The organism is Salinibacter grassmerensis (assembly GCF_947077765.1).
GTDB lineage: Bacteria > Bacteroidota > Rhodothermia > Rhodothermales > Salinibacteraceae > Salinibacter > Salinibacter grassmerensis.
Genome location: NZ_CAMTTF010000001.1, coordinates 1 through 115,343, shown reverse-complemented (window position 1 = coordinate 115,343; position 115,343 = coordinate 1). Strand labels below are relative to the sequence as shown.

Below are 115,343 nucleotides of genomic sequence, written 5' to 3'. Positions count from 1 at the left end.
AGTGGCCCGCCGGGACGCCCGAAAAGCTGCCCAAGGTCGACGACCACTTCCGCACCAACGTCGACGGGGTCTACGTGGTGGGGGACCTGGCCGGGGTGCCCCTCCTCAAGTTCTCGGTCGAGGGCGGAGCCCGGGCCGTTCGGGACCTTCTCACGCGGGGCATCGACCCTGTGGAGCCGACCGGCGAGGACGGGCCGTACGACGTGGTGATCATCGGCGCGGGGGCCAGCGGCATGGCCGCCGCCCGGGAAGCCCAGAAGAGCGGTCTCTCCTTCTGCGTGCTGGAGTCGCAGCGCCGGTTTGCGACGATCAAGGACTTTCAGGCGGAGAAGCCGATTTACACCTACCCGGAATCGATGACGCCGGAGAGCGACCTCGAGATTTCCGCGGAGGTCAAGGAGGCGCTCGTGGAGGAGCTGGAGACGCAGACCCAAGACCTTCCGGTGCGCCACGCAACGGCCCACCGGGTCGATCAGACGGCCCAGGGCCACGAGGTGATCACGACCGACGGAGATCGCATTCGGGGCCAGCGCGTGATCGTGGCCATCGGGCGGAGCGGCAACTTCCGACGCCTCGGCGTGCCCGGCGAGGACAAGGACCACGTGCAGCACCGCCTCCACGACCCCACGCGGTGCCGCGGCGACCGGGCCCTGGTGATCGGCGGGGGCGATTCGGCGGCGGAGGCCGCCGCTGCGCTGACAGAGGAAGGGGCCGACGTCACCCTCTCGTACCGGCGCGACGAGTTCGTGCGGCCGAAGGAGGAGAACGTGGAGCGCCTCTACGAGCTGGCCACGTACCACGAAGGCGAGGGCAGCCTCACCCTCAAGATGCCGACCGACGTGGAAGAGATCCGCGAGGGCGAGGTCGTGCTCTCCGATGAAACCAACGACACGGAGACCGTCGACGCGGATCACGTCTTCGCCACGATCGGGCGGGAAGCGCCGCTCGACTTCTTCCGCCGCTCCGGCATCGAACTCCGCAACGACTGGGGAGAGGTGCCCGACTCCCTCCAGGACGCCATGTCCGGCCTTGCCTGGCTGAAAGACCTGCGCTGGGACCGCATCACGGCGTTCGCGGCCTTCTTTTTCTTCATGGTGGCCGTCTACAGCTGGAAGGACGGCGGCTGGGTGGGCCAGTGGGCGCAGGCCACCGGGTTCTTCCCGTTCGGGTGGGCCCCTGACACGAGCGGAACGGGCGCGCTCGACATTCTGCTAACCTCGATGCAGAAGCCGGGCTTCTACTACACGTTCGCCTATTCGGCGCTCGTGGTCGTCTTCGGGGTCAAACGCATCCGGCGGCGCAAAACGCCCTACATCAAGGTACAGACGCTCACCTTGATGGGCATTCAGGTCCTGCCGCTGTTCATCCTTCCGGAGTTCGTCCTCCCCTACCTCGGGGCGAATGGCCTGTTGCCCACCGGCGTCCTCGACGCCCTCTTCCCCACCAGCGAGTACGCGGTCCACGGGCGCCAGTACTGGCGGGCCTACGGGTTTATCCTGGCGTGGCCCCTCTTCATCTGGAACGTGTTCACCGCCGACCCGCTCTGGTGGTGGCTTGGCATCTGCTTCGTGCAGACCTTCGTGCTCATCCCCGGGATGATCTACTTCTGGGGCAAGGGCGCCTACTGCGGCTGGATTTGCACCTGCGGCGCCCTGGCTGAGACCCTCGGCGACCAGCACCGCGAGAAGATGCCGCACGGCCCCGGCTGGAACAAGCTCAACCTGGCGGGACAGGTGATCATGGGCGTGGCGTTTGCGCTGCTGTTTCTGCGGATCGGCGGGTGGATCTGGCCAGGCAGCTGGGCCGCGGAGGCCTACCGGGCCGGCCTACACGGCGGGAGCCTGGGCCTGGGCTACAGCTGGGTGGTGGACATTCTTCTGGCCGGCATGGTGGGCTTCGGGGTGTACTTCTGGCTCAGCGGACGCTTCTGGTGCCGCTTTTTCTGTCCCTTGGCGGCGATCATGCACATCTACCACCGGTTTAGCCGCTTCCGCATCCTGGCCGACAAGAAGAAGTGCATCTCGTGCAACCAGTGCACGAGCGTCTGTCACCAGGGCATCGACGTGATGAGTTACGCGCAGAAGGGGGAGCACATGGACGACCCGGAGTGCGTCCGGTGCTCGGCGTGCGTGGAGACGTGCCCGACCGGCGTGCTGGAATTTGGACAGGTGAAGCCCAACACTGGCGAGGTGATCCACCGCGACGCGCTGGAGGCGTCGCTCACCCGCATCCAAGAGCACGAGAACGGCGCCGCGGCGTAGCGCTACTCCTCCGCCTGCGGCTCGCCCCTTCGACATGCCCCCGGTGACACGCACCGTCGCTGGCATTAATCTTGCTCTTGTCTGTGCTCTACACAGAGCCTCCGCGACGGCTGAATCGTTGCCCTGGCTGAATCGTAGGTATACTGGCGCACAACGGAAGCGGAATGCCTGGCAGCCACTTGGCAGGAAGCGCTACACGTTCCTCCTTCGCTGTAGCCCCACCCGATGCCCACAAGCGAGACGCAGGGAAGCTCCCTGCCCGAAGACCATACAGATGCGGAGGCCACCTCGCCTCTGCCCGAACAATCCGACTTCGCGGACGCCGTACTCGCGGCCATGCCCGATCCCGTCTTTGTGTTTGGCCCTCAGAACACGCTTGCGTGGGGCAACGACCCTCTTCAGCGAGCCATCGGGCACTCGGCCGCTGCCCTCCGCGGAAAGAGCCTATCTGATCTGTTCGGAAAGGGCGACGCCGCGTCTGTCGAGCAGACCCTCGACGCCGTGCGGGCGGAACGCGATACCGCAACGGCCGAGGTTGCGCTGATTCCTCGCGAAGGACCGGCCCGCCCCTGTACGTTCACCGCGCGGCCGCTGTCCGGCGACGTGGGGCCGCCGAATTGTGTCGTGGGCATCGCGCGGATGGCGCCTCTGTCCGCGGCCCAGGACGAAACGCTCCGGCTCGAACGCGACCGGTTGGCGGCGCTGTACACGGGCCTGCCGAGCCCGGTGGTGCACTACGAGGTGCGGAGCGGGGCCGCGATCGCGCGTGGGGCCAACGTGGCGTTTGAAGAGACCTTTGGCCTGTCACGGAGCGAAGTTGTGGGCCGCGACCTCGACGCGCTTCTTGCCCCCGACGAACGACTTCCTCAGGCCGAGACGCTGACCCAGCAGGCCATAGAAGAGGGCAGCGTACAGGCCGAAGTAATCCGCGAGACGGATGAGGGGCGCCGGCACTTCCGGCTCAATTCGGTGCTCTTTTCCGATAGCGAGACACCGGAAGGATACGCGATCTACACCGACATTACCGAACAGAAGGAACGGGAGCAGACGCTGCGCGCCGAGCAGGAGGCCCTGCGGTCGATGTACCGCATTACCGCCGATCAGAACGCCTCCTTTGAGGATAAGGTGGGCTGCCTCATCGAGCTCGGGTGCGATTACTTGGACCTCCCGTACGGGTTTTTGACCCGCATCTCGGACGGCACACAGCACATTCTCGAGGCGACAGGCGACCACCCGCTACTCCAGCCAGGCGAGTCGTGTCCCCTCTCCAAATCGTACTGCCGAGAGACGGCGGAGAGGGATGCCCTGCTGGCCATCCAGGACGTCGCCCCCACGGGCTGGACGGACGACCCGGCCTATGAGGAATTCGAGCTGGGCGCTTATATCGGCTCACAAATTCTGGTCGATGGGGGCCTCTACGGCACGCTGTGCTTCGCGGCCTCCGACGCCCGCGACACCGCGTTCACGGAGCGGGAGCGGACCTTTATGGAATTGATGACCCGCTGGGCCAGCTACGAACTTGAGCAGCGCCGCGCTACGGAGCAGCTCGAGCGCCAAAACGAACGGCTCGACAACTTCGCGGGCCTCGTGGCCCACGACCTCCGAAACCCGCTCAACGTGGCAAAGGGCCGCCTCGAGCTCGCTGCAGACACGGAGGACCTGAGCCACCTGCCGGCCATTGGCCGTGCTCTAGGCCGGATGGACGAAATCATCGAAGACCTGCTGGCGATTACCTGGGGAGGACAAAAGCTCAGCGACGCGGACCTGGGCGACTGTGACCTCGCTTCCCTAATTGCGTCGTGCTGGGAGCGTGTTGACGTGCCGGAGGCCCAGCTCGTGGTGGAGGACCCTCCCTGCGTGTACGCCGACGAGAGCCGCCTCCAGCGGCTTCTGGAAAACCTGTTCCGCAACGCCATCGAGCACGGAGGCGACGACGTGACCCTCCGAGTGGGTGCGCTCGACGACGGCTTTTTCGTGGAAGACGACGGCCCGGGGATCCCCTCTGATCAGGAGGAGGATGTGCTCAAGGCCGGATACTCGTCGGACGAGGAAGGCACGGGACTCGGCCTGAGCATCGTGAAGACTATCGTGGACGCTCACGGATGGTCTCTTGAACTGACGGAGGGACGCGACGGCGGGGCGCGCTTCGAGGTTACGGGGACTGAGGTGGACCACGGGTAGGCGCGGCCATCCGTGCGGCCCGGACGCACCTCCGGGAGGGTTTCGCCGAACATCCCATTTCGCCACGGGTCAGGACCGGCTAGAGGCGCGTCCCTGTCTTGATGTTGATGCACCTACGTCTCACTCATCGACCCCGCCGCCTTTCCGCCCTCGACCGCTTCGGCCCCCGGCGACTCGCCCTGAGGGAGCTTCACGGTAAAGCGGCTGCCGGTCCCTTCCTCCGTCTCGACGTCTACCTGTCCCCCCATCTCCTCCGTTGCCTTCTGGGTCACCGCCAATCCCACGCCGCTGCCCTCGTAGGCCCGACCGATGCCCTCCGACGCCTGCCGAAACGGCTTGAACAGATCTTTGGCGAGCGTCGGGTCCATCCCAATTCCGGTATCCTCGACCTCCAACACCGCCCAGTCATTTTTCCGGTACACCCGGACGTGGACTCCTCCCTCTTCAGTGTACTTGATGGCGTTGGAGACCAGGTTCTGCAGCACGATTTGCACGCTGCCCGCGTCGGCCCGCGCCCAGACCTCCGGGCGGTCCGTCTCGACCGTCAGCCCCAGCCCTTTTTCCGTCGCCTGGGGCCGCAGCTCCTCGATGGTCTGGCGCGCCTCCGTGACCAGATCGACCGGCTCCGTCTTGAGTTCCATCTGCCCCGCCTCCAGTTTTGAGAGGTTCAGCACACCGTCGAGGGTATCAAGCAGTCGATGCCCGCTCTGCCCGATAAGCTCGGCAAACCGGCCGGCATTCCCCTCCTCATCGCCGACCTCGTCGCCGAGGGCCTCGGCAAACCCGATGATCGAGGTGAGGGGCGTGCGAATCTCGTGACTCATGTTGGCCAGAAAGGCCGATTTCAGCCGGGCGGCCTCCTCGGCCTGATCCCGTGCCACCTCCGCCTCTTCGCGAACCCGCTCCGCCTCTTCCTTTGCCGCCCGCAGCGCCTTCTCCCGGTCGAGTCGGTCGAGCGTCGCCGTGGCGTAGCTGCCGAGCACCTCAATCAGATGCGTGTCGAATCCATTGATCGCGCCGGGCTCCGGCGACGCCACCGCGAAGGTGCCGTGCTCACCGACCGGAACCACCACGACCGACCGCAGGTCGCCGTATTCGGCGGGGTCGTTGACCTCCACCGTCTCTACGTCGTCGACCGCGAGCGTCTGCCCGCTCCGGTACACCTCCGCGACGGCACTGGCCCCGTCGACGTCAAAGTCCGGGCGCTCCGGCATAAATGTGAGGGTCGTCTCCGCCACGTCGAACACCTTCAGGACCCCGTCCTCGACGAAGCGCACCGATACGCCCCGATAGCCCAACACCTCGCGGACGAGTTCGATGAGGGCCTCTGCAACCTCCACACGACTGGTGGCCCGGAGCAGACGATCGGTCGCCGAGTAGAGGGCCTCAACCTTCATCTGCCGATCCTTCAGCTCCGTCTCTCGCCGGGTGAGTTCCTGCGTTCGGCGCCGCACGGCGGACCGCAGGAACAGGATCACCGCAATGGAGACCACGCCAAGCCCCCCGACTCCCAGAAGGGTCCACCGTAGGTAGCTCCACGCCTGCCCGATGTGGGCCAGGTCGCCTTCCTCTCGGGGCAAGATCTGATAGGAAAGGTCGTACTGACTGATGATGCCCGTTACCTCCACCCGGTCGCCCTCACCGAACCGCCCCAGACGGATGCGGTCTGTGTGCTGGTTCGACACGAACACGGTAAGCTGAGCGTCGGAGGACGCCTCCTCGCGGAGCACGAAGTATTCGCCCCCCCGGTTCGAACTCCGTGCCGTGATCGTTCCATTCACGCGTGCGAATTGCCCCTCGTGACGGTCCGATGCGGCCGACGGCACCGAAAGGGGAACCGGATCGGGCGCCCGCCGGGAGGCCCCCACGCGCTGGTAGCCCATCCCTTCAATCTGCGTGAGCCCTGCCCTGTGCCGCAGCACCCCCCACACCCGCGCACTGTCTCCACGGCTGAGAGACGGGGCGTCCTGCAGGCGCACATGGATCCCCGCCGTCGTGTCTTGAAGGGCCCCGACGCCATCGTTCGGAAGGGGCAGCGCGCCGGGCGCGGCACTGACACGTCCCGCGACCGAAACCGTGTCGCCCACGCGGTCTGGGACGCTGTCGCCGTCGACGTCTTGCCGGACCTGAGCGATGGGGGCGGGCGTCCGGAATTGGAGGCTGTCTGTCGGCGAAGCCCCTGCCCATGCAACGTTCCCCCAACACGGCATCAGGCCGATGGCGAGCAGTCCCCAAAAGACCGAGCGGTGCGTCACAGGAATGGAGCGGCGGAATGCGGGTGGACTTTGTGGAGAAGCCGCACAAGAAACGCTCCATTTGTGACGCTGGTCCCTGGAGACGGCCCGGCCTGCGGTGGCCTAACAGGGATCTCCGCCTGGGCGGCCCCACAAGTTTCTGATTCTTCGTATGTCATCGGTTAGCGTTCCGAGTACGGGAGGCGCTCGACGCCGAAGAGAATGGCGTACAGAACGGGCACCACGATCATCGTGAGCACCGTGGCGAAGAGAAGCCCGGACGTGATGGTCACGGCCATGGCCACGAAGAATGCGTCGGTGAAGAGCGGAATCATGCCCAGGGCCGTCGTAATGGATGCCATCATGACCGGACGCAGCCGGACGACGCTCGCGCCCACAATGGCCTGGTAGAGCGATTCGTCCTGCTTCCAGATCTCAATCTCGTCGATCACGACGACGGCATTCTTGATGAGCAGGCCCGACAGGCTGAGGAAGCCCAGCAGCGCCGTGAACCCGAAGGCCGCCCCCGTGGCCAGCAGGCCCGCCACCACGCCGATCAGGGCCAGGGGCACGGTGAGCCAGATGATGAGCGGCTGGCGGAGTGCGTTGAAGAGCGCCACCGTAATCAGCACCATCAGTACGAAGAAGATCGGGACGGCCGAGAGGAGCGAGGCATTGGCCTCGTTCGAGTTCTCGTACTGCCCGCCCCAGCTGATCTCGTACCCCCGGGGCAGGGAGAGCTCTTCCACTACCGGCCGCACCCGCTGGAAGACCGAGGTCGCCGTTCCCGAGATGGGGTCGGCGTACACGCTCACGGTCGGGGACCGCTTGTACCGCCACACGATCCCGTCTTCAAATCCGGTCCCGAACCCAGAGACGACCTGCCGGATCGGGACGTACTCACTCGCCACGGGACTCCATACCTGCGTGTTCTTCATATTACTGGCACGCGCCCGCTCCTCGGACGGGGCCCGCATCATGATGGGCAGCAGGTCACTTTCTTCACGGTACACCCCCATGCGGGTGCCCTCAAAGGTGCGCTGGATGGCACGCGCCACGTCGGGGCGCGTCACCCCGAGGGCACTCGCCGCGTCCTCGGCGACCTGGGGCCGGGTCACCTCCACCCGGTTGCGCCAGTTGTTGCGGACGGCCTTGGTGTTGTCGTCCGCCTGCAAGATCCCCTCCACGCGCTGGGCGATGGCCCGTAGCGAGTCGGGGTTGGGGCCGCTGATGCGCGCCTGGATGCGCCCGGTGCCGCCCCCAGGCCCGAAGACAAACGGAAAGGCGTACACGTTCGCCCGCGGGAGCATCGTGGAGAGACGGGCATCCACCGAGTCCTTGAGGCTGGAAATCTTTCGCCAGTCGTCAACGTCCACGATGAGCTGTCCGTAGGACGAATTTTGCCGTTCCGGGCTGTACGGAAGCACGAACCGGAGCGCCCCCTGCCCCACCACCGAGCTGACGTGGGTGACGGCATCGAGGTCCTGCACGTACTGCTCCGCCTCCTTGACGGCGGCCTCGGTGTCCCGGATGTGCGTGCCCTGCGGCATCCACACGTCCACGAGGAACTGCGGGCGCGTGGAGTCGGGAAAGAAGCTCTGCTTGACGGCCCCGGCGCCCCACAGCGACAGCCCCATGAGCCCCGTGATGACCGCCACCGTCACCCACCGGTAGTTGATCGCGCCCTGGAGCAGGCGTCGGTAGGCGGTGTAGACCGGCCCGTCGTGGGCACTCTCAACCTCCTCGTCCGGGTCGGGCTTTTTGAGAAAGTCGACCCCCAGAAGCGGCGCGAGCGTGACGGAGAGCAGCCAACTCAGGGACAGCGAGTAGAGAATGACGAGGAACAGCGATCCCAAAAACTCCCCGCTGCTGTCGGAGGAGGTCCCGATGGCCGCGAAGCCCAGGATGGCCACGGCCGTGGCCCCGAAGAGCGGCCACTTCGTCTGCTCCACAATCTCCGACGCGGCCTCCACCCGCTCCCGCCCCTCTTTGAGGCGCGTAAGGATGCCGTCCACAATGACCACGGCGTTGTCGACGAGCATGCCGAGCGCGATAATCAGCGCGCCCAGCGAGATCCGCTGCAGCACCACGTCCGTCGCGTACATCAGGATGAACGTGCCGAGGACGGTGACGGCCAGCAGAAATCCCATGAGGAGCCCACTGCGCCACCCCATCGCCAGCAGCAGCACGACGATCACGATCGCGATGGCGGTGACCAGGTTCCAGACGAAGCCGCTGACCGCCTCGCTCACGTCCTCGGCCTGGAAGTTGATGTAGTTGTACTCGATGCCCAGGGGACGGTCGGCCTTCAGCTCATCGAGACGATCCTGCACGGCCCGCCCCATCGTGACGACGTTGCCCCCGTCGACGGTCGACACGCCGAGGCCGATCGCCGGCTGGCCGTCGTACCGCATGATTGCACGGGGCGGGTCTGCGTAGCCGCGGCGCACCGTGGCGATGTCCTCCAGAAAGATTTGACGTCCCCCCTGGCTCGCGATCAAGATCGACCGCAGGTCGTCCAGGGACGCCGTCGCCCCCGACGGACGCACGGAGATGTGGCTGTCCCCCACCCGCACCCGGCCGGCGTCGACGACAATGTTCTGCGTGCGCAGCTTCCCGGCGATCCGGTCGACGCTGATTCCCAGGTTCGACAACCGGTTGCGGTTCGGCTCGACGTAGATGGTCTCCTGCCGGTCCGCAAAAAGTCGGACCTTCGCGACGTCCTGGACCTGCACCAGTTCTCGCTTGAGGTCCTCCGCGTGGTTCTTCAGCGCCTCCTTGCTATAGCCCTCCCCGGTAATGGCCATGAAGATGCCGTACACGTCCCCGAAGTCGTCCTCCACGGCGGACGGGCCGGCCCCGGGCGGAAGGCGTCCCTGGGCATCGTTGACCTTGTCGCGCAGGTCGTCGAAGGCTTGCGTGACCGCGTCCCCGATGACGTCGCTCTTCATCTCGACCTCCAGCGTCGAGCGTCCCCGGCTGGAGCGGGACTTGATCTCCTTCACCTTCCCCATTTCCTGAACGGCCTCCTCGATGGGGTCGGACACCTCCTCCTCCACCTCGTGGGCGGTCGCCCCCGGGTACTGGGTCACCACCAGCGCGCGCTTGATAGTAAACTCCGGGTCCTCCAGGCGCCCCAGGTTCAGGAACGCGATGACGCCCCCCACCACCACGAGCAACGTGGTGACGTACGTCAGCGTCCGGTTCTCAATGGCTGCCTTGGCGATGTCCATGGTTACTCACAGCGAAACACGTGGAAAGAGAGCTGTCGGCCGTGGGGCGTTCTGGGGGTTACTCCAGTGGGCGAACGGATTGGCCGTCGCTGAGCTGATGCACCCCGGTCGCGGCGATGCGGTCGCCGGCCTGGAGGCCCGACGTGACGACCACCGTGCTGTCGCGCATCGTTCCCAGCGAGACGGATTGACGGGTTACGGTCATCGACGAGTCGCTCACCGCCCAGACGGAGGCCGTCTCGCCCGACCTCGAAAAGACAGCGCTGGTCGGAATCGCAATCGTGCCCGACGCGTCGGTCCCTGAGGCCGGTCCGCCCCCCACGATGGCACGGGCAGTCATGCCCGGCAGGATGCCGGCGTCCTCGGGCGGCCGCACCGTGAGCGTCGCCTCGTAGGTGCGGGTGCGCGGATTCGCCGTCGTCGTAATCTCCTTGAGCGTGGCGGGGAAGCGGCGGTCCGGGCGCATCGAGAACGTGACGGCGAGCGACTCCGACTCCAGGGCACGGCGCATCCGGCTCTGCTCCGGCACGTCGATCACTACCTCCATCCGGGAGAGGTCCTGCACGGTCGCGACGCCCTGCTGCGGCCCTACGTTCTCATTGATCTCCACCTTCTTTTCAGCCACGCGCCCGTCGAAGGGGGCCGTGATGCGCGTATCCCCCACCTGGGTCTGGGCCTGCTCGAGCTGCGACTGGGCCACCTCGTGCTCTCGTTGCCGTGCTTCCAGCTGCTGCTGCGACACGATACCCTGCGCGTACAGCGACTTGGCCCGCTCGTACGCCGATCGGGCCGCGTTCCGGGTCGCCCGGGCGGAGCTCAGGCGCGACTGCGCGTCGGTGCCGTCGAGGCGAGCGATGAGCTGTCCGGCCTCGACACGCTCGCCTGCCTGCACGGGCAGGTCAACGACCGTGCCGGGCACCTCAAACGAGAGGGTGGCCGTCTCGGCGGCCGAGACGGTGCCCGGGTACTCCCGGACCGGCGTGGAGCCCTCCCCCTGCACGGTGTGCATCTTGATCGGGCGCACCGGCGGCTCTAGGGCTGGAGCAGACGCGCTCTCGGCACCACAGGCGCTCAGGAGCACGGCCGCGCCAATCAGCATTGCGAGCCCAATCCCCGATGGGAGAGCGGCACGCGGAAACGAAAAACGAGACATAGGCATCGACGGAGAGTGGCGTCGGTGAAGAAAACAGTGGAAGCGGGCGGGTGCTCTACCGCCCTTCGTCCATGAAGGCACGGAGGCGCTCGCGGACGGCCGCCCGCTCGTCGGCAGTCTGTAGCGGCCCGGTGCGCGAGATGGCCCGCTCGGTTTGCAGGAGGCGACGCAGGAAGGAGTAGCGGGCGTCCACCTCGGCCAGGCGAGCATTGAGGACCGCCTCCTGGGCGTCGAGAAGGTCGAGTACGTCCGCCGCCCCGGCGGTGTAGGAGTCCTGAACGAGGTCGATCGTCTCCTGGGCCGTGCGCCGGCCCGCCTCCGCCTCCCGGAGGCTGAGGTAGCCGGACGTAGCCTGCTCGGTGCGCGACCGGATGCGTTCCTCAAGGCCGGAGCGCACCTCGCGGCGCTGGGCCTTGAGCTGGCTGAGCTGGGCACGCGCCCGCTCAATCTGGCCGTCGCGCTTGAGGCCTGTGAAGAGCGGCAGGCTGAGAGAGAGGCCCACGTTCCAGGTGGTATTCGGCGCCTGCGGAAGAGCGGCCCCGCCCGTCGGCCCGCCCGGCAGGGACAGCGACTCGGTGCCCGCGCCGCCCTCCAGCACGCGGCTGTTGAGCTGCCCCTCCAGGGCCACGGTGGGCGCCCAGTACGACTGCTGCCCCACCTCTACCCCCCGCTGGGCCGCCGCAATCTGTTCGTCGAGCGCCTGCAGTTCAGGCGCGTTCGACAGCCCCTCCTCCAGCAGAAAGTCGGTGAGGCGCTGGCGGGAGGCCGAGGTGTGGCCGTACTCCGCGAAGACCGGCTCTGGAAGCGTCAGGATGGAGTCGGAGGGCGACAGCCCGGCCACCCCCACGAGCTCGTCGGGCGACCGGGCCAGCACCTGCGCGAGGCGGGCGCGGGCCACCTCGACCCGCGACTCGGCGTCGAGGACCGTGCGCCGCGCCTGGGCCACCTGCGTTTTGAAGCGCAGCACCTGCTGCCGGCCTACCTGCCCGGATTCCTGGCGTGCCCGGGCAAGCGACAGGTTTTCGCGGCTGAGGACGAGGTCGCGTCGACGGACCTGGGCCAGGGCCCGTGCCTGCAGGACCGAGACGTAAGCCCCCGACACCTGGAGTGCAATGTCTTGCTTGGAGCCTTCTACCTCGGACGCGTCGGCCGCCCGCTGGCGCTTCGCGATCTCCAGGTCGCCCAGCTCTCGAGGGGAAAACAAGGTCTGCGAGAACGATACCGACCCACTCAGGGCCCGCTCGGGCTGGGCCCCGAAGCTGGCGGCGGCCTGGTCGGAATCCACCTGGCGCGCTCGCGCCTCAACCTGCACCTGCGGAAGCAGGTCGCCCCGCTCGATCCGCACGTCCTCGCGCGCAGCCTCCAGCCCCGACCGCCGAGCGTTCAACCCGTAGTTGGCACCGACGCCCCGGCGCACCGCCTGTCCGTAGGTGATCGAGTCCGTGGGTGCCGGGGCGGGCGTGTCGGCCAGGGTCACCCGCAGACGCAGGGCATCGGGCACGGAGAGGCCGAGTCGGCGGGCCGTTGCCTCGTTGACGTAGGGCGTTCGCGGCGACGGAAGCTCCACCGCGAGCGACTCGGCGGCGGCGCCCCGGAGGAGATCCGCGGCGTGGAGGGCCACACGTCGGGGAATGGGATCGACGGAGGGTGCGGACGCCGTCGCCAGCGCCCCCCGATCTACGAGTTCACGCCCTCGGTGGACGGCCGCCAGAATCTGACGCGCACGCAGGCCCGAGATTAAACGGTCCCGTTCCACCGGGGAAAGCGGCAGTGGCGTCGCCAGGTAGGCCGCGTCCGTGCCGGCGGGCAGGGCCTCCAGTGTGGCCTCGGCCGTAGCCTGCACCGGCACCACCCGCCAGTCGGTGTCCGACGAGTCTCGCTGGCGGAGCCGGCGGCGCATCCGGTCGGCGAGCGCAGGCGTCCCCTCCAGCATGCGGGCCGGCACTAGGAGCGCGGGGGCCGAGGTCGACGTCAGCGACCGGAGCAGGTCCATGTTCTCGCGCAAAAGCCCCGGCTCGGCCACATACGCTAGATTCTTCGCGCCGCTGGCGTCCTCCGACTTCGGGAATCCCTGAAGGTCCGGGTCTAGGGCGTGGGCGGCCACCACCGGCACGTCCCGCTCGGCACTTGTAGCGAGCCGATGCGAGGCCGATAGCCCCACGGCGACGACGACCGAGGGGCCTGCCTCACCGCCCATCAGGCGCTTGAGGTCCGCGTCGTCCCTCGTGCCCAAGACTCGTCGGTACGTCTCCGGAAACTGCACTCGGCGCTCCGGGCGCATGAGCGACCGCAGTTCCCGCCGAACGGCATCCGCGGCCCGGCGGTGCGCCTGGGACGAGTCGCTGAGCACGATCCCAACGTCTACCTCCCCGCCGGGGGCAGGCTGTGCCGCCGCGTGCTGGAGCGGGCGAGACAGCATTCCGAGGATGCTCCCCAAAAGGACCACTGCGAGCCCCCCAGTCCAGGACAGATGGGCCGCGCCAGCAAACCAACGGTTGATGCGCAAGCGGGCCGCGAAAGTCGAGGAATCCATGTAGAAACAAGAGACATTAGCGATGACGGAAGTCGGCATCCGATTTGGGATGCCATGCCAAAGCAGGCACATATTACGCCAAATACCACACCACATTTCGGAGCGTGCTCACACGCGAGGGGGGACCGCCTAATCGATTTCGGGATCCACCGACGCCTTTGTGTAGGCGGCCCAGAGCATCTCGAAGGACTGGTCGATCAGCTCCTCATCCAGTTCCGGACCATCGTTGAGATGCTCCTGCACCAGGTGGGTAACCGTCCCGATGAAGAACGACCCGTACACCGACTGGGGCAAATCGGGAAAGAGCCCTTGCTCCACCCCGTCCCGATGGATTGCCTGGAACGGGGACTTCAGATCCTCGGGCTGAGCGCGCTCGGCCCGCCGGAGGTACGCCGACGATTCGTACTGCAGGATGAACCGGTAGAGGCGGGGGCAGTCCATGTAGTTTCGAATGACAGCCCGCCAAGTCATCCGGAGGCGATCTCGCACCGAGGCGTCCTCATCGAAGCCCATATCCATGATCGACTGGTGGGCCGCGGCGCGTGCCTCCGCGTACAACTGGTCGACGAGGTCGTCTTTGCCGTCGAAGTACCGGTAGATGGTTCCGGCCCCGACCCCCGCCGCCTCGGCAATTTCCGACATGGACGTCCCGTGGAACCCCTGCTCGTCGAACAGGCAAAGGCCCGCCTTGAGAATGTCGCCGCGTTTGCCCTGTGTGTCTTCGATTGGCTCGATCGATGGATTGGAATGAACATTCATTCCGGTAACATGGACCACATTCATGCGTTTCGATATCTGATCCGATTCATATAGGGCTCGCCCCTCCTTTACCTCACCTCCATCTCTCATCGGCGTGCAGCGTGGCATGCGGCCCCTTGGGCCCGATGCGCGCCCGGAACTCTTTGTCCAGCGTACACTCTGTGCACAAAATAAAAAGGGCCGCCCCCTCAAAGGGACGGCCCTTCGGTGTCTACTCAGGATGCGATATTTAGAGGTTGAAGCGGAGGCTCAGCGTGCCGGTGAACGCGCTCGTCGAGACGTCCTCGAAGTTATCGGCGTCTCCCAGGTTGGCGAGCCCCAGGTTGTACCGCCCGTCGACCGCAATCTCGCTGAGCGGGCCCTTGTTCAGCGCGTAGGCGATCTCTCCGCCCACGACGCCGCTGAAGTCCACGTCAGTAAAGCTGTCGTCAGCATCGGCGCCGTCAACCTCACTGTTGGTGATGAAGCCGAGGGCCGGGCCTGCATATATGCGCGGGGTGACCGGCGCCGTCGGGGCGCTGAGCTTCAGCAGCACCGGTATCTCGATCACGTCCTGGCTGACGCGGATGTCCTCCGAGCCGGCCTTGTTGAAGTGGTTCTTCGCCCCGCGCCGGGAGTAAAGCACCTCCGGCTGCACGGCGAAGGCCTCGTTGACCTGGTAGTTCACGAAGACGCCGCCCGTGAAGCCCGGCCGGAAGTCATTGGAGCTTACGTCATCGCCGTAGAAGGTTGCCTGCGTGACGCCGCCCCGGACCCCGATATCAACGGGCGACTGGGCCTGGCTGGTCATCGGCAGGGCAAGGCCCAGCAGAAGGGCGAGGGTTGCGATCGAGGCTGTGAGTTTCGATGTTACGGTTTGCATGGTCTACACAGATGATGGTTGTGCTGTAGATCGTGTGACACAGGGGTGCTGCGACGGATAGGGTGGTGCCGTCGGTCGCAGCGCTACCTGTGTTTTCTTTGTTTGTGCACCGGTGTTAAGCGCCGGCGTGAGAACAGTCGGTTGGTGGCCCCGTCTAGCGCCACGGGGCAGACGCCGGCCCTGGAAAGGGCGACACCTTCATGTTGAACACTTCCGTCCTGCTCGGTACTTCTGAATGAACGTTCATTCCGAAAATCTATTTATCGGGGTGGCGTTCCTCCATGCGCCGAACTTCACGTGGTTTCCTATGGGCTCTCACAGGGCCTTTGGGGAATCGCTCTCGCTGTGTCTGGATGAAGGGCGGGTGGCCAGGTGCAGGACCATCACCCAATCGCCGGGATGCCGACGAGGAGCGTGTATACCAAAACTCCCGTCACCAAGAGCGTGGTGGCTCCATGCACCCATCGTCGGTCGGTCACAATCAGGCCGGTCAGGACCGCGATAATCCCAACGTTGACCCCAGCATTCTGCACAAGGCGCGCGGTCGTGATTGCCACCTCCCTCTGCGTCCCCCATTTCGCCACGTTGAACAGCTGACTGGCCCCCAGCAGTCCGATGAACGTTCCGAAGAACCACCGGCGGTGGGCTCCCGAAAAATAGAACGCCTTCAGGTCTAGTACGTCTCCGTCTCCCCCGCCGGCCTCACTCTCCTCCTCGGGGCTCGTCACCACCCGCCACGTTGCCCGCTCCGGATCGGGCAGGGCGAAGGCGCAGAGCAGGTAAAGAAGGAGAAACCCCAGAAGCACGGGGGCGAAAGCGGCAACGTGGGCAAGGACCTCGTCCCGAAGAAACCGAAACGCCTGCCACCACACCTGTAGGACGAGCAGAAACACGATGGCCGCCCACGCAAGGGGTAGCACCGGGCGGCCCGGACGCACCAGTTCGCGGAGGCTCCGGGCAAGATCTGTGAGCCCGAGCCCGACGATGATGGAGACGAAGGCGATGAGGTACTCAAGCTGGCTCATCGTGCGTGCAAGTTCATCGTACGTGCAAGTTGTTTCACGATCACAACGATCTCCACCGCACCGGTTCCGTTGCTTCAGCGAGCACGGACGACATGTAAATCCAAGCAGTCGAAGGGTGGATTGTCTCGGCGAGCCGGGAGGCATCTATACAGTGCGGGAGGCGATGTAACGTTGTCCCTCGTCCCGAGACAAAAGTCTTGCTCTTGAAGCGACTAGATGCGACGACCGTCGCCGACCAGACATTGACGCGAGGGGACGGAGCGGAGGACCCCGTCCGCGCCTCGGACGTAACGTTTTTTAGATTCTGCTCGAACTCCATTCGGAGGAGTTTCTCGCCCGTGATGCGGTCGTTGTTTCCGTCAGCCGGTACGTCGTAGTGCCCAGCTCGGGGCAGGAGAGCCGATGGCAGGTTCCGGGCCCATCGGCGGCGCGCATCCGGCGTGAGAAGCCCTCTCTTCCGAACACATCCGCACGTTTCGCCCTCCCGTTCCCGCACGAACAAGACAATTTCGGACCATGTCGACCGCCGAAACCGCCGAAAAACCGACCCTTGCCATCCGCGACGAGGGCCAGTCGCTCTGGCTCGACTACATCCGTCGCAGCCTCATGGAAAGCGGGCAGCTTGAGCGGCTCGTCGAGGAGGATGCCCTCCGCGGGCTTACCTCCAATCCGGCCATTTTCGAGAAAGCCATCGGCGGGAGCCGCGAGTACGACGACGCCATCACCGCCTTCCTGACAGAGGACCCTTCGATGGACGCGGCCACCATCTACGAGCGGCTGGCGGTGGAGGACATCCGCCGCGCCGCCGACATCCTCCGGCCCGTCTACGAGGAGACCGGGTACGACGGCGTCGTGAGCTTGGAGGTCTCGCCACACCTCGCCCACGATACCGAAGGGACCATTGAGGAGGCCCGCCGCCTCTGGGGCGCCGTGAGCCGGCCCAACCTCATGATTAAGGTGCCCGCCACCGAAGAGGGCATTCCCGCCATCGAGCAACTGCTGAGCGAGGGGATCAATGTCAACGTCACTCTCATGTTCTCGCTCGACCACTACGAGAAGGTGGCCCAGGCCTACCTGCGGGGGCTCCGCAAGGCCGACGACCCGAGCGGCATCGTCTCGGTGGCGTCCTTCTTCGTGAGCCGCGTGGCGCGCGAGGTCGACGCCCGCCTCGACGAGCGTGGGCTGACCGACGAGGTCGACTTCGACGGCAGCGACGTGGCCATCGCCAACGCCAAGCTGGCCTATCGTCGCTTCGAGGAGATCTTCCACGGCGACGACTTTGCGGACCTCCGCGAGCAGGGCGCCTTCGTGCAGCGGCCGCTCTGGGCGTCGACCAGCACGAAGGACCCGACCCGCTCGGACGTGCTCTACGTCGAGTCGCTCATTGGAGAGCAGACGGTCAACACCATCCCGCCCGATACGCTCGACGCGTTCCGCGACCACGGCACCGTCCACGGCCAGACGGTCACCGACGACCTCGACCGGGCCGAGGCCGTCCTGCGGCAGCTTGAGGACGCGGGCATCGACCTCGACGACGTGACCGAGACGCTCCAGGCCCGCGGCGTGGAGAAGTTCGCCAACCCGTTCGACGACCTGATGGAGGTGCTCGAGGAGAAGCGCGACGAGATTACCGCCCACCTGCCCGACCCGATCTCCCTCCACCTACACGAGCACGAGACGGCCGTGGCGGAGCGCCTGGACGCCTGGCGCGAGGACGACTTCGCGTGCCGTATGTGGCGCCGCGACCCGACGCTCTGGGCCGACAAGGACACGCCCGAAATCACCAACCGCCTCGGCTGGCTCGACCTGCCGGAGTCGATGCAGGAGCAGGCCGAGGAGATCACGGCCTTTGCGGACTCGGTGACGGAGGACGTTGACGACGTCGTGGTGCTCGGCATGGGCGGCTCCAGCCTCGCCCCGGATGTCTTCAGCAAGGTATTCGAGCCGGCGGATGGCTACCCGGACGTCACCGTGCTCGACAGCACGCACCCGGACGCCGTGACGGCCCTGGCCGACGACCTCTCGCTCGACCGCACCCTTTTCGTCGTCGCCAGCAAGTCGGGCACCACCACCGAGACGCTCTCCTTCTTCCGCTACTTCTGGGACCGGGTGTCGGGCCTCACCGACACGCCCGGCGATCACTTCGTCGCGACCACCGATCCGGGTTCGAACCTGGAGGAGATGGGCGAGGAGCGCGACTTCCGGGCCGTCTTTCGGGCCCCCACCGACGTGGGCGGCCGCTACTCGGCCCTCACCCCCTTCGGCCTCGTGCCGGCGGCCCTGATGGGCGTCGACATCACGCAACTCCTCGACCGAGCCTGGGCCGCGGAGGCCGGCTCCGACTTCTGCGTGGAGGCGCCCAACAACTCGGGGCTGGAGCTGGGCGCTGCCCTCGGCGAGCTGGCCGCGGCTGGCCGCGACAAGGTCACCTTTGTCACCTCCCCGACGCTGGACAGCTTCCCCGCGTGGCAGGAGCAGCTTATCGCCGAGAGCACCGGCAAAGACGACACCGGCATCGTCCCCGTCGCCGACGAGCCGCTGGCCGACCTGGACACGTACGGGGACGACCGCGTCTTCGTCTACTTCTACCTCCACGGGGAGCAGGACCGGGACACGATCGAGACCCTCAGCGCGCTCGACGAGGCCGGCCATCCCGTCATCAGCGTCCGGCTTGACGACCGGTACGACCTCGCCCGCGAGATGTACCGCTGGGAGATGGGCGTCGCCACGGCCGGGGCGGTGCTCGGCATCCATCCCTTCAACCAGCCGAACGTGGAGGCCGCCAAGCGCCTCGCCCGTGAGGCGATGCAGTCCGAGGACGGCGCCGGCGGCGAGACACGCACCATCACGGTCGACGATCGCGACGTCCTGGAGCAGGAGCTCGCCGCCTGGCTCGACGCGGCCGACGAGACGAGCTACCTCGGCGTACAGGCCTACCACGCCCCGTCCGATGACACAACGGCGGCCCTGACCGACCTCGTCACGGCCCTGCGCGATGCGACCGGCCATGCCACCACACTCGGCTACGGCCCGCGGTTTCTCCACTCCACCGGCCAGCTGCACAAGGGCGGCCCGCCAAACGGGCTCTTTCTGCAGCTCGTGGACACGCCGGACGCGGAGGTGCCCGTGCCGGAGACGGACTACACCTTCGAAGAGCTCATCGCGGCCCAGGCCACGGGCGACCACCAGGCCCTCCGAGAGACGGATCGCACGGTCTTGCGCGTCCACGTCGACGCCTCGGACCTCGGCCGCCTCGTGGACGCGGTTGAGGCACAGGGCGAATGAGGCGGGCCATGTGATGAAAAGACGCATGCCCGACTGCCGCTCCACCGACGATCCGTTCCGTCCCTCTCCCCGCCCCGCCGGGCGAAATCGTGCCGCTCTCGGGGTCTGTGTCCGGCGGCGCACGTTCCGAGCAGGCCCGAACGGGCACGACCGCGTCCTTCCACGGCACACAACGTTTTCCCAAACCCACCGCTTCTCTTCGCTATGACACTTGGAATGATCGGACTCGGCAAGATGGGCGCAAACATGGGCCGGCGCCTGATGCGCGACGGCCACGAGGTCATCGGCTTCGACCTCGACGAGAGCGCCGTGCAAGAGCTCGAGGACGACGGCGCAACGGGGGCCACGGCCCTCGATGCCCTCGTCGACCAGTTGGAGCCCCCACGCGTCTGCTGGCTGATGGTGCCGGCGGGCGACGCCGTGGACGCCACCCTCGACGACCTGCTCCCGCTCCTCGGTGAGGGCGACGTCGTCGTGGACGGCGGCAATTCGAACTACAAGGACACGCTCCGCCGCGCTGGGCGCACAGAGGAGCACGGCATCCACTACGTCGACGTGGGCACGTCCGGCGGCGTGTGGGGCCTGGAGGAGGGCTACAGCATGATGGTGGGCGGCCCCGACGCGGCCATCGACCAGCTCCGGCCCGCCCTCACCACCCTCGCCCCCGGCCCCGACAAAGGCTGGGGCCACATGGGCGATGTCGGCTCGGGCCACTTCGTCAAGATGGTGCACAACGGCATCGAGTACGGCGTCATGCAGGCCTACGCCGAGGGGTTCGACATCATGAAGTCGAAAGAGACGTTCGACCTTGATCTCCAGCAGGTGGCCGAGACGTGGCGGTTCGGGAGCGTGGTGCGCTCCTGGCTGCTCGACCTGACGGCCCGTGCGCTTGAGGAGGGCCAGGACCTGTCGGGCATCGAACCCTGGGTCGACGACTCCGGCGAGGGCCGCTGGACGGTGAAGGAGGCCATCGACCTCGACGTGCCGGCCCCCGTCATCACCGATGCCCTCATCTCGCGGCTCGACTCGCGGACGGAGGACTCCTACACCCACAAGCTGCTGGCCGCCATGCGCAATCAGTTTGGGGGGCACGACGTCAAGTCTAGCGACGAGTGACGCCCCCGAACGCCGAACGGAGATGTCCCCCGTTCCCCCACTCCCGTTCGCACCTCGACACTCGCACTCCGGATATGTCTCAGATTGACCCCCACCTGTTCGTCATCTTCGGGGCCACCGGCGACCTCACGAAGCGGAAGCTGATCCCGGCCCTCTATCATTTGATGCAGGACGAGGACATGGCCCGGCGGTGCGTCGTGCTGGGCGCGGCCCGGTCGGACTGGTCCGACGAGCGGTTTCGGGAGGCGGCCCGGGCGGCCCTCCGCGAGAACGGCCATCCGGAGGAGGAGGTGGACGCCTGGTGCACCCGGAACCTGTACTACCAGTCCCTCGGGCCCGAGGGCAATGACTACGAGGGCCTGCGGGAGCGCGTGGAGCGGCTGGAACGGCACCGCGACCTGCCCGGCAACCGCGCCTTTTACTTTTCCCTCCCGCCCAGCATCTACACCCAGGCCATTGAGGGACTCGGAGAGGTGGGGCTCAACACGAATTCGGGCTGGACGCGGGTGGTGGTGGAGAAGCCGTTCGGGTACGACCTCGACTCGGCGCAACGCCTCAACGACCGGATCCACCACCACTTCGACGAGAACCAGGTGTACCGCATCGATCACTACCTGGGTAAGGAGACCGTGCAGAACCTAATGGCCTTCCGCTTCGGGAATGCCCTCTTCGAGTCGATGTGGAACCGGGAGCACATCGATCGGGTGGAGATCACGGTTGCCGAGCCGCTCGGCGTGGGAGGACGGGCCGGCTACTACGACCAGTCCGGCCACGTGCGCGACATGGTGCAGAACCACCTCACCCAACTCCTGTCACTGGTGGCCATGGAGCCGCCTGCCAGCATGGACGCCGGCGCCATCCGCGACGAAAAGGTGAAGGTCCTGAATGCGGTGCAGCAGCCCGACCCCGAGTCCGACGTCGTCCTCGGCCAGTACCAGGCCGGCACCGCCGACGGCGAGCCAGTGCCCGGCTACCGGGATGAGTCGGACGTGCCGGCGGACTCCGGCACCGAGACCTTCGCCGCCCTGCGCCTGGGCGTCGCCAACTGGCGATGGCAGGGCGTTCCGTTTTTCCTGCGCACAGGCAAGCGGCTTCCGCAAAAGCTCACCCAGATCGCCGTGCGCTTTCAAAGCGCGCCGGTGTCTCTCTTTCAGGCGGACGGCGGGCCCTGCATTCCGCAGAACGCGAACTGTGAGGCCTCCCCGAACGAGCTACTTATCACGCTGCAGCCGGACGAGGGGTTTGATTTACGCTTCGAGGTGAAGGCCCCTGGCAACAGCGACGACGGCTCGATGACCCTGGAGACGCAGCAGCTTAGCTTCTCCTACCAGGACGCCTTCGGCCCCGTCCCCGACGCCTACGAAACGCTCCTGCGCGACATCATCGTGGGAGACGCCACCCTTTTCGTCCGGGCCGACGAGGTGGAGGCCTCGTGGCAGCTTTACACGCCCCTCTTGGAGACGGACCTCTCCGTCCATCCGTACGAGGCGGGCACGTGGGGCCCCGACGCGGTGGATCGCCTGCTCCCGACTTGGACTTCGAGTGGCCGCGCCCGTGCCCGACGCGCAGAGGCGGCCTCCTCGTAGCGACCGCCCCACTCTTTGGCCTCTTTCGCCAAGTCCTCTTTCCAAACGCCCCCTTCCAGAATGCCAAGCCCGACCCCCTACGATCTCATCGTTATCGGCGCCGGCCAGGGCGGCGGTCCGCTCGCCGGCACGGTCGCCGAGGCGGGGCACGACGTTGCCCTCCTGGAGCGTGCCCACGTGGGCGGGACGTGCGTCAACGAGGGGTGCACCCCCACCAAGACCATGGTTGCCAGCGCCCGGGTGGCCCACCTCGCCCGCCGCGCGGGGGACTACGGGGTTGAAACCGGTGAGGTGAGCGTTGACCTGGAGACGGTCCGCCAGCGCAAGCGCGACATCGTAGACATGTTTCGGTCCGGAAGCCGCAGCAGCATCGAGGAAAAGGAAAACCTGGATCTCATTGAGGGCGACGGCCGGTTCGTCGACGCGACGACCGTGGAGGTGGATCTGGGCGACGGCGAGACGAGCACCCTGACGGCAGACCGGATCGTGATCAACACCGGCGCCCGTCCGGTCATCCCGCCCATCGACGGGCTCGACGATGTTGATCCTCTCACGTCCACCTCCATCATGGAGCTGGGCTCGGTGCCGGACCACCTGCTCATCCTCGGCGGCGGCTACATCGGCCTCGAGTTCGGGCAGATGTTTCGGCGATTCGGGGCGGAGGTGACGATTATCGACCGGGGCGAGCACGTCCTCGGCCGCGAGGACGCAGACGTGGCGGAGGCGCTCCAGGACATCCTGCGCGAAGACGGAATCCGCGTCTTGAACGAGACGAGCCTGACGGCCGTCGGGTCGACGGACGGCACGATCACGGCCCACCTGGACGGCCCCGACGCGCCGGACCGGGTGGCCGGGGACGAACTGCTCGTGGCCGCGGGCCGGCGCCCGAATACCGACACGCTGAACGTGCGTGCGGCGGGCGTGGAGACCACCGAGCGGGGCCACGTGCAGGTGGACGACCGGCTCGCCACCACCACCGACGGCATCTACGCAATTGGGGACGTAACGGGCGGCCCGGCCTTCACGCACGTCTCCTACGACGACTACCGCGTGCTCCAGGACAACTGGCTCCACGGCGGGGACCATACTACCGAGGATCGCCTCGTCGCCTACACCCTCTTCACCGACCCGCAGCTGGGCCGCGTGGGCCTCACCGAGGCGCAGGCCCAGGACCGCGGCCTCGACGTGACGGTGGCGCAGATGCCGATGACCCACGTGGCCCGGGCCCTGGAGGTCGACGAGACGCGCGGCCTCATGAAGGCGGTCATCGACTCGACGACCAACCGGCTCCTCGGCGCCGCCGTGTTGGGCATCGAGGGTGGGGAGGTGATGTCGATCCTGCAGACGGCGATGATGGGCAACCTTCCCGTCGATCGCCTCCAGGCCGCGCCCTTCGCCCACCCCACGCTGGCCGAGTCGCTCAACAACCTGTTCGCGGGCCTCGACCTGGGCCCGGCCGAGGAACCGTCGGGGGGCGAAGACTGACCCAGCTACTATTATCATTCACCCTCCCCGTATCCTCATGCCCCCTGTGCCTCCTCGTCCCACCCTGCCCCGCCGCTCGGTTGCCGGGCTCACGCTCCTTCTCGCCGTCGCGCTCGGGACGATGGGCTGCGGCGCTGGAGACTCGTCGTCGTCCTCGGCGGCGAACGTTGTGCCCGAAGACGAGGTCGAGCGTCGTGTTGCGGATGCCCGAAGCCGGCTCACCCAGAACGAGGGCGGGCAGCGTCTCCTGGAGGCCATCGAGGCGCACGGCGGACTCGCGGCGTGGTACCGGGCCCCGACCAGTTCCTACACCTGGGCCTACGCCAACAAAGGGGCCGACCTCCGCTTCGAGTCGTTTCTCGTCGTCGACAACCGCACGCGCCACGCCCACCACGACCTCCAAACCATCGGCTCATACGATGCTGCCCGGCCGGTGGACGCCCGGTTTGCGTGGGACGGAGAGCGGGCGTGGATCGCACCGGACTCCCTCAAGCGGCTCAACCCGCGCTTCTGGGCGCTGACGGGCTTTTATTTCCAGCAGATCCCGTTCGTCCTGGCCGACCCCGGCGCCCAGTACGAGGCCCTCCCGGACGATTCGATCGACGGCACGCCCCACGACATGGTGCGGGTCACGTTCGGGGAGACCGTGGGCGACTCGCCCGACGATACGTATACGCTCTACCTCGACAAGTCGACCGGGCAAGTCGACGCCATCCGGTACACGGTGAGCTACGGGCGCGACGTGGGCCCCGACGAGGACCTGCCCCAGACGTTTTTTGACTACCAGGATTACGTGACCGTCGATGGCCTGACGGTGCCGACCCGGTTCGAGGGCTACTCGTACTCGGAGGCCGACGGGCCCGGCGATACGCTCCAGAGTGAGGCCGTCGCCGACAGCATCTCATACCGCCGCTCGTTCGACGAGTCGGAACTGGAGCCACCCGAAAACGCACGGTTCGTGTCGTTGCCGGGTGAGGGGTAAGGGGGGCGTTACACAGCCGCGCCTTCCCCCCGGTGCTGCGACGGTGGCACGCCGAACTCGTCCCGGAACGAGCGGGAGAAATACGACTGGCTGTTGAAGCCGACCGCGTAGGCCACCTCTCCGATCGTCACGTCCTCCCGCTCTTGGAGCAGCTGCGCCCCGGCCTCCAGCCGACGACGGCGAATGAGCTGCACCGGCGTGCGGTCGTAGGCCTCCTTCATCCGGCGCCGCAACTGAGAGGCGCTCAGGGCCGTCGCCGCCGCCAGCTCCGACACCCCGAAGTCGGGGTCGGTGAGGTGCTCCGCGATCGCTTCCTCAATTCGGTCCGGCAGCGGGGCAGCCTCGGCGGTCGGGGGGAGCTCCTCGTTCGCCTTCTCGGCCCCGTCGCTTCTCTCATCCGCGGCATTTTGGGATTCTGCCGCCGCGCCCCCCCTTTCGCCGAACGACTCCCGGAGCGTTCGTCGTGTGGCAATGAGGTTCTCGATGTGTGCAATCAGTGCCTCCGGCTCGAAGGGCTTGGTGAGATAGGCATCGGCGCCCACGTCGAGGCCCTCGACCTTGTCCTCCAGGTCAGCCCGTGCGGTGAGAAAGACCACCGGCACGTGGTCGATGTCGGGATCCTCTTTGATCTTCCGGCACAGTTCGAACCCATCCACCTCCGGCATCATCACGTCACTAATCACCAGGTCTGGCAGCAGCGTCCGGGCGAGGGTGTACCCCTCCGCCCCGTCGTGGGCCTCCTCCACCCGGTACTCTGGCTCCAGGTGGGTCCGGACGAGAGTGCAGACGACCGAGTTGTCGTCGATCACCAGCACGGTCGTCCGGTCCTCATCCGGCGACTCGGCGGGTGTGTTCGGGGCCGGGGCCGACGTGTCCGTCCGGCTGGACAGGGCCTCGCGGGAGAGCACCAGGGGGTCCTGGCCAAAGTCGTTCTCCGGAGACGCCTCTCTCGTGTCGGCCGAGGATGCCCCCGGGTGCGCGCCCGACGCGCCCGACACGGGAAGATCGTGGCCCGGGGGACGCCGGGGCAGCCGGACGGCGTATCGCACCGTGCCGTCGGCCGCGTGGTCGATCTGCAAGGTGCCGCCGTGCAGGGTGGCCAACCCGTCCACGAGGTGCAGCCCGAGCCGCGTGCCGATGCGATCTGGCGCCTGGAGAGATTGATCGTCGCGCGTCCTCCACAGATCGTCGTCCGCGGGTGGATGCCCCTGCTCCCCCGTGTGCTCGGCGACGAGTTCAAGGCCATCCGTCTCTTCTTCGACGCCCGCCGGGGGGGAGCAGGAGCGGACGGTCACCTGGATCGTGCCGTCTTCCGCCGCGGCGCGGAGGGCGCTGGAGAGCAGGTTGGCAAGCATCGTCTCCATCTTTTCTTCGTCGAACCAGGCAACGGGATCGTCGAGGGTCGACTCGAAGTGGAGACGCACATTTCGACGCTCGGCAAGGGCCTCGAAGGACCGAACGCCCCGGACCACGAACGACGGCAGGTCACCGTCGGTGGGCGTGAGGGACATACGGCCCGTTTCCAACTCTGCCAGGTCCAGCAGCTGGTTCACGAGCCACAGGAGGCGCGTTCCGCTCCGCTCCGCGAGGCGGAGCTGCGTCCGCACCTCGTCGCCAAGGGCCCCGTAGCGCCCATCCAGGAGGGTGTCGATGGGACCGAGGGTGAGGGTCAGTGGGCGCCGAAATGCGTGGCTGATCTCTTCGAGGAACTGCGACTTGGCCGTGCGCATCTCGTCGAGCGTCTCAACCCGGTTGGTGGCCGTGTCGAGCGCCTCCTCGGCCGCGTCTCGTTCTTCGCGGGCCGCGTCGATGCGGGCTTCCGCTCGCCGACGCATCCGGCGCAGGCGGCGCCCGTGCAGGAGCGCCATCGCCCCGATCCCGCTCCCGGCGAGTAGCACACCCCCCCACCAGGATGCGGCCAATCCCACTAGGCGTCCGGTCACGAGAAGCCCGAGCCCGAGGAGCGCAGCACCCACGGCCGTCCCCCACAGTCCAGACCATGCTCGAACGGCGAGGCCATCGGAATCAGCCTCGGGGGGAGCAGTCATGACAGCACGTAAAGTTTGGACGCGGGAAAGCGGTGCGCCGGCGCGCGGATGTGAGTCTGATTGCCGGCAGACGAACGGACCGATGCGGCATATATCAACGAAGAGAAAAACGTATGCCAACGCGCCCCCGGTCCGAATCGGACAGCGCCCTCAACGCCCTTTTCGCCCCACACATCCCTCGGGGCGCTCTAAACAGGAATGGTATGCGGATCAGGAGCTGTGTAAAAACGAAACTTTTTGCCTCGTTCATTTCCTCTTACCCCAGCGCATGTTTTTCACTGGGGCACCGCGGACATTTGCCCGCCTTTCCTGGTTCACGGTGGACAGAATTCTTGTTTGATGACGGGATCCTCGTACCGATACCGACCCTTCCGCATCGGGGGGTCATTGGATTTTCACGCTAGGCACTTGGCAAATCCGTCTTGCACTGCGACCCTTGTACATGGGATGTTCTAAGGTCCCCCGCGCATCCGCAGTACGCCGCGTCTGCTCATCGTCCTTCCTCCTATGTCTTCCGACCACATGACGTCGCGCGACAAGCTCGAATCCATTGCCATCAACCTGTGGTGGACCTGGACCCCTAAGGCGCGGTCCCTCTTCCGGCGTCTCAACCCTGAAGTGTACCGGGCGTCGGACGACAACCCTCGGTCCGCCCTCGCAACGGCCAAGGACGAGGTGCTGAACGACCCGTCCTTCCAGGACGACGTGGACGCGGTCTACCAGCGCTACCGGGACTACATGGAGCGGACGCCGCAGGTGGAGGACGCCCCCGAGACGGCGTACTTCTGCATGGAGTACGGCCTCCACGAGAGCATTCCACTCTACTCGGGTGGCCTCGGCGTGCTGGCCGGCGACCATTCGAAAGCCGCCTCCGACCTGGGCCTCCCCTTCACGGGCATCGGCCTCTTTCTGCGGGAGGGATACTTCCGACAGTCGTTCGACGCCGACGGCTGGCAGGAGGCAACGTACCCGGTGCTCGACCCAGCCAAGCATCCCGTCTCGCTCGTCTCGGAAGGCGGCGGCGATCCGTTGACCGTCACGGTGCCCATCGGCACCCACGAAATTGCGGTGCGGACCTGGAAGGTGGCGCTCGGCCACACCGACCTGTACCTGCTCGACACGGACTTCGACGCCAACCCGGACGAGTATCGGCCCCTCACGCGTCGGCTGTACCAGGGGGGCGACCGCGAGCGCATCCACCAGGAGCTCGTCCTCGGCGTCGGGGGGCTTCGGATGCTGCGGGCCCTGGACGTGACGCCCGACGTGTATCACGCCAACGAGGGCCACTGCGCGTTCCTCATGCTGGAGCTACTGCGCGAGCGGCTCGCGGCGGGCGACGACGTTGCCGACGCCGAAACGTGGGTCCGCGACCGCAGCGTCTTCACCACCCACACGCCGGTGATGGCCGGGCACGACCACTTCGACCCCGACCTCTTCTCGGAGGCGATGGCCGGATTCCGGGACGAAATTCACCTCAGCAACCACGACCTGCTCAGCTACGGCCGCGTCCACACGGACGACCACGAGGAGACCTTCACGATGACCGTTCTCGGCCTCAAGCTGTCCCGGGCGGCGAACGGCGTCTCGGAGCTCAACGGCCACGTCGCGCGTCAGCAGTGGGAGGACCTCTACCCAGACCGCCCGCTCGACGAGGTCCCCATCGACGCCATCACGAACGGCGTCCACCTGCCCACGTGGACGGCCGGGCCGGCCCGCGACTTCTTCGCCGACCACATCCACGTCGACCTCACGGAGGCGCAGGACCCGGACGACTGGACCGACCTCGCGGACCTGAGTGACGAGACGCTCTGGGGCCTCCGGTGCTCGCTCCGCGAGCGCCTGCTCCGCTACGTTGAGGAAAAGGTGCAGGAGCAGAGCCTCCCGATGCACCCCGACCTCGACCCCGAGGCCCTCACCATCGGCTTCGCGCGCCGCTTCGCCACCTACAAGCGCGCCCCGCTCATTTTCCGGGACCGCGAGCGCGCCCGGGCCCTCTTCTCCGACTCGGACCGCCCACTGCAAATTCTGTACGCGGGCAAGGCCCACCCCGACGACGACGCCGGCAAGGACTTCATTCGGCGCATCTACGACCTCAGTCAGGAAGAAGGCTTCGACGGGAAGGTCATCTTCTTGGAGAACTACGACATGGAGATGGGCCGCATGCTCACGTCTGGCTGCGACGTGTGGCTCAACAACCCGCGCCGCCCGCTGGAGGCCTCCGGCACGAGCGGCCAGAAGGTGGCCGCGCACGGCGGGCTCAACCTGAGCGTGCTCGACGGCTGGTGGCCCGAGGGCTACAACGGCAACAACGGCTGGGCCATCGGGCCGGAGCCGACCGGCGACTACGGCGAGGCCGACCCCGAGGTGCAGGACGAGCAGGACGCCGCCTCGCTGTATCGGCAGCTCGAAGAGGGCGTGCTTCCCACCTTCTACACCCGCGACGACGACGGCCTGCCCACCGACTGGATCGACATGATGCGCGAGGCCATAACCGGCGTCCCGGCGCCCTTCAGTGCCAAGCGGATGGTCCTTGACTACGTAGAGGAAATGTACCGGCACGACGGCTAGCTGCTCGTGGCGTGCGCCCCGGCCCGCGTCGTTGCTTTGGGCGCAGGTCTGTGCTCACGTCCTCGCACGAGGGGTCTGCGGCGCGAGTCTCACGGGGAGCTGGACGCGGGCACTACAGTTGAGCCCAGTCGGGGCTTACAAAGCGTGGGTGGCACACCGAAGTGCTCCTCCCCAATACGGACTCAACGACTGCGTCGCCACGGACGCCCCCGCCCTGTCCCACTGCGCCCTCTGCTGGTGAGCAAGATCGGGAACGAAGTGTCTCGGGGACGCCCTAAAGCTGATGGCCGGTGTCCCCAAATAACGAACCGGCCTCGGAACTTTGATCTCCTCAACACACAAGTCTTGACTGAGATACCATCGATCGAGAACAGCCGTTGTCCAGCATCGGCTGTACCGGGTGGCAATGCTCCTCAAGGTCAGCGTACGATCAACTGGTCTCTCCTATCGCGGCGGCCGCAGAGCCCACTCCCTACCGAGCACAGTCCCATAGTCGCTTTCTATAGATCACCCAAGTTGATCCACGCATCCCCTTCGCAAGTGGGGCGTCACCGAGAGTGACGCTTTCAGACGGTGCAAACTAGCGCAGACGGTAGTACGCTTCCATCCCAGCGTGGAGAAGCAGAGGGAGTAGGCACACTACGGTAAGCCCCCCGACGACTGTGAAAGCCGCGACTTCATTTCCGCTCTCAAGGGTTTTACGCAAATTGGGCGAGGTGAAGAAGACATACCAAAACGCTCCAATACCCCCAATCCCAGCTATTTCGATATACGCCCACATCGATCCCAGCAAACCTTTGAATAAACTGCTCCAACTTGTCCCAAACCCGCGGTAGGCTGCGACGCCAGGATAGACAAACGAGATGAAAGTACCTACGCTCAATGAGATCGACGGATCGACGGCCGCCCCTTTCCAGAGAGAGACCGAGGGAACGAGCAGTAGCTTAGAACCGGCAGACAACATCGAGGCGTGTGCGATCAAAAAAACACCGACTGCCAATGCCTCGGCTCCTCGGCGTAGCTCTTCCCCGAAGATGCGCCAAAAGAGAAGGCCCAGTATTCCTGCTTGGACAAAGACCGTCACGAGAGTGTACCACTGAGATTGCGTTAGTTGGTTGACCTCACCCATGAACCTGGTGGATTCCTCCGAAATCATCGCTGAATCTACCAGGGGCTCTTGAAGGCCGAGCCAGGTAAGCCCTTGCGTCACGCCTAAAAACAGGATGACCGCCACCACAAGGTAGCGTCCGGGGCTCATGTATTGCCTGCGCGCTCCGGAGAGGTACTCTTCAAGCACCTCCCCGGGACGAATGGTCAACCCGACCAGTGTGGCCGGAAGCCCGCCTCCAATCTCGGACATCTCTCGGAAGGCATCGCCGGCCACGTCTCCTACCGTTAGCGAACCGCCCACCTCTTCCCCGCAGTCCGGGCAGTAGGTTCCCGAGAAGGTTCGCCCACAGCTTGGGCACTCGACGGAATCGGTGGCCGTCTCGGCGGCCCGATCGTCAGGGGACTCCACCTCAGATGAGTGTTTCTGATCGGTGGACCCGCCCTCGCTACTTGCATCCTGGCTACTTGTAGAAGCGGACATCTACGAGAGGGACACTATGAAGAAATCGTTGGGCATTGTGTCAATCAGGCAAGGTAGCGGGACACAGCGCGATTCGCAACGGACGATAGGAAGCGGTTGGCTCCGCACAAGGTGGTTGCAGAAGCATGCCCCGAAGGACCCGTGAGGACGCAAGCCGCAACTCGATGTATTCGTACAAGGAGGCGTGGCAGAACGGAAAGCTCACCTGCGAAAAGTGGTGGCATCACGAGTGCAGGGAGTACAGGCGGGACTCTGCGTCAGAGATCGGCAGAACGGCATCTACTTTCATCGGGTGGAGCGAAGTGTTATGCCGTGCAGGAGAACCCATGGAAGTCATCCTAGTCACGAGAACGGAGGCGGAGGAATCTACTGGACAACGTCTGGCTCGATGGGGTCCGAGTCGGGGGTTCCGCTGCCGAAAGGATTCTGTTCAGGATGGGGATGAACACATCCAGCGGCCGACGGGACAACTATCTCTCTGTTTAGACAGCGTTTGACAGTACCGCCGAGTTATTTTTGGGCTGGTCAGCTACGATTCGCTGCTTTCTATAGCTACGATTCGCTGCTTTCTATAAAAACATAGCTGACACTGAGTAAGAGCAGGGCGGGTACGGCCACCTCCACACCAATCTGAATCCAATTGCTGTCTTCCATCTCCATGAACCCGTATCCAAACAGAATGCCCGCGAGGAATATGGAGATGAACAGAAGGGATCTGGCTAGTGTGCTGAGCGTAGCGGGTGCTTCCTCGTCACTGGGGGGGGTCTGGCGTAGTCATATTCAACTTGAGTTATGAGCAGCAACGTAGTGAGGCATAGATGGTGGAGCTCTGCCGCAACAGGCTCACCGGGTTACGAAGGGTACTGCCAAAGCATCGCTCGTTTGCACTTAGCATCCGCCCGTTGTCAGCAGCGTGTGTTACGGCGCCCGTGGCAAGTCCGTCGTTCACATCGATCTTCCTACGACGAATCCGCTCAAAACCATCGAGACAGCCACGCAGACAATACCAGCGACCATGAGCACGACAAACAAACGCGAATTAGACTCTTGTCTCTGACGCACAAGGATGGCAGAGACAAAGGCGACGGCGCCGACGAGTAAAGAGAACAGTGGCAGAAGAGTGCTCATTTCTGGTTGCGCGTGGAGAAAATTATAGTGTGACTTGGATCGTCACGATAGAAGAACCACCTGCACATAGGGCCCAGGAAGGCGCGACTGAGGCGGCGGAGACATTGTCGGACAAAAAGCGGCAGCAGCCCACAATCAAGTGCAATGGCGGTTATGCCACACGGTTTTGCCTGTGGCTGACAAGTCAGCTCCTACCTCGCAGTAGCACATACCCAATGCCACCGGCAATGAGCAGCGGGAGTCCTACTTCCATGACGAGGATAGGAGAGCCATCCGTTGCATCTCGCAGTCCCGAAAGGCCAAGTACGACCGCTATTACAAACGAAGTGATCAGGAGGCTACAATCCCGCTTGCTGAGCTCGCAGCTGTCGGTTCGGTCGTCTTCGCCTGTCGTGGCCATGACAGCTGAATTGGGTTAAGGAATACTTCACACTGTCCGATATAGTCAATGCTAGCGATCGTATTTTCAAGCTGTGCGTTACGTCGAAGCCTACTGCCTGTCGCCATGCCCGCGATCGCCCGAGCTACTCAACCCCGTACGGCAGACGTACCGGTCTCGTCATTATAGCGACCATAAGAAAAAGGCATATGTGCACTGGGCCACCCATTTCTTCCAGCATCATCACTGCTCTCCCCCGGCGGTCCAACAGGCCATGAAGCCACGCAGCCGACGAGACGGCTCCATCACGCCCCTTCCCCTCTTTCGCTACGCACCTCCTTCAATCAGGCACTGACAGTCGCACTATTTAGAAGCGGCCAGGCCTGCACCCACCACGTGCCAACGATACGGCGGGAGCATCACGAGTCTCCTCAATACGCTCGAACGCGATTTTGCCGAACGCCGTTGTGCCCACTCTCGCATGTACTCGCGCCTGGGACGCGACCACGTCCCCGCGCCCCGCGATGAATGCGCGTTGGAGATGAAGAGCCGTCGTGGGCACCACAGGAAACTACGCACAGTCGAGCCCGCCCTACCTTCTTGGTATTTACGCCACGACGTCGTCCCGATGGTCGGGGGCGGCCTCCCGGTCTTCCAGCCACTGCAGCAGCGCCGGCAGAAAGGCGACCGCCGCCAGCAGGGTTGTCCCTAGTCCCAGCACGGCGAGGGTCCCCATCGAGTTGAGGCCGGGGTGGAAGCTCAGGAGCAAGCCCCCAAACCCGACCATCGTCGTGAGGGTGCCCATCGTAACGTGCTCGCCCGTCGACCGCAGCACCGTCCAGAGGGAGCCAGGGCCCTCCTCCCGGTACCGGTGCACCATGTGCACGCCCGCGTCGTTGCCGATCCCCAGGATGGCGGGGAAGACGACCATGTTGTAGAAATTGACCTTCAGCCCGAAGACCTCCATCACCAGCAGCATCCACAGCAGGCCCACCACGAGCGGCACGAGCGCCAGCCCGGCCCACCGGAGCGACCGGAAATTGAGCAGCATGAGCAGGGCGACGATCACGAACGTGCCCCCAATCATCCAGGGCGCCTCCCGCTGCAACAGCATCAGCATGTCCGCGGCCACGAGCGACGTCGAGCCCGCGTGGTAGGTCTCGCCGCCCTCGGTTGTGATGGTGCCCACGTCCTTCGCGAAGGCGATGGACTTCCGGCCGTCGGACAGGCCCACGGACGGATAGATCATGACGAACCGCCCGAGCTCCCCATCCTTCGTCGTAAACTGCTTCCGGAGCGACCGGGGCACCTGGTCGAGCGGAATGGGCTCGCGGGGTTGGGCGGCGCGGCGCAGCCGGTTGAGGGCGTCGGTCGACTCGTCCCGGAGGTATCGGTTTTCCGTGGCGGTCTCTCGGATTTGGGCGATGCGGGCCAGCTTGGACGCCTGGGCCGTGTCGCGGAGCGGGAACCGCTCCTGCAGGCTCTCCACCGCCAGGATGGTCGGCGAGGTCGTGTCCGCCCGCATTTTCGTGCGGACGGCCTCCACGATCTTGGGGACGGCCTCCCGGCTGTCCGCCACGATGTAGGCCGGGTTGCGGCGGTTGCCGCTGCCCCCCGTGCTGACGCGGTCGACGTACTGGTCACGCTGTTCGTACTCGGTGTATTCGGGCTCCAGCACCCCGAAGTCGTATTGAAAGTCCACCCGCGGGGCAAGCGCCAGGGCCGCGAGGACGGCCACGAGCCCCCCCACCACGACGGGCCGCGCCGCCGAATACCGCCGCGGTGCGTCCTCGGGCTCCGCCTCTACGCCAGCGCCCCTCTGCAGGTCGAGCAGGCCGGCCCGCTCCAACAGGGCCAGCAGGGCCGGCATCACCACCGTCATGGCCAGGAGCGCGAAGAGCACGCCCGTCCCCGCGACGGCCCCGAATTCGCTGAAGCCCTTGAAGTCGGCCACGACGAGCACGTAGAGGGCCCCGGCCGTCGTAAAGGCCCCGACGGCGATGGCCTGGCCGGTGCTTACGAAGGTCCGCTCCGCCGCATCGACGACCGAGTGCCCGTCGGCCCGCTCCTCGGCGTACCGCGCGTAGAAGTGGATTCCAAAGTCGATGCCCAGCCCGAAGAGCACGAGCCCAAGGGTCGAGGTCATGAGGTTGAGGCGCCCGAACAAGAGAGCGGCCACGCCGCCCGTCCAGGCCAGGCTCATGAACAGCGGCGCCCCGATCACGAGGCCCATCACCGGTGCCCGCACCAACTCGCGCAGCAGCACCCGGCCGTCGAAGCCCGGCCCCGACCGCACCCGGTAGGCCTTGTACAGGAAGTACAGAATGACCACGAGCAGCACCGTCCCCACCCCCACCCCAAACGAGCCCGTCACGTCACTCCAGATGGTGTCCACCTCTACGAGCTGCCGGTACAGGCGCCCCGCGAGCACGATTTCCATCTCCGGGTGGTACGACTCGGGATCCATTCGGTCCACCAGGGATCGGGCATCGGCGTACAGGTTCTCGATGTACCCGATGTCCGTGTTTGATCCCGACGGGTAGAACCGCAGCACCATCGTGGTGCTGTCGTCGGACACCGGGTAGCGGGTGCCGATGAGGCGGTCGTAGACCCCCTCCAGCCCCTCTCCGGACGCCTCGGTGGTATCCGGCTCGTCCTCCTCCAGTTCGAAGTAGAACGGGTTGGCGTCCTGGCGGGCCCGTTTGGCCTCCGCGATCTGGTCCTGCAGAAAGTCTTCGACCTGGCGGAGCTCCTGGTTGGACGCGAAGTAGAGCGCGTTGTCCTTCAAAAACTCGACCTCTCGCTTGTACTCGACCCGCGTCAGGTACGTCTTGCTCGTGTCCGCCTTTTGCTTCAGAGAGAGGGCCTCCGGAATGAAATCTTCCGCAAACGCCTTGTTGGCCTCAAACGACGGACTGGAGATGGCAACCGCCATGTCGCGCTCCCCCCCGACAGTACGCTGGAGGGTGTTGAGCGCCTGGACGCTTTCGTAGTCTTCGGGGACGAGGTTGGCGATGTTGGTATCGATGGAAAGCTGAGATGCCCCGTAGCCCCCCAGGACCGTCGCCAGGACAGCAAGCACGAGCACCCCTCCGGCACGCTGCGTTACACGTCGGATAAATGGCCGGAGGGCCCGAAAAAGACGATCCATTGCGTTCGTGCATTGAATGACCGAAAAAAGAAATGTACTTTCTTGCCCCGTGCCAACGGGCCGCCCGCCTCCGCGCCGGAGTAACGCGCCGATTCCTCGGCTTTCTTCGCCCAGCTCCTAAACACGCCGACGGGGTTCTGATCCGCTTCTTCCTGAGGGGCGGTAGGTTTTCCCGTCGTTTCTTCCTAACTTGGCGGTTCCCACTTCTCGTATGCTCTTGCCTTCTCTTTCGTTACCCCCTCGCTGCTCATGGCCAACACCTACGAATCGATTGACATTGGCGACTCCCACGAATGGACGCGAGTCGTCACGGCGGAGGACGTGAAGAAGTTCGCCGACATCACGGGCGACGACAACCCCGTGCATGTCGACGCGGAGTACGCGGAAGAACATTCCCGATTTGGCAAGCCCATCGTCCACGGCGTGCTCCTGCTCGGCCTCATCTCGAAGGTGCTGGGCCGCGACTTTCCCGGGCACGGCAGCATCGCCGTCGGCATTTCGTGCCGCTTTCTCCGCCCCGTCCCGGTCGGCTCTGAGGTCCGCGTCCAGGTGAAGGTCTCGGAGAAGATTGAGGACAAGAAGCACGTCAAGCTGCGCACGTACATCTACCGGGAGGGACAGATGGTCGTCGGCGGCGAAGGGCGCGTCATTCCCCCGACGGAAGAGGAGGAGGACCCCCATCGGGCCCGCCGCTAGTGGGGTCCACACGCAGCGCACATCCCACAGTCGGGTGGGCTCCGGACCAGGAGCCGGCGTGGCATCCGTTCTGTGTTCCCCAAAGCTCTCCACCAGTCAGTTTGGCAGCTTTAGGGGGCGGTCCGGAGCGACGACCTGGTCCACGTCCAGTTGGTTGATGATCGCGAGGTCCTCCTCCGTCATGTCGGACGGCAGCGCGTCCGTGTCCACGAAGGAGCGGAACGCCTCCTCCCGGTCCGCCGGTCGGATCGTGATGCGGGCGGGCTGCCGGTTCAGCTTCTCCGAGTCGGTGAGTTGGGCGAAGCTCGTCATCGTCCGCTCAAAGTCGGGCCGGTAGGCGTCGTACTGATCGGCACCGGTCGCCCCCTGAAATTGGTACACGTTGTCGCCGTAGGCAATGAAGTAGGTCAGCAGGCGAACGGCCTGCCCCTGCTGCGTCTTCCCCTCAGCCAAGACGCGCCGGGCGTCGTTTCCGTTCACGGAGGTGCTCTGACGATCGAGGACGGAGAGCCCGTCCTGCCCGGCAAATTTGCGGGCCGCGGCATCGGGGGTCTCGGCGTCGGAAAACGTGAAGAGCATGTAGGCCGACTGGTCGGGCTGTACCAGGGCCACCTGCTGGGGCTGGTTCTGTACGTCCCAGCGGTTGGGGATCGAAAACCGAAACGCCAGCTCGGGCTGGTAGAACACCCCATCCTCCGTGAAGCCCTGGCGCGGGTTCTTGCCGAGGACAGTGCTCTCGAGCGCGCCGTAGTACGCATCCTGGTCGGTCGTCTCGGCCGGCCTTCCCACCTTTTCCCGCCACGTCTGGGCCAGCTTCGGAATCGTTTGTTTTCGGGCCCCCGGGTCCGGGTGGGTTGACTGCCACGTCGGAATGGACTGCCCCCCCTGCTCCCGCACCCGGTCGAGGGACTCGAAGAAGGCCGCCCCCTCGGCCCCGTCGTAGCCCGCCCGAACGGCGTACTCCACCCCAAGCCGGTCGGACTCGCGCTCGTTGTCGCGGCTGTAGCTGAGGGACAACAACTGCGCGGCCTGCCCCCCGACTCCCATGACGTTCTCCGCGACACTGCCCCCGAACGCCACCTGCCCGGCGACGGCCCCGCCGAGGAGGAGCCCCTGCGTGAACTTCTTACGGGCCGCCTGCTGCGAGGAGTGTCGGGCCGCGACGTGCCCGATCTCGTGCCCGAGCACCATGGCCAGCTGCGCCTCGTTGTTGAGGTGGGCCATGAGGCCCCGCGTCACGTACACGTAGCCGCCGGGGAGCGCAAACGCGTTGATGATGGGGCTATCGAGCACCCGGAACTCAAACTCCGCGTTTCGAAACCGCTCGGGCGTGTCGGGCCGCCGCATGTGGCTCTCCGCCAACACCTCCCGCGCCACCTCGTCGACGTACTCCTGGAGCCCTTCGTCGTCGTAGACCCCGTACTGGCTTTGAATCTGCTTGTCCGCCTTCTTGCCCAGCTTCATCTCCTCCTGCCAGGAATAGCCGTAGGCCCGTGTGTTGCCGGAAACGGGGTTCGTGCCCGTGGAGACGCACCCGGTCCCGACCGCCAGGACCAGCAGCAGAACGGGCACGAGGGCCCGGAGTCTCGCGCATCGAGCAGAGACGCGGCGTGTAGTCGAGGACCTACTCATCGAAGACATGCTGTCACTTGTTGGCAAAGACACGTGTCGGCAAAGATCTGTGCGTCGTTCTCGAGTCAGTCGCGGGACGTTGACGCTGCGTCAGCTCCTGCGGGTGCCGACGCCACGCCGTTGGCGGCCGTCGCCTCTCCACGGGCGTATTCCGGATCCGGCTCCACCTCCGCCGTCCCGTCGCCCGGGTGCACCTGCAGGGCGCGGTGCGACGCGGGCTCCGCGCTCAGGGCCGGTTCGAAGGGCCCCCGGCGCGTGGCGGTGACGAGGCTCTGCCCCACGGCGTCCGACCGAAGAAGATCGAGAAAGACCCCGGTGCGCTTCGCGTCGAGCTTGCCGAAGGCGTCATCGAGGAGGAGCAGCGGCTCAGTGTCGTTTCGCTGTTGCAGGTAGAAGTACTGCGCCAGCTTGAGGGCCATGGCGAAGGTGCGGTGCTGGCCCTGCGAGCCGTACCGGCGCACCTTCAGATCATCGAGGCGGAAGACGAGCTCGTCCCGCTGCGGCCCCACGAGGGTGGTGCCACGGTCTCGCTCCTGTCCCCGTTTGCGGTCGAGGGCCGCCCGGAACGCGTCTTCGATGGCGTCGGGCGTCGCGTCGGGGGCCAGGTCCGCAATCGTGTCGTACTCGATCGTGGGCCGCTCGGCCACCGCGTCAATGCGGCGGTACGCCTCCTCAAGGTCGTCCGCGAACGTCTGCAGGAACTGCTGGCGCCGGTGCACAATGCGGCTGCCGAGTACGACGAGCTTTTCCGTCCAGGGGGCCAGGAGCTCGTCGGGCGGTGGGGCGGAGCGCTTCTTGTAGCTGCGGAGCACCTCGTTGCGCTGGCGCCGCGCACGGCGGTATTTCATGAGGGTCTCCATGTAGACGGTCCGCGCCTGACTGAGGATGTTGTTCACGAAGCGGCGCCGCTCGCTGGGCCCGCCGGCCGTCAGGTCGTAGTCCTCCGGCGAGAAGACGACCACGGGCAGCGTGCCGACGATGTCCGCCAGGCGGTCGAGCTCCGCACCATTCACGAAGATGCTCTTGCCCTCGCCCGGCACGTACGCCAGCCGCACGGTCATCGGCTCCTCGCGGACCTGCCCGATGCGCCCCTCGATCTCGAAATACGGCGCGTCCTTCCGGACGGCGTACCGGTCCCGCGAGGCCGTAAAGCTCTTGGTGAGGCACAGGTAGTGGACCGCCTCCAGTACGTTCGTCTTGCCCGCCCCGTTGGGCCCGTAGAGAAGATTGATCGACGGGGCGAGATTGAACTCGCTCTCCGCGTGGGCCCGGAACGACCGGAGACGAAGGGTGTGGAGGATCATGAGCGAGGCGGTTTCCACCTGGGGGTCGGGGTGCGCGTCCCGACAGTCGTCGGGACCGAGGACTCATCCATTACGACCGGGTGGGGGCCTTCGTTCATCCATCGTCCACACATGTGTTCACGCCCACATGCCCACCGAAGAGACGTTCTTCGTTCGTCCCCTTCGGAGCGCCGACACCGACGCCGCACAGCGCCTCTGGACCCAGCGGTTCGGGGGTGAGCCCTCCACCCAGCAGGAGTGGATCGAGGTTGCGCTCTCCACAACCCATTCGGCAGTCGGGCTCGTCGCGGTCGCTGCCTCAGCCCCCGAGGTCGTGGGCTTTTCGCTTCTGGATGTCGCCAGTCGTGGATACACGCGCCGGTATCTTGGACTGGAGACACTCGACGTGGCCCCACCGCTCGCCGGCCGAAACGGCATTTTCCACCTTTCGTGCGTACAGGCCGACTGGGAAGGACAGGGGATTGGGTCGGCCTTTTATGAACGCCGACTCGAGGTGCTCGCCGAGCGGGCCGTCCCTCGTGCCTTCGGCATCGCCTGGCACCGGCCCGGCCCCGTCGACAGCCGGGTGCTGTTCACAAAGTACGGGTTCACGTGCCTGGCCACCGTCGAGCGGTACTACACTCGGACCGGCACGCGCCCTACCTGTCCGGTCTGTTCGGGCGCGTGTCGGTGCACGGCCTCACTCTACGGTCGCTCCCTGCACCAGTCCTGATCCGTGCTCGGCCGAACGATATGTTTTTCGAACAAGTTTTTGGGCGGTCCAGGTCAGCCCTTCCCTCAACCTGAAACGCTGAGGTCGAGATAACCAGACCCCCTCTCCCGGATTGAATTTCACGGCGCGTTCGACACTTCCGGCACGAACCTGTACGTTAGGAAAACTTTGGAAAGGAAGACATGACTTCGGTACGTGAGCCCGACGAACGGGAGTCGTCTACGGCGACCGTTCGGCCACCAGAGACGAGCGACACGGCGAGCATCAAGCGGTAGACGAGGCCTGCAAAGAACCGAGATTCGCGAGGGCCTCTCCCCTTTTCCGCGCATCCCTGATCCTCCACTAAGGCAAGACGACGCCCCCGGAACGGCCAGCCGGCTGTTGAACCCGAAAACCCATTTGAAAATTTCGCTGTCCCTTACTGCCTCCCTCCTGTGCCTCTAATTAGGGGATCGTCGCCGCTCCACCAGAACTCAGACGGCTTACAGACACCGGCCTCCACGGAAAACGCAGAGAGGAACCAGTGACCAAGAGACGCTTCCCGTCCATGGTGCCTCCCACATATGAGACGCGAGAAATGAGCTATTCATCTCCGTCCCCACTGGTTTCAATTTCTTCTTCCTCCTCATCCCCCTCCTCTGGGTGAGTACTTCCCCCAGACGTGGACGTGCCATGCTGCATTGGAAACGTGCCTAGATGTCGACCTGAGCGGTAGAGCATAGCGAACTACGTTCGAATGTCTGAAGGCGACTGTCGAGGGTTTACTTCCTTTGGCTAAAGCGTAAAGCAAAAAGTCTAAAAATCCAAGTTTCCCCTGTCGGTCGTGACGACGTTGCTACTGGGTCTTCTTATCACACTTTCTCCCCCGGCCGATACTGCCAGCCGGGACGACTGCATAGACCTTCTGCCCGTCACGAAAAAGTCGGAGCTCCCCGTCAGTTCATTCTCGGACGCCCAGCACGTGTGGGCGGGGCGCGAGGATATTTCAGCCGACACGCTTCAGACCTACATCTCTCAACTTCAGGATGCGCGCCAGTGCTTCCAGCGTCTTCCCGAAGACGCGCGCTCAACCTTTCGGGCAACCCTTTACACCTTCAAATGGGAAGGATACCTCCGCGCCGCGCTCGCTCAGTTTTCCCGGGTTGTCGAGGTTCTCGACGACGCCCTTGCCCACCTCAATAAAACCTCACCTCCCCGTGACGAACTGGAGGCATTTCGAGCAGAGGAACGCTCCAAGATTTATCAGAAGCGGGGCTACCTGCGTCACCTTCTCGGCAACCTCTCATCCGCTCTTGACCAGTACCTAAAAGCCCTTCAGAACACTCCGGACGATGATACGGGCCTACGGATGGACTTGCTGAGAAGTGTTGGGGTTCTTTACCAACACACCCAGGACTACCAGTCCGCCCGCTACTACTTTCGCCGGGCTCGACGCCTGAATCAGAAGCGCACACTTTCCGATTCCGAAGAACGCGCCGAACTCCTACACAGCCAAGCGGACCTTCTTCTCGAAAAAACACTCAACACAAAGTTCGACCGGGCGTCGATAGAACGAGCCCAAATGCTTGCCCGCCGCAGCCGAGCGGCCGCCGGCCCTGGCACAGAGCAATTCGCCCACGCCTCAATAACGTTGTCCGAAAGTCTCGGGTATTTGGGGAAGTTTGACGAGGCTTACCGCCTGAACGACGAAGCATTGCAGCATACTCGCACGGACGGCGATGTCCAGCAGCAGGCGCTTGTTCTGCTCAAGCGGGGGGTCCTTCACATGCAAACTGAAAGGTGGTCCCAAGCAGAGACCACACTCCGTCGGGCGCTTTCCCTCGCCGAGAACCTCGGCGACCTCGACTACCAGCGTCGTGCACTGCGCGCACTGGGACGTCTCCACGAGCTGCAGAGCGACTGGCCGATGGCCGAAAAATACTACCGGGAGGGGGTCTCCGTAATCGAACAGTACCGTGAGTCGCTTACCGCCACGCAGTGGTCCTCGACGGCGTTCACTCAATGGCGCGACACGCACCGGGGGCTCGTTCGGGCCCTCCTGGCTCAAGAGCGCCCCCGAGCAGCCCTCGCTGCCCTCGATCGGACCCGTGCACGCTACCTCCAGGACCTGCGTACCCAGGCCCGCCTGGCCAACGAACTGCCGACATCGACACGCGCCCGGCTCGATAGCATCGGGCGCGCTCTCTCAGATGTGCGTACTCAATTGGCAAAAGACACGCTTTCCCCCCCTAAAGAAACAGACCTTCGAACTCGGGAAGCGACCCTCATGACGGCCCGCCAGAAGATTCTGGGCCCCGCTCTCACCACGGCCGATCGGCCGTCAATCGACCAGGTCGCTGCCTCGTTGGGCCAGCAGGACCGGGCCCTGGTCTCCTACTTCCTCGACGCCCCCTGGCCGGTGTACGACCGGCCTCCCCGCTCTGCGGCGTTCGTGCTGACGGCCGACACGCTCCGGACGGTCGCCCTCCCGGGCCTCACACAGGACTCGGTGCGGCACCACGTCTCCTCCATCTCCCCCCTGTTCGCGGACCAGCAGGCGTCCCAGGGAATCGGCGCGATGCACTTCGACCTCCGTCCGCTTCGGGCGCTGCACGACCGCCTCTACGCCCCCGTGGCGGAGCACCTTCCCGACGGCCAGCCGCTGACCGTCATCCCCGACGGGCCGATGTTTCACGTGCCATTTTCGATGTTGACCACGGCTGCCCCCGGGGGGCGCTACGACCACGATCGGGCCCGCTTCGTGCTTCACGAACGCCCGACGGCGCTCGATTTGTCGACCTCCCTAGCGGCCGACACCTCGGAAACGCGAGGGGGTACCGCATCATTCTCGTCCGACCTGGCGGCCTTCGGGGTGTCTTCTTTTGATGGCCTCCGTCCCCCTTCGTCGTCCCTGCCCCCCTCCCGCGCCGGCACGACCGCGACCTCGTCCCTTTCTCTGCCGCCCCTGCCGGGCGTGCAGTCCGAGATCAACACCCTCGACCGTCTGTTCGACGACGCCGACACGTTTCTCGACGAGCGCGCGACAGAGACAGCCTTCGCCACCGCCAGCCGACAGGCCAGCGTGCTTCATCTGGCCTCGCACGCCCTCGTCAACCCCTCCTCCTCGCTCCAAAACGCCTTTCTCCTCCACCCCGACTCCAGTTCGGACGGGCTCTTGTTTCTCCACGAGTTGCAGACCCGCGATCGCGCTCTTCCCTTGGCCGTCCTCAGTGGGTGCAGTACCGCCCGCGGTACGCTGCGGGGAGGCGAGGGCATGGCGGGCCTCCAGTACGCCTTTCGGGTTATGGGGGCCCAGTCGACGGTCTCCAACCTGTGGCCCACGGCCGACCAGTCCAGTGTTGCGCTCATGGAGCACTTCTACCAGAATCTTCGGGCGGGGCAGCCCAAAGATCGGGCGCTCCGACGGGCCAAGCTCACGTACCTGGAGACCCACACCGGAAACGTGAGCCCGTTCTTCTGGGCGCCCACGGTACTCTACGGCTCCCCTCGCTCCCTGCAGCTTGGCCCTGGCAGCAGCTCGTTTCTCTGGTCGTGGAAGCCTGTGGCCCTCGCCCTGCTCATAGCCCTTCTCGCCTGGTCCATCGTTTACGCTCGCTCCCGAACGGGCCTCACAGCCTCCTAGCGACCCCGAAGTCTCGTCGATTTGAACCCGTTCCCCTCGCGGCACGCCCGCATCGCCCCCCGTTCCCGACATGCCCAACTCTTCCTCCCTGTTTGACGAGCTTGAGGACCTCGCCACCGAGCAGCAAAACCCCCACTCTACCCACATCGACACCGCGTCGGTGGCGGAAATCCTGCGCGTCATCAATACGGAGGACCACAAGGTGCCCATCGCGGTGCGCCGAGAGCTGCCGTACGTCGCGGAGGCTGTTGAGATCGTCGTCGAGGCCTTCGAGGCCGACGGGCGCCTCTTTTACGTGGGTGCCGGGACGAGCGGGCGGCTCGGCGTCGTGGACGCCTCGGAGTGTCCGCCCACGTTCGGCGTCGACCCGAAGCGGGTGCAGGGCATCATCGCCGGCGGGCGCGAGGCAGTTTTCCGGTCGCAGGAGGGAGCGGAGGACGTGCCCCAAGCGGGCGCTGAGGCACTGGAGGAGCATGACGTCACGTCGGACGACGTGGTGTGTGGCATTGCCTCCAGCGGGCGCACGCCGTTCGTGGTGGGGGCCGTGGAGCACGCCCGGGACGCTATCGGCGCCCCCACCCTCTTCGTGACCACCGTTCCCCGCGACGAACTGGACGTGGACCCGGACGTGGCGATTTGTCCCGTGGTGGGGCCGGAGGTCATCATGGGCTCCACCCGCATGAAGAGCGGCACCGCGCAGAAGCTTGTGCTCAATATGATCACCACCGCGGCGATGGTGCGCCTCGGCAAGGTCTACGAGAACATGATGGTGGACCTGCGGCGCACCAGCGAGAAGCTCGTGGAGCGCGGCATCCGTACGGTGATGATGGTGACGGGCGTCGAGTACGAGGAGGCCGACGCTATTCTCGACGCCTGCGACGGGCACGTCAAGACCGCCATCGTCATGATCCTCGCGGACGTGGACGTAACGGAGGCGCGGCGGCGGCTGGACGCAAACGATGGCTTCGTGCGGCCGGCGATTGAGGAGGACGGATAACGCCTTTCTAGATTCGCTTTTGCCGGAGAAGCGGGCCGAAGCCACCACATGTCTCTCCGCTTCTTTGGGATGGTCACGTCGAGCACCGCGAGACAGCGTCCCTAAACCACAGGCTCTTTCCCGTTTTCGGGGAGCCCTACCTCGGGTCGGGGGCAACGTCGCGGCCCCTCGTTGCTCTCCGACGGCCGCCATATCTCCCATGTCGTCGGGTCCCAGAATCGGCGTGCGGGCGCCGCCCCTGACCGTCTTGATTCCGCGTTCGCACCTGGTGGGTCCGCACCGGTATCGTGCAGCCAGCCGACACCTCCGGACGTGCTCCCCGTGTTTCACGTGAAACACGGCCGTCCGTCCTCGTCGCCCTTGTGGCTTTCCCCCGTTGGTCGTGAAACATCTGCGACTCCTCGATGCCTGCTGCTCCGCCCCGCAGCAACGGGGGAACCTCCCGGCTCGAATGCCCCGTTGACCTTGGCGAAGTGAAAGCGCTTGCCACCCGCTTCTAGACCCCTCTCATCCCCGACTGCCGCCAATGCCGCGGCGTCGGGCTTTCCGTGTTGAGGAGCGTCCCCGCCTCGTTCGCACCGACGTTCAGAAACCTGTACGACCGCCCGTGTCCCTCACCGCCATCGCCAACCGCATCGAAGAAACCGCGGCCGTCACGCGCCTCCGCGCCTGGACCGCCGAGGCCCAGCGTGGGGACCGCACGCCCGCCCTCCACGTGACCGGGGCGGCGGGCTCCCTTCCGGCCTTCCTGCTGTCTCACCTCCACCGGGAGCCCGGCACGCCCCTCTGCGTGCTGACGCCCGACGAGGACGCGGCGGCGTACCTACAGAGCGACCTGGAGCAGCTCGTCGGGAATCCGGACGAGGCGCTTCTCCGCGTTCCCGCTACCCAGAAGACGCCGTACGACCCCGACCAGATTGCGGACTCGACGCCGCTGATCGAGCGGGCCGACGCCCTGCAGCGGCTGGCGGAGGGCTTTGAGGGCATCCTCGTGACGAGCGTCCCGGCGGTCGGCGAGCTCGTGCCCCCGCCCCAGGCCGTGCAGCGGGAAACGCTAACTGTGGAGACGGGCGAAGAAATCGCGCTAGAGGCACTGGCCGACCGGCTGCTGGAGCAGGACTTCTCGCCGGTTGAGTTCGTGGAGGAGCCCGGCGAGTTCGCGCGGCGCGGCGGCATCCTCGACGTGTTTCCCTACGCCGGCACCTACCCCATCCGCATCGACTTCTTCGGCGACGAGGTGGACGGCCTACGCGAGTTCGACCCGCAGACGCAGCGCTCGGTGAGCCGCCTCACCACCGCCCGCCTCGTTCCCAACCTGGAGCGCGAGGAGGCGGCCCGCGGGTCCATCGCCCTCTTCAAGTACCTGCCCGGCGACGCGGTGCTCGCGACCCTCGACGAGGCCCAGGTGCGTGAAGGCGCGCAGGCGCAGTACGAGGAGGCCGTGGCTGCCTACGAGGACCGCCGCGCGGAGCTGGCCGAGGACGACGAGGCGGACGAGGCACCCGACGACCTTACGCCGCCGGACGATCGCTTCCTCACTGGGGATCAGATGTCGGCCGCCCTCACGCGGCACCCGCGTCTCCAGTTTGGGACGTTCACCCAGTCCGCCACCAACGGCACCCCCACCGACACGCTCGACCTGGAGGCCGACCCGCAGCCGTCCTTCAGCAGCGACATGGACCTCGTGCGGAAGCGGCTCCAGGAAAACGGCGACCGCGATCTCGACACGTTTATACTCTGCGACAGCCACGGCCAGAGCTCTCGCCTCCGCGACCTGCTGGAGTCGGAGATTGACCACGGCTGGGCACGCCTCGTCGTGGAGTCGCTGCACGAGGGCTTCGAGTGGCCCGGGGCGAGTCTGGCCGTCTTCACCGACCACCAGATCTTTAACCGCTACCACCGTCCCTCCACCCAGCAGCGGGACGGCCACGCGGACGGGATGAACATCCGCGACATCAAGAATCTGACGCGGGGCGACTTCGTGGTGCACGTGGACCACGGCATTGGGCGGTTCGACGGCATGAAGAAGATTACCGTCCGCGACAACCAGCAGGAGGCCGTGCGCCTCAATTTTGCCGACAACGACGTGCTGTACGTCAACGTCCACGCCCTCCACAAGCTCAACAAGTACACCGGCAAGGAGGGGCACCAACCCACCCTCACGAAGCTCGGCTCCGAGCAGTGGGAGCGAAAAAAGCAGCGGACGAAGGACCAGGTCAAGGACGTTGCGCGCGACCTCATCAAACTCTACGCGAAGCGGAAGGCGTCGGACGGCTACGCCTTCTCCAGCGATACGACCTGGCAGCGCGAGATGGAGGCGAGCTTCGAGTTCGAGGCCACGCCGGACCAGGCCGAGGCCACCAAGGCCGTGAAGAGCGACATGGAGGAGCCGGTGCCGATGGACCGGCTCGTCTGCGGCGACGTGGGCTTTGGCAAGACCGAGGTCGCGGTGCGCGCCGCCTTCAAGGCGGTGCAGGACGGCAAGCAGGTGGCCATGCTCGTGCCCACCACCATCCTCGCCCAGCAGCACCACGACACGTTCAGCGAGCGCATGGAGCGCTTTCCCGTGAACGTGGAGGTGCTCTCCCGCTTCCGCTCGCGGTCCGACCAGGCCGAGGTCCTGGAGAAGCTGGAAAAAGGGCAGGTCGACATCCTCGTCGGCACGCACCGCATTACGTCCGACGACATTTCGTTCGACGACCTCGGGCTCCTCATCGTCGACGAGGAGCAGCGCTTCGGCGTGAAGACGAAGGAGAAGCTCCGCACGATGCGCGAGGACATCGATACGCTCACGCTGACCGCCACCCCCATTCCCCGGACGCTCCAGTTTTCGCTCCTCGGGGCGCGGGACCTGTCGCTCATCGAGACACCGCCCCCCAACCGCCAGCCGATCAACACCGAGATTCACACCTTCGACGAGGACGTCATCCGCGACGCGATCGTCTACGAGACGAGCCGCGGGGGCCAGGTCTTCTTCATCCACAACCGCGTAAAGACGATCCACGAGGTGGCCGAGATGGTGCGCGCCATGGTGCCGAACGTGCGGGTGGGCGTGGGCCACGGCCAGATGAGCGCGAACGAACTGGAGGACGTGATGCTCGACTTCGTCAACGAGAAGCTCGACGTGCTCGTCTCCACTTCCATCATCGAGAACGGGCTCGATATCTCGAACGCGAACACGATGATCATTAACCACGCGGGCGATCACTTTGGGCTCTCCGAGCTCCACCAGTTGCGGGGCCGCGTGGGGCGGTCGCAGCGGAAGGCGTTCTGCCACCTCCTGGTGCCCTCCGTGCACGGCCTCACCGACGATGCCCGCGAGCGGCTGAAGGCGGTGGAGCAGTTCTCCGACCTCGGCAGCGGGTTCGACATCGCCATGCGCGACCTCGATATCCGCGGTGCCGGCTCGCTGCTGGGCGCCGAGCAGAGCGGCTTCGTCGAGGACGTCGGCTACGAGACCTACCACAAGATCCTCGACCAGGCCGTCAAGGAGCTCCGCGAGGAGGAGTTCGACGACGTGTTTGACGGGGAGGCCGTGCCGCCCGGGCCCGAAACCTCCGTCGACGTGGAGGAGGACGCCTACATCCCGGAGTCGTACCTGCGGGACAACACCGAGCGCCTCAACCTCTACCGCCGCATCAGCGACGCGCCGGACGAGACGACGCTGGTCGATCTCCTCGACGAGATGGAGGACCGCTTCGGCGAGGCGCCGGAGCCGGTGCAGGACCTCCTCACGGGCGCCCGGCTCCGCCTTCTCGGCGAGCAGCTCCGCATGCCGAAGGTGGTCTACAAGAACGAGCGGCTCTTCCTCTACCTTCCCAGCGAAGACGCCGACCCGTACTTCTACGACGAGGTCTTCCACCCGCTCCTCGAGAAGCTCACGCTCCTCGACCGCGAGTACGTGATGAAGGACGACGTGGAGGGGGGTCTCATGCGCGCCATCGTGCAGGACGTAGACACCCTGGACGAGGCACTTCAGGTGACCGAGTCGCTACTGCTGGAGGAGACCACCACGGTGGCGACGGTGGAGGCGTAAGTACGTGGGGGCGTAGAGGTTGCGAGCGTGAACATGAGGGCCCCGGCAGCGAGGGAAGTGCCTCAGTGCCCGCTACCCCGTGCCCGAACTCAAATGCCTCTCTAGAAAGTCGTCGATCGTCCGGAGGTACTGGTCCGCCGACACGAGAAAGCCGTCGTTGTGCCCGCCCTCAATTTCGAGGAATTGCTTCGGTTCGGCGGCCGCTTCGTAGACGTCACGCCCCAGTTCGAACGGCACGATTCGGTCGTCCCGGCTGTGGATGGAGAGGAGCGGCGCGTTGATCTTGCCCACTCGGGCAGCGTTGTTGAACTGATTCGTGGCCAGGGTGCTCACCGGGAGAAAGGGATAGTGGTGAGCACCGACATCGGGTACGGTCGTGAATATCGACTCCAAAATCACGGCGCCGGGCCGTTTCCGTGACGCAATCCAGGTCGCGGGCCCGCCGCCCATCGAGCGGCCGAAGACAACAATTTCCTGGGGCGCGAGGCCTCGTGTCTCCGTCAGGTGCCCCCAGCAGGCCTCTGCGTCGCGGTAGAGGCCCTTCTCGGACGGCGCGCCTGTGCTCCGCCCATACCCGCGATAGTCCACGATCAGGACGTTGAGCCCGAGCCGCCGGAACTGCTCCACGCTCTCCAGGCGCCCCGAAATGTTTCCGGCGTTGCCGTGGAAGAAGAGCAGCGTGCGCCGCGCGGACGCCTCGGCGCTCGTTTCACGTGAAACATCGGGTGCGGGAATCCACCAGCCGTGGAGCGTCTCGCCGTCGTCGGTGTCGAGCCGGACCGTTTCATAGTCCATGCCCGCCTCCTCCGGCGTGGCGCGGAGGCGATCGCTCGGCTGGAAGAGGAGTCGGTCCTGAAAGGCAAACGCGAGACCGGCAATCGCGGCGTAGCCGACGGCAAGCCCAAGGGCGGTGTTGATCATCGCACGGCGCATGGAGGTGAGCGGGTTGTGCGGAGGGTGACGGGCGGCGGCACACGCGACGTTTCACGTGAAACATGACGCTATGAGCGCACCGCCACAATCTCTTTCTCCCCGAAGAACCCGTTCCGCCCGAGCAGGTCGGTCAGCATGTGGCGTTCAACCTCCGCGCCCGAATCCGCGGCATGGAGGGCCGACACCTCGTCGGTCAGGTCGCCGCCCTTGAGCGCGAGCAGTCCCGGCGGCCACTCGTCGTCGTTCGTTGCGTCGAGCGCAGCGGCCACACGACGGTGCCACGTCCAGAGTTCAGCCAACGGTGCGGTGGCGCGGGACACCGAGTAGTGCGCCTCGCCGGTCCACTCTTCCGCCCGACCGTTCCACGTGAAACAATTGTCGAGCCCAAGCCGCCGGGCGATCGTGCGCACGGCCCGGCTCTTTTTGCCCACAGAGTCAACGCCGATTACCGTCACCTCCGGATAGCAGATCGCGAGCGGGATCGCGGGCAGCCCGCCCCCCGTGCCCCAGTCGACGACGGTGCTCCCCGCCGGAAAGTCGCGGACCGTCAGCGTCAGGCAATGCCGCAGGTGCCGCGTCCGAAACGCGTTCTCCGTGTCCGGCGAGATGAGGTTGACGCGCTGATTGAAGCGGAGAAGCTGCTCTCGAAACGCCCCAAGCTGTTCTTTCTGGTCGGGGGACAGGGTCTCAAGCGGATCCCAGTTCTGTACTCTCATCCGGGAGCGGTGAGTCAATGCGGACCGAGATGTCTTGCCTGCGCGTCACGCAGTGCGCACTCCGTTCCTCTACCCCACTTCGACCGCCGTTTCACGTGAAACACCGAACGACTGCCCATCGCCCCCCATCGCGTCGATGTTTAGATCGCGGTCCTTCGGCATCGGCTCCACGCCCTCATTCTTGAGAAGCACCATCAGGACGGAAATGTCGGACGCCCGCACGCCGGGGACGCGCGAGGCCTGCCCCAGGTTGTCCGGCTCCACCTTGCTTAGCTTCTGCCGGGCCTCGATGGAGATGTTGTCGAGCGCGTGGTAGTCGAAGTCGTCGGGGATCGGCCATCGCTCCTTCTCCTCCATCTCCTCCACCATGTCCTGCTGGCGGTCGATGTAGCCCTCGTACTTGAGGTCGATCTCGATGAGGCGCGGTGCACTGAGCATGCCCGGTGTCTCCGTCACCACCTCGTCGTAGATGCCGGCGTGGCGGAGGAGCGCCTCGGAGTCCACCTCCGGGCGCTTGCAGAGCTCGATCACGGGCCGCGGCTGGTTGAGCGTGGAGGTACCGACGGACGCCAGGTAGTCGTCCACCTGTTGGGGGCTGACGGTCGTGTCGGACAATGTTTCACGTGTAACATCGATCGCCCGCTCCTTCTCCCGCGTGCGGTCGAGGCGCTCCTTCGAGGCGAGGCCGAGCTTGTGGCCGAGCTCCGTGAGGCGCAGGTCGGCGTTGTCCTGGCGCAGCAGGATGCGGTGCTCGGCGCGGCTCGTAAACATGCGGTACGGCTCGTCGGTGCCCTTCGCCACGAGGTCGTCGATGAGCACACCGATGTAGGCTTCCGAGCGCTTCAGCACGATCGGGTCGGCCCTCCGCAGCTTCTGCACGGCGTTGATGCCCGCCATGATGCCCTGGGCGGCCGCCTCCTCGTAGCCGGTGGTGCCGTTGATCTGCCCGGCGAAGAAGAGGCCGTCCACGTACTTCGTCTCCAGGCTGTACTCGATCTGGTACGGCGGGAAGAAATCGTACTCGATGGCGTAGCCGGGCCGGTGCATGTGGGCCTTCTCCATGCCCGGGATGGTGCGCAGCGCCTCGAACTGCACCTCCTCCGGCAGGCTCGACGAGAAGCCGTTGACGTACACCTCGTGGGTGTCGCGTCCCTCCGGCTCGATGAACAGCTGGTGGTGGTCCTTCTCCGAGAAGCGGTCGATCTTGTCCTCGATGGACGGGCAATAACGCGGGCCGTCCGCGTCGAGCGCCCCGGTGAACATCGGGCTCCGGTCGAAGCCGGTGCGCAGCACCTCGTGCGTCTCGGGCGTGGTGTCGGTGAGCCAGCAGGAGAGCTGATCCTCCACCGACGGCAGGTCGTCGGTCAGGAACGAAAAGGCGGTCGCGTCCGGGTCGCCCGGCTGCTTCTCCATCACGCTGTAGTCGATGGAGCGCCCGTCTACGCGCGGCGGCGTGCCGGTTTTCAGCCGCCCGCTCTCAAAGCCAAGGTCGTGGAGGCAGCCCGTGATGCCGTGTGAGGCACTTTCTCCAATGCGCCCCCCACCAAAGTTTTGCTCTCCGACGTGGATCACGCCGTTCGAGAACGTCCCCGTAGTGAGCACGACGCACGGCGCGCGAAACTCCTTGCCGAGGTTCGTGCGCACGCCCGTCACCGTCTCCCCCGCGTCGTCGGTCAGAATCTCCTTCACCATGTCCGACCGCATCTTCAGGTTGTCGATGGCCTCCAGTTCCTGCCGGATGGCCCGGGCGTAGGCGCGCCGACCACACTGGGCCCGCGGCCCCCACACGGCCGGCCCCTTGCTCTTGTTGAGCATCCGAAATTGAATGCCCGCCCGGTCGGTGGCCTTGCCCATGATGCCGCCAAGCGCGTCGATTTCGCGGGCCATGTGCCCCTTGCCGATGCCGCCAATGGCGGGGTTGCACGACATCTGCCCGATGTCTGCGAGCTTCATGGTGATGAGCAACGTGTCGGCACCCATGTTGGCCGCCGCGGCCGCGGCCTCACTGCCACTGTGCCCACCGCCCACCACAATGACGTCGTGCTCGAAGTAATCCTGATGCATGATCCGAAGCGGACTCGTGCGCGAAAACCTGCGGGAGGGACCGGAGTGAATCCGGCGTGCGCCCCTAACGGGACACGGCCTGCCGTGTGCCCGACGCCCCCGGAAAACCGCCTCTCGTCCCTGTAAAGCCGCGTTTGGGGGCCCGAGAGCGGGACGACATGTGGTTTTTCCAGGCGACGAACCAGCGACGATGCAGGCGACACGTGTTTTGTCCGGAGCGCTTTCATTTCGCCCCCCTACGCTGGCGCTCCGTCTTGCTCCGTTGAACATGACGGCCCCGCAGACCCAGCCACACACCTGAGCCCCCCGATCAAAACCGGGCGGAGCCTCGGAAGGAGGTGTTTTCCACGCTGTCGCTCCACACTCGACGTACTCCGTGAAGGCCGCAGGGGCCTGACCTTCGGTCTTCGCACCCCAGAAGAGGTCGGTCCTTTCGGTCTCAGCGCAGCCCCGTGACTGCCCGGTCGCCATCGCCCCCAGCGCTTCGCTCGCATGGAGATCAGCCCAGGCAAGTGTGTGGAGGCCGTTGACTGCCGGACGGGCCCTGTGCCCGGCTCGAGGCGACAACGGAATCGCCCCGGGCAGTCTCCAGGTCCCATACACGCAAACGCTCACGTGCCCCGTGCACACGACACTCCCACTCAGCCGCCCATCTTCCGCAGGAAGCGCTGCACCGTGCGGCGGGTGGGCAGTGCCTCGTCGTTGACGTGCTGGGCGAGCTCGTCCAGGAGCTCCGTGCTCGTGCAGTCCGGATGGTCGGCCAGGTAGTGGAGCGCAATCTTGCGCAGCTCCGAGCCCGCGCCGAAATACGACTCGTAGGAGCGCCCGCTCCGGCGCCCGTGCTCATCGATCAGGCCCTGCAGCCCGTCCTCCCGGAACTGATGGGCCCAGCGCCGCAGCGTGCGGGCCGTGACCGACTCGTATACGTCGTAGACCCAATCGTCCACTGCGGCGGTGCGCTGGTCGAAGGCCTCGGCGATCGCTGTCTGGGCCTGGGCGTCGGAGAGTCCTTCTGTGTCTCGGCGGCGCGCGTAGGCCCGGAGGAGCGCGAGGCGGGCGGCGAGGCGACGAAAGCCGCCCTCTTCGAGACGTCCGAGGCGACGAAGCGGGTCGGTGGCCATGGCTCGATCAGCGGGAAATCACATGGGTGTGTGTCTGCCCCCCTTGGCTATACCCTCTCAGGCGGGCGCTTTCACGCCGTCGGGCGGTCAGGTGCCCGCCAGGTGCCGCATCAGCCGAGGGAGGCTTTGTAGTCGGCAATGACCGCCCTCTCCCACGCAGTGGATTCGAACCAAAGAGCGTGCAGGTCGGTCTACGACGTGCCGTTTGCCCGGTGCCCCAGCCCTGTCACCGCTGCGTCGGAGGGGGCGTGCTGAATCACCAGCTCCTCAAGCTCATCGGGGGCTTCGAGTCCCCCGCCGATCGTCAGCGCCGGATTTCCGTCCGGGTCGGTGTAGAGCCAGAGGCCACTCTCAGTCGTCGGAACGTGGACGCGCCGGATCTCACTGATCTGCACGGACTGGTCCGTCCAAAGCGGCTGGACCTTTCGAATCTCGTTCTCTCCCACCAGGACCTCCTTCCGGAAACCGTTGAAAGCAGCGAGAACGACTCCGGCCACGAGGCTGGCATCTAGGGCCAGCTCCGACCACTCCATGGCCACCACTCCATCGGCATAGTTCGTCCCGTAGACCAAAAGAAGAGCCACGAGGCCGGACGCGGATATCCAGCGCTGGAACTGAGAAATACCAAAGCGGCGGGGCGCATTTTCGTCTGAGGCGTTTCCGGACTTATTTTGACTGGTCATCGGCTGAGGGACGTGATCAAGGTCTAGGCCGGTGGGACTGGATTAGAGGAAGGACAGATCTATCGGGGCGGGTTTCCGTAGGTTTATGAGCAGTCGGAAGATCTCTTCGGCGGAGCGGTGGGCCTCGTGGCCTCCAGGCGATTCACGAGCACGGTGCAGAGCGCGGAGGGGGCGAGCATTCTCCACAGCTGTTGGGCGGCACAATCGTGAAGCTACCCCGGAAAACAGCGCTCAGGCGAACGGGTTCGGGGCCCGAGCTCGGAGACCGGTACAGCTACGATTCTCCACCCGTGCGCTCCCATCCGCAGGCCGCGCAGTACTGGTCGGAGCGGCGCAGATAGCCCCTGCATTCAGGACAGTCCTCCCCCACGCGACGCCCGCACTGCGAGCAGTAGTGCGCCCCCGGACGGAGGCCACTCCCACACCGGGGGCAATTGTCGTTGCGGAGGCGCCGCTGGCGAACACGCTCCCGCGTGAAGTACCGCCGCTGCAGGACGTAGACGGCCGCGATGAGCACCCCCGCCCCGAACAAGCCGGCCGCCACTTCCGGCAGGTACTCGATGGCCCCCATCCCGGAGGCACTGATGAGCAGCAGGGCGCCGTACCAGAGAAGCGAGCGCCCCACGGTGCGCCGGAATCGGCCCGTGTGGCCCAGGGACCGCGTCGTCCCCCCGAGGGCCGCCAGGGCCGCCGTGAAGGCCACGCCGTAGTAGACGAGGTCCTCGCGAAGCGCACTCTCTCCCACCCAGCCTGCAAGCCAGTCGCGCACCAGCAGGTCCCCGAGCTGCCAGGTGGCAAACAAGAGACAGCCGACGATCCCGACGGTAAACGCGACCTCAAGTCGCGTCCACCGTACCTCGTCGTCCGGGGCCGACGGATGCGAAGGGCCTGACTCAAAGAGATGCATGGGGCGTGGGGACGCGGCGGAGTGCAGACACGGAAGCCGGGGTCGTGAGGGGCCGGCTCTCAGACGCCCGCCCGTCTCGACGGGAATGGAGCGCCGCCCCGTCACTTTCCGATGCAGAAGCGGGAGAAGATCTGGTCGAGCACGTCCTCGTTCGTAATCTCGCCGGTGATGGCGCCCAGCTCCTGGAGGGCCGCACGCAGGTCGAGCGTGAGCATGTCGCCGGAGACGCCCGCGTGGAGCGCCTCACGGGCCTGCTGCACGGCTTCGAGCGCATCCTGGAGGTGTTGCCGGTGGCGCTGATTCATGACGACCGGCGACGCCTCTGCGCGGCTCAGGTGTTCGGCGACCGTGTCTGTGAGGTGATCGAGGAGCGGCTGCACCTCGTCGGCGTCCTCGCGCGCCTCCAGGGCGGAGAGCTTGAGCGACGTGAGGCCGTCGAGATCGGCCACGGGCAGGTCGGGCGCCCGGTCGGCCTTGTTGCCAAGAAGAACGGGCTGCACGTCCGACCCGTCGTCGGCGAGCTCTTGGAGAAGGGTGATCTCGTCGGAGTCGAGGCCTACCGTGAGGTCGTAGAGGTAGAAGAGCACGTCGGCCTCTTCGATGGACGCGGTGGCGCGGCGCACGCCCTCGGCCTCAATCTCGTCGGCCGTGTCGCGCAGGCCCGCCGTGTCGACGAAGCGGAAGAGCACGCCCTCAATCTCCGCCTCCGCCTCGATCTCGTCGCGCGTAGTGCCGGGCGTCTCGCTGACGATGGCCCGGTCGTGGCCCACGAGCGCGTTCAGCAGGGTGGACTTGCCCGCGTTGGGGCGCCCCCCGATGACGACCTGCACGCCGTCCTTCAGCTTCTCCCCCGTCGGGTAGGTGTCGAGCAGATCCTGGAGAATCTCTTCCGTTTCGTCCAGCAGGTCCTCCAGCCGCTCCCGGTCGGCAAACTCGACGTCCTCGTCCGAAAAGTCGATTTCCAGCTCCACGAGCGAGCAGAGGTTGAGCAGCTCCTCGCGGAGGTCCCCGAGCAGGTCGGAGTAGCGGCCCTTGAGGTGGGTGAGCGACGCCTGGTGGGCCTTCGTGGAGGTGGCGTCGATGAGGTCGGCCACCGCCTCGGCCTGGGCCAGGTCCATCTTGCCATTGAGGAAGGCACGCTCGGTGAACTCGCCCGGCTCGGCCATGCGGGCCCCGTGGTCGAGCAGGCTCTGAAGCGCCAGCTTCGGCGCCAGGTCGCCGCCGTGGCACGAGACCTCGACGACGTGCTCCCCGGTGGCCGAGTTGGGCGCGCGGAAGACGGTGGCCACCACCTGGTCGATGTCGGTCCCCTCCTCGTCCATCAGGACCCCGACGTGGGCGGTGTGGCTGTCGGCGTCCGTCAGGGCGTCGCCCCGAAAGCACCGGTCGACAATCTCGATGGCCGCCGGCCCAGACGTACGCACGATCGCCAGTGCCGCTCGCCCCCGCGCCGTGGCAATGGCCGCAATCGTATCACTCTGACTCATCGGTCGGCGTGGACACGTGAACAGGAGACTGCGTTGGCCGTCACCTCCGGACCACTACGGGTGGAAGCATCCCTGTGCCGTACATCGGCGCTTGCCAGTGGCGGCCCGTGGGCTTTTCCCTTTTGAGGCCCTACCCCTTCTGTTTCTGGACCTCCTCCGCCCGCTCCATGAGCCGGGAAAAGAACCCCTGCTCCCCCTCAGCATCCCCGTCCGAGCGCCCGTTCGTAAGGTTGCCGTCGTCGTCCTTTTCCTTCTCCAGCTGCATGTTGATCCACTTCTGCTGGGCCGCCGTGACGATGTTGTAGAAGAGGTAGTACAAGCTCAGGCCCGAGGCGAACCGGTTGAAGATGAAGAAGATGACCCCGGGCATGGCGTACATGAAGATCTTCGCCTGCCCGCCGGCCGCGCCCCCGCCGGTGGACTGCACCCGCATCGTCACGATCATGGCCAGCCCCATCAGGAGCGTGAAGCCCGCCACGTAGTCGCCGTAGAACGGAATCTCGAACGGCAGCTGCAGAATCTTGTCCGGCGCCGAGAGGTCCGCCGCCCACAGAAAGCTCTCCTGGCGCAATTGGATGGACTTCGGAATGAACTGGTACAGCGAGATAAGGATGGGGTACTGCAAGAACATGGGCAGACAGCCCCCGAGCGGGTTCACGCCCGTCTCGCGGTACAGCTGCATCATCTCCTCCTGCTGCTTGTCCGGCTCGTCGTCGTACTTGTCTTTGATCTCCTGCATCTTCGGCTGCAGCTCCCGCATCTGTGCCATGCTGCGGTACGACGACTTCGTGAGCGGGTAGACGACCGTCTTGATGAGGACGGCCATCAGAATGACGATCACGCCGTACGGCAGCCCGCCCCCGAAGAGCCACGACGGCAGCCCGCCCCCGAGGTAGGTAAGCATCGGAATGTAGACGTACTCGGCGAGCGGTTTGGTCAGCCACTCGAACCAGTCCCACCCGTAGTCGACCATGCCGTACAGGTTGCGGCCATAGTCGGCCAGGCTGTAGTAGTCGATCGGGCCCGCATAGAGGTGAAATTTATCGACGTGAGTGGTCTCTCGCGGCAGGGGCATCTGGAGTCGGCCCGTAAGGTCTTTGAACGCCGCCTCGCTGGCCGCCCGCCCCTCTTTTCGTCCGGTCAGGGAGGCCCCGAGGGCGGATTCCGGGCGGTCCGGCATCACGGCCGCGGTGAAGTATTTGTTCTTGACCGCCATCCACGACACGTCTCCTTCGATGCGCTTCTCGTTCCGGTCCGCATCCGAGAGCGAGAGGCTTTGGATTTGTTCGCCGTTGCGGGCGAAGAGGCCCGTATACCGGAGCTCGTCCTCCTCTCCACCCTCCGAGTAGGGCATGCCGCCGTGCCAGGCCAGCTCGTACCCGTCGCTCGTGAGGAAGCTGCGGGGCCGCTCCTGCTCGATGGCGAGCCCGAGGTCGTAGTCGTCCGGGTGGAAGGTGTAGGACTGGCGGAGCGCCCCGTCCCCGAGTTGCGCCTCGAAGGTGAGGGTCTTCGACTCGTCCTCGATCCGTACCGTGTCGGCCTCGGTGCTGGCCGAGAAGTAGAGCGACCGGGTGTCGACGCGGCGCCGAGTGGGGGTGGTAAACGACACCGACAGGGTGCCGCCCGCCGTCGTATCGACGATCTGGACGGGGTCCTTCTGGTTGAACTGATCGTACTCCTTGAGGGTGAAGCGCTCGATGGTCCCACCCTTGGTGGAAAGGACAACCGTGTACAGGTCCGATTCCACGACGATCGTGCGGTCCGTGCCCTCCAGGGCCGCGGCCGTCACGGAGTCCGGGGCCGGGGCCTTCGGCTGGTTCGCGTCGGCCCGCGGCGCCTCGTTGCCCGCGTCCGCAGACGAGGGCGGCGTCGTGTCCGATGAGGACTTCGGCGTGTCCGTCTCCGCCGTGGGGGCCGGCGGCTCGGCCTGCTGGGCGGTGTCGGCGGGGGCCGCGGCCTGCTGGGACTGTTGCTGCTGGGGCGACGGGCTAAACCAGAAGATCCAGCCGAACATGATCACGGCGACCAGGATGGTCGCGATGATCACGTTACGCTGATCTTCCGGCTCGGGGTTGTTGCGGAGCGGAGAAGCCAAGGGACGGGGGCGGGTTGGTGAATCGTTCTCACAGTGTAGGCCGGAGCCGGGCGTGCGGCGCCGTGCTCAGGGCCACGGCAGGGCCAATGTAACAGGCTGGGAAACGAGCGGCCGGGCTCGGCGTGCCCGACGCCGTTTCAAAATCGGCGTAGAATTTTTGCGGCCGGCACGGCCCCTCCTATTCGGGGCCCTCGTCGAGCGAGGCGGCCGCGCGTTGCAGGGCCGGCGGCAGGTCGCGCCCAATGCAGTCATCGGCCTGCTCGGGAGCGCCCCGAAACAGAATCATGACGATGAGGGCCTCGGGGCAACATACGAAAGGGTCTACCAGGGTGTACTGATGCACCCGGTAGACCTCTCGGAGGAGCCGACGGATCCGGTTTCGTTCAACGCCGCTCTCGGCACGTGAGCCGGGCGCAAACCCAACCTGGAGCGGCACGTCGTGCCCGAGTGCTTCCCGGTCCACGACGCGGTACAGGAGCCGCACGCAGCCCACCGCCACCGTCTGGACGTCGTCCCGATTCCGGTCGAAGAGCGACCGGATCAGGCGTCGTCGCTTCAGGCGATACGACGGAGGAAACGTGAGGCGTCGCTGTTCGACGCGGTCGGGAGCCTGGGACACTGTCGGTTACACGGGCTTGCCGGAGTCTTCGTCGCTCACCGAGAGCTTGTCGCGCCCCTTCTTGCGGCGCCGCTTGATGATCTTTCGGCCATCTTTTGTCTTCATGCGCTCCAGAAAGCCGTGCTTCTTCTTGCGCTTCTTTTGGCTGGGCTGGTAGGTACGCTTCGCCATGACGACGGTAGGGTCGATGCGTGAAAAATTGCTGCAACAGGTCCTAACGGCGGGGGCGCCGTCTTGTTTTGCCCCCACGCGACAAAGACACGGTCAAGATGCGGGCGCACCCCGGCCTGCCCCCCGGAACTGATGGCCCGGATCTACATTCGAATCGGGCGCGTTTTCCAACGCGGGAGTAGCTCAGTGGCAGAGCATCAGCTTCCCAAGCTGAAGGTCGCGGGTTCGATCCCCGTCTCCCGCTCCGTCTCGTTGCGGGCGGTTAGCTCAGCGGTTTAGAGCACCTGCCTTACAAGCAGGAAGTCGCTGGTTCAAATCCAGCACCGCCCACTTCTTTTCCTTCAGCGTCCCTCTGATGTTCAAGGAGTCAGTCTGACTCGGGGACACTGCAAGGAGATCCGAGCAGAGCCTAGGTTTAGGTTTTGCAGGCTCTCTTTCTCAAGTCGCTCGACGTCGCGGCTAATCCCCCTTCGCCGTCACTGAAGCCGCACGACCCACGCCTCGGGGGGCAGCGCCTGCCGGTACCTCTTGCGGGCCCGTCGTGCGGCCTCAAGGCTCTCGTAGCGGCCGACGACGACCCGAAGGTGACGCTCCTGGTCGAGCATGCTCTCGACGATTCGCACGGACACCGGCGCGTCGGCAAGCCGATCCCGGTACCGTTGGGCCATTCTCTCTGCGCCCGTACTGCCGCGCATCGAGGCGACGCCGACCGCCCACGATCCCGCCGCCGGTTGGGGGGCGGTCTCCTCTGCCGTTCGTCGGTCGGCGTGCACCGTCATGGAGCGCGTCTGCGTTCCCCCGTCGGTGGAGACCCGGACCTGGACCGTGTGCCGGCCCGGCCGGTCAAACGTGTAGGTGGGCGCAGGCCCCCGGGTGGACGTGGTGCCGTCGACGGTCCACTGGTAGGTAAAGGGCTCCTCCCCCTCCACGGCCGTCCGGAGCTGCACCGGCTCGCCCACCCGGACCGGGTTGGGACGCGCAGTGAGCGACACGACCCAGGGCGCCCTCGGGGGCGACGCACGGGTGACCCGAATTGTCGTTGACGCGGTCGCCGTCCCGGCCTCGTTGTGGGCCGAGACGGTCACGGGGTAGGTGCCCGGCCGGCTGTACGTGTGGGTGACGGTCCGGCCCGTGCTCTCCGACCCGTCCCCCAAGCGCCAGCGGCGGTCGAGCGGACGGGCCGCCTCGTCTTCGTTGATCGTCGCCGTAAACGTGGCCGTCGTGCCCGCCTGCACCTCGGCGGGAGCGTTGAGCGCAATGATCTCGGGCGCGATCGGCGTCGTGAGGCTGAACCTGAGCCCGAAGCCCAGAAGCTGGCTGAGGGTGTCGAACGACCGGCCCTCGTCGGCGCGGCGCCCCCCTGCGCCCACGGAGGCCCGAGTGGGGCCCGCCCCGTCCACCGCATCATCCGGAAGAGTCGCATTGACGCGGGACTCGACGTAGATGGAGACGGCCCGACTGGCCCGGATGTCGATTCCGCCCCCCACGGAGGGACCGATCCCGGTGCGCGTGGGCCCGCCGGCGGTCACGTTGAGGCCAGCGTCCAGGTAAAATGCAACCCGCTGGTCCGACGCGCCAAACGTGTAGCGCCCCAGCAAGTGAGACGTGTACCGGCGGTACGAATCGGTCGCGGGGGCAACGTTGCCCACCGACACGTAGCTCCCGGCCTGCCCGCCGAGGGCAAGGCCCCAGTTTGGGGACAGCTGGTATCCCAGCTCCCCGGCCGCCACGAGGGGAAGGTGGCTCAGCGCGTTTGCGCCGAAGTCCTGGGGCGCCCCGGCCCGCTGGCCCGCTAGGTCGCCGGTGTACCCCGAGAGGCCGGCACCGAGTTTGCCGTAAAACCCGTTTTTGAGGTGCTGGGCCTGGGCGGTGCACACGACGCCCGAGAGCACGAGCGCGACCCCGAGGAGCACGAGACGGCCGCCCCGCGGATAGGGCACGTTGAGACTGCGGAGGTGCATGACGCGTCCAGATTGATTCGTCGTTCCCCCGACGGGCCGGCCTAAGGCGTGAGCCGAACGTTTTGCGGGGGCGTTCAGGGTCTTGTTATCGCTGTCGTGCGGAGGCCGTTAAGCCCTGACGCGATTTCCGGACCGGTCGGCATGCTCCTGGACGCGTGCCACGGCCCCGGCGGGCGGCTCCGGGACGCGCCGGGGAGGCACTACTCCCACACGAACTGCCCGCCTTCCTGGATTACCTCTCCGTCAAACTCGATGCGGCCGGCGCTGGTGTTGAGGATCATGTCGACGTGCACGGCGCTGTCGTTGCCGGTCTGCCCCTCGCCCACATTGGCGTCGTAGGCCCGCCCGAGGGCCAGGTGAACCGTCTCGCCCATCTTCTCGTCGAAGAGCATGTTTTTGGTAAACCGGTCGATGTCGCGGTTCGTCCCGATGCCGAGCTCTCCGAGGCGCTGCGCCCCGTCGTCGGTGTCGAGCAGGTCGTCGAGGACCTCCTCGTTGCGCTCGGCGGCCGATTCCACGACCTCGCCCTCCTCAAACCGCAGGCGCACGCCTTCCATCTCGCGCCCCTGATGGATGAGCGGCTTGTCGAAGAGCACGGTCCCCTCTACGCTGTCGGGCACGGGGGCGGTGAAGACCTCGCCGCTCGGCATGTTGTGGCGGCCGGCCGAGTTGATGGCATGCATGTGCTCCACGCTCATCTGAATGTCGGTCTCCCCGGCTACCACGCGCACTGTACTCGCCTCTTCGAGCCGCCGGCGGAGCTCCTCTTGGTACTCCTCGACCGCCGCCCAGTCGCGCAGGATGGCCCCGTAGACGAAGTCGCGGTACGCCTCGAGCGGCAGGTCCGCGGCCTGAGCGTGCGCGTTTGTGGGGTGTTGAGTGAGGCACCACCGCTTCGACAGGCGCTCCTCGATGATGGGCTTGTGCACGCGGGACCGCTGCGCGAGACGCGTGCCGGGGACGTCGTTGAGGGCGGCCAGGTTCGGGGACGACCGCACGTGGATGGCCACGTCGCACGCCTCATAGAGGGCAAGCGTGTGCTCGGGCAGCGAGAAGTCCCCGTCGTGGGCCTTGAGGTGCGCTCGGGAGGCCTCCCCCGAGGAGTACAGGGTCATCGGGTTGGCCCCGCGGTCGCCGAGCTCCCGGTGAAGGGCCACCACGAGGTCGTGGGCCTCGGGGCCGGCGGCGATCACGACGTCGTCGTCACGCTGAACGTCCGTCGACCAGTCGAGAAGAGTACGGGCGTGTTCCTGAATGCGCTCGTCCATAACACGTGTTCGATGCGGAAAAAGACAGTCGATCGCCTGCGGAGGGGTGCTGATAGGGCAACCCACAGCGGTTCACGGTCGGGCCGGTCTCGTGTTCGCCCCCCTCTCGGCACGGGCCTCACAGGCCCTATCCTGCGGCTGCCTGTTTTATTCACTTTTTCTGAACGACGTGTTCACGTGTTCGGAACGAAAAGGGTTGACAACCCGGGGGTCGATTTTCGTATTATAGGAGTAGGCATGTTGTCAAAAAAGAAAGCCAGCCCTACAGGGCGGGCTTTTCGTATTTTGGGACCTTCTTTGTCCCAGTTCGTGCCTCAGGCCCCGTTCCGTGCACAACGTCGCCTACCGTCTCGCTCTTTTGATCAGCGTTGGCGGCCTGGTGCTGCTGGCGCTGGCCGGACCGGGCGATGACCTCCGAACCACCTTGGGCACGATGGGACTCGTCGGGGCAGGGCTCCTGGTGGGGCTTGGGGCCCTTCTGAGGTTCTTGGGATACGTCGAAGAAGGGGCCGCGGACATGGATGAATCTTCATGAGGGACCGGACCGATCCAACAAAAGGTCCTGCTGTGTCGGCTCTCACGCGGACGCCAGAAGCACCGCCCGGCGGAGCTCCGTCCACCGTCCGTCATTCTCTTCGGGATGGTGGGGGTTCTTTTCGCGCAGCCACTTCTCGACGGTCGCGAGGTGCACGTCCTCGTCCGCGCGGCGGGCCACCTCGCGGTATACGTCGGCGGTGGTCTCCACCTCCGTCTCCCCCATCACGTCCCAGGCAAGGCTGGCGTAGTGTCGGGTGGTGGGGGGCACCTCGATCTCGTCCTCCACCGCAGCGGGGCCGAGGGCGCGCCGCCGCAGCTCGTGGGCGACAATCTGCTTCCGCACCTGCGATGCGTGGTACTGAAGGGCGGCCTGCACGTGCTGGGCCTGCTGCTCGGCTGTCATTGGGCCCTTGGTCTCGACGGGGCCCGGATCTGGGAGGCGCTTTTCCACCCGTTCCATCTCCTCCTCGATCGTCGCCCGGAGGGCCCGCAGGTCCGCGAGGCCCATGTCGTCGACCTGCGCGATGGCGCGGTCGCGGGCCGTCCGCAGCCGCTCGCGCCATTCGGCCCGAAGCTGTCGGAGAGACCGGGGCGGGCCATGCGTACCCATTGCGAGCGGATCAGCGGTGCGTAGTCTCGTAGGCGAGAGGGTGTCTTGACACGCTCCGGTCCGCCAAAGTGGTTCCGGCGGCCCCATCCGGCCCGAGACGGATCGTCCCCCGGTGGGCATTTGTAACAAAACTGTTCGCCGCATCCACCAACCCTCATTTCTTGTCTATGCTTCGCAGTCTCGAAGCCCAGCGCGACCTCGTCCTCGATGCCCTTCGCGTGTACCTGGGCACGGGCCTGTTTTTTCGGGGGCTTGTCCTGCTCACGACGAAAGGCGGGCTGCAGCAGCTACTGGGCACCACGGAACCGGGCCTCGGGCTCACGGGATTATCCGTGTATGTAATCGCGGCGCACCTCGTGGGTGGGGCCCTCCTCGCCGTGGGGCTCTACACGCGCCTCGCCGCTCTCGTCCAGCTGCCTGTCCTCGCCGGGGCGGTCTTTCTGGTACACTGGCGGGACGGGCTGCTGTCGGCGGACCAGTCCCTAGAGTTTTCGGCGCTGGTGCTGTTCCTGCTCCTGCTCGTGTGCGTGTTCGGGAGTGGACGGTGGTCGCTAGACGCGAAGTGGCGACGGCCGCCGGCCTCGGTCGTGCCGGGGTCGCCCCGGCGCCCGGCGGCGTAGCACTAAGAACAGGGGGCGTGCGTAGCGGGGCGTAGCCTCCTGTCCAGACTGAGGCCGGCGGCGGATCGCAATTGCCCTAAGAGCTTCGATCTCAGCGGTGCTCGGAGGCCTGTGCACCGCAGAAGGTACACGTTCATGCATCCGAGGCCTGACTTCGCAGTACCAAAAGGATCCAGCGTCCACCGAGAAACGACGTCCGCGGATGCTGCGAAACGATGGCGGCCGACTTGACAACGGGCGAAAAGCGAATCGCCCTCGCCCGGTCTTCAGACGCGCGGCAGCAACGACACGATGCAGAAGAAGCGACAGCGACTTTCCCCGAAGAGACAATCGCCGGGGGGACTGTCAGGGCCCGGAGAACGGAGACGGTAACGCTGGGCGCCCTTCCCAGTGGATCAAACTCGTCTCGGCACCGCAGACGAAAACGCACCGTAAGTCGACAGGTCTCCGAAGGCTTATTCGACGCAGGCCTTTCTTCGGTAAGCACCCAACGATCTAGGCCCGCTTAGAGCCAACTCGTTGCCTGCTGCAAGGGGAGTACCCACTCAGATCGACGCGAGCACGCCCTGTACTCCACACTTTGGACGCCAATCAGCGTGAAGAGTGCCGATTCCAGGCGTTGAGACGGGATTGGGGAACGGAGCGAACAAACTGATAGAGCCCCGGAAAGAAGTGGAATTGACGCCGGCGGACCAGCGGGAGGGGAAAATTTGATCCCAAACAGAAAAAACGCCCTCTTGATGAGGACGCGTTTTTCCGCTCGACACGTACCATCAATGTAGCAGAATTGCCCCGGGGTACGCTTAAACTCAGCGCAACAATGTTGTAACGTAGACGAGGAGAAAAGGAAGTTGCTCCGGAACCGCATCTCCCATCTGCACTTCTCTGACGAAGCCACCCGCTCGCGGCTTCTCGCCATGCTGACTGTTTGCCCTTATCCCCCGGTCCTGCTAGGTTCACGGTCCATGATTTCCGCCCACCAAGTTACGCCCTCATGTCCGATCAATCCCTGACACCGGGCCAGGCGCTCGGCCGGTGGATTCTGTACGTCGTCGTTTTTCTTCTATCCGGAGGGACCGCGGCCGGGGTCTCGGCGCTCGCCTACCAGGCCATCGCACAGACACAAACCCCGCTCGGCATCTACGCCGTCATCTTCGCGGCGAGCGGCTTCATCGCGTACCGGCAGACAGAACAGGTGCTCAAGGCTGATGCGTGAGACGTGAAGCGTGGGGCATGAGAGGACACGGAAAACGAAACCGGGAGAGCCTCGAGCATCACGCGCTGCGGGTCACTCCGACTCCTCTTCTTGCTTCGCCCGGGCATAGAGCTCCGTAATGACGGATGCCAGCAGTTCCGGCTGATCCTCCGAGAGCTCTTTCACGAGCGGGATGAAGTCCTCGACGGCCGGCTCCTCCCCGTTGGTCGGGGGCTCGGCGCTCGCGTAGCGCTCTTGGAGCAGCTCGCGGGCCTCGCTGTGCGGGTCCTTCGGCAGCTCCGCCTTTTCGAGCTCGATGTCGTAGGTGTTGGCCATCCGCTTGAGCTCGTACTCGTCCTCGTGGGTGGAAAGGACGATCGTCGTGCCCTCTTCCCCGGCCCGTGCCGTGCGGCCGGAGCGGTGGATGATGTACTCGTGGTCCTGCGGCACGTCGTAGATAAAGACGTGACTCAGGTCGGACACGTCGATCCCGCGGGCCGCCACGTCCGTCGCCACCAGGAGACGAAGTGTCCCCTCGCGCAGCCGATCGAGCGCCTCCTCCCGGTCGCGCTGGGAGAGGTCGCCGGACATCTCGTCGATGTCGTAGCCCTTGTTCGAGAGAAACTTGTTGAGGTAGCTCACCTCCCGCTTCGTGTTGGCAAAGATGAGGGCCGACTCCGGCTCCTCGATCTCCAGCAGCTGCGCCATCACCCGATCCTTGTCCATCGGGTTGACCAGGTAGTAGCGGTACTCGTTCTCCTCCACGCTCACCTTGTCGGTGCTGAGGGAGAGGAAGCCCGGGTCGTCGAGGAACTCGCGTGCCACGGACCGCACCTTCGGCGGCATGGTGGCGCTGTACATGTACGAGACTCGCTCCCCCGGCACGTGCTCAACGATGTCCTTCATGTCGGGATAGAAGCCCATCGACAGCATCTCGTCGGCCTCGTCGAGCACCAGCATGCGGAGGGTGCTGGCGTCAAAGTTGTCCTTCTTGATGTGGTCGAGAATGCGGCCCGGCGTGCCGATGACAACCTGCGCCCCCTTCTTCAGGCCGTCGATCTGCGGCTGGTACCCGACGCCGCCGTAGATGAGAACCGCCTCCATCCGGTTCGTGCGCGGCGTCGCGATTTTCATCTGCTCGAACTCCTCGTGGATCTGCCGTGCCAGCTCCCGGGTGGGCGTGAGAATGAGGATCTGCTGCTCTTCCTTGTCCGGGTTGACCAGATCGAACAGCGGCAGCAGGAACGCGCCGGTCTTGCCCGAGCCGGTCTGCGACTGCACGATCAGGTCGCGCCCGTCGAGGGTGTAGGGGATGGCCTTGCGCTGGACGTCCATCAGCTCCGTCCAGCCGGCGGCGTGCACCGCCTGCTCCATGTGCCCGGACAGCTCATCGACCGTCATCTCGTCGAGGGACGGGTCCGGCTCGTGCAGCTCCGACCCGACTTTATCGCGCCGCCGCTCCTTTTGGGCCTCGGAGGTCAGGTCAATGACGTTCGTGTACTTGCTCTGCGAGATTTCATCAGCCATGCGGCAAACGACTCGGGATTGGGTTCCGGGGACGTCGAAAAGGGCGGGGAAACCCTCCGGCCAGGCGTCAACTGTTCTCCGTCACACTACCGGGGGAAGAAGGGGAAGATGAGTGCCTTAAAGCAACGCGAGTGATACGTGAGTCCTTCCGCGATCGATCCTCTGATTCCTTAACGGAATACAAAAAGCGCGGCCCCTCCGGCGAGGCGAGGCCTACATCGAGAGCCCCCCGTTCACCTGCAGGACGTGCCCGGTGATGTAGTCGGACGCCGGGGCCGCCAAAAACAGGACCGCCTCGGCAATCTCTTCGGTCGTGGCGAGCCGGTCGAGCGGCACCGCGTCGAGAATGGAGTCTCGCGTCTCCTGGTCGAGCTCGTCGGTCATGTCGGTCTGCACGTACCCCGGCGCCACCACGTTGACCGTCACGTTGCGGCCGCCGAGCTCCTTGGCGAGGCTTTTGGAGAAGCCGACGATGCCGGCCTTGGAGGCGGCGTAGTTCGTCTGGCCCGCGTTGCCCGTGGTGCCCACGACGGAGGAGATGTTGATGATCGAGCCGCTCTGCTGGCGCATCATGGGCATGTACGCCGCCTTGCAGAAGTTGAACGTGCCCTTCAGGTTCGTGTCGATCACGTCGTCCCAGTCCGCCTCCCCCATGCGGAGCAGGAGCCCATCCCGCGTGATGCCGGCGTTGTTGACGAGCACGTCGAGCGCTCCGAAGTGCTCCGTCACCGCGTTGACGTGGGCCTGGGCCGCGTCGAGATCGGCCACGTCTCCCTGCAGCGATAGCGCCTCGGTGCCCTGGTCTTCGAGCGACTCGACGAGGGCCGCCGCCGCGTCGGTCGACGAGCGGAACGTGAACGCCACGTTGGCCCCGGCCTCGGCAAAGGCTTCGACGAGGGCGCGGCCGATGCCGCGCGTGCCGCCGGTGACGAGAACCGTAGAGCCGTGGAGGTCGACCTGCATAGTGCGGGGACTGCGTGCTGTGAGCAGTGTGGTGTGGAAAGGCCCCGCCGATTCTGGAAGATTGGCAATCCCATCCAGAAAGGCAAGGCTGCACGCGGTCCACACAGTCGGCCGGCCCGATCGGGAATTGACGTCAGAGTCCCCCGACCGATCGAGACATCCGATGACGGAGACAGCCCCCTCATCGCCGGGCCGAGTGCCCGGCACCACCGTCACGAGCGCTCTTTTTTGCCCTCTGAGCGGTGTTCACCTCCTCCCACCGCCACGCAAATTCCTGCCGCCCGCCTCCGCCCGTCCGGCGGACACGAAGCTTTATTCTCGAGGCCTCGGCAAGAATGTCGGTTCCCTCCACCCTTCGGGGGAAGTAGAGGGAGTTGCGGCGGTACAGCACCGTCTCGCCCCCCGCCACGAACGCCTCACGCAGGGGCCCATGGTCCGACTGAATGGGACGGTACGTGTCCCTCCCGACGCGAAGCTCCGTGCGGGCGCTGGGCCCCGTGATGATGCCGTCTCGGCCCCGCCCGACGAACCAGTACACGTCGATGTGGATCGTTTCGGCGTACTCCTTGCGCCGTTCATTGAGGAGCTCCCGGGCTTGCTCCTTCCGGAGAGACAGCACCCCCATCTCCGGCTGGAGGGACATGAGTGAGAGCTCAAGGCTCCAGAAGGTCGCATAGGTGCGGCTTCGGAGACTGCGCCCCGTGCCGATGCTCTGGATACTGCTGGACCACTTTTCGGTGAGCGACTCAAAGTCACGCTCGACCTGGAACTGGAGCTTGCTATCGGCCTCCGAAATGGTCAGGGCCTTCAGGGAGTCGGGATGGTGATCTACGGTTCGCTCCGCCGGCAGGAACCGCTGAGAAATCCTTCCCTCGTCGACCGAGTAGGTGTTGCCCCCGCCGCAGCCCACGAAAACCATCGCGGCGAGGCACGACCCAACGAGCCAGCGGAGCGACGAGCGGGGAGACGGCAGGGCGAATGCACCCATGGGATCGCGGCGGTTGGAACGGAGACCGGCATTCAGCTTCTGCAACGTGCGGGGTATAGCACTCGTCCCCCCGACACGCGTTCCTCCGTCCAGGCCCGTCGCTACGCCTCAGCCAGACGTGCAATCTCCTCGGGGGTCCCTGCCCCCATCGCCCCGACATCACCATCCAGCGTGCGGCCCACGAGGCCCTGTAGCACCTGCCCCGTTCCCACCTCCGCGAAGCGGGTGGCGCCGTCCTCCTGCATGCGACGGAGCGTGGGGGCCCATTGAACCGGCGACAGAAGTTGCTCCGTGAGGCAGCGTCGAATCTCATCGGGATCCGTCGTCGGCTCGGCCGTCGCGTTCGGGTACACCGGGCAGCGGGGGGCCTCGATGGTCACCGCGTCGAGCACCTCCGTGAGCCCCTCCCGGGCGTACTCCATGAGGGGCGAGTGGAAGGCCCCACTCACCGGCAGGGGCATGGCGCGCCCCTCCACCGCCTCCGTGGCCCGCTCCACCGCCCCCACGTCGCCGGAAATGACGATCTGGCCCGGGGCGTTGTAGTTCGCGGGCCGAACGACCCCGTCTCCGTTCGCGGTGATGTCGTCGCACACCTCTTCGACGTGGGCCGTGTCGGCCCCCAGTACGGCCGCCATGCGGCCCGGGCGCCGCTCGCCGGCCTCGCCCATGAGCTCCCCACGCCGGCGCACCACGCGCAGGCCATCTTCGAACGACAGGGCCCCCACGGCCGCCAGCGCGCTGTACTCCCCGAGGCTGTGCCCCGCCACCATGTCGGGCCCCGGGCCGCTTGCATCGAGCACCGCCATGGCCGCCAGGCTGTGCGTGTAGAGCGCCGGTTGCGTGATCTCCGTCTGCTTCAGCTTTTCTTTCGCCGTGTCCGCCTCCGCCCCCAGCCCAAACATCAGCGAGAGGAGGTCAAAGTCGAGGATATCGTTGGCGGCCTCGAAGCGGGCCCGGGCTTCTTCGTGCTGTTCGTAGAGCTCGTGCCCCATGCCCACGGCCTGTGAGCCCTGTCCGGGAAAGAGAAATGCAGTTGCCATGTCAAGGTCGAGCGAGGTTCGAGAGTTGCGTTCGGAATCAGAGGAGCACGGGCGGCAAGGGTCCGTGTCGGCCTCACTGCCGTCATCCGTAGGCCCAAGTGAGGTGGCCAGCGCCCCAGGTCAAGCCGCCCCCGAAGGCCGTCACAACGACATCGTCCCCCCGCTCCAGCTCGTCCTCCCAGTCGTACAGGCACAGCGGGATCGTCGCGGCCGTGGTATTGCCGTAGCGGTCGATGTTGACCATGACCTGGTCGGGCGAGAGCCCGAGCTGGTTGGCCGTCGCGTCGATGATGCGCTGGTTGGCCTGGTGCGGCACGAGGTAGTCTACGCCTTCCGCGTCGAGGCCGTTGCGGTCCAGGACCTCCTCGCACACGTTCGCCATCCGGTTTACGGCGAGTTTGAAGACCTGCCGTCCCTCCTGTTTGAGGTAGTGCATGTGCGCATCGACGGTCTCGTGGGTCGGCGGGTTGAGGCTGCCGCCGCCCCGCATGCACAACAGGTCGCGGTGCTCCCCGTCCACATGGTGGACCGCATCGTGGAACCCCGCCTCTTCGTCGGCCTCCAGCACCACTGCCCCCGCCGCGTCCCCAAAGAGGATGCAGGTGGTGCGGTCCGTGTAGTCGACGATCGAGCTCATCTTGTCGGCCCCGATCACGAGCACCGTCTCGGCCTGGCCCGTCTCGATGAACTGGGCCCCCGTCGTGAGGGCGTAGATAAAGCCACTGCACGCCGCCGACAGGTCAAACCCCCATGCATTAGACGCCCCAAGGTTGTCCTGCACGAGGCAGGCCGTGGACGGAAAGAGCATGTCGGGCGTCACCGTGGCCACGACGATCAGGTCCACCGCGTCCGGCTCAATTCCGCGCTTGTCAAGGGCCTCCTGGGCGGCCTCCGTCGCCATAAAGGCCGTTGCCTTGCTGTCGTCGCCCAGAATGCGTCGCTCTTGAATGCCGGTTCGTGTGCGGATCCACTCGTCGCTGGTCTCCACCATTTCCTCCAGGTCGCCGTTGGTGAGTCGCGTCTCGGGAAGATAATGGCCAACAGACGTGATTGCGGCCTGAGGGGAAGAGGACGAGGAAGAAGGCATGAGACAGACGGACAGTGCGAAGATGACGGGACCCGCTCGGACGCTACGCGGAGGACGACTGGAATGCCTCTTCCAGGGCCTGGGCGACGTTTTCGGTGGCGATGGTGCGGGCCGAGTGGATCATCTGGGCAATCACATCCGCCGTGGAGCGCCCGTGCCCCACGAGCACATTCCCGTTGACCCCAAGGAGCGGCGCTCCCCCCAGTGCTTCCGGATCGAATCCCTCGCGCACCTCGTCGAGCACCCCCGCCACGAGCTGCTGTTCGTCGGGGGCGAGGCCCTGATGCTCCATCTCCTGCTGACACATCTCCGACAGGACCGTCGACATGCTCTCCCCAAACTTGAGGAGGGCGTTGCCGACAAACCCGTCGCAGATGATGATGTCGGCGGCGTAGAAGAGCAGATCGCCCCCCTCCACGTTGCCGACGAAGTGCACGTCGTCGGCGTCCTGGAGCAGTTTGTGGGCGGCCTTTACCTGCTCGTTGCCCTTGCCCGGCTCTTCACCAATGTTGAGGAGCCCCACCGACGGCGGATCGGTCTTGAGGACCTGCTGTGCGTAGACGGTGCCCATCCGGGCGAACTGGAGGAGATGAGCCGGCCTGCAGTCGACGTTGCTTCCGATGTCGAGGACCACGGAGGACCCCTTCAGGGTCGGGAAGAATCCGGCGATGGACGGGCGCTCTACACCCGGGATTCGCTGCAGGATAAACATGGACGCCGCCATGATGGCGCCCGTGTTGCCGGCGCTCACGAAGGCATCGGCGTGGTCGTCGTGGTGGGCCGCCAGGCCCCGGTGGATGGACGAGTTGGTCTTCTGCTTGACGGCGGTCGACGGCGTCTCCCCCATGCCAATTGCCTCGGGGGCGTCGACGATGCGAAGGCGCTCCTCGGGGGCCTCTGGGCGCGACGCCAGGAGACGCTGGAGCTGATCTTCGGGGCCCACGAGGAGCACCGACAGGTCATTTTCTGTCTGGTGGAGGGCCTGAATGGCCCCCTCCACGACCGCTTCCGGGGCGTCGTCACCCCCCATTGCATCCACTGCGATACGCGATGCTGCCATACGAACCGTCCGTGTGTCTGCCAGAACATGCGTGCCGGAGAGAAAGTTGCCGTCCCGCCGGGCGGGAGAGCACTGCTTTCCCCAGGGGGGACGACACTGCTCCGGCGGAAACATAGGCGTACGCAGAGACAATCGCCGGGCGCGCTTCCGTGTTCGGAACGAAGACCCGACAAAAAAGCAGCCGGCCTGGACTGAGATTCGCGACGTGTAGGATCGGCCGGCCCCGAACACGGGCCTCACCAGTGGGGATGTGCCGGGCGACTGCCCGTTCGTCCCCTACGCGATCAACTCATCGGACGGCTCGATAACCTGTCGGCCGCGGTAGTGCCCACAGTGCTTGCATGCTCGGTGCATCACCTTCGGGTTGCCGCAGTTGTTGCACTCCATGAGCTGAGGGGGCTCCAGCTCGTTATAATAGGTCGAGCGGCGCTTTCGAGTGCGTGATTTTGAATGTCGTCGTTTTGGGACAGCCATGGCTTAGAGTCGTCGAAACAATGAACGTCGAATTCGTGGCGGAATGGCGCCAAGCACTTCCGGTAAAGGCTCCCGTATGATGGAAGGATCGCCGTCGGTGTTCAAAGGCCTGGTCTCATTTCGCCCAGAATTTATACCTCAGGGTTTTTTTCCGTACAGGGCACCACGTCGTTACTCGTCGTCTTTCAGCTCCTCCAGGGCACTCCAGCGTGGATCAACGGGGGTGTCGCCGTCCGGGTCGGCATCGTCCGTGGCCCCAAACTCCCGCTCGATGGGCTCGTCCTCGGCCCCCGGAGCAATGCGGCGCTGAGGAATGGCGAGGAGCAGCGTGTCGCGGACCATGTCCGTGAGATCAATCTCCCGGTCGGAGGAATTGAGCGGCCGCACCTCTTCGAACTCTTCTCCCTCCTGCCCCACCATGGACGGCGGCCCGAAGAGCACGTTGTACTGGCCGTCCAGGGCTTCGTCGTAGGGCTGAAGGGTGCGATCGCACGTCAGCTCGGCCGTGGCCGTGGCGCGCATCTTCACGAGAATGCGGTCGCGGTGATACTGCAGTTCCGCGTCAACGTGCACGTCGCTGAACGTAGTGGGGTCAAGGTCAGCCTGGCTCGCCGAGGGAGCGAACTCCAGGTGATGGATGCCCGTCGAAAGGGACGTGATGTCGACGGTCAGCATGCGGCCGGGCGGAACTATTTAGTCGGTTTTGCAAAGCTTGGTTGGAATGGTGCCCCCCCGTCAGAGTTCCCCTATACCCTGATGTTCGGTGGGCACACCCGCGTCACAGGCACTTTCCTCCACCTCTTTCCTCCGTCAAGATTACAGGAATCCGCTCAGGGCGCGAAAACCTGGTCCGCCCTCATCCGTGCCACAGTGACTGCAATAAATCTTTTGACGCGGGGACGTACCGCCGAAGAGTATTTCGCACGCGACTGAAGACTTCGCCCCTGGCGGGTCCCTCAGTCATCCTGTGGTGCTCGGGCGGTTTCTCCACGGCGCTGCACCCGTTCGTGCATCCGCTTTGTCCCCCGGACCTGTGCCAACCGACGGATTCCGACCGATGGACACGCAAAGCTTCAAGACCTTCAACGCCAAGCCAGATGAGGTGGAGCGCGACTGGTACATCGTGGATGCCACAAACCAGGTCGTGGGCCGCCTCGCTTCTCAGATTGCCCGCGTGCTCCGCGGAAAGCACAAGCCCACCTTCACCCCCCATGTGGACACGGGCGACCACGTGATCGTGGTGAATGCGGACAAGGCCCGGTTCACGGGCAAGAAGGAGCAGCAGAAGGAGTACCACGAGTACAGTGGGTATCCGGGCGGTGACCGCTCGCACTCCCCCGAGGAGATGCGCGAAGAAAAGCCCACATACATCATTAAAGAGGCCGTGGAGGGCATGCTTCCCACAGGCCCCCTGGGTCGGGATACGTTCAAAAAGTTGAAGGTTTACGCCGGCCCGGATCACCCCCACGAGGCACAGCAGCCCGAGCCGCTCGAAAACGCGTAGCGGTTTGTCCGCCCCTTTTGCCGACGCACTTTTTCGAATCCCTGACTTCTCCCCATGCCCAAGATGACCCAGTATCAGGCCATTGGGCGCCGTAAGACCTCCACGGCGCGTGTGTACTTGCGCCCGGGCGACGGCTCCAGTTTCGTCGTCAATGAGCGAGACGCTGAGGACTACTTTCCGGTCGCCTGGCGCCGCCGCACCCTCGATCAGCCCTTCGATGTGACCGATACGGTCGGTCAGTTCAACGTGAAGGTCAACGCCTCCGGCGGCGGCCTTACCGGACAGGCCGAGGCCACTCGCCTTGGCATTGCCCGGGCCCTCGTTGAGTACGACGAAGAACTGCGCGGCCCCCTTCGCGACGCCGGCTACCTGACCCGCGACGACCGGATGGTCGAGCGCAAGAAGTACGGCCAGCCCGGTGCCCGGAAGAAGAGCCAGTACAGCAAGCGTTAGACAGTTGCGAATGGCGAGGCGACGAGCGCCGGACGGCTTCCGTTCGACGTTCGGCCTCCGTCATTCAACGCTGCATCAATCAACCATACGGCCCGATGCGACAGTGGGTTGACCGTGGCTAAAGACGGTTTCGCTGCGCAGGAGACGGTCGTAGTAGTGCAAACCCAATCTCCCACGCATTTGTAGACCCTATTATGGCTGACGAGACGACTACGGAAACCCCTGACGTTCAGGACGAAGCCCCCCCTGAAGAAGACTCCTCTCAACCCCTGGAAGACACCGCTTCCGAGTCGACGGACGAGGATGCCCCTGAAAATGCCGAGGCAGACTCTTCTGAACCCGACGGGGACGCTGCCGACGCTGCGCCCCAGGACACCGACGGCGAAGGCGATGCGTCTGGGGAATCGTCCCCGGAGGCGGAAGAGGAGACGTCCCACCGCGTGACCATTGAGGAGCTCTTGAAGGCCGGGGCTCACTTTGGTCACCTGACGAGCCGGTGGAATCCGCGCATGGAGAAATACGTCTTCATGGAGCGGAATAACATCCACATCATCGACCTGATGCAGAGTCAGGTCCTTCTCGACGAGGCCGCGGAGGCGGTCAAGCGGTTTGCGCAACGCGGCAAGAAGATTCTCTTCGCCGGGACCAAGAAGCAGGCCGAGGACATCGTCCGCGAGCACGCCGAGGAGTGTGGCATGCCACACATGGTTGACCGCTGGCTTGGCGGCACCATGACCAACTTCCAGACAATCCGGAAGTCCATCCGCCGCATGGAAGAGATTGAGCGGATGGACCGGGACGGCACGCTCGACAAGCTGAAGAAGAAGGAGAAGCTGATGCGGCTCCGCGAGCACGAGAAGCTCGAGGAGACGCTCGGTGGCATCCGCGACATGGCGAGCCTGCCCGGTGCCATTTACATCGTCGATGTGCAGCGGGAAGACATTGCGGTGAGCGAAGCCAACAACCTCGGCATCCCGATCATCGCGATGGTCGACACCAACGGGAACCCGAAGAACATCGACTACCCAATTCCGGTCAACGACGACGCGCTGAGCTCCATTGAGCTGGTGACGTCTACCCTCACGGACGCCGTTCAAGAGGGCCTGCGCGAGCGCCGAATGAAGAAGGAAGAGAAGAAGAAGGCGGCCGCGTAGGGCTAACGTCCTCCCTTCTCCCGCGCTGCCCATTTCACCTGATCCCCCTCCAACCGACGAGACATGAGCGTTTCTGCCAAACAGGTAAAAGAGCTGCGCGACGCCACTGGCGTCGGCATGATGGACTGCAAAGAAGCTTTGCAGGAAACCGACGGCGACTTCGACGAGGCCGTCAGCCTGCTCCGCAAGAAGGGCCAGGAGGTCGCTTCCGACCGCGCCGCCGTGGAGGCCGACGAGGGCCTCGTCGTGACGGCCGTGTCCGATGACGGCCACGCTGCCGCGATCGTCGAGATCAACTGCGAGACCGACTTCGTCGCCCGCAACGACGACTTCCAGTCGTTCGCCGAGACAGTGGCGGATCGAGTGCTCGAAGAGAAGCCCGACGACCTGGAGGAGCTGGAAAGCTTTCCCTACGAAGACGACGCGACGATCAAGGACGAGTTGGTCGCCCTCACCGGCCGCATCGGCGAGAAGCTTACGATTCGCCGCTTCGACGTGCTCGAAAGCGAGGACGGAGAGGTAATTTCCTACATCCACCCGGGGTCGAAGCTCGGCGTGCTCGTGGAGGTGCACGGCGACGGAGAGGCAGAGGAGACCGGCCGGGACGTCGCCATGCAGGTGGCCGCCCTCGAACCGATCGCCGTCACCCGGGACGAGGTGCCCGACGAGGTGAAGGAAGAGGAACGCGAGGTGGCCCGCGAGGCCGCCGTCAACGAAGGCAAGCCCGAGCACGTCATCGACAACATCGTGGAGGGCAAGCTCGAGCGGTTCTTCGAGGACCACGTGTTGATGGAGCAGGCCTTCGTAAAGGACTCGTCGGTATCGGTGAAGAAGATGCTCGACGATGCTGACCTGTCGGTGGCCCGCTTTACGCGCTACGCACTCGGCGACTGATGATGCGGATGTCGTGCCCCCCGTTGGCGTCGGCACCGCATCGGGATGTGTACGGGTCACGGGTCCTGTCCAGGCCAGGCCGGTCTTGTGGCTTGTGCCGTCCGCCCAAAGCCTTCTCAATTCTTTCCTCCCCCCGAGAACGGGGATGCCCGATGCTCGCACAGCGAACTCGAACACGCACCTGACGGTGCCTTCCCTATGAGCGCTTCCCCCGACGACGGATCCGATTCGTCCCTCGAACATCAGCGCGTGCTGCTGAAGCTTAGTGGCCAGGCCTTGCTGGGAGAGCGGGAATTTGGGATCGACGAGACGGTCCTCCGCACCTACGCAAATGAGGTAAAGACCGCCGTCGAGGCTGGGGCCGAAGTGGCCGTCGTCATTGGGGGCGGCAACATCTTTCGGGGGGTGGAGCATGCCATGGAGGGCATGACGCGTGCCCATGCGGACTACATGGGCATGCTCGCCACCATGATCAACGGCATGGCGCTCCAGGACGCCTTCGAGCAGGTCGACCTTGTCACACGCCTGCAGTCGAGCATCAAGATGGAGGAGATCGCCGAACCGTTCATTCGCCGTCGTGCCATTCGCCACCTCGAGAAGGGGCGGGTCGTCATCTTCGGGGCCGGCACTGGCAATCCGTACTTCACGACCGACACCGCCGCCGCCCTTCGGGGCCTCGAGATCGACGCCGACGTCATTCTGAAGGGCACTCGGGTGGACGGCATCTTCACCGCGGACCCGGAGGAGGACGATTCCGCCGAGCGTTTCAAACAGATCCACGGACAAGAGGTCATTGACCGCGACCTGCGCGTCATGGACATGACCGCCCTCACGCTCTGCCAGGAGTCGAAGATGCCCATTTCCGTATTCAACATGGGCACGTCGGACAACCTGCGGCGCCTCCTGGAAGGAGAAACCGTGGGTACCCACGTGCATTGGGACGAAACCAAGGCCCCTACCGAACGCGTGCCGGCCTGACGGAGGCCGCCCGTGCCCATTCTCTCGCTCACCAACTGCCCCTCTCGCCCATGCCCGACGATCCCATTCAGGATATTCTGGACGAGGCCGACGAGGAAATGGAGGAGTCGGTATCGTACCTGCGCTCGGAGATGCGCACAATTCGCGCCGGACGGGCCTCCCCGGCCATGCTCGAAAACGTGACGGTCGAATACTACGGCTCCCAGACGCCCCTGGAGCAGGTTGCCAGCGTGAGCGCCCCCCAGCCCGACCTCATCGTCGTGCAGCCGTTCGACCGCAACTCCATCGAGAACATCGAACGGGGCATCATGAAGGCCGACCTGGGCCTAAACCCGAACAACGACGGCGAAAAGATCCGCATCCCCATTCCGCCCCTCTCCGAAGAGCGAAGAAAGGAGCTTGTGGAGACCAGTCGCGAGCGGGCCGAAGAGACGAAGATTTCGATCCGCAATATCCGACGCGACACCAAGAACGAGATCCAGAGCGTCGTCGAGGAGGAAAACTTCTCCGAGGATGTACTCTACGGCGCCGAGGAAGATCTTCAAGAGATCACCGACGCTTACACCGAGACCGTGGAGGGGCTTCTGGAGCAAAAAACCGAACAGATCATGGACGTCTGACGAGACACCAGGGAGGACTGAGGGACGCATCGCTCCCTCGCTGCTCCCGACCCTTCTGGAGGGGTGACCGAGTGGTCGAAGGTGCTCGCCTGGAAAGCGAGTGTGCCGTTTACACGGTACCGAGGGTTCGAATCCCTCCCCCTCCGCCGTCTGTCCCGCAGCACGTTTCGTCCCGAACGCCCCGCCTCAGTGCCCGTCTTCCGTCCGGAAGGCGGGATTTCGAAAATGAGGCCCTCATTCGCGTTTCCCACTCGTTCTCCCGCCTCCCCCTATGATTCGCAGCATGACGGGCTTCGGGCGCGGCCACGCCAGCACCGACGATGCCTCGGCGACCGTGGAAATCCAGTCCACGAACAAGCGCCACCTCAACATCTTCGTCCATCTTCCGGACCCGCTTCCCGAGGCGGAGTCGGACGTGCGGATGCAGATGAAGGAGGCATTCGAGCGGGGCCAATTCGACGTCAACGTCTCCGCCGAGCTCAAGGGCACGGATGCCCTGCCGGTCGACGTGGACGCCGACGTGGCGATGCATCACAAGCAGCGCCTGGAACAGCTCGCCGCGGCCGCACAGATTGAGGCACCGATCCGGATCGACCACCTGCTGGAGTTCGAGGACATCTTCGCGGCGGAAGAGGAGCGGGAGGCCGCCAAGATCCAGCGCGCGTGGCCGGCCGTAACGCAGGCCCTCGACGCCGCCATCGACGACCTACGGGCCATGCGGCGCGAGGAAGGCGACGCACTGCGCGACGACCTGGAGCAGCGCACCCGCGCCATCGACGAGCACCTCGACGCCATCGAGGCACGGGCCCCGGCTCGGGTCGAGGAGCGTCAGGCCCAGCTTCGCGACCGCCTCGAAGAACTGATCGACGACGAGCATCTCGATCCCGACCGTCTCGAAACCGAGATTGCCCTCCTCGCCGACAAGCTCGACGTAACCGAGGAGTGCGTCCGCCTTCACTCCCACATCAAGATGTTTCGGGAGGCCCTCGACGCCGACGAGCCATCGGGGCGGAAGCTGAAGTTCATTACGCAGGAAATCCACCGTGAGGCGAACACGATCGGGGCCAAGGCCGATGACGAGGTCATCTCTCGGGAGGCAGTGGAGATGAAGGAGGAGATCGAAAAGATTAAGGAGCAGATTCGCAATGTTGAATAGCCCGTCGGGCGTCGAAGGCTGGGCGCTGAACGTTCTGAGCACCGGCTCGCCCCGCCATCTCCCCCGAACACTCACCCCTTAACCCCACCATGCCCGACCGCAACATCGTCGTATTGACGGCCCCGAGCGGCGCCGGCAAGACCACCATTGCCCATCGGGTGCTGGAGGCGATGCCGGACATGCAGTTTTCCGTGTCGGCCACAACGCGTGCGGCCCGCCCCGACGAGACAGACGGGGTGGACTACCACTTCCTTTCCCCGGAGGAATTTCGCACCCGGATCGACACCGGAGACCTCCTCGAGTACGAAGAGGTGTACCCCGATCAGTTCTACGGCACGCTCCGCTCAGAGGTCGAAGATCAGGCCGACGACGGACCCGTGCTGCTCGACATTGACGTCAAGGGAGCCCTCAACGTCAAGCGCATTTTCGGGGACGACGCCCTCGTACTGTTCGTCGCCCCCCCGTCTCTCGACGAGTTGCGGCGCCGGCTCGAAGGACGCGGCACCGAAGACCGCGAATCCCTTCAGGAGCGCCTCGACCGGGTCGAACAGGAAATGGACAAGGCCGACGACTGCGACACGGTGGTCGTGAATGATGACCTGGACACCGCGGTCGAGGAAACCCTCACCCGAATTCGTCAGTTTCTAGATTCGTAACGGCAGACCAAATATGTGTCCGTGGGCGAGACGGAATGGGTGCGTCCCTGAACACCTGTTTGTGAGGCCGCACCGGCACCGGTGCCCACGCCCCTGAGCCCCCACTTTTTTTCGAAGCAGCCCCGCTCTACCATGGCAATTGAAACGTTAGACCTGGACAAGCTGGCCGAAAAGACCGGCAACCTCTACGAGACCGTCGCCATTCTGTCGAAGCGCTCGCGGCAGGTGGCCTCCGACACACGCTCGGAGCTGGACGACAAGCTGTCCTACTTTGAAGGCTTTGGGCCGGAAATGGAGGACGCCCGCATGCAAGAGGAGCAGGAGAAGGTCTCCCTCGAGTACGAGCGAGAGCCCGAGCCGACGGAGGTCGCCATCGACGAGTTTCTCGAGGATAAGATCTACTACCGCAAGCCCGACGACGAGTAGGTTTTCTGCTTCGCTGCACGCGTCTGTGAGATACGGAGAGCGCGTGCAGGACTTCCCCGTCCCTTGATCGGGGACCCGTCCCCGCACCGGTCCCCGAATCCGGCTGGCGATTCCCTTCCTGCGGACCCGCAGAGCAGGGACCCGTCGACCGGATTTTTTGCTTCTTCGCCGCTCCGCCCCCACCGATGCTCGCCTCTCTCGACCTGTCCGGACGATGCGTGGTGCTGGGGGTCACGGGCAGCATCGCGGCGTACAAGGCGGCGCCACTCGTGCGTCAGCTGAAAAAGGCCGGGGCCGAGGTACAGGTGCTCATGACCCCGGACGCCGAGCGCTTCGTAACACCGCTCACGCTCGGAACCCTTTCGGAGGGGGAAGTCTTGACGGAGATCTTTCCGGAAAATGAGGAGGGGTCGTGGACGAAGCACGTGACATTGGGCCAGTGGGCGGATCTTTTTGTCGTGGCCCCCGCCACGGCCCAGACGGTCGCCAAGTTGGCCCACGGCTTCTGCGACTCGATGCTCACGGCCACGGCCCTCTCGGCCCGCTGTCCGCTCCTGGTGTGTCCGGCCATGGATCGGGACATGTACCGGCACGCCGCCACGCAGGACAACCTAGACCGGCTCCAAGAAATTGGGTACGAGGTGATGCCCGCCGCCCATGGCGAGCTTGCGAGCGGCCTCGTGGGCCAGGGCCGGATGCCCGAGCCCGAGGAGATTCTTGGGCGCGTGGCCGAGGTGCTCGCAGAAACGGAGCCGACCGAGGCGCCTGGGGACTTGCCGCTTGCCGGGCACGACGTGCTCGTAACCGCCGGTCCTACCCGAGAACCCATCGATCCGGCGCGCGTCCTCACAAACCCCTCGACGGGGACAATGGGCTACGCCTTGGCGGAGGCGGCGGCGGCACGCGGCGCGTCGGTAACGCTCGTGACGGGGCCCACTGCCCTCTCTCCCCCTCCGGACGTGGAGGTTGTTTCCGTACGGACGGCCGAAGAGATGAACGAGGCCGTACAGGCCCGGGGCACAGATGCCGACTACGTGTTCATGGCCGCCGCGGTGGCCGACTACACCCCGGCCGATCCGTCGACCTCCAAGCGCAAGAAAAGAGACGAAGACCTGGTCTTGCACCTCCGCCAAACCCCCGATATTCTAAAAACCCTTGGGGCGCACAGGCGTCCCGACCAGGTCCTCGTGGGCTTCGCGCTGGAGACCGACGACGCCCTCGAAAACGCCCGGCACAAGCTGGACGAAAAAAACCTCGACTGGATTGTTGTCAACGACCCGACGGAGGAGGGGGCCGGCTTCGGGTCCTCTACGAATCGGGTCACGCTCCTTCACCCCGACGGCGCGTCCGAAGACCTTCCCCGCATGCCGAAAGCCGAGGTGGCCGAGGCCCTGCTCGACCGCGTGCTAACCGCCCACCACGACCCAGGCACGTAGCTTTTTGACCTTTCTCCGACTCGATGCAAGACCTCCTCCGCGAGCTGCGGGCCATCGTTGAGCACGAGCGGGCACTCCACGGGGACCTTCTTCCCTTGCCCCCTGCAGAGGCGTCCGCATCGGCTTCATCCCCCGACGCGCCCCCCGCCGAGACCGACACGCCTTCACACACTGCTCCCGACGACGCCGCATCCGATCCCGATATGCCCAACTACGATCTGTTTGGCAATCAGGTAGACCCCGCCGAGGACCCCTCACTGCCCCCCTCGGAGCGCATCGAGGCCCTCATCCCCGACGATGCCCCGTACAAGGACGCCGACACGCTGGAGGAGGTGGAGCAGTATTTCGCCGATAATGTGCTCGTGCCGATCGACGAAGACCGGGAAAACCCCGTCTTCGGCGTCGGCGACCCCGAGGCCGACCTCGTCATCATCGGGGAGGCCCCTGGGCGCAACGAGGACGAAGAGGGCGAACCATTCGTCGGCCGGGCCGGGCAGCTCCTCGATAAGATTCTCGACGCGATCAACTTTGAGCGGGAGGACGTCTACATCACCAATATTCTGAAGAGCCGCCCGCCCCGCAATCGCAACCCGAAATCGGAGGAAGTCGACGCGCATCTGCCGGTGCTCTACAAGCAGATCGCGCTAATCCGTCCGACAATTATTCTCACCGTGGGCAAGGTGGCCGGCAACACGCTCTTGGACCGGAGCTCCTCCCTCTCCAACCTACGGGACCAGGAGCACGACTTCTACGGCATTCCCCTGATGGCAACCTACCACCCGGCCGCCCTCCTGCGTAATTCGCAGTGGAAGCGGCCCACGTGGGAGGACGTTAAGCTGCTTCGCACCCGCTACGACCAGTTGACGGACGAAACCTGATCGCCCCTGCGCCGGTCTCCTTGTCCAGGGAGCGCTCGCAACACTGGGCCCCGCGAACGGACGCGCCTTTTCTTCTTCTCAAGTCTTTTCCCCTCCGTTCATGGCTGAAAACGACGACTCCCAACGATTCAATATTGACGAGTCGTCCCGGTCGTCCTACCCCCTCGAAAAAATGCGGGGCGGCGCGGGCGGGAATCAGCGGGAGCAGGCACAGGCGGTCCACGACCAGTCCGGGCGCGTCCCGCCGCAGGCCGTCGACGTGGAGAAATCCGTCCTCGGTGCCATGCTCATCGAGCGGGAGGCCATCCCGCAGGCCATCGAGATTCTTCCGTCGGATGCCTTCTACGAGAGCAAGCACCAGAGCATCTACGGCTGCATCCAGGATCTCTTCGAACGAGGAAATCCTGTCGACCTCGTCACCCTCACCGAGGAGCTGCGGCGTCGCGACAAGCTGGAGGAGATTGGGGGCGCCTACTACCTGACCGAGCTCACCACACAGGTCGCCTCCGCGGCGAACGTGGAGTACCATTCCCGCATCATCGCGGAGAAGTCGCTGCTCCGGCGGATGATCGAGACGATGACGACGGTCGTGCAGAAGGCGTACGACTCGGGGGCCGACGCCTTTGAACTGCTCGACGAGGCGGAAAGCAAGATCTTCCAGATCTCGGACAATCAGCTTCGCAAGGCCGCCGCCCCGATGAACGAGGTGGTGAAAGACACCCTGGAGCGCCTCGAAACCATCCACGGGCAGGACGGCGGCATCACGGGCGTGCCCAGCGGCTTTCCCAAGCTCGACGACCTCACGAGCGGGTGGCAAGACTCCGACCTGATTATCATCGCCGCGCGGCCCTCTATGGGAAAGACGGCCTTCGCGCTGGCATCGGCCCAGAACGCCGCCACGCACCCGGAGCGCTCGACCGGCGTGGCCATCTTTTCGCTGGAGATGGGGGCGCAGCAACTTGCCCAGCGCATGCTCACCTCTGAGGCCCGCGTGGACGCCCACAGGGCCCGCACGGGCCGGATGAAGGACGACGACTGGCAACGCCTGGCCCGGGCGGCCGGTGCTCTCAGCGACGCGGACATCTACATTGACGACACGCCAGGGCTCAGTGTACTGGAGCTCCGCGCCAAGTGCCGCCGCCTGAAGGCCGAGCACGAGCTCGGGCTCGTAGTGGTCGACTACCTGCAGCTCATGCAGGCCTCCGGGTCCAACTTGCGCAGCGGCGCCAACCGCGAGCAGGAAATTGCTCACATCTCTCGCTCGCTCAAGGGCCTCGCGAAGGAGCTCGACATCCCCGTGATTGCCCTTTCTCAGCTCAACCGTGCCGTCGAAAATCGGGGTGGCGACAAGCGCCCCCAGCTTTCGGACCTCCGCGAGTCAGGGTCGATCGAGCAGGACGCCGACGTGGTGTCGTTTATCTACCGCGCCGAGCGCTACGGCATCACCGTCGACGAGCAGGGCAACTCCACCGAGGGCATCGCCGAAATTATCGTGGGCAAGCAGCGCAACGGTCCCATCGGCTCCGTCGAGCTGGCGTTCGTCAACCAGTATGCCCGCTTCGAACCCCTCACCACCCAGTACGACAATCCCGGGGGCGGCCCGCCCCAGGGCGACGGCTCCGCCCCCATGGGCCCACCGCCCGACGGGAACGCTGGGGGCGGCGGCAATTCGTTCGAGGACGACGCTCCCTTTTAATGCCTCGCCCGGCGTGTCGTCGGGCTTACCTTTCTTGAACGTCGTTCTTTCCTACGCCCGTCGGCGTTCTCTCCATGGCGACGGACAAAGTGAGACAAGGCCCTCTAGCCCTCAGGTCCGAACATCTCAGTAGGAGGCATAAACGACGAAAAGCGCCCACCAGGTCAAACCCAGGGGCGCTTGCGGGAGGTGACGGGCGGATTCGAACCGCCGTAGGAGGCTTTGCAGGCCTCTGCCTGACCACTCGGCCACGTCACCGCATCCGGTGCGTTTGGAAACTGTAAATGAAGAGGTTCGCCGCCGGGTTCCTCTCAGGGACCGGGTGTGGGCTCGGGGAGCACGCCCGGCAGGATTCGAACCTGCGGCCTGCGGATTAGAAGTCCACTGCTCTATCCAACTGAGCTACGGGCGCAGGTCGAGGCTCTAAAGCAACAGGGCGCCACTGAACTTGGGGCACCAATTGGTCGGGGCGGCCGGATTTGAACCGGCGACCACCTGCCCCCAAAGCAGGTGCGCTTCCGGACTGCGCCACGCCCCGGGAGACGGTGGAGACACCAATCTATGTTAGCTTCTTGGCCTCTTCAAGCTCCTCCTCAACGTCGTCGAGGGGAATGATCTTTTCGCGGAAGCCGTAGTTGCCGTCTTCCTTTTCCTCGGCAACGATGAGCTTCGCCATCTTGCGCGAGGCCGATGTGCTTTGGTCTGCCATGGCTTATTTCTTTTCTCGGTGAAGGGTGTGCTTCTGAAGAACGGGGTTGTACTTCATGAGCTCGATGCGATCGGAGGTGTTTTTCCGGTTCTTCGTCGTATGGTAGCGCGACGTTCCCGGCTCCTCCGTACACTCGAGTATGACCTGAACGCGATCACCTGTGGCCATCGGACTGTGGATTGGTTGGTTGTGGTAACTACAGTTTTGAAACGTTGCGGGGGCGGATCCAGCAACGAAGGCCCAACCTACACGTCGTAGCCCTGCTTGCGGGCCTCCTCCAAAACCGCCTGAATACCCTTCTTATTAATGGTCTTCAGGGTTTTCGAAGACACTTTCAGTTTCACGTGGCGGTCCTGAGAAGGAATATAGAACCGCTTCTCGTGCAGGTTGCGCTTGAAGCGGCGATTGGTCTTTTGGTTGGAGTCGGAAACGCTGTTTCCCGTCACCGGACCCTCGCCCGTAACATCATCTTTGCGAGCCATAATGGACCTTTTAGGGCAATTTGTGTCTGTTGACGTGTCGCCATTCCAGAACGACGCGGGCCGACGTCCGGCTTGTGCGCGTCAGATCGGCAGGTTTGAAGGCAAACCCGCGGGGCTTTGTTCGTGAAGACGCCGCAATTTCGACGCAGGCGTCCGTCTCCTGCTAATCCCAGGGCATGCGTGCGTGCTCGCTCAGGAATGCCCGTCCCCCGAGGGGGTTCCCCCCGACAGGTGAGGCGTAATCCCCGGCGTGAGGAACTCGAAGAGCGTATCTCCCCGCAGGCCCAGGCGCAAAGTTTCAAGCGGGACGACCTCTTCGGGGTGGATGTTGCCGAGATTGACGTTGGCGCCCTGGTGCTTGATGAGCCAGACCTGCTGCTTCTTGTTGGGGGCCTCAAAGATGATGTCGTGCGGGTCGACCCGGGACAGAATCTCGTCGACGAGGCCCGTTCGCACTTCCCCATTTGGCCGAAAGAGTCCGGCAGTGCCGGCCTCCCGCGACTCGGCAGTTACCTTCCAGCTTCCGGCCTCCAGCTCCGCCTGCATGAATTCGACCCACCTGTACGGGGCCATCACGTCGCTGGAGTCCTTGGAGCCGACCTCGCTCACAACGGTGAAGTCCTTCGCGAAGAGCTCGATGAAGTCCAGCTTGTCCTCGTGTGCCATGGCGACGGCCCCGGCGGAAATCTCGACGTGGTGCACGTCCAGGTCGTCAAGGAGGCGGCGGTAGTCGTCGATCTGGTCCCGCAGGAAGTAGGCCTCGAAGAGCGTACCGCCGAAAAAGAAGGGAATGCCGGCGTCCCGGTAGACATCCAGCTTTGTCTCCAGGTTCTTCGTGACGGCGGCCGTTCCCCACCCGAGCTTGGCGACGTCAATGATGTGGGCGGCTCCGTTGAGGACATTCTCCACCTCTCGGGCCGACAGGCCCTTGTCCAACATGTGGGTAAGCCCCCGGTCCCGTGGCTTTTCGGGACGGTCCGGAAGGCCGATGAGATCAAACGCGTCGTTGGTCATGGGAATCGGTGCACAAGGCGGAAAGAAGGACGACGCTTGGCCGAACAGCCGTACAAAAGGTTCTAATGCGACTGGGAGGGGACCGGGTCCGATTTTCGTCCAATGACCGCCGGCTCAGCCGTCCAGGTGCACGGCCCGAGCCGGCTCGATGGCGGCCGCCCGAGCGGCCGGGTACAGGGCGGCCAGCACACAGAGCCCAAACGAAACGACCGCGATAAGTGCCACGTCGAGGGCCTGTACCGACACAGGGTAGGCGTCAATGAGAAACGATTCGGCCTGGGCCATCGGCACAATGCCGTAGTACTGCTGCACAAAGGCGAGCCCCAGCCCCAGAACGAGCCCCAGCCCGGTCCCGAGCGCGCCGACGAGCGCCCCTTCCAGAAGGAAGATGCGGCGCACATCCCCCCGAGACACCCCCATGGCCTGGAGCGCCCCCACGTCGGCCCGCTTTTCGATGACCACCATCGTCAGGGAGCCGACGATGTTAAAGGCCGCCACGATCACGATGAGCCCGAGAATGGCCGACGCTCCCCACTTCTCCAGCTGCATCACGTCGTAGAGCGACCGCTGAAGGTCGTACCACGTCTGCACGGTGTACTGGTCGGTCCCGAGCTTCTGCTGCAGGGCGGCCTTCACGCCCGCCGCCCGCTCCAGGTTGTCGAGACGGAGCTCAACCCCCGTCACCCGGCCCTCCGTGCGAAACAGTTGCTGCGCCTCCTCCAGCGATACGAAGACGCGTTGGCTCTCCGAGGCCCCCTGCGACTGGAAGAGGCCCCGCACCTCGAAGCGCTGCACCGGTGGGCTCCCAAAAATGTTCGTGAGTGTGCGCTCGACGGCCGGCGCCGACAGCAATCCCACGGCAGAGGCCGACTGCGTCCGGCGGGCCGGCACAAGCCCTGCGCGCTGCCCGAGTCGCTGGTTCAGTACAATCCCCGGCACCTCGTCCGCACTTCGACTCAAATCAAAGCGCCCCATTGCCATGGTCGGGGCCGCAGCCTTCATCATAGACGCCTCAACACCCCGGACCCGGACCACCCGATTGGCCTCGTCCGTGTTGTCACTCATCAGCAGAGCTTTCCCCTCCACGTAGGGCGCCGCCGCCGTCACGTGCCGGGTCTCGCGGGCGACACGAAGAAGCGAGTCTGCGTTGGCGACGCCCTGCCCCTCTGCACTCACGACCCGGACGTGCGGGTCAAGCGACACGAGAAGGTCCCGCACGACGTCGTAGAACCCGTTCATCACCGAGAGCACGACGATGAGCGACGCGACCCCGAGGGTCACCCCCACCGTCGAGATACCGGTGATGATTGAGATGAGCGACACCTCTCGTCGGCTGGCCAGATAACGCCGAGCGATCTGCAACCGGTAGTCCACGGTGGGTCGTTTGTCATCGGTCGATCAGCACGGAACGGGCCCTGAGCACATCGGCGCCCTCTGGGGGGCACAAAACTACTCGCTGCCTAGCATTGGGTCGGGCGTCGAAAAGGCCCCTTCCGGAGGCGACTCGGGCAGCGCCAACTGATTGGTGAGAAGCGCCTGATCCGCCCCGACGGCCTCCTTGCGAGACGCAAGGCGCACCGTTCCGCCCGGCGCCGATAGCTCTCGATATTGCGTCCAGTCGTAGAACTGCGGCGGGGCGTCCTCCGGCATTCCCTGAAGGTGGTAGGCCCACCGGTCGAGCCGGCCCGTCTCGGTCGACACGTACAGCCAATACTGGTCGCCCGGCGTCCGTCCTACCTCATCGAAGGTCAGATGGAGAACGTCGTGGTCGGCAGTTGAGGAGTCCGGAACGTAAGTGCGGTTCACTCCCGGGTCGAAGGCTTTGAGCGGGGCCAACAGCCAGTACGTATCGTTCACGAACCGGCCGTAGGCCTCTTCGAGGGCGGTTTCGCCCGCTGCTCCCGTTAACTCTTCGCCGTTTAGATAGACGCTCCCCCCCAGGCGACCGTCTTGCCGATCCCGGATGTTGGCGAGCACCACGTACGACGAGTCCGGGCCGGCCGACCACTCGATCCGATACTCGCCCGTGTTTCGGTTCCACAGGTGTCGCGCAATCGTCTGGGCACCGCCCGGCGTCTCAAAGCCAAAGTTGAAGCGAAGGTACGGGGACGATGCCCACGCGTCCATCCCGTGGGCCTGGAGGAGCCGGTAGGCCACCGAGTCGGCCCGCGTCTCAGGCGCAATCGTATCGGTCGGGGAAACGACCGGCTCAGAGTCGGAGGCCGAGTCCGACGAACACCCGGTCCAGAGCAGGCCGCCCGCCAGAAGTGTAGCAAAGAGCAACAAACGAACGCGAATCATGCCGAGGGAGACATCGCTTTGGGGAATGCAGTACACGTCAACATACGAGGCGAGACGCAGAGGTGCAGACTGCACGTCTTGCAGATTTGGGGCCGGAACGATGGAAGATCGCCCCGCGCTTTGAGCTTGGTTCTCCTATACATTGAATCGGAACTCCATTACGTCTCCGTCCTCCACCACGTAGTCTTTTCCCTCCGTTCGGAGGAGGCCCGCCTCACGGGCGGCAGCCTCCGAGCCGGCTTCGTCGAAGTCTGAGAAGTGGATCGTCTCGGCCCTGATGAACCCCTCCTCGAAGTCGCTGTGGACCTCCCCGGCAGCCTTCGGGGCTTGGGTCCCCTCTTCGATGGCCCAGGCGTACGCCCCCTTCTCGTCCGCTGTAAAGAAGGTGATGAGATCCAGTACGTCGTACGCAGCGTGGATGAGCCGCTCGAGGCCAGCGCGCTGTAGCCCCGCATCGTCCAGAAACAGCTGACGCTCCTCCGGGTCGAGCTTGGTCAACTGGGCCTCCAGTTCCGCCGAGGTGACGACGACGCGGGTCTCTTCGTTCTGTGCAATGGTCCGAAGCTGGTCGACGTACTCGTTGCCGCCCGGTAGGTCGTCCTCTCCGACGTTCGCAACGTACAGGACCGGCTTATCGGTCACCAGAAACAGTTCGTCGACGAGCGGACGATCGGCCTCCCCCACCTCAAACGAACGTGCCCATGCACCGTCGCTCAGGTGATCGTGGAGTCGCTCGAACACCTCCAGCTCTTCAGCGGCCTCCTGGTCCCCCTTCTTCGCGGCTGTCTCCACCTTGTCAATCCGCTTCTCGACCGTCTCCAGGTCCTTCAGCAAGAGCTCCGTGTTGATGACCTCCACGTCCCGCACCGGATCCACCGAGCCGGCCACGTGGGCCACCTCCTCGTCCTCGAAGCAGCGCACGACGTGAATAATGGCGTCGACCTCCCGAATTTGAGCGAGAAACTGATTCCCCAGCCCTTCGCCCTCGGCCGCCCCCTCTACGAGTCCGGCGATGTCGACAAACTCGATGCTCGTGGGAATTGTCTCCGGCGACCCGGCTAGTTCGGCAACCCGGGGGAGCCGGTCGTCGGGAACGGGCACCACCCCGACATTCGGATCGACCGTGCAAAACGGATAGTTGGCGGCGTCGGCCCCGGCACTGCTCAGCGCGTTGAAGATGGTCGACTTGCCGACATTAGGAAGACCGACGAGGCCGCACTGGAGTGACATTGGAGGGCTGAGACCTGAAATGAAAGACAACCGGGATGGATTGCGCGGCCCACAGGGCCATTTCTGCTCCGAATTCGGCGCAGGATCATCCGTCAGCGTACGGGACATCGACAAACTTCCGCTCCGGGAGATGCACCGCTGTGAGGCGCCCCATGCCGGGCTTCATGTGGTAGACACAGCCGGTGTCGATGAGAATCAGCTTCTCGTGGCTGATGGGGTCGGGCTGGGGGGTGTGGCCGCAGACCACGGTTTTCTCCCAGGCCAGCCCCGAGGCCTCCAGGTGCCCGCGCTCCCACATGAGCACCTCTTCGTCGGGCTGATCCAGATTTTCTTCCACCGTGAGATCGGGGCGCAGCCCGGCGTGCACGAATAGGAAGTCGTCTGTCTCGTGGTAGAGCTCCGTGTCCCGAATAAATTCGGCGTGGGCGGCCGGGATGTGGACGTCCGAACTCTCGCCCTTGAGGTAGCTCTGGAGCGTCGAGACCCCTCCGTTCATGCGCCAAAGACTGAAGGCTCCCGAGTCGAGGTAGTCCATCATCATCGCCTCGTGGTTTCCCCGAAGAAACGTGCAGGGGACGTTCTCGCGCAGGTCCAAAAGCCGATCGATGACGCCCTTCGAGTCGGGGCCTCGGTCAATGTAGTCGCCCACGAACAAGAGATGATCGTCCGACGAGGGATTTAGCCGATCCAGGAGGGCATTGAGCGACTCGAGGCATCCGTGGATGTCGCCGACGGCTATAAGTCCCATCGCGTGTGTCCTGGAGTGTGGAGAAAGGAAGAGTCAACTCAAGGGCCGTGACTCACGGCGAGTCGGCTCGCTCCTGAATCGTATCCATCCCGATGAGGCCGCGACCGGTTTTGTTGAGTCGCCCCTGATCATGGAGATCAAGCAGGATGGCGTCGATCACCCCGTTCACGAACGTGCCGCTTCGGGGGGTGCTGTACCGTTTGGCGATCTCAATCGCCTCGTCGACCGACACCTTCGGCGGCACCTCTTCGAACTTCAGGAGCTCCGTGGTTGCCATTCGGAGGAGGGATCGGTCGATGGCCGCGATGCGGTGGATTTCCCAATTGTCCGCGTGCTCCTCGATGATCTCGTCGGCCTTGTCCATCGTCCTCCGTGTTTCTCGGAAGAGGTGCTCCGCAAAATCACGGGTCGAGGGATCGTCGTCGAGCGGCACTCGGACGAGGGCATGCAGGGCTTGCTCGGCGTCCCCGTCGGTCTGCTCGTTCGCGTAGAGCGTCTTCATGACTTGCTCGCGGGCGTCGCGTCGGGAGCTCATGGCGAACCGTTTGGGAGAACTTTGGGGGGGAGTGGGAAAAGATGGCCCGCAGCTACGTGGACAGCAGTTCTATTTTCTAAGGCCGAGTCAAGTTCGGGCCGAGACGTGGATTCCCCCAAATTTGGATTTGCTTAGGGACGAGCCTGGCGTGCCGTACGCGAACGTTATGCCCCCCTCAAAAGATGTGTCTTTCCCATCCGTTCTTCCTGCGTGGAGGCGTGTCATTCCATGGATCCTGACTCGTCGGTTCACTGGGGCGCCTACCCGGCCGTGTACGTGGCGGTCGCCTTCACGCTCGGGGTCTTGGGGGGATCGATGTTCGAGTCGGCCGTCTTTTCTGTTTGGCTGAGTGGCGCTGGGGGCGGGGTTGTGCTGTTTGCAGGAGCGCAGTGGTGGGACCGGAGCCGGCTCGTTACCCTCGCGCCACTTGGGCGGGTGCTGGCGATTGCTGTGGTAGTGGGGTGTGCCGGTGGGGCCCGCTATAGCATCTACCAGGCGTCATCGCCCCGAGGGCTCGCCCCGGCGGCTGGAGCAGGCGACGATGACGTGACTCTGCAGGGGACCATCACAGACGCCCCGGAGCAAACCAACGAGGCGACTCGGTTCGTTTTGACAGTGGACAGCCTCTTCGGGGCTCGCGGCACGGCGGCCGTGGAGGGGCGAGTGCGGGTTACGCTAAAGCCGTCCCCGTGGGCTGATCGTCCCCCGTCGTTTCCTGAACTCCACCAGGGAGACGTCACCCGGCTTCGTGGGGCTTTGCGGCGTCCTCCTGGTCTCCGGAATCCTGGGGGCTTTGATTATGCCGGGTACCTATCGCGACGAGGCATTTGCTGTACCCTATACGTCGACGCTCCTGATCACGTCGACGTACTCGGAAATCAGCGGGGGGTGGTGCAGAGTGCACTTGTCTCTGTACGGGCGCATATCCGCCACCAAGTGGACCGGTATATACCGAGCGCTGGGGGGCGGGCTGTGTTATCGGCGCTGCTGCTGGGGGATCGGAGCCGGATCACTGATGCTCAGCGGGATCGCTTTGCAAAGACCGGCCTCATGCACCTCCTCGCGGTGTCGGGCCTGCATGTTTTCCTGGTCGGCATGGTGTTGTATACGCTGCTCCGCCCGCTTCTACTGCGCTTCCGGACAGGGTGGCGTGCAGCAGAAGTAATTCGGGCGGTACTCACGGTCGCCGTGCTGATCCTCTATATGTTGCTGACAGGAGGGCGGCCGTCGGTTGTGCGGGCGGTAATCATGGCGACTCTGTTCATTGGCAGCATCTTCTTCCAGCGGTCGACCCACCCGCTGAACACCCTCGGCGTTGCGGCCCTGATACTGCTTGCGGTGCGGCCCCCGATGTTGTTTGACGTCGGATTTCAGCTATCGATGGTGGCCGTATCCGGAATTGTGACGCTCAATCCTCGATTCCTCGAGATGGTGCCAGATCGGTATCGAACCTCTGAAGCCCTGGACTGGGCGTTGTCCACTGCTACGGCATCGGCGGCGGCCATTCTGGGAACGGCCCCGGTTCTACTTTACCACTTTGGATGGGTATCAGTGGCCGGTCTTCTCCTAAATATGGTCGGGATTCCGTGCACCGGCCTGGCTCTTACGTCGGCGATCGCGACGGTGGCAGTAGGCGGCGTATGGACCACAGCGGCTGCCTCGTTCGGCAGTGCGGCGGACTTATTCCTGCGGGGACTTCTTGCCACGTCCAAGTACGGGGCAGCATGGGGGTCTTGGGCGGGCATCCGAATGCCGACGCCGAGCGTGTGGGAACTGCTGGCGCTCGGTGCTGGCCTGATTGCTGTAGCACAGTGGCCGCGTCCTCGTCTCCGGTGGCGCTGGATCATCGTAGGGGGATTTTTCATGGTGGGGTCTGTCTGGGGCCCAGTGGTCGGGAGTGGGTCGGCACCGACGCTCGATGTCGTGTTCTTCGACGTTGGACAAGGAGATGCTGTCCTTCTCAAAACCTCCTCCGACCACCATATCCTCATCGATACTGGGCCACGATCCCCAAGTGGGGCGGCTGCAGAGTACGTAGTTCTTCCGTTTCTGAAGCGGTGGGGAATTCGTCGGTTGGATCTCGTCGTGATCTCTCACTCCGATGAGGATCACTTGGGAGGACTTCCAGCACTGCTACGGGCGGTGAAAGTCAGCCGGCTTGCTCATAATGGCCGTTCCGCCGACACGGAGCTGTACGATGAAACGCGTCGTCTTCTTCGCCAGAAGAGCATCACCCACCAGCCCGTTGAGCGAAGGGATACCCTTCAAGTAGGTCCATCCATTCGGGTGAAGGTTCTCAGCCCACCTGAGCAGAGCAGTTTCCAGACAGAAAACAATGCTTCTGTCGTGCTCGAGGTAGCGTATGGCGATGTGAATGTCCTCCTCCCAGGAGACATTGAGAAAGCCGCTGAGCGAAATCTAGTTCGTACGTACGGAGAGAAACTTGAGGGAAATGTGGTGAAGGTGCCTCATCACGGATCCGAGACCAGCAGTCACCCGGCATTTGTGGATTCGGCTACCGATTCGACACAAACCCACGCGGTGGTGAGCGTAGCCCAAAACCAGCAGTACGAAATGCCCAACGCGAACGTGATTCGCAGATGGAAAGTGCACGGGAATCGATTGCATAGTACTGCCACCAGTGGAGCAGTGTGGATAAAGGCCAATGGTAAAGCAACACGGCGTTGGCAGTGGAGATGAGACGTATTCCTCTCAACTCATCTTTCTTACTCGTGGGAGTCCCGATTTAAGTTATTCCCACAGAAGAATATCCTATGGCCAAGACTGGTATATAGCCAAGTATCAGTTTCCCAGAAGAAATCTGTCGATATGTGAGCCGTTCTGGGCAAAATATCGTCCGCGAGTCAAGTTATCCACATCCCCTAGTATGGATAAAGCACTAGGGATTTTTTAAAAGATGTGGTTGTTGTTGTTAGTCGTGTGGAAATGTGGATAACAGGGTTCCCCACAACTGAGCCGAGAGGATGTGGACAGTCTCCCCGGTCGTTCACGAGGTTATCCACAAACGGGGACTTGTCTAAAGCCGGTCTACGGCGCTGAAGGCCGATATGAGGATGGTTTTCCACGTTTCCACGGCAATCCACAAGAAGAGACGGGGGATTGTGGACCTAGTTATGCACACTCATCCACAGTGTGCACAAGGCGGGGATGAGTGTGGATATCCCCTCCAGTTATACACGGCCGGTGGGCGTCCCATTCTTGTACACAGATTATCCAGACGTTATCCCCTACTTATCCACGAGTTATCCACAATCTTGTGGATAAAGGGGGCTCTGTGGACACACGGAGGGGGAGAGGGGGCCTTTTCCCGGAAGAGTTGCCGGCAAGAACGTGCTGGCAGAGGCTACTCCTCCGTAACCGTAAAGAGGCGGTAGACGCAGAAGCCGGCGATAAGAGCGGGCCACAGTGCAGCTATCCAGTCTCCGGCCTGCAGGCGGATTACCGTGAGCGACGCGCCAAAGATGGCAACGAGCGCGTAGATGATCTGGAAGATCTGAGTACTGGACATGCGGAAGAGGGACTAAGCCACGGGCACGAATGAAAAGTGTGGGCTTTGGGGCTAGGCGCCGGCGTCGATGAGCTCCATGAGAAGGGGGGTGAGCCGGTCGGCCGCGACGGTCGACAGGTGGTCCCGGGCCTCCGTGGGCAACTCGATCGGCGTCTGCTCGACGAGTTCGAGCCCATACCCGGCTAGTCCAATTCGCTTTCGGGGATTGTTGGTGAGGAGCCGAAGCTTGCGAATGCCGAGGTCCCGAAGAATTTGGCACCCGATGCCGTAGTCGCGGTGGTCCATCTCGAGCGACACGTCCGCGGGAGCCCCGTCGTCCTGATTCTGATGGCGCTCCAGGTCTTTGAGCTTCGAGAGAAGGCCCTGGCCGTGGTTGCTCTGCATCATATACAGAATGGCGCCCGTGCCTTCGTGCTCCACCTGGAGAAGGGCTTCGGCCAGTTGTTCGCTGTACGATTCGCGCCGTGCGGCGAGCACGTCGCCCAATACGTTCTGAGAGTGGACGCGAACCAGGACAGGCTCGTCCTTGGCCCAGTCGCCCTTGAGCAGAGCGAGGTGCACGTCGCCGGTGAGGGTCTCTTCGTAGGCGACGACCCGAAAGGTGCCAAACGCAGTGTCCAGGTCCACCTCCGCCGCCCGCTCAACGAGCCGCTCGTTCTGCATGCGGTAGGCAATCAGGTCCTGGATGGTGATGAGCGGCATGTCCAGGGCCTGAGCACGCTCGCGGAGTTGGGGAACGCGGGCCATGCTCCCATCCTCGTTCATAATCTCGACGAGGGCCCCGGCCGGCTCTAGACCGGCGAGGCGGGCAAGGTCCACGGCCGCCTCGGTGTGTCCCGCGCGCCGCAGGACCCCTCCTGTACGAGCACGGAGCGGAAAAACGTGCCCGGGACGGGCAAAGTCGTACGGAGAGGCGTCCGGGTCCGCCAGGGCACGAATCGTCTTTGCGCGGTCCGCTGCTGAGATTCCAGTACTCGTCCCCTGGCGGTAGTCGACCGAAACGGTAAAGGGAGTGCTGTAGAGCGACGAGTTGGTGTCGACCATCAGGTCGAGGTCCAGCTCGTCGGTCCGTTCAGGGGGGATGGCCGTGCAGAGGAGCCCGCGCCCTTCCTTCGTCATGAAGTTGACGAGATCGGGCGTCATGGCCTCGGCCGCCCCGATAAAATCGCCTTCGTTTTCGCGATCCTCGTCGTCCACCACAATTGCGAGCCCGCCGTCTCGGATGGTGGCGAGAGCGTCTTCGATGGTGTCGAAGGGCTTTTCCGAGGACGGGGACGAGTTGTGGGGGGAAGAACTCATGGTGGCAGAACGGACCCGTTTGGTTCGGTCCCGAAAGGATACGAAAAGGGGGAAGGCCTACTCCTCGTCGTTGGCGAGGCTCGCGATGGAGTCCTTGTCGAAGCGAAGCCGCGTGCCCTTGCTGTTGACCTGAGCCAGAACGCTATCTTCGTCGATCTTCTGAATGGTGCCGTGGACGCCGCCCACGGTCACGATTTTGTCGCCCTGCTCCAGTCCGTCGACCATCTCCTGGTGTTCTTCTTCTCGTTTCTGCTGAGGACGGTAGATGAAAAAGTAGAAGACGCCGATGATGAGAACCAGCGGGAACAGGAGGCCGACAATGCCGCCGCTGCCACTGCCGGACTGTCCGACGAGAAGAATCGGATCAAGAGACGAGAGAAGAGGAGAAAGCATGGTGGGTGTGTTCGAAGATCAGAATTCGGGAAGAGAGTGCAGCATCCCCACGACAGGGAGCAGGGACGACACACTTCACCCAGTGAACGGGACGGGAAACAACCGGTTCGCACGAACCGGGATGTGGCTGTGAAAGTCCACGGCAAAAGAAAAAGGGCAAGCGACCCGCAGCGCGCCGCTGCGACCTCCTACCGCTGCTGCCTTCCGGCCCTGACGGGGTTCAGAGGGAGCTGGCCGTGCGGGACTTGCCCTTTGTCGGTGCGGGGAATCCCCGCGAAATGTTGGATCAAGTGAGACAGTGTGGCTGGCGAACAGTTCCCCAGAACGAAGGCCTCCCGCTGAAAATGTCGTCAAGCCCGCAGGCAGGCGTGTCTCAAATCTCCGATGGGGAGGAGTCTGCTCTGCGCCATTCTGTAGGGAGGACCGAAACCCGAAGAGCGTGCCCGAACCTTCGAAGAAGGACGCGGTTCTGCGAAGCGACTGTTTGAGCTGCCAGGTGCGATTTCACTGAAGCCGAGGCCATGACCGACGCATCCCTCGACAACAAACCGGGACCCATGTCCGGAACGCCCCCGCCGCCGCAACTCGTCGTTGCTGCCTTCCGGAAAGCAAACGGAATCGGAGACGGGCAAGAGCCTCGCCCCGAACCATCACGGAGAGCGACGCAAAATGATGGGCCATCGTTGGGCCTCAGCGACGAAGAGAAGCCGGCGCCCGTCCAAAATGGGGATGCGGAAACGACTGGGAGGTGGATTGAGGAAACGCTCGCTGCGGTTTGGGGGGCAGGTGGAGAACTCTGGAACGGCCCCGACGATGAACAACCGCAGAGTCTGAGGGCTTCGGATTCAGTGGCGACAGGGCCATCCCTCGTTTCGCCGGAGGCAGAGAAAGAAACTGAGGGGAAACCGGTATCCGGTGAGGAAATGCGAGATGAAACGCACCAGCCCGGTGAGAAAACGGACGCCTCCGAAGACCTTGCGCTGGCGTTCCGTCATGCATTCTACGAGAGGCGAGTTCGTCACGAGACGGCCGGCTAGATGGGTGCGGGCAAGAAATCGACCCGGACAACTGCGTTTCCCGTCCGTCCAGCACCATCGTTTCTCTGGGTCACGGGTCGTTCGGAGAGCAGCACAGCCTCCGTCGGCATCCGAAACCTATCTGGGCTTCGCGCTCGTCGAGCCGGCGCGCTTCTCCTTCGGGGGGAGGGAGCGAGGCCTCATCGACTTTTGAGGCGCATTCGGCACCACCCTGACCCGCGAATCTTCTTGAAGCCCGTGTTCAGGCGGGCCGACGCTGGCCGGGAATCGCCGGTGGCCGACCATGTAGACGGTACATGGACGCCCCAGGCCAACCAGAAGACCCTCCAGACGCTGCGAGAGCGTGCAGCCACGATCAACCGACGGATTCGCGACGTGGTCGAGGGAGACGAGGCGGTGACGCGCACCGACGCCGAGCGGCGACTGCTCTTCTTCATTGTCACGCGAACGGATGCGTTTTCTCGACGCCGAGTCGGGGAGAGTGTCGTGTATCCGCGGCTAACTCCCCTCCTCGAGGGAACGGGGAGAGAGAAATTGAGCCGAGAGACGTGATGCCCTGAGAGCCCAGAGACAAACGAGAGCACGCCTGTGGTCTCCAACTACGTAAATTCGTGGGTGCGGCCGAGCGGTTGGCCGCGCGACAGTTCGTCCTCGACGTCCTCCACGATCGCCTCGATTTGACGCCGAACGGCGGTGATGGCTGGTTTCAGCGGATCAATGTCGGTCGCCTCCTCCTGAAGATCCGCCTCAATCACTTTGGCCCGGTCAAGGAGGTGCCGCAGCGCAGAGACGTGTGCTTCATGGCGTTCGAGTTGGTCCTCGCGAAGAAACTGAACGATGGTGTAGGCGAGGCGAAGGCACGCGTCGAAGCACTGATTCCGAGTCAGGTCGAGATTGCCCGCCGTCGTTTCCAAGAGCGACTTCGTGTCACGACTTACCACGTGGGTCGTCCGTGTGAGCGGGCGAGGCTGGTTGCGGGCCTTCTCGACGAACCGGTGTCGGGTATCCTCGTCTTCGTCCTTCAGAAAAGACACGGTGAGTTGAGTCGCCACCGCGGCGCCCTCCTGCTCCGGAACGTCCCAGTGGACGGCCAACGCCTCCTTCGCCTCCATGGCGTCCTTGCTGAGCTTGAACTTGATATGGGCCGGTCGCCGTTCTCCATCGGAGGGGGGCTCGTCGTCCGGGGATGTGCGGCTGGCAAGAAGCTCCTCCATAATCCGAGTTTCGCAGGTGGGCGCACGAGGGCTCTCGGGGACGATTTCAGGCTACAACTCCTTCTCGAGCAGCCCGATGATCTCGTCGTAGCTTTCCTGAGCGGCCTGCTCGTCGCCCGACCGGATTGCGTCGGTCACGCACGTCTCCAGGTGGTTTCGGGTGATGGCACGCCCCACAGACTTGAGCGCCTGCTGCACCGAGTGGATCTGGTCAAGAATATCGCCACAGTAGCGGTCGTCCTCGACCATCCGCTTTAGGCCCCGAATCTGGCCCTCGATACGGCTGAGGCGATCGGTGATGTCGTCACGGTCGGCGTCGCGAACCGGCATGGGAGGGAAAAGATGAATGAGTGAGCTGAGGCTTGCGGCCTCGTACGTGCAGGAAAGAGTCTCGGGAGAGAGGACAACCCCCCTACTTCCCCATAGAAAAGGATGTTTCTCCGACGCATTGGCCGGAAAAGATCTGTGACGGAGAGACTGGAGGGGTCAACAAGGAGAGCTCCATCGGGCCTTTCACCGAAAGATTGCGGTTCTTCTTTTTTGTTCAATCGAGTGCGCCTTTTATTCTAAATGTTGCCGTCTGTCTTTCGCTGCTGATCGTCCTTTTTCTCCATGCCTGCCTCTCCCACAATGCCGACACTCGCTCCCTCAATTATTGCGTCCGACGCAGGGCGATTCGCCGCCTGTGCCGATGAGGTCCTCGGGGCCGGTCCCGACTGGCTCCACGTCGACGTAATGGATGGACACTTCGTCCCCAATATCACCATCGGCCCCGACGTGGTGCGGACCCTCCGGCCTGTGGCCGACGAGCACGACGCACAGCTTGACGTGCATCTCATGATTGAGGAGCCGCAGCAGTACGTCGACACGTTCGCCGATGCCGGCGCGGACATGATTACCGTGCACGTGGAGGCCTGTCCCCACCTGCACCGGGTTGCTCAGAAGATCCGTGCTGCGGGATGCAAGGTCGGGGTCGCACTCAACCCGGCCACGCCCCTCGGTCATCTTGAGGGCATTTTGCCCTTCGTCGACCTCGTGCTCGTCATGTCGGTGAACCCGGGCTTCAGCGGCCAGAACTTTATCCCGGAATCGACGGCAAAGATCCAGCGGGTGCGTCGCCAGCTCAATGCGCTCGGCTCCAGTGCATACCTGGAGGTGGATGGCGGGGTGACCCCGAACAACGCAATGGAGCTCGTGCGGGCCGGAGCCGACGTGCTGGTGTCTGGAAGCGCCGTGTTCGGCGGGGAGCAGTCCGTAACGCAAAATGTCGAGGCCCTGCGGAACGCGCTCACCCTCAAGGTGTGACGAGTCCTCCGAGAGCCAGGAAACACAAGTCTACGTAGCACCCAATTCGCCGATCCGCGCGGCCGCACTGACCCTGCGACTGCCGGCGGCGAATCTACTCACTGAGCGCAGCAGGGGCCATGGAGAATCCGCGTTCCGACCTCAAAAACATGAGCGACACGGTGTGCGTGGTGACCGGGGCCAACTCGGGCATCGGCAAGGCTACAGCCGCCGAGCTCGCCCGCCTTGGGGCACGAGTGGTGATGGTGTGCCGAGACGAAGGGCGCGGGCGGGAGGCCCAGGCCGAAATCCGGGCGGAGGCCCGAACGGCCCATCCCAGTCGGGACGATACAATCGACCTCCGCATTGCGGACCTCAGTGTGCAGGAGGAAGTCTATCACCTCGGCGAGACGCTCCGGGCTGACTACAACCGGCTCGATGTCCTCGTGAACAATGCGGGGGTCTTCCTCGACTCGCGAGAGGAGACGGTTGATGGTGTGGAGGCTACCTTCGCCGTCAATCACCTCGCCTCGTTTTTGCTCACCCACCTTGTCCTGCCCCGCCTCCGCGAGACGGCGGGACGGGCCGGGGAGGCCCGCATCGTTACCATCAGCTCCGAGGCCCACCGGGGCGCCAGCATGGACTTCGACGACCTCAACGCGGAGGATGGCTACAATCCGCTGCAGGCCTACGCCCAGTCGAAACTCGCCAACATCCTCTTCACCCACGAGTTGTCCCGTCGCTTGCAGGACGCGGGGGTGGTCGCGAATGCGGTGCATCCCGGGATCGTCAACACCAACATCTGGCGCGGTCCCGGCTGGATTTCCCGGATTGCCCGTCTCTTCTCCTGGCTGTACAAGCGTCCGGAAGAGGGCGCACGCAGCGTCGTTTACCTTGCGGCGTCGCCCGAGGTGGAAGGGGTGACAGGCCAATACTTCAAGGAAACCGAGGTCGTGAACCCGTCGCCCGAGGCCTACGACGAAAAGGCCGAGGCACGGCTCTGGGGAATCAGCCGGGAAATGACGGGGCTCGCCGAGGTGGACGAGAACGGGCAACCAGAATAGTCTGGGTCCCGCAGGCGTCGTGTTTTCTCGTCGAGCCGGAGCCCATCATGTCTGTTCGCCAATCATTGCGTCGAGCCCTTCCTCGTGCGCCGTCTCAAGCTGTTCGTTTTCGCGGCGCCAGAACACGAACAGCGCGGCCCCCATCACGATCGCCATGAGGGCACTGCCGTATTGCATTAATTTAAACGCACTCGCGGAGTACGAATTCGAGTCCGGATTGAATCGCGCACAGGCCAGAAAGGCATTGTCGACGATGTTGCCGATCGTGCCGTCGGAGGCCTCCACGAGGGCCGTTCGCAAGTCGCCGGGGGCCGGGTCGAGGGTGGTAAAGTAGCGGGTGATGGTACCGTCACCACTCAAGAAAATGATCGTGGCGGGATGAGCAAATTGCTTCTCTTTCTCCGGAAGGGGCTGGTACCGGAAGCCCACCGAGTCGGTAAGCGTCTTGATTCCTGCCTGGTTGCCGGTCAGGAAGTGCCAGCCGTCGATCGTCTCCTCGGGGCGGTCCAGGGAGGCGGCGTAACGCTCCTGGGCCTTCCGGGCCATCTTGGGGCCTTCATGAGGACTGATGTCGACGGTAAGCACCTCAAACTTGTCGCCGGCCGTCCACGACATGCCGCTCAGTGACTTGGTGAACTTCTGCAGCTGAATGCGGCACAACTGGGGACACCGGTGGTAGTTGAGCGTCAGTATTATCGGTGTTGACCCGTCGAAGTATTGAGCGAGGCGGACCGGCTCCCCCTGCTCATTCTGGAACGAGAGGCCCTTCGGGATCGTCGCGCCGAGCTTCTGGTCCACCCCCACGTTCTCAAGTTGCTCCGGGGTACGGTTGGCCCGCTGGCCGTCGGCCGTCGAGGCAAAAGCCCCGACCCAGAACAGCGCGAGGGCCGTTGTCAGTCCGAGGCGAAAGAGATGGCGAGACCATCCGCCTGCCTTCGCAGAACATATATCGGACATGGGGACGAGAAGAGGTTTTGGGAATTTCGGTGTACTCGAACCCGGAACGGCACCAAAAGTTTGCGGCGGGCCTCGTTGGCAAGGATCCCTCGCCCCCACACTCAAGTCCTCAAGCCGGCTGTGTCATGCGGGCGGCCCGCCAGGCGGAGGATGAGGTCCTCCCCCTCGTAGAATCTTGCTTCTGTGAGGCCGCCTGGGTGACAAAGAAGCGCTATTGACGTCCCTGGCCTCAGGCCTTATAATCGTGTACGTTACGGGAGTTACAAAAATGTCTAGTATCAAATCGCTTCAATCTCTTTCGCGCACGGGGCCTTCTCATGTCCGTTCCTGCCTCCGAACTCCGGACCGTGATCGACCGGCTGCCGTTTTCGGTAGACGACACCGATGCCGCGAACGAATCCTTTCGGCGGTGGAAGGATGAGGAAGACCCGGAGGCCAAACGCCATGCGGACCTCTGGACGTACTGCTACGTCTGCCGGTACTTTCTGTCGAAGTCGACCCGGGGCACCTTTAACAATCCGGCTGACGCCGATGAGTTGATCACAAGAGCCTACCGCAAGGTCCAGAAGAACCGTGATGGGGTGCGGAATGCGGCCCGATACGCCAACTGGGTGAGCGTGGTGTGCAAAAACACATTTCTCAATTACACCCGGCGTACCCAGTTCTCCGAGTCAATCGAAGGAGAGAACCGGTTCACCCTCACGTCCGAAAAAACAAATGCCGTCGCAGAGGTCGGTTTCGTGCATGAGGCGCTTACAGAGGCAATTGAGCGGCTTCCGAACTATTTGCAAGAACCAGCCCGCCTCTACTTTTTGGAAAACCGGGAGTTTGAAGAAATCAGTGAAGCCGTCGGAAAGCCCGTCGCGACGGTTCGAACGTACAAGCACAAAGCGATGAAGAAGCTTCGTACCGACGATCGTCTCCGTGAGTACGTAAATCAGGCCGATTTGTAGGGAAAGAATGTCAAATTTCAGTTTAGCTGGTTATGTGTGTAAATTCGAAGTGTCTCCCTGAATCCCTATAGGTCTATATTCTTTACTCGATCTCCTGGAAGAAAGACTTAGCCCGTGCTGGGCGGCAGCTCATCGGAACCAATTATTCTTTCGTTTCCACGAGAATCCGAGGGCCTTCTGGGAGCATCGGTGGACTTCTTTTCGCATGTAGTCGTGTAGTGTGTCGCTCATGAATGACGTCGAGGAGCAGATCCTTTCGTACCCCCACCTTTCTCGAGAGAAACGGCAGGACATCGAAGCGTATGTGGAGCGAAATCCGGAGTGGGCCCCCCTGCTTGAAGACGTCCGTTCGGTCGAGGGCCTCTCGTCAAGCGTGGGCACACGCCCTCCCTCCGATGCCCTCCTTGCCACCTACGTGATGGTGCGCCACCTGGATCACGACGGAGAACGGTCGGCCCGGTTGCGGGAGGCCTTCGCCCGGCTTGAGGCGCGCATTGCGGACGATGAGGCGCTCCAGCAAGAAGTGGAAGCCGCGGAGCGTCGCCTGAAGGAAGCGGAGGCGGCCGTCGATCCGGTGTCGCACTTCGAGGCGCTCACGGAGCACGAACTGGAGATTGAGGAAGGAGCGGACGCGCAGGCGCGCGACACTGTCAGTTCGGAGCCGGCATCGTCATCGACTGCTGCCTCCTCCTGGCGGGGTGTGTTGGGGGGGCTTCCACGGCTTGTGCCACGGGCCGTGGCCGTCGCCATGGTTCTCGTGGGGGTGTACGGGGGGCTGTACGGAATTAGCGTTTCTACGCAGTCGACCCTCGACCGGCTCGCCGCCATGGAGGTCAGCGATCAAGTCGTCGACAACTACGCCAATGCGAGGATGCGCGGTGCGGCGCCGGAGGCCTCATCGGGGGCCGACGAGCAGTACCTGGAGGCGCTCTCGATTCTAGAGAACGCACGCATTTCCACACTGGGGCTGTTTCCCCGATACAACACCGACCGGCTCGATCAGGCCCGGAAACGCCTTGGGCAGGTCCTTGAGGAGGCGGAGCCCAACTCGTTCCTCGCGCTTGAGGCACACTTTTATCTCGGAAAGATCGCCCTCGCGCAAGGAAACGTTGACGCTGCACGGACGCACTTCAAGACTGTTGTGCAGCGAGAAGGCCGACAGACCCAGAAAGCGTACGAGATCCTGAAAGCTCTTCAGCAGGAATACAGCGGAGACAGGTCGTAGGCCCCCAACAAGTCGTAGCGCCTCCCGCCTTTCCGTCCACCAAACCGCACTGGGGGTCAGCATGCTGGGCTGGTCCCCAGTGCGAACACGAATCGCGATGAAATCTCGCCTCGGGCGAGATTAGGCGTAGGTGTTGAGCATCACCGGCATGATGAGCATGAGAATGTCCTCGTCGTCGGCACCCTCGCGGGGCAATACAATGCCGGCCCGATTTGGAGAGCTAAGTTCGAAGACCACCTCGTCGCACTCGACGTTGCTGAGCACCTCCGTGAGGTACTCCGAGTTGAATCCGATCTCCATCGGCTCGTTGTCGTAGTCGCAGTGGATGGTCTCCTCCGCCTCGCTGGAGCGCTCCACGTCCTCCGCCGAGATTGTGACGGTGTCGGCCGTGATGTCCAGCCGAATCTGGTTCGTCATGCTGGAAGAGTAAAGCCCCACGCGCTTGACGGCGTTGAGCATGTCCTCGCGATTGACGACCAGATTGCGGTCGTTCCCGTCCGGAATGACGGACTGGTAGTTGGGGTACGTCTCGTCGATCAGGCGGGCCAGCACGCGAGAGTCGCTGAATTCGAAGCTCACATGACTGCCGTCTACCCGGACGGTACAGATCTCGTCGTCCTCCACGATGCGTCCGGCCAGCTTGGTGGCCTTCTCCGGTACAATGAAGTCCGCAGACGTGTCGGCTCGGAGCTCCGGCAGGGTGAGCTTGACAAGCCGGTGCCCGTCGGTCGCCACCACCGAGGTTTCGTCCTCGCTGACCTGAAAGTACACGCCCATCATGGCGGGACGCAGGGCATCCTGGCTCACGGCGAAGGCCGTCCTGTCGATGGAGCGGCCCAGGAGCCCCCCCTCCACGTTGATCTCGTGCTGTTCCTCCAGCTCCGGTAGCTCCGGATAGTCCGATCCATCGTGGCCCACCATCTTGTAGTGGCCCTGATCGGTGTCCATCCGAATCTCGAAGTCGCTGTCCGCCGCGAACTCAATGGGCATGTCCGGCAGCGCCCGGAGGGTGTCGATCAGTCGCTGGGCGGGCACCGCAATGGGGGTGCTCTCCGGCGTGCCGTTCTTCTCGAACTGCACCGGCACGGTCTGGATGATCGAGATTTCGAGGTCGGTGGCGCTCAGACGCAACGTGTCTCCGTCCCGCTCGAAGAGGATGCACTCTAGAATGGGCATCGTGCTCTTCGACGGAACGGCGCCCTTGACAGTGTTGAGCGCTTCGAGAAGGTCGGCGCTGGAGGCGGTAAATTTCATGGGTGTCAGCGCGTTGCGAAAAGGAAGTGTTGAGGGATTCTATATCGAAATAAACAAATGCATAAATGCACCTACAACCCGTACGGGAGGGGGCGACGAAAGATTCAGCCCTGAGCGGGCCTCGACGCCGCTTAGCGGCCGTGGCGTTCGAGCTTCTGCCCGATTGTGCTCACTGTATCCCGGAACGACTCGTCGTCCGCCATCCGGTCCTCCACCGCGTTGTTGGCGTGAATGACGGTCGAATGATCCCGCCCGCCGAAGTGGAGGCCGATGTCTTTCAGCGAGTGCTGCGTGTGCTTCTTGGTGAAGTACATTGCGATCTGGCGGGCGCGGACGACATCTCGCTTGCGAGTCCTGCCCCGCATCTTCCCCTGTGAAATGCCGAGGTGTTCGCAAACAATACGTTGAATGTCGTCGACCGTAAGGGTGGCCGCCCGTTCCTGAAAGAGGTCGTGGAGCACCTCTTCGGCGAGGTCGAGGGTAATGTCGAGCTGGTGGAGGGTGGCGTGGGCAAGGAGGCGGATCAGCGCGCCTTCAAGCTCACGGATGTTGCTTTCGATGCTTCGGGCGATAAACTCGACGACGTCATCGTCGAGGTCGATCCCATCGTCCTCGGCCTTGCGACGAAGAATGGAGATGCGAGTGTCCAGGCCCGGTGGCTTTAGGTCGGCGGAAAGGCCCCACTGAAAGCGGGATAGCAATCGTTCCTCGAGGCCGTCGATTTCGCGCGGCGGACGGTCTGCCGACAGCACAATCTGGTTGCCCGCCTGCCGGAGGGCATTGAAGATGTGGAAGAACTCTTCCTGCGTCTTTTCCTTGCCCCCGAAAAACTGCACGTCGTCCACGATGAGCACGTCGACCTGACGGTAAAACGTCGAAAACTCACCGATCTGGTTTTCCTGGATCGACTGGACGAAGTCGGTGGTGAACCGCTCACTGGAAACGTAGAAGACGGTCTTGGAGGCGCTGCGGGCCGCGACGTGATTCCCGATGGCCTGAATGAGGTGGGTCTTGCCGAGTCCCACGCCCCCATACACGAGAAACGGGTTAAAGCTGGTCTCGCCCGGGTCGGTAGCGATGGAGCGGGCGGCACTGCGGGCGAGGCGGTTGCACTTCCCCTTGATGAAGCGGTCAAAGGTGTAGCTGTCGTTGAGCTGGCTGTCGACCTCGGCGTTCTTGAGGCCGGGGATGGCAAACGGGTTCTGGACCGGAGGAGCGCTCTTCTCATCCTCGTCCTGAGCCCCTGACCGCGCGTCACTAGGGGGAGGCTCATCCTCGGACGGAGAGGACGAAGAAGACGGGGAAGACTCCGGGGGCGGCGCGGAAGCCTCCGACGAACCGGACGGCGCTTCGGGCTCGTCCGACGCGTTCTGCGACGGGGCCGAATCCGGGCCGGCTGGGCGGGCTGGCAACTGCATGGAGGCGCCCTGCTGGGGATCGTCCGGGTCGTCCTGCTCGATGACGATGTCGTAGAACAGGCGGCCGTCGGGGCCGAGCACCCGCGTGACCGTTTTTCGAAGTAGCGAGAAGTAGTGCTCCTCAATCCACTCGTAGTAGAACCGGCTCGGAAGTTGGATCGTCAGCTTGCGCAGGTCGTCTTCGTCCTCCAGCGACTGGGCCTCCAGCGGTTCAAACCAGGTCGTGAAGCTCTGGCGGCTCACGTTGTCCCGGATGATGTCGAGACACTCATTCCAGGCGCGGTCGGCGGACTGATCCATTCCAGGCCAAGGTCAGTCTCGCGAGCGGGGAGGCTCGCCAGGGTGATCGGAGACAAAGACGAGAAGAGGGTTTGTTGGGCCCTGTGGGGCGTGTGCGGAACCGAACAGAACGAGTTCGAAGGACGCCACGGAGTGGAGATTCGAGACGAACTGTCCGGTGCTCCGACAGGAAATTAGGTCCCCGGAAGCGACGGTCGGGTGTCGTCCTTCGTCGCGCCGCCTGAGCCAGTGACATTTCCTTTTGCCCCCACTGGAACGGGCCTACTTCGGGCCGGCGCGTGCCCCGCTGGAAGCGTGCACGGCAACGTAGTGACATCGCCACCGTGGACCGTTGGACGGCCTTGAGTAAATTCGGGAGTACGAACGATAATCATCGCCCCCGGCAACGTCAAGAATCGATGCGGCGCAATCTCTCCCCGTCAGACCGCCCCGCCGAGGGGAAATATTCAACACGAGATTGTCCGAACAGAGTTGTTCTCGTCCCCGGACCGCCCGTATATTGCGATCTACACTGTCCGGCGCGTGGCGCCGGGTTCGCATGCGCTTTCAAGTAAACTCGACGGTTTGATGAGCGATCCAGGCATCGAAGCACTCAGCAAAAAGGCAACGGAAGAACAGGCCGCTTGTCCGGTCACGCTGGTGGTCAGTGGAAACATGGTCACCGGGCACATCGTGGCGCGAGACACCTTTGAGGCGGACACGACTCGGATGGTAGAGATGGCCCAGGAGCAGGCCGAGGACGACGAGGCCGTACAGGCCATGGGCGACTCGATCTCCGCCATGCTCGACGAGGTGGGCGCGTCCGACGACGGTACGTTCGTGCACGTGTCCGTTCAGGAAGTCATGACCGGCGCCGAGGCCATCAACCTCGGGGGCTCAGTCTTCCGGTTCCGCACGAGCGAGATTGAGGGATACACCATTGGGACGGTCGAGACGCGAGAAGGATAGGGCGGCGGTTCGATCTGTTCTGCCGTCTCGGCGGGGCAGCCACGTTCCACGCTGCTCCGCCGTTGTGGCGGTGGCCGCGCCCCAGGTTACTCGTCGTACGTGATGGTGACGGTGCGCCCCTCGTACTCAATCTCCACGCCGTCCTCCACGCGGGTCACCGTCGCCACTGACCGGTCGAGATCGGGGTTCTTGCGCTTCAAAAACGCACGCACGGTCTCTTCCGCCACGGCCACGTGCTCCGCCTGTTCGCCGAGCTTGTCGACGTCCTCGGCCGCGTCGAAGAGAAGCGGTGTGAGTTGTGCAATCGAGGTGGCCGCAATAAATTCGGGCGTGGGGCCTTCCATGTCTTCCATGATGGGGCAAAGAGATTGGGTAGGAAAGTGAGCGACGTCTTGTCGTTCTGGACCGCTTCCGTGAAAAAGCGAGTGCATGCCCCGCTTGAATTAGGGACGCGCCACGATGTTTGGGGAAGGGAAGGCCCTTGGCTCACTGCCTGGAAACAAATCATCCAAAACAAAAGCGCCCACGGCCCCAATGCTACTCGAGGCCATGGACGCCGCCACGAAGACCAATCCGTTGGGGCAGGGTGTCGCTATACCGAAATATCGGCGAGCTGAGCCTCCACCTCGTCCCGCCGGTCCTGCAAGAATGGGGGAAGCATCAGCGTGGTACCGAGCTCGTCCGCGGACTCGTCGTGGAGAAAGCCGGGCGGGTCCGTTGCGATTTCGAAGTTGACCCCGTTGGGATCGCGGAAGTAGAGCGAGTGAAAGTAATTGCGGTCCTTCATCGTAGTGACGTCGTGGCCGGCATCGCGGAGCCGCTCGCGAATGGCCCGCTGGTGCTCGTCGTCCGACACCCGAAACGCGACATGGTGGACCGTGCCGTATCCCCATCGTCCCTCGTGCATGTTGGGCTCGTTGTAGAGGTCAATGAACTCGGCGTGTTCAGGACCGGGCACCTGGAATCGAGTCCAGTCGCCGTTCTGGGGAGTCGGCTCGTGGTCCACCTGTTCGTACCCCATCAACTCAAGGACGTCCGCGGTCAGTTGGCCATTGTGGGGGTGAATGGTGACCCCGTGGAACCCGCGCACTGCATGCTCGGTGGGCACGGGCCCGTCGGCCCACGGCTCAATATCGGACGTCCCTGTAATGAGCTCCAGGGGCTGGTCGTCGTGGTCCTGAAACTGGATCACGGTCCGCCCGAAGCGCTCCGTCACCGGATACAGGGTGGCCTCGTCGGCCGCCTCTAGCCGATCCACCCAGTAATCCACTGCTCCCTCCGGAATGGTGAAGGCCGTGGCGGTGGCCTGTCCTCGTCCCACCTGCCCCTTCTGGATGCTGTGATGTGGTTTGAAGGTAAGAACGGTGCCGGGCGTGCCCGTCTCATCAGCGTAATAGAAGTGGTACATCGTCGGTCCCTTGAATGCCTCTGAAGGGTTGTTGAAAAGGACCGTCTGCTTAACGAGGCGAAGCCCCAAGACGCCCGTGTAGAAGTCAAGGTTTTCCTGTGGGTCGTGCGCGTAGGCGGTGACGTGGTGAATACCGGAAACTGGGTCGCTCATGGATGGAAGCGCTTTTTTCAAAAAGGCGAGGGGACGGGGCGGAAGACGCAACGACGTGACCTCTTCGACGGACGTTCGACCCCCGTGGACACAGTCTACAAACCCTGGTACTGAAAATTGTTCGAGCGGGCAACTTTGAGAAAAACAAAACCGCCACAGAAATGGACCTCCTAAATGTAAGCATCCGGGGGGCTGAACCAGACCTCAGGCACTGGACCGGAAGGCAACTCTTTCAGTCCCGCTCGGGATGGGCTTCTCCTAGAGGCGCTTTCCAAAGCACTCCGCTCCGTAACCCTGCTAAGCAGTGCCGTTCTCGTCCGGTCGCTCCTACATTGGGGGGCTGGTTGCCTCACGGTCTGGAAGAGATTCGTGTCGGCACACCGGCGTCGAACGATTCACGCAAGGGCGTCTCCGGTAAAAGAGACCAGTGGTGCCTACAGGAGAATCCGGCCGGCGGTGCCAATAATTCGATCGATCAGCGCGTCCCGAAACTGCTCGGCCCGGACGGCGGCAAGCCCCGCTTGTTTGAGTGCCTCCATCTCGGCCAGGTCCTTCTGGCCCCGAACGAGCGACTCGAACTCATCCTGAGAGAGCTCCCCCTGCTCTAGCAAGCGCCCCCATCGTTTCAGGTTGTCCTGCGTCTGGTTCAGGAACGCTTCGCCGTCCTTGAGGGCTGCCTCCTGCATCTCCTGTAGATGCGTCCCGGCCAGGTCGGTGATCTCGTCTCGGAGGGCGTCGAGAAATGCGTCAATGTCGGGCATCAGTCCGGGGGCTGGATCGATGAAGGGAGGCGGGAAGGATGTGCGATGCGGGTTTACGGGCCGTCGGGAACCTCCTCGGGCGTTTTCTTTCCGCTTTCCAGCTCGATGATCGTATCGAAGGCTTGGGTGACCTGTGTCTTCTTTTCCTCAACGAACGTCACGGAGAACGAAGAGCGCTCCCTCCAGTCGGCTAGGAATCCCCCTAAAAGGTCCCGTTCTGGATCGATGAGAATGCGCCACTGGCGGGCTGAGATCTCGTTGTTGGGGCGTCCCTTCGCGAATTCGTGGGCTTTCTCCAACTCGGTTTTCAAGTGCTGAACGGCGTCGGCATGCTCCGTGTAGGGCGCAGTCGCCCTGTCCATGAGGGCCAGTGCTTCCACCTTTAGTGAGGTGGCGTGCTCGTACGCTCGAGCATTAAATTCGGAGATGGTGGGTCTGCAGGCCGTGACGGCCAGCAGCAGAAGTCCCAAGAGAGCGGTCCTCCCCGCGAGAGGGACGAGTACCAGGAGACGGCGACGCGAAAACAACGCAGGACGCGGCATGGGTGTCGAAGGGATGAGACGATGTGCTACGAGTCTGCGCCGGAGGGTGACTCTTCCGGGCCTTCCGTCATCGAGGCTCGTTCTTTACGGGCCTTCCGATTCCGCTCCTCGGGACTTCGAATGCCGAGACGGGCGAAAATTCGGAAGACCCCTCCGCTTCCCCCTGCGATGAGAAGGGCTGTGAGGAGCTGTCCCGGCAGGGTCGGGCCCCCGATGTTCTGCGCCTGAATTTCCGGAAAGCCCCTTAGAAGCTCGGCGACGATGTCAAGGTCGTAGTTCAGAAACACCAGAAAGGCGACCGCGATGATGAGCGGAGTCTTGACGCCACGGCCCTCGAAGTAGCGGATAAAGAGGCGCCAGTCGAAGAGCACGGACATGGCCGACTCGAACACGAGGGAGAGAGCGAGCACCAGAAAGAGCACGTTGATGACCTGGGTGCGGTCCATTCCGCTGCGCGCAGAAGACGACGTCCCCGATGCGGATTGAGTCTGAGCATCAAGTGACTCCTGGAGGTTACTGAGTGTCGTCTGAAGGGCACGGACCGACTCGGGCGAAAGCGTCGTGGAATCGGAGGCGGTGGTTTGGGCGTGACTGAGCGTGGCAGACAGAAAGAGTACCACCAGAAAGAGGATCGACCGAGGTGCAGACATGGCAAGATCTGCGTAGGTTAGAAGTGACGGGACCCCTACTCTTCGGCACTAGGACCGGGCATCAAAAGTGGAACTCATAGACAGCCGAAACGGCCCAAGTATAACGTCCAGCGTCGAAAAGACAACAGGTTTCTACCTGCATAAAAGAACGCCACGTTCGCCGACTGAAGGAGAAACGAACGAGACCGATCACTAACAACAGAAATAACAGTCATCCAAATGATTCCTGACGCTCACCAGGGGCGGACTTTGGGACTGAGGACCTCCGTTGTCCACAACTCATCCACGTGTAGATTTCCGTTCTATAAATAACGGAAACTCATCTGTCGGCGATGAAACGGGGTTTTTGGGGCAAAAACTGGTGGCAAAATCTGTTATTGTGTACGTCTCAGCCAATGTGGAGCCATCGGAAAAAGTTATCCACATCCCCGTCCACAAGTCGTCAGGAGACTGAGCCCCTCAGCCGTTGTTAATAGCGGTAGAGCGATGTTTAGTGACTACCGCCGACGGATCTGTACGAATTCTGGACGAGAGCAGTAACTGTCCCGACTCCCATGGAATCCTCTTTGGGAGCCGGTCGTAATGTGAATGCTATTCGGCGGTGGCTCCACGAGACCGCTGTCACGTGTACCCCTCATCTAGACTTGTCTCTCCCCTATGGCCGACGAAAGTAGTGCATATCCCGAGCCGAGTGATTTCGAAGTGATGCGGCCGACCTACTACGAGAACGACGACGGCTTCATCACGGCCAAGATCGAAATTTCTCCGTTTAGCGTCGAGGGAGAGAGCCGAACGAAGGCGGGGGCCCGCCGCGCCGCCATCCACGAGGCGCGCAAAACATACCACTCCTACCACCCCAGCTACGAGGTCGAAAGCCCGTTCCCGGATCACTTCATCGATCGGGAGGGAACGGAGTGGCACCTTCTTCCTCCCTTTCAGCGCTCCACCTATGGGGACTACAAGTTCGTCGATGACTACGGCGACGAAGAGGAGGCCGTAGAGGAGGATTACGTCGACATCGAGACGATGCTTCTGTGGGACGTGCGCCCGGTCGACGTGCTCGATGGAGAAGAAGTAGAAGCATAGCCCCCGACGCGACCGTCCCGGGTCGGCTCATCCATCCGCCAAAGAGGACGCCATGTGCTCGCCGGTCTCCAGGCCATCTCGAACCGCGGCGTGGAGACGTGCCGCTCCTGCCACCCAGTCGCCCGTCACGTACACGTCTTCCCGGGCAGCCCCTTGATGCACTCCATCTCGGAGGCCGTCATCGGGAAGTGCGTACCGCCAGCCCTGGTGGTCTGTCCAGTCGGGATCGGTGAGGCGCTGGTCGTCGATGATGTTCGCGGCGTGCCGGGCGAGATCCGCAACGTTGTCTTCCGGGGGGGCATTGTACCGCGCTGTTGACCAGTCGGGGCTCGCCTGCACGACGAGAACCGATTTGTCATCCGGCACGTGTCCGGGTTTGCACTCTTCACGTCCGATCCAGCCGACCTCGTGGTCCTTGTCGGCGTTGACCAGTGCGTAGTAGGGGGCGTCGATCTCAAAGTCGTACCCGAGGACGGCAGTCCAGACTGTCCGGTACGTCACCGTGGCGGCCGCCTCGCCCAGACGATCTATGGCGTCAATGCCGGTCCCTTCCAGAAGCTCAGCCGTCTGCGGCGCGGGTGGATTCAGGAGAAGCGCGTCGAACGGCCCGTGTGTGCTTCCATCCGCCGTTGCAAGGCGCCAGCCGTCGTCGCGGTGGAGAGCCGAGACTCGAGTTTGGCGCTCAATCTCTGCGTCGGTCGCGCCGAAGAGGTGCTTGGCTAGGCGCGTGATTCCGTCCTCGTACGTCCACCGGCGCGCGTCTCCGTCGCGCCCCTCCGAAACGGTGCCGCCGGCGTCAAACGTCCAGATGGGACCGTCCACCTCCACGAGCCCCGTGTCGAATGCATCGGTAATCAGGGAACTGACCCGGCCCCCAGCGTCCTTGAGGTAATTCGCGCCGTACTCGTAGACCGTTCTGTCCCGGCGCCGTGCAGCAGCGCGGCCACACAGCCCTCTCGACTTTTCAAAGACCGTAACGTCAACGTCAGAGCGGGAGGTGCAGAGGGTGTATGTCGCCGCCGCGGCCCCGGCCCCGGCGCCGACCATGCCCACTTGGAGGCTCATAGGCGTGTATTCGCGCTTCTGTGTGGGGAGGAGGACGAAGAATGGACGCAGAAAAGGCTCGCCCCCGTGGAGCATAAGGCGAGCCTATTCTTGCCATTCAAAATTCGATCCTTCAAGCTAAGAAAATTCTCCCCCGGGGTGTCAACCATCAGGCGTGAAGGGCCTGAAATGATCGTCCTTTTTGCGTGCAGCTTGGCCCGCGGCAGTGACTCATCGTCTGGTTCATTTCGCTCGTCGCGCAAATCCACCGGCTCACCGGAGAGGCCGAATCCATCAGCCGTGTGGCCCGGTCAGACCCACGCGAGGAGGCGAGGACCAACCGCGAGGTATTATTCCGCGCGCCTCCCCCGCACATTCGCTCACCTGCTCAGACCCAGCGCCTACCTTCCACCATGACCCACGCTCGCGAGAACCGTCTCCACGACGCGTCCAACTTCGATGACTTCATGCTGGCCGCGGTCTCTGCGATGCTCATCGCGGCCATTCTCGTGGTCTGAATTTCCGATCTCTCCATCTGCATGCCATATCGAAGGCACAAGGTGCGAGAGCAAGTTTAGGCGAAAGTATTCCCTGCCGACGACCGATCAACGGTGGCCGCTAAACGAAGAGGCAAGATCTTTGCTCTAATTGTTTACGTCCCAGCGTCAAGCCACTCGGAACGACCCGTGCGGAGTCGGACACAGATGAAAACGTGGATCGTCGATGACTTTCGGCAGCGACTGCTTTCGGCCTGTTGATTTTTGATCGTCTCTATGGCTGCACTTCGTTCTGTGCGCACGATCGTGCTGTCGGCGGGGCCCACGGTGCTTCTCGTGGGACTATTGCTTGGCGTCCTCCTGCCGTCCGCGCACGCTCAGTCCCAACCGGCGGACGGGGTGTTCTACGGCAGGCTTGGCGGGGGGCTCTCCGATTTCACGGGCGACCTGTCGTCGTGGCGCCCGTCGCACCCGTTTGGGGGAGGAGCGTTCTCCAAGGAGGCCGGGCCGCCGTTTGTGTTCGTCGGGGAGGTAGGGTACCAGTTTTCTCCGCAGTGGGCCCTCGGGGTGGGGGTGCAAGGGGGAAACTATCCAGTCGAGGTGTACCCTGAGATTGAAGGCGTTTCGGATTCGTACCGCTACACACCGCGGGTGCTGGGGCGCTACACGATTGGGGACGGAGCCGTTGCTCCGTACGTGGACCTCGGAGCACATGCTACACTCGGCGGAGACCGCCCCCCAACGAGCATTGGGGTGGGGCCGTCCCTGGGGG

The 115,343-nt window shown here is 64.3% G+C and carries 93 protein-coding genes, 6 tRNA genes and 1 other RNA gene (1 of these 100 running past the window's edge); 40 read left to right on the top strand and 60 right to left on the bottom strand.

From position 1 onward, the window contains the following. Nucleotides 1-2,261 carry the 3' portion of an FAD-dependent oxidoreductase gene (locus OJB03_RS00500; protein ID WP_263784356.1) on the top strand. The gene continues 43 nt to the left of window position 1, outside the view, so only the last 2,261 of its 2,304 coding nucleotides appear in the window; its start codon lies beyond the left edge, outside the window; the stop codon is at nucleotides 2,259-2,261. Nucleotides 2,262-2,486: 225 nt separating this feature from the next. Then, the gene (locus OJB03_RS00495) at nucleotides 2,487-4,442 is read left to right on the top strand and encodes a PAS domain-containing sensor histidine kinase (protein WP_263784353.1); all 1,956 of its coding nucleotides are present in this window, start codon (nucleotides 2,487-2,489) and stop codon (nucleotides 4,440-4,442) included. A gap of 113 nt (nucleotides 4,443-4,555) precedes the next feature. Here OJB03_RS00495 and OJB03_RS00490 read toward each other — a convergent pair whose 3' ends face one another. The 7 genes from OJB03_RS00490 to OJB03_RS00460 form a co-directional block, all read right to left on the bottom strand. Beyond that, nucleotides 4,556-6,697 (bottom strand): ATP-binding protein, encoded by a 2,142-nt coding sequence (locus OJB03_RS00490; protein WP_263784351.1) that lies wholly within the window; start codon nucleotides 6,695-6,697, stop codon nucleotides 4,556-4,558. A gap of 161 nt (nucleotides 6,698-6,858) precedes the next feature. Further along, nucleotides 6,859-9,909: an efflux RND transporter permease subunit gene (locus OJB03_RS00485; RefSeq protein ID WP_263784349.1), complete on the bottom strand. Its 3,051-nt coding sequence runs from the start codon at nucleotides 9,907-9,909 to the stop codon at nucleotides 6,859-6,861. Between the two features lie 58 nt (nucleotides 9,910-9,967). Next, nucleotides 9,968-11,068: an efflux RND transporter periplasmic adaptor subunit gene (locus OJB03_RS00480; protein WP_263784348.1), complete on the bottom strand. Its 1,101-nt coding sequence runs from the start codon at nucleotides 11,066-11,068 to the stop codon at nucleotides 9,968-9,970. Between the two features lie 49 nt (nucleotides 11,069-11,117). Continuing rightward, the gene (locus tag OJB03_RS00475) at nucleotides 11,118-13,595 is read right to left on the bottom strand and encodes a TolC family protein (RefSeq protein WP_263784347.1); all 2,478 of its coding nucleotides are present in this window, start codon (nucleotides 13,593-13,595) and stop codon (nucleotides 11,118-11,120) included. Between the two features lie 129 nt (nucleotides 13,596-13,724). Beyond that, the gene (locus OJB03_RS00470) at nucleotides 13,725-14,354 is read right to left on the bottom strand and encodes a TetR/AcrR family transcriptional regulator (protein WP_263784346.1); all 630 of its coding nucleotides are present in this window, start codon (nucleotides 14,352-14,354) and stop codon (nucleotides 13,725-13,727) included. Nucleotides 14,355-14,583: 229 nt separating this feature from the next. Further along, nucleotides 14,584-15,216, bottom strand: coding sequence for a porin family protein (locus tag OJB03_RS00465; protein ID WP_263784345.1), 633 nt, complete (start codon nucleotides 15,214-15,216; stop codon nucleotides 14,584-14,586). A 383-nt stretch (nucleotides 15,217-15,599) separates the two neighbouring features. Further along, the gene (locus OJB03_RS00460; protein WP_263784344.1) at nucleotides 15,600-16,241 is read right to left on the bottom strand and encodes a hypothetical protein; all 642 of its coding nucleotides are present in this window, start codon (nucleotides 16,239-16,241) and stop codon (nucleotides 15,600-15,602) included. A gap of 516 nt (nucleotides 16,242-16,757) precedes the next feature. Here OJB03_RS00460 and OJB03_RS00455 point away from each other — a divergent pair. The 5 genes from OJB03_RS00455 to OJB03_RS00435 all read left to right on the top strand — a co-directional run bounded on the left by OJB03_RS00455 (nucleotide 16,758) and on the right by OJB03_RS00435 (nucleotide 24,695). Continuing rightward, nucleotides 16,758-19,526, top strand: a complete 2,769-nt coding sequence (locus tag OJB03_RS00455) for a bifunctional transaldolase/phosoglucose isomerase (RefSeq protein WP_263784343.1) — start codon at nucleotides 16,758-16,760, stop codon at nucleotides 19,524-19,526. A gap of 204 nt (nucleotides 19,527-19,730) precedes the next feature. Continuing rightward, on the top strand, nucleotides 19,731-20,642 hold the full coding sequence (gene gnd, locus OJB03_RS00450; RefSeq protein WP_263784342.1) for a phosphogluconate dehydrogenase (NAD(+)-dependent, decarboxylating): 912 nt from the start codon (nucleotides 19,731-19,733) through the stop codon (nucleotides 20,640-20,642). 74 nt (nucleotides 20,643-20,716) lie between these two features. Continuing rightward, nucleotides 20,717-22,228: a glucose-6-phosphate dehydrogenase gene (zwf, locus tag OJB03_RS00445; RefSeq protein ID WP_263784341.1), complete on the top strand. Its 1,512-nt coding sequence runs from the start codon at nucleotides 20,717-20,719 to the stop codon at nucleotides 22,226-22,228. A gap of 60 nt (nucleotides 22,229-22,288) precedes the next feature. Further along, entirely contained in the window at nucleotides 22,289-23,713 is a 1,425-nt protein-coding gene (locus OJB03_RS00440; protein ID WP_263784340.1) for a mercuric reductase, read from the top strand. Nucleotides 23,714-23,750: 37 nt separating this feature from the next. Further along, on the top strand, nucleotides 23,751-24,695 hold the full coding sequence (locus tag OJB03_RS00435; RefSeq protein ID WP_263784339.1) for a hypothetical protein: 945 nt from the start codon (nucleotides 23,751-23,753) through the stop codon (nucleotides 24,693-24,695). Nucleotides 24,696-24,703: 8 nt separating this feature from the next. Here the strand turns inward: OJB03_RS00435 and OJB03_RS00430 are convergent, their stop codons facing one another. Beyond that, nucleotides 24,704-26,743, bottom strand: coding sequence for a hybrid sensor histidine kinase/response regulator transcription factor (locus tag OJB03_RS00430; protein WP_263784338.1), 2,040 nt, complete (start codon nucleotides 26,741-26,743; stop codon nucleotides 24,704-24,706). 522 nt (nucleotides 26,744-27,265) lie between these two features. On the opposite strand from OJB03_RS00430, the gene glgP reads away from it, so the two are divergent. Next, the gene (gene glgP, locus OJB03_RS00425) at nucleotides 27,266-29,311 is read left to right on the top strand and encodes an alpha-glucan family phosphorylase (protein ID WP_263784337.1); all 2,046 of its coding nucleotides are present in this window, start codon (nucleotides 27,266-27,268) and stop codon (nucleotides 29,309-29,311) included. 580 nt (nucleotides 29,312-29,891) lie between these two features. On the opposite strand, the gene OJB03_RS00420 is transcribed toward glgP, so the two are convergent. Then, nucleotides 29,892-30,902: a DUF3667 domain-containing protein gene (locus OJB03_RS00420; protein WP_263784336.1), complete on the bottom strand. Its 1,011-nt coding sequence runs from the start codon at nucleotides 30,900-30,902 to the stop codon at nucleotides 29,892-29,894. 2,114 nt (nucleotides 30,903-33,016) lie between these two features. Then, nucleotides 33,017-35,560, bottom strand: a complete 2,544-nt coding sequence (locus OJB03_RS00415; protein WP_263784335.1) for an efflux RND transporter permease subunit — start codon at nucleotides 35,558-35,560, stop codon at nucleotides 33,017-33,019. Nucleotides 35,561-35,809: 249 nt separating this feature from the next. Between OJB03_RS00415 and OJB03_RS00410 the strand changes: the two genes are divergently transcribed. Beyond that, nucleotides 35,810-36,256 carry a MaoC family dehydratase gene (locus OJB03_RS00410; RefSeq protein ID WP_263784334.1) on the top strand — a complete coding sequence of 149 codons (447 nt, stop codon included), beginning with the start codon at nucleotides 35,810-35,812 and terminating at the stop codon, nucleotides 36,254-36,256. Nucleotides 36,257-36,352: 96 nt separating this feature from the next. On the opposite strand, the gene OJB03_RS00405 is transcribed toward OJB03_RS00410, so the two are convergent. After that, nucleotides 36,353-37,888, bottom strand: coding sequence for a M48 family metalloprotease (locus OJB03_RS00405; protein ID WP_263784333.1), 1,536 nt, complete (start codon nucleotides 37,886-37,888; stop codon nucleotides 36,353-36,355). A 65-nt stretch (nucleotides 37,889-37,953) separates the two neighbouring features. Beyond that, on the bottom strand, nucleotides 37,954-39,192 hold the full coding sequence (gene recF / locus OJB03_RS00400) for a DNA replication/repair protein RecF (RefSeq protein WP_263785523.1): 1,239 nt from the start codon (nucleotides 39,190-39,192) through the stop codon (nucleotides 37,954-37,956). Between the two features lie 127 nt (nucleotides 39,193-39,319). Between recF and OJB03_RS00395 the strand changes: the two genes are divergently transcribed. The 4 genes from OJB03_RS00395 to mfd all read left to right on the top strand — a co-directional run bounded on the left by OJB03_RS00395 (nucleotide 39,320) and on the right by mfd (nucleotide 48,559). Next, nucleotides 39,320-39,904 carry an N-acetyltransferase gene (locus OJB03_RS00395; protein WP_263784332.1) on the top strand — a complete coding sequence of 195 codons (585 nt, stop codon included), beginning with the start codon at nucleotides 39,320-39,322 and terminating at the stop codon, nucleotides 39,902-39,904. A gap of 823 nt (nucleotides 39,905-40,727) precedes the next feature. Beyond that, nucleotides 40,728-43,526 carry a CHAT domain-containing protein gene (locus OJB03_RS00390; protein ID WP_263784331.1) on the top strand — a complete coding sequence of 933 codons (2,799 nt, stop codon included), beginning with the start codon at nucleotides 40,728-40,730 and terminating at the stop codon, nucleotides 43,524-43,526. A 70-nt stretch (nucleotides 43,527-43,596) separates the two neighbouring features. Next, on the top strand, nucleotides 43,597-44,523 hold the full coding sequence (murQ, locus tag OJB03_RS00385; protein ID WP_263784330.1) for an N-acetylmuramic acid 6-phosphate etherase: 927 nt from the start codon (nucleotides 43,597-43,599) through the stop codon (nucleotides 44,521-44,523). A 607-nt stretch (nucleotides 44,524-45,130) separates the two neighbouring features. Further along, nucleotides 45,131-48,559, top strand: coding sequence for a transcription-repair coupling factor (gene mfd, locus OJB03_RS00380; RefSeq protein ID WP_263784329.1), 3,429 nt, complete (start codon nucleotides 45,131-45,133; stop codon nucleotides 48,557-48,559). 72 nt (nucleotides 48,560-48,631) lie between these two features. On the opposite strand, the gene OJB03_RS00375 is transcribed toward mfd, so the two are convergent. The 10 genes from OJB03_RS00375 to rpmH all read right to left on the bottom strand — a co-directional run bounded on the left by OJB03_RS00375 (nucleotide 48,632) and on the right by rpmH (nucleotide 59,355). Then, nucleotides 48,632-49,492 (bottom strand): alpha/beta hydrolase, encoded by an 861-nt coding sequence (locus OJB03_RS00375; RefSeq protein WP_263784328.1) that lies wholly within the window; start codon nucleotides 49,490-49,492, stop codon nucleotides 48,632-48,634. A 68-nt stretch (nucleotides 49,493-49,560) separates the two neighbouring features. After that, on the bottom strand, nucleotides 49,561-50,208 hold the full coding sequence (locus OJB03_RS00370; protein ID WP_263784327.1) for a 16S rRNA (guanine(527)-N(7))-methyltransferase RsmG: 648 nt from the start codon (nucleotides 50,206-50,208) through the stop codon (nucleotides 49,561-49,563). 69 nt (nucleotides 50,209-50,277) lie between these two features. Further along, nucleotides 50,278-52,272 (bottom strand): tRNA uridine-5-carboxymethylaminomethyl(34) synthesis enzyme MnmG, encoded by a 1,995-nt coding sequence (gene mnmG, locus OJB03_RS00365; protein WP_263784326.1) that lies wholly within the window; start codon nucleotides 52,270-52,272, stop codon nucleotides 50,278-50,280. Nucleotides 52,273-52,913: 641 nt separating this feature from the next. After that, entirely contained in the window at nucleotides 52,914-53,393 is a 480-nt protein-coding gene (locus tag OJB03_RS00360; protein WP_263784325.1) for a helix-turn-helix domain-containing protein, read from the bottom strand. A 191-nt stretch (nucleotides 53,394-53,584) separates the two neighbouring features. Then, nucleotides 53,585-54,076 (bottom strand): hypothetical protein, encoded by a 492-nt coding sequence (locus OJB03_RS00355; RefSeq protein WP_263784324.1) that lies wholly within the window; start codon nucleotides 54,074-54,076, stop codon nucleotides 53,585-53,587. Between the two features lie 274 nt (nucleotides 54,077-54,350). Beyond that, nucleotides 54,351-54,983: a zinc ribbon domain-containing protein gene (locus OJB03_RS00350; RefSeq protein WP_263784323.1), complete on the bottom strand. Its 633-nt coding sequence runs from the start codon at nucleotides 54,981-54,983 to the stop codon at nucleotides 54,351-54,353. 101 nt (nucleotides 54,984-55,084) lie between these two features. Next, nucleotides 55,085-56,470 (bottom strand): tRNA uridine-5-carboxymethylaminomethyl(34) synthesis GTPase MnmE, encoded by a 1,386-nt coding sequence (gene mnmE / locus OJB03_RS00345; protein WP_263784322.1) that lies wholly within the window; start codon nucleotides 56,468-56,470, stop codon nucleotides 55,085-55,087. Between the two features lie 130 nt (nucleotides 56,471-56,600). Then, the gene (yidC, locus tag OJB03_RS00340; protein ID WP_263784321.1) at nucleotides 56,601-58,565 is read right to left on the bottom strand and encodes a membrane protein insertase YidC; all 1,965 of its coding nucleotides are present in this window, start codon (nucleotides 58,563-58,565) and stop codon (nucleotides 56,601-56,603) included. Nucleotides 58,566-58,743: 178 nt separating this feature from the next. Continuing rightward, entirely contained in the window at nucleotides 58,744-59,184 is a 441-nt protein-coding gene (locus OJB03_RS00335; protein ID WP_263784320.1) for a ribonuclease P protein component, read from the bottom strand. A gap of 6 nt (nucleotides 59,185-59,190) precedes the next feature. Further along, nucleotides 59,191-59,355, bottom strand: a complete 165-nt coding sequence (rpmH, locus tag OJB03_RS00330) for a 50S ribosomal protein L34 (protein ID WP_263784319.1) — start codon at nucleotides 59,353-59,355, stop codon at nucleotides 59,191-59,193. Between the two features lie 172 nt (nucleotides 59,356-59,527). On the opposite strand from rpmH, the gene OJB03_RS00325 reads away from it, so the two are divergent. Further along, a tRNA-Gly gene (locus OJB03_RS00325) sits at nucleotides 59,528-59,599 on the top strand. A gap of 12 nt (nucleotides 59,600-59,611) precedes the next feature. Continuing rightward, nucleotides 59,612-59,685, top strand: a tRNA-Val gene (locus OJB03_RS00320). A gap of 146 nt (nucleotides 59,686-59,831) precedes the next feature. On the opposite strand, the gene OJB03_RS00315 is transcribed toward OJB03_RS00320, so the two are convergent. Continuing rightward, nucleotides 59,832-61,316 (bottom strand): PKD domain-containing protein, encoded by a 1,485-nt coding sequence (locus OJB03_RS00315; RefSeq protein ID WP_263784318.1) that lies wholly within the window; start codon nucleotides 61,314-61,316, stop codon nucleotides 59,832-59,834. A gap of 200 nt (nucleotides 61,317-61,516) precedes the next feature. Next, nucleotides 61,517-62,584, bottom strand: coding sequence for an aminopeptidase (locus tag OJB03_RS00310; protein WP_263784317.1), 1,068 nt, complete (start codon nucleotides 62,582-62,584; stop codon nucleotides 61,517-61,519). 328 nt (nucleotides 62,585-62,912) lie between these two features. On the opposite strand from OJB03_RS00310, the gene OJB03_RS00305 reads away from it, so the two are divergent. After that, nucleotides 62,913-63,119 (top strand): hypothetical protein, encoded by a 207-nt coding sequence (locus OJB03_RS00305; protein WP_263784316.1) that lies wholly within the window; start codon nucleotides 62,913-62,915, stop codon nucleotides 63,117-63,119. Between the two features lie 42 nt (nucleotides 63,120-63,161). Here OJB03_RS00305 and OJB03_RS00300 read toward each other — a convergent pair whose 3' ends face one another. Continuing rightward, nucleotides 63,162-63,731, bottom strand: a complete 570-nt coding sequence (locus OJB03_RS00300; RefSeq protein WP_263784315.1) for a hypothetical protein — start codon at nucleotides 63,729-63,731, stop codon at nucleotides 63,162-63,164. 167 nt (nucleotides 63,732-63,898) lie between these two features. On the opposite strand from OJB03_RS00300, the gene OJB03_RS00295 reads away from it, so the two are divergent. Together OJB03_RS00295 and OJB03_RS00290 are read left to right on the top strand one after the other, a co-directional pair. Continuing rightward, a complete protein-coding gene (locus OJB03_RS00295) occupies nucleotides 63,899-64,351 on the top strand; it encodes a DoxX family protein (protein WP_263784314.1) in 453 nt (150 codons plus the stop codon). A gap of 994 nt (nucleotides 64,352-65,345) precedes the next feature. Next, the gene (locus tag OJB03_RS00290) at nucleotides 65,346-65,567 is read left to right on the top strand and encodes a hypothetical protein (protein ID WP_263784313.1); all 222 of its coding nucleotides are present in this window, start codon (nucleotides 65,346-65,348) and stop codon (nucleotides 65,565-65,567) included. 72 nt (nucleotides 65,568-65,639) lie between these two features. On the opposite strand, the gene OJB03_RS00285 is transcribed toward OJB03_RS00290, so the two are convergent. From OJB03_RS00285 to OJB03_RS00250, 8 genes are all read right to left on the bottom strand, one after another. Then, on the bottom strand, nucleotides 65,640-67,073 hold the full coding sequence (locus tag OJB03_RS00285; RefSeq protein ID WP_263784312.1) for a DEAD/DEAH box helicase: 1,434 nt from the start codon (nucleotides 67,071-67,073) through the stop codon (nucleotides 65,640-65,642). A 213-nt stretch (nucleotides 67,074-67,286) separates the two neighbouring features. Beyond that, nucleotides 67,287-68,036 carry a 3-oxoacyl-[acyl-carrier-protein] reductase gene (gene fabG / locus OJB03_RS00280; RefSeq protein ID WP_263784311.1) on the bottom strand — a complete coding sequence of 250 codons (750 nt, stop codon included), beginning with the start codon at nucleotides 68,034-68,036 and terminating at the stop codon, nucleotides 67,287-67,289. Nucleotides 68,037-68,217: 181 nt separating this feature from the next. Then, complete coding sequence (locus tag OJB03_RS00275) at nucleotides 68,218-69,024, bottom strand: hypothetical protein (RefSeq protein WP_263784310.1); 807 nt, start codon at nucleotides 69,022-69,024, stop codon at nucleotides 68,218-68,220. 101 nt (nucleotides 69,025-69,125) lie between these two features. Continuing rightward, on the bottom strand, nucleotides 69,126-70,064 hold the full coding sequence (fabD, locus tag OJB03_RS00270) for an ACP S-malonyltransferase (RefSeq protein WP_263784309.1): 939 nt from the start codon (nucleotides 70,062-70,064) through the stop codon (nucleotides 69,126-69,128). Between the two features lie 82 nt (nucleotides 70,065-70,146). Next, nucleotides 70,147-71,151 carry a beta-ketoacyl-ACP synthase III gene (locus OJB03_RS00265; protein WP_263784308.1) on the bottom strand — a complete coding sequence of 335 codons (1,005 nt, stop codon included), beginning with the start codon at nucleotides 71,149-71,151 and terminating at the stop codon, nucleotides 70,147-70,149. A 43-nt stretch (nucleotides 71,152-71,194) separates the two neighbouring features. Next, nucleotides 71,195-72,211, bottom strand: a complete 1,017-nt coding sequence (gene plsX, locus OJB03_RS00260) for a phosphate acyltransferase PlsX (protein WP_263784307.1) — start codon at nucleotides 72,209-72,211, stop codon at nucleotides 71,195-71,197. A 276-nt stretch (nucleotides 72,212-72,487) separates the two neighbouring features. Then, nucleotides 72,488-72,685, bottom strand: coding sequence for a 50S ribosomal protein L32 (rpmF, locus tag OJB03_RS00255; RefSeq protein ID WP_011402828.1), 198 nt, complete (start codon nucleotides 72,683-72,685; stop codon nucleotides 72,488-72,490). A gap of 171 nt (nucleotides 72,686-72,856) precedes the next feature. Next, entirely contained in the window at nucleotides 72,857-73,360 is a 504-nt protein-coding gene (locus tag OJB03_RS00250; RefSeq protein ID WP_263784306.1) for a YceD family protein, read from the bottom strand. 382 nt (nucleotides 73,361-73,742) lie between these two features. Between OJB03_RS00250 and rplM the strand changes: the two genes are divergently transcribed. The 13 genes from rplM to dnaB all read left to right on the top strand — a co-directional run bounded on the left by rplM (nucleotide 73,743) and on the right by dnaB (nucleotide 84,536). Beyond that, nucleotides 73,743-74,189: a 50S ribosomal protein L13 gene (gene rplM, locus OJB03_RS00245; protein WP_263784305.1), complete on the top strand. Its 447-nt coding sequence runs from the start codon at nucleotides 73,743-73,745 to the stop codon at nucleotides 74,187-74,189. Between the two features lie 54 nt (nucleotides 74,190-74,243). Beyond that, nucleotides 74,244-74,642: a 30S ribosomal protein S9 gene (gene rpsI, locus OJB03_RS00240; RefSeq protein WP_272507076.1), complete on the top strand. Its 399-nt coding sequence runs from the start codon at nucleotides 74,244-74,246 to the stop codon at nucleotides 74,640-74,642. Between the two features lie 194 nt (nucleotides 74,643-74,836). After that, nucleotides 74,837-75,796 (top strand): 30S ribosomal protein S2, encoded by a 960-nt coding sequence (gene rpsB / locus OJB03_RS00235; RefSeq protein WP_263784304.1) that lies wholly within the window; start codon nucleotides 74,837-74,839, stop codon nucleotides 75,794-75,796. 63 nt (nucleotides 75,797-75,859) lie between these two features. Further along, entirely contained in the window at nucleotides 75,860-76,690 is an 831-nt protein-coding gene (gene tsf / locus OJB03_RS00230; RefSeq protein WP_263784303.1) for a translation elongation factor Ts, read from the top strand. 198 nt (nucleotides 76,691-76,888) lie between these two features. Further along, nucleotides 76,889-77,668: a UMP kinase gene (pyrH, locus tag OJB03_RS00225; protein ID WP_263784302.1), complete on the top strand. Its 780-nt coding sequence runs from the start codon at nucleotides 76,889-76,891 to the stop codon at nucleotides 77,666-77,668. Between the two features lie 50 nt (nucleotides 77,669-77,718). After that, complete coding sequence (gene frr / locus OJB03_RS00220) at nucleotides 77,719-78,288, top strand: ribosome recycling factor (protein ID WP_263784301.1); 570 nt, start codon at nucleotides 77,719-77,721, stop codon at nucleotides 78,286-78,288. Nucleotides 78,289-78,345: 57 nt separating this feature from the next. Beyond that, nucleotides 78,346-78,434, top strand: a tRNA-Ser gene (locus tag OJB03_RS00215). A 125-nt stretch (nucleotides 78,435-78,559) separates the two neighbouring features. Then, the gene (locus OJB03_RS00210) at nucleotides 78,560-79,444 is read left to right on the top strand and encodes a YicC/YloC family endoribonuclease (RefSeq protein ID WP_263784300.1); all 885 of its coding nucleotides are present in this window, start codon (nucleotides 78,560-78,562) and stop codon (nucleotides 79,442-79,444) included. A gap of 89 nt (nucleotides 79,445-79,533) precedes the next feature. Continuing rightward, nucleotides 79,534-80,100: a guanylate kinase gene (gene gmk, locus OJB03_RS00205; protein ID WP_263784299.1), complete on the top strand. Its 567-nt coding sequence runs from the start codon at nucleotides 79,534-79,536 to the stop codon at nucleotides 80,098-80,100. Nucleotides 80,101-80,232: 132 nt separating this feature from the next. Beyond that, on the top strand, nucleotides 80,233-80,526 hold the full coding sequence (locus OJB03_RS00200) for a DNA-directed RNA polymerase subunit omega (RefSeq protein ID WP_263784298.1): 294 nt from the start codon (nucleotides 80,233-80,235) through the stop codon (nucleotides 80,524-80,526). Nucleotides 80,527-80,711: 185 nt separating this feature from the next. Continuing rightward, nucleotides 80,712-81,962, top strand: a complete 1,251-nt coding sequence (gene coaBC, locus OJB03_RS00195) for a bifunctional phosphopantothenoylcysteine decarboxylase/phosphopantothenate--cysteine ligase CoaBC (protein ID WP_263784297.1) — start codon at nucleotides 80,712-80,714, stop codon at nucleotides 81,960-81,962. 23 nt (nucleotides 81,963-81,985) lie between these two features. Continuing rightward, nucleotides 81,986-82,840: a uracil-DNA glycosylase gene (locus OJB03_RS00190; RefSeq protein WP_263784296.1), complete on the top strand. Its 855-nt coding sequence runs from the start codon at nucleotides 81,986-81,988 to the stop codon at nucleotides 82,838-82,840. Nucleotides 82,841-82,940: 100 nt separating this feature from the next. Next, on the top strand, nucleotides 82,941-84,536 hold the full coding sequence (gene dnaB / locus OJB03_RS00185) for a replicative DNA helicase (protein ID WP_263784295.1): 1,596 nt from the start codon (nucleotides 82,941-82,943) through the stop codon (nucleotides 84,534-84,536). Nucleotides 84,537-84,723: 187 nt separating this feature from the next. Here the strand turns inward: dnaB and OJB03_RS00180 are convergent. The 12 genes from OJB03_RS00180 to nusB form a co-directional block, all read right to left on the bottom strand. Next, a tRNA-Cys gene (locus OJB03_RS00180) sits at nucleotides 84,724-84,794 on the bottom strand. An 80-nt stretch (nucleotides 84,795-84,874) separates the two neighbouring features. Next, nucleotides 84,875-84,948, bottom strand: a tRNA-Arg gene (locus OJB03_RS00175). Between the two features lie 49 nt (nucleotides 84,949-84,997). Next, nucleotides 84,998-85,074: transfer RNA gene (locus OJB03_RS00170), tRNA-Pro, on the bottom strand. Between the two features lie 21 nt (nucleotides 85,075-85,095). Further along, nucleotides 85,096-85,245, bottom strand: coding sequence for a hypothetical protein (locus tag OJB03_RS00165; protein WP_263784294.1), 150 nt, complete (start codon nucleotides 85,243-85,245; stop codon nucleotides 85,096-85,098). Between the two features lie 3 nt (nucleotides 85,246-85,248). Next, a complete protein-coding gene (gene rpmG, locus OJB03_RS00160; RefSeq protein ID WP_263784293.1) occupies nucleotides 85,249-85,413 on the bottom strand; it encodes a 50S ribosomal protein L33 in 165 nt (54 codons plus the stop codon). A 77-nt stretch (nucleotides 85,414-85,490) separates the two neighbouring features. Continuing rightward, nucleotides 85,491-85,727 carry a 50S ribosomal protein L28 gene (gene rpmB, locus OJB03_RS00155; protein WP_263784292.1) on the bottom strand — a complete coding sequence of 79 codons (237 nt, stop codon included), beginning with the start codon at nucleotides 85,725-85,727 and terminating at the stop codon, nucleotides 85,491-85,493. 192 nt (nucleotides 85,728-85,919) lie between these two features. Beyond that, nucleotides 85,920-86,741 (bottom strand): phosphosulfolactate synthase, encoded by an 822-nt coding sequence (locus OJB03_RS00150; RefSeq protein WP_263784291.1) that lies wholly within the window; start codon nucleotides 86,739-86,741, stop codon nucleotides 85,920-85,922. Nucleotides 86,742-86,855: 114 nt separating this feature from the next. Then, entirely contained in the window at nucleotides 86,856-88,115 is a 1,260-nt protein-coding gene (locus OJB03_RS00145) for an FtsX-like permease family protein (protein ID WP_263784290.1), read from the bottom strand. A gap of 75 nt (nucleotides 88,116-88,190) precedes the next feature. Continuing rightward, the gene (locus OJB03_RS00140) at nucleotides 88,191-89,042 is read right to left on the bottom strand and encodes a hypothetical protein (protein WP_263784289.1); all 852 of its coding nucleotides are present in this window, start codon (nucleotides 89,040-89,042) and stop codon (nucleotides 88,191-88,193) included. A gap of 135 nt (nucleotides 89,043-89,177) precedes the next feature. Beyond that, the gene (ychF, locus tag OJB03_RS00135) at nucleotides 89,178-90,272 is read right to left on the bottom strand and encodes a redox-regulated ATPase YchF (protein ID WP_263784288.1); all 1,095 of its coding nucleotides are present in this window, start codon (nucleotides 90,270-90,272) and stop codon (nucleotides 89,178-89,180) included. 85 nt (nucleotides 90,273-90,357) lie between these two features. Further along, the gene (locus tag OJB03_RS00130) at nucleotides 90,358-91,020 is read right to left on the bottom strand and encodes a metallophosphoesterase family protein (protein WP_263784287.1); all 663 of its coding nucleotides are present in this window, start codon (nucleotides 91,018-91,020) and stop codon (nucleotides 90,358-90,360) included. 52 nt (nucleotides 91,021-91,072) lie between these two features. After that, complete coding sequence (nusB, locus tag OJB03_RS00125) at nucleotides 91,073-91,555, bottom strand: transcription antitermination factor NusB (protein WP_263784286.1); 483 nt, start codon at nucleotides 91,553-91,555, stop codon at nucleotides 91,073-91,075. Nucleotides 91,556-91,783: 228 nt separating this feature from the next. Between nusB and OJB03_RS00120 the strand changes: the two genes are divergently transcribed. Then, nucleotides 91,784-94,255, top strand: a complete 2,472-nt coding sequence (locus OJB03_RS00120; RefSeq protein ID WP_263784285.1) for a DNA internalization-related competence protein ComEC/Rec2 — start codon at nucleotides 91,784-91,786, stop codon at nucleotides 94,253-94,255. 664 nt (nucleotides 94,256-94,919) lie between these two features. Here OJB03_RS00120 and OJB03_RS00115 read toward each other — a convergent pair. The 4 genes from OJB03_RS00115 to ffs form a co-directional block, all read right to left on the bottom strand. Then, complete coding sequence (locus OJB03_RS00115; protein ID WP_263784283.1) at nucleotides 94,920-95,084, bottom strand: hypothetical protein; 165 nt, start codon at nucleotides 95,082-95,084, stop codon at nucleotides 94,920-94,922. Nucleotides 95,085-95,135: 51 nt separating this feature from the next. Next, entirely contained in the window at nucleotides 95,136-96,383 is a 1,248-nt protein-coding gene (gene ribB / locus OJB03_RS00110; protein WP_263784280.1) for a 3,4-dihydroxy-2-butanone-4-phosphate synthase, read from the bottom strand. A 57-nt stretch (nucleotides 96,384-96,440) separates the two neighbouring features. Further along, the gene (gene yajC, locus OJB03_RS00105) at nucleotides 96,441-96,776 is read right to left on the bottom strand and encodes a preprotein translocase subunit YajC (RefSeq protein ID WP_263784278.1); all 336 of its coding nucleotides are present in this window, start codon (nucleotides 96,774-96,776) and stop codon (nucleotides 96,441-96,443) included. Nucleotides 96,777-96,927: 151 nt separating this feature from the next. Then, nucleotides 96,928-97,027, bottom strand: an RNA gene (gene ffs / locus OJB03_RS00100) — signal recognition particle sRNA small type. A 1,059-nt stretch (nucleotides 97,028-98,086) separates the two neighbouring features. On the opposite strand from ffs, the gene OJB03_RS00095 reads away from it, so the two are divergent. Then, nucleotides 98,087-98,365: a hypothetical protein gene (locus OJB03_RS00095; protein ID WP_263784276.1), complete on the top strand. Its 279-nt coding sequence runs from the start codon at nucleotides 98,087-98,089 to the stop codon at nucleotides 98,363-98,365. A gap of 47 nt (nucleotides 98,366-98,412) precedes the next feature. On the opposite strand, the gene OJB03_RS00090 is transcribed toward OJB03_RS00095, so the two are convergent. Both OJB03_RS00090 and OJB03_RS00085 read right to left on the bottom strand, forming a co-directional pair. Beyond that, on the bottom strand, nucleotides 98,413-99,027 hold the full coding sequence (locus OJB03_RS00090) for a hypothetical protein (RefSeq protein ID WP_263784275.1): 615 nt from the start codon (nucleotides 99,025-99,027) through the stop codon (nucleotides 98,413-98,415). A 51-nt stretch (nucleotides 99,028-99,078) separates the two neighbouring features. Next, a complete protein-coding gene (locus OJB03_RS00085) occupies nucleotides 99,079-99,357 on the bottom strand; it encodes a metal-sensitive transcriptional regulator (protein ID WP_208425249.1) in 279 nt (92 codons plus the stop codon). 300 nt (nucleotides 99,358-99,657) lie between these two features. On the opposite strand from OJB03_RS00085, the gene rpe reads away from it, so the two are divergent. Next, nucleotides 99,658-100,332 (top strand): ribulose-phosphate 3-epimerase, encoded by a 675-nt coding sequence (rpe, locus tag OJB03_RS00080; RefSeq protein ID WP_263784274.1) that lies wholly within the window; start codon nucleotides 99,658-99,660, stop codon nucleotides 100,330-100,332. A 119-nt stretch (nucleotides 100,333-100,451) separates the two neighbouring features. Further along, nucleotides 100,452-101,375, top strand: coding sequence for an SDR family oxidoreductase (locus OJB03_RS00075; protein WP_263784273.1), 924 nt, complete (start codon nucleotides 100,452-100,454; stop codon nucleotides 101,373-101,375). A 45-nt stretch (nucleotides 101,376-101,420) separates the two neighbouring features. Here the strand turns inward: OJB03_RS00075 and OJB03_RS00070 are convergent, their stop codons facing one another. Further along, nucleotides 101,421-102,332: an SCO family protein gene (locus OJB03_RS00070; RefSeq protein WP_263784272.1), complete on the bottom strand. Its 912-nt coding sequence runs from the start codon at nucleotides 102,330-102,332 to the stop codon at nucleotides 101,421-101,423. Nucleotides 102,333-102,649: 317 nt separating this feature from the next. Between OJB03_RS00070 and OJB03_RS00065 the strand changes: the two genes are divergently transcribed. Together OJB03_RS00065 and OJB03_RS00060 are read left to right on the top strand one after the other, a co-directional pair. Continuing rightward, entirely contained in the window at nucleotides 102,650-103,285 is a 636-nt protein-coding gene (locus tag OJB03_RS00065; RefSeq protein WP_263784271.1) for an RNA polymerase sigma factor, read from the top strand. Nucleotides 103,286-103,505: 220 nt separating this feature from the next. Then, a complete protein-coding gene (locus OJB03_RS00060) occupies nucleotides 103,506-104,510 on the top strand; it encodes a tetratricopeptide repeat protein (RefSeq protein ID WP_263784270.1) in 1,005 nt (334 codons plus the stop codon). Nucleotides 104,511-104,630: 120 nt separating this feature from the next. Here the strand turns inward: OJB03_RS00060 and dnaN are convergent, their stop codons facing one another. Both dnaN and dnaA read right to left on the bottom strand, forming a co-directional pair. Next, nucleotides 104,631-105,764 (bottom strand): DNA polymerase III subunit beta, encoded by a 1,134-nt coding sequence (dnaN, locus tag OJB03_RS00055; RefSeq protein WP_263784269.1) that lies wholly within the window; start codon nucleotides 105,762-105,764, stop codon nucleotides 104,631-104,633. Between the two features lie 131 nt (nucleotides 105,765-105,895). Then, the gene (gene dnaA / locus OJB03_RS00050; protein ID WP_263784268.1) at nucleotides 105,896-107,482 is read right to left on the bottom strand and encodes a chromosomal replication initiator protein DnaA; all 1,587 of its coding nucleotides are present in this window, start codon (nucleotides 107,480-107,482) and stop codon (nucleotides 105,896-105,898) included. Between the two features lie 567 nt (nucleotides 107,483-108,049). Between dnaA and OJB03_RS00045 the strand changes: the two genes are divergently transcribed. Further along, nucleotides 108,050-108,430: a hypothetical protein gene (locus OJB03_RS00045; protein ID WP_263784267.1), complete on the top strand. Its 381-nt coding sequence runs from the start codon at nucleotides 108,050-108,052 to the stop codon at nucleotides 108,428-108,430. An 86-nt stretch (nucleotides 108,431-108,516) separates the two neighbouring features. Here OJB03_RS00045 and OJB03_RS00040 read toward each other — a convergent pair whose 3' ends face one another. The 5 genes from OJB03_RS00040 to OJB03_RS00020 form a co-directional block, all read right to left on the bottom strand. Then, the gene (locus OJB03_RS00040) at nucleotides 108,517-108,783 is read right to left on the bottom strand and encodes a hypothetical protein (RefSeq protein WP_263784266.1); all 267 of its coding nucleotides are present in this window, start codon (nucleotides 108,781-108,783) and stop codon (nucleotides 108,517-108,519) included. Between the two features lie 239 nt (nucleotides 108,784-109,022). Then, a complete protein-coding gene (locus OJB03_RS00035) occupies nucleotides 109,023-109,991 on the bottom strand; it encodes a ring-cleaving dioxygenase (RefSeq protein ID WP_263784265.1) in 969 nt (322 codons plus the stop codon). Nucleotides 109,992-110,425: 434 nt separating this feature from the next. Then, on the bottom strand, nucleotides 110,426-110,752 hold the full coding sequence (locus OJB03_RS00030; RefSeq protein WP_263784264.1) for a hypothetical protein: 327 nt from the start codon (nucleotides 110,750-110,752) through the stop codon (nucleotides 110,426-110,428). Between the two features lie 53 nt (nucleotides 110,753-110,805). After that, entirely contained in the window at nucleotides 110,806-111,294 is a 489-nt protein-coding gene (locus OJB03_RS00025; RefSeq protein ID WP_263784263.1) for a hypothetical protein, read from the bottom strand. Nucleotides 111,295-111,320: 26 nt separating this feature from the next. Continuing rightward, the gene (locus tag OJB03_RS00020; protein ID WP_263784262.1) at nucleotides 111,321-111,944 is read right to left on the bottom strand and encodes a hypothetical protein; all 624 of its coding nucleotides are present in this window, start codon (nucleotides 111,942-111,944) and stop codon (nucleotides 111,321-111,323) included. Between the two features lie 657 nt (nucleotides 111,945-112,601). On the opposite strand from OJB03_RS00020, the gene OJB03_RS00015 reads away from it, so the two are divergent. Continuing rightward, entirely contained in the window at nucleotides 112,602-113,030 is a 429-nt protein-coding gene (locus tag OJB03_RS00015; RefSeq protein WP_263784261.1) for a hypothetical protein, read from the top strand. A gap of 27 nt (nucleotides 113,031-113,057) precedes the next feature. Here OJB03_RS00015 and OJB03_RS00010 read toward each other — a convergent pair whose 3' ends face one another. After that, complete coding sequence (locus tag OJB03_RS00010) at nucleotides 113,058-114,095, bottom strand: NAD(P)/FAD-dependent oxidoreductase (RefSeq protein WP_263784260.1); 1,038 nt, start codon at nucleotides 114,093-114,095, stop codon at nucleotides 113,058-113,060. 752 nt (nucleotides 114,096-114,847) lie between these two features. Here OJB03_RS00010 and OJB03_RS00005 point away from each other — a divergent pair. Then, on the top strand, nucleotides 114,848-115,343 hold a 496-nt coding region (locus OJB03_RS00005; protein ID WP_263784259.1), incomplete at its 3' end, for an outer membrane beta-barrel protein.

Excerpts from the sequence above, each read along its gene's own strand:
- OJB03_RS00495 (WP_263784353.1), top strand. The coding sequence starts at position 2,487 with ATGCCCACAAGCGAGACGCAGGGAAGCTCCCTGCCCGAAGACCATACA.
- OJB03_RS00485 (WP_263784349.1), bottom strand. The coding sequence starts at position 9,909 with ATGGACATCGCCAAGGCAGCCATTGAGAACCGGACGCTGACGTACGTC.
- OJB03_RS00480 (WP_263784348.1), bottom strand. The coding sequence starts at position 11,068 with ATGCCTATGTCTCGTTTTTCGTTTCCGCGTGCCGCTCTCCCATCGGGG.
- OJB03_RS00475 (WP_263784347.1), bottom strand. The coding sequence starts at position 13,595 with ATGGATTCCTCGACTTTCGCGGCCCGCTTGCGCATCAACCGTTGGTTT.
- OJB03_RS00470 (WP_263784346.1), bottom strand. The coding sequence starts at position 14,354 with ATGAATGTTCATTCCAATCCATCGATCGAGCCAATCGAAGACACACAG.
- OJB03_RS00465 (WP_263784345.1), bottom strand. The coding sequence starts at position 15,216 with ATGCAAACCGTAACATCGAAACTCACAGCCTCGATCGCAACCCTCGCC.
- OJB03_RS00460 (WP_263784344.1), bottom strand. The coding sequence starts at position 16,241 with ATGAGCCAGCTTGAGTACCTCATCGCCTTCGTCTCCATCATCGTCGGG.
- OJB03_RS00455 (WP_263784343.1), top strand. The coding sequence starts at position 16,758 with ATGTCGACCGCCGAAACCGCCGAAAAACCGACCCTTGCCATCCGCGAC.
- gnd (WP_263784342.1), top strand. The coding sequence starts at position 19,731 with ATGACACTTGGAATGATCGGACTCGGCAAGATGGGCGCAAACATGGGC.
- zwf (WP_263784341.1), top strand. The coding sequence starts at position 20,717 with ATGTCTCAGATTGACCCCCACCTGTTCGTCATCTTCGGGGCCACCGGC.
- OJB03_RS00440 (WP_263784340.1), top strand. The coding sequence starts at position 22,289 with ATGCCAAGCCCGACCCCCTACGATCTCATCGTTATCGGCGCCGGCCAG.
- OJB03_RS00435 (WP_263784339.1), top strand. The coding sequence starts at position 23,751 with ATGCCCCCTGTGCCTCCTCGTCCCACCCTGCCCCGCCGCTCGGTTGCC.
- OJB03_RS00430 (WP_263784338.1), bottom strand. The coding sequence starts at position 26,743 with ATGACTGCTCCCCCCGAGGCTGATTCCGATGGCCTCGCCGTTCGAGCA.
- glgP (WP_263784337.1), top strand. The coding sequence starts at position 27,266 with ATGACGTCGCGCGACAAGCTCGAATCCATTGCCATCAACCTGTGGTGG.
- OJB03_RS00420 (WP_263784336.1), bottom strand. The coding sequence starts at position 30,902 with ATGTCCGCTTCTACAAGTAGCCAGGATGCAAGTAGCGAGGGCGGGTCC.
- OJB03_RS00415 (WP_263784335.1), bottom strand. The coding sequence starts at position 35,560 with ATGGATCGTCTTTTTCGGGCCCTCCGGCCATTTATCCGACGTGTAACG.
- OJB03_RS00410 (WP_263784334.1), top strand. The coding sequence starts at position 35,810 with ATGGCCAACACCTACGAATCGATTGACATTGGCGACTCCCACGAATGG.
- OJB03_RS00405 (WP_263784333.1), bottom strand. The coding sequence starts at position 37,888 with ATGAGTAGGTCCTCGACTACACGCCGCGTCTCTGCTCGATGCGCGAGA.
- recF (WP_263785523.1), bottom strand. The coding sequence starts at position 39,192 with ATGATCCTCCACACCCTTCGTCTCCGGTCGTTCCGGGCCCACGCGGAG.
- OJB03_RS00395 (WP_263784332.1), top strand. The coding sequence starts at position 39,320 with ATGCCCACCGAAGAGACGTTCTTCGTTCGTCCCCTTCGGAGCGCCGAC.
- murQ (WP_263784330.1), top strand. The coding sequence starts at position 43,597 with ATGCCCAACTCTTCCTCCCTGTTTGACGAGCTTGAGGACCTCGCCACC.
- OJB03_RS00375 (WP_263784328.1), bottom strand. The coding sequence starts at position 49,492 with ATGCGCCGTGCGATGATCAACACCGCCCTTGGGCTTGCCGTCGGCTAC.
- OJB03_RS00370 (WP_263784327.1), bottom strand. The coding sequence starts at position 50,208 with ATGAGAGTACAGAACTGGGATCCGCTTGAGACCCTGTCCCCCGACCAG.
- mnmG (WP_263784326.1), bottom strand. The coding sequence starts at position 52,272 with ATGCATCAGGATTACTTCGAGCACGACGTCATTGTGGTGGGCGGTGGG.
- OJB03_RS00360 (WP_263784325.1), bottom strand. The coding sequence starts at position 53,393 with ATGGCCACCGACCCGCTTCGTCGCCTCGGACGTCTCGAAGAGGGCGGC.
- OJB03_RS00355 (WP_263784324.1), bottom strand. The coding sequence starts at position 54,076 with ATGACCAGTCAAAATAAGTCCGGAAACGCCTCAGACGAAAATGCGCCC.
- OJB03_RS00350 (WP_263784323.1), bottom strand. The coding sequence starts at position 54,983 with ATGCATCTCTTTGAGTCAGGCCCTTCGCATCCGTCGGCCCCGGACGAC.
- mnmE (WP_263784322.1), bottom strand. The coding sequence starts at position 56,470 with ATGAGTCAGAGTGATACGATTGCGGCCATTGCCACGGCGCGGGGGCGA.
- rpmH (WP_263784319.1), bottom strand. The coding sequence starts at position 59,355 with ATGGCGAAGCGTACCTACCAGCCCAGCCAAAAGAAGCGCAAGAAGAAG.
- OJB03_RS00315 (WP_263784318.1), bottom strand. The coding sequence starts at position 61,316 with ATGCACCTCCGCAGTCTCAACGTGCCCTATCCGCGGGGCGGCCGTCTC.
- OJB03_RS00310 (WP_263784317.1), bottom strand. The coding sequence starts at position 62,584 with ATGGACGAGCGCATTCAGGAACACGCCCGTACTCTTCTCGACTGGTCG.
- OJB03_RS00300 (WP_263784315.1), bottom strand. The coding sequence starts at position 63,731 with ATGGGTACGCATGGCCCGCCCCGGTCTCTCCGACAGCTTCGGGCCGAA.
- OJB03_RS00295 (WP_263784314.1), top strand. The coding sequence starts at position 63,899 with ATGCTTCGCAGTCTCGAAGCCCAGCGCGACCTCGTCCTCGATGCCCTT.
- OJB03_RS00290 (WP_263784313.1), top strand. The coding sequence starts at position 65,346 with ATGTCCGATCAATCCCTGACACCGGGCCAGGCGCTCGGCCGGTGGATT.
- OJB03_RS00285 (WP_263784312.1), bottom strand. The coding sequence starts at position 67,073 with ATGGCTGATGAAATCTCGCAGAGCAAGTACACGAACGTCATTGACCTG.
- fabG (WP_263784311.1), bottom strand. The coding sequence starts at position 68,036 with ATGCAGGTCGACCTCCACGGCTCTACGGTTCTCGTCACCGGCGGCACG.
- OJB03_RS00275 (WP_263784310.1), bottom strand. The coding sequence starts at position 69,024 with ATGGGTGCATTCGCCCTGCCGTCTCCCCGCTCGTCGCTCCGCTGGCTC.
- fabD (WP_263784309.1), bottom strand. The coding sequence starts at position 70,064 with ATGGCAACTGCATTTCTCTTTCCCGGACAGGGCTCACAGGCCGTGGGC.
- OJB03_RS00265 (WP_263784308.1), bottom strand. The coding sequence starts at position 71,151 with ATGCCTTCTTCCTCGTCCTCTTCCCCTCAGGCCGCAATCACGTCTGTT.
- plsX (WP_263784307.1), bottom strand. The coding sequence starts at position 72,211 with ATGGCAGCATCGCGTATCGCAGTGGATGCAATGGGGGGTGACGACGCC.
- rpmF (WP_011402828.1), bottom strand. The coding sequence starts at position 72,685 with ATGGCTGTCCCAAAACGACGACATTCAAAATCACGCACTCGAAAGCGC.
- OJB03_RS00250 (WP_263784306.1), bottom strand. The coding sequence starts at position 73,360 with ATGCTGACCGTCGACATCACGTCCCTTTCGACGGGCATCCATCACCTG.
- rplM (WP_263784305.1), top strand. The coding sequence starts at position 73,743 with ATGGACACGCAAAGCTTCAAGACCTTCAACGCCAAGCCAGATGAGGTG.
- rpsI (WP_272507076.1), top strand. The coding sequence starts at position 74,244 with ATGCCCAAGATGACCCAGTATCAGGCCATTGGGCGCCGTAAGACCTCC.
- rpsB (WP_263784304.1), top strand. The coding sequence starts at position 74,837 with ATGGCTGACGAGACGACTACGGAAACCCCTGACGTTCAGGACGAAGCC.
- tsf (WP_263784303.1), top strand. The coding sequence starts at position 75,860 with ATGAGCGTTTCTGCCAAACAGGTAAAAGAGCTGCGCGACGCCACTGGC.
- pyrH (WP_263784302.1), top strand. The coding sequence starts at position 76,889 with ATGAGCGCTTCCCCCGACGACGGATCCGATTCGTCCCTCGAACATCAG.
- frr (WP_263784301.1), top strand. The coding sequence starts at position 77,719 with ATGCCCGACGATCCCATTCAGGATATTCTGGACGAGGCCGACGAGGAA.
- OJB03_RS00210 (WP_263784300.1), top strand. The coding sequence starts at position 78,560 with ATGATTCGCAGCATGACGGGCTTCGGGCGCGGCCACGCCAGCACCGAC.
- gmk (WP_263784299.1), top strand. The coding sequence starts at position 79,534 with ATGCCCGACCGCAACATCGTCGTATTGACGGCCCCGAGCGGCGCCGGC.
- OJB03_RS00200 (WP_263784298.1), top strand. The coding sequence starts at position 80,233 with ATGGCAATTGAAACGTTAGACCTGGACAAGCTGGCCGAAAAGACCGGC.
- coaBC (WP_263784297.1), top strand. The coding sequence starts at position 80,712 with ATGCTCGCCTCTCTCGACCTGTCCGGACGATGCGTGGTGCTGGGGGTC.
- OJB03_RS00190 (WP_263784296.1), top strand. The coding sequence starts at position 81,986 with ATGCAAGACCTCCTCCGCGAGCTGCGGGCCATCGTTGAGCACGAGCGG.
- dnaB (WP_263784295.1), top strand. The coding sequence starts at position 82,941 with ATGGCTGAAAACGACGACTCCCAACGATTCAATATTGACGAGTCGTCC.
- OJB03_RS00165 (WP_263784294.1), bottom strand. The coding sequence starts at position 85,245 with ATGGCAGACCAAAGCACATCGGCCTCGCGCAAGATGGCGAAGCTCATC.
- rpmG (WP_263784293.1), bottom strand. The coding sequence starts at position 85,413 with ATGGCCACAGGTGATCGCGTTCAGGTCATACTCGAGTGTACGGAGGAG.
- rpmB (WP_263784292.1), bottom strand. The coding sequence starts at position 85,727 with ATGGCTCGCAAAGATGATGTTACGGGCGAGGGTCCGGTGACGGGAAAC.
- OJB03_RS00150 (WP_263784291.1), bottom strand. The coding sequence starts at position 86,741 with ATGACCAACGACGCGTTTGATCTCATCGGCCTTCCGGACCGTCCCGAA.
- OJB03_RS00140 (WP_263784289.1), bottom strand. The coding sequence starts at position 89,042 with ATGATTCGCGTTCGTTTGTTGCTCTTTGCTACACTTCTGGCGGGCGGC.
- ychF (WP_263784288.1), bottom strand. The coding sequence starts at position 90,272 with ATGTCACTCCAGTGCGGCCTCGTCGGTCTTCCTAATGTCGGCAAGTCG.
- OJB03_RS00130 (WP_263784287.1), bottom strand. The coding sequence starts at position 91,020 with ATGGGACTTATAGCCGTCGGCGACATCCACGGATGCCTCGAGTCGCTC.
- nusB (WP_263784286.1), bottom strand. The coding sequence starts at position 91,555 with ATGAGCTCCCGACGCGACGCCCGCGAGCAAGTCATGAAGACGCTCTAC.
- OJB03_RS00120 (WP_263784285.1), top strand. The coding sequence starts at position 91,784 with ATGGATCCTGACTCGTCGGTTCACTGGGGCGCCTACCCGGCCGTGTAC.
- OJB03_RS00115 (WP_263784283.1), bottom strand. The coding sequence starts at position 95,084 with ATGTCCAGTACTCAGATCTTCCAGATCATCTACGCGCTCGTTGCCATC.
- ribB (WP_263784280.1), bottom strand. The coding sequence starts at position 96,383 with ATGAGTTCTTCCCCCCACAACTCGTCCCCGTCCTCGGAAAAGCCCTTC.
- yajC (WP_263784278.1), bottom strand. The coding sequence starts at position 96,776 with ATGCTTTCTCCTCTTCTCTCGTCTCTTGATCCGATTCTTCTCGTCGGA.
- OJB03_RS00090 (WP_263784275.1), bottom strand. The coding sequence starts at position 99,027 with ATGGAGGAGCTTCTTGCCAGCCGCACATCCCCGGACGACGAGCCCCCC.
- OJB03_RS00085 (WP_208425249.1), bottom strand. The coding sequence starts at position 99,357 with ATGCCGGTTCGCGACGCCGACCGTGACGACATCACCGATCGCCTCAGC.
- rpe (WP_263784274.1), top strand. The coding sequence starts at position 99,658 with ATGCCGACACTCGCTCCCTCAATTATTGCGTCCGACGCAGGGCGATTC.
- OJB03_RS00075 (WP_263784273.1), top strand. The coding sequence starts at position 100,452 with ATGGAGAATCCGCGTTCCGACCTCAAAAACATGAGCGACACGGTGTGC.
- OJB03_RS00070 (WP_263784272.1), bottom strand. The coding sequence starts at position 102,332 with ATGTCCGATATATGTTCTGCGAAGGCAGGCGGATGGTCTCGCCATCTC.
- OJB03_RS00065 (WP_263784271.1), top strand. The coding sequence starts at position 102,650 with ATGTCCGTTCCTGCCTCCGAACTCCGGACCGTGATCGACCGGCTGCCG.
- dnaN (WP_263784269.1), bottom strand. The coding sequence starts at position 105,764 with ATGAAATTTACCGCCTCCAGCGCCGACCTTCTCGAAGCGCTCAACACT.
- dnaA (WP_263784268.1), bottom strand. The coding sequence starts at position 107,482 with ATGGATCAGTCCGCCGACCGCGCCTGGAATGAGTGTCTCGACATCATC.
- OJB03_RS00045 (WP_263784267.1), top strand. The coding sequence starts at position 108,050 with ATGAGCGATCCAGGCATCGAAGCACTCAGCAAAAAGGCAACGGAAGAA.
- OJB03_RS00040 (WP_263784266.1), bottom strand. The coding sequence starts at position 108,783 with ATGGAAGACATGGAAGGCCCCACGCCCGAATTTATTGCGGCCACCTCG.
- OJB03_RS00035 (WP_263784265.1), bottom strand. The coding sequence starts at position 109,991 with ATGAGCGACCCAGTTTCCGGTATTCACCACGTCACCGCCTACGCGCAC.
- OJB03_RS00030 (WP_263784264.1), bottom strand. The coding sequence starts at position 110,752 with ATGCCCGACATTGACGCATTTCTCGACGCCCTCCGAGACGAGATCACC.
- OJB03_RS00025 (WP_263784263.1), bottom strand. The coding sequence starts at position 111,294 with ATGCCGCGTCCTGCGTTGTTTTCGCGTCGCCGTCTCCTGGTACTCGTC.
- OJB03_RS00020 (WP_263784262.1), bottom strand. The coding sequence starts at position 111,944 with ATGTCTGCACCTCGGTCGATCCTCTTTCTGGTGGTACTCTTTCTGTCT.
- OJB03_RS00015 (WP_263784261.1), top strand. The coding sequence starts at position 112,602 with ATGGCCGACGAAAGTAGTGCATATCCCGAGCCGAGTGATTTCGAAGTG.
- OJB03_RS00010 (WP_263784260.1), bottom strand. The coding sequence starts at position 114,095 with ATGAGCCTCCAAGTGGGCATGGTCGGCGCCGGGGCCGGGGCCGCGGCG.